This is a genomic window from Streptomyces sp. NBC_00989 (assembly GCF_045162655.1).
Classification (GTDB): domain Bacteria; phylum Actinomycetota; class Actinomycetes; order Streptomycetales; family Streptomycetaceae; genus Streptomyces.
On sequence record NZ_CP108728.1, the window covers coordinates 3045320 to 3160662 of the forward strand.

At 71.3% G+C, this 115343-nt stretch carries 89 protein-coding genes (2 of these 89 running past the window's edge); 52 read left to right on the plus strand and 37 right to left on the minus strand.

The annotated features are described in order from the left end of the window. The 3 genes in view from OG714_RS13260 to OG714_RS13270 are tightly spaced (at most 20 nt apart) and all read right to left on the minus strand, a layout consistent with a single transcriptional unit that may run on beyond the window. Nucleotides 1-198, minus strand: partial view of an ABC transporter substrate-binding protein gene (locus OG714_RS13260; protein ID WP_406120763.1) — the 5' end (the start) only. Its footprint begins 1086 nt before the window's first position; only the first 198 of its 1284 coding nucleotides appear in the window; it begins with the start codon at nt 196-198; its stop codon lies beyond the left edge, outside the window. After that, nucleotides 198-1031 carry a carbohydrate ABC transporter permease gene (locus OG714_RS13265; RefSeq protein ID WP_406131808.1) on the minus strand — a complete coding sequence of 278 codons (834 nt, stop codon included), beginning with the start codon at nt 1029-1031 and terminating at the stop codon, nt 198-200. Before OG714_RS13265 ends, OG714_RS13260 begins: the two co-directional genes overlap by 1 nt. Before the next feature lie 20 nt (nt 1032-1051). Further along, entirely contained in the window at nt 1052-1987 is a 936-nt protein-coding gene (locus OG714_RS13270; protein WP_406120765.1) for a carbohydrate ABC transporter permease, read from the minus strand. Between the two features lie 171 nt (nt 1988-2158). Between OG714_RS13270 and OG714_RS13275 the strand changes: the two genes are divergently transcribed. After that, on the plus strand, nt 2159-3022 hold the full coding sequence (locus tag OG714_RS13275; protein WP_406120768.1) for a phosphotransferase enzyme family protein: 864 nt from the start codon (nt 2159-2161) through the stop codon (nt 3020-3022). Nucleotides 3023-3169: 147 nt separating this feature from the next. Here the strand turns inward: OG714_RS13275 and OG714_RS13280 are convergent, their stop codons facing one another. The 4 genes from OG714_RS13280 to OG714_RS13295 all read right to left on the minus strand — a co-directional run bounded on the left by OG714_RS13280 (nt 3170) and on the right by OG714_RS13295 (nt 7553). Next, a complete protein-coding gene (locus tag OG714_RS13280) occupies nt 3170-3892 on the minus strand; it encodes a 3'-5' exonuclease (RefSeq protein ID WP_406120770.1) in 723 nt (240 codons plus the stop codon). A gap of 112 nt (nt 3893-4004) precedes the next feature. Further along, entirely contained in the window at nt 4005-5246 is a 1242-nt protein-coding gene (locus OG714_RS13285; RefSeq protein WP_406120772.1) for an SAV2148 family HEPN domain-containing protein, read from the minus strand. A 104-nt stretch (nt 5247-5350) separates the two neighbouring features. After that, complete coding sequence (locus OG714_RS13290; protein ID WP_406120774.1) at nt 5351-6667, minus strand: copper amine oxidase; 1317 nt, start codon at nt 6665-6667, stop codon at nt 5351-5353. Between the two features lie 73 nt (nt 6668-6740). Next, nucleotides 6741-7553: a Tat pathway signal sequence domain protein gene (locus OG714_RS13295; RefSeq protein ID WP_406120776.1), complete on the minus strand. Its 813-nt coding sequence runs from the start codon at nt 7551-7553 to the stop codon at nt 6741-6743. Between the two features lie 198 nt (nt 7554-7751). On the opposite strand from OG714_RS13295, the gene glgX reads away from it, so the two are divergent. Both glgX and treY read left to right on the plus strand, forming a co-directional pair. Continuing rightward, the gene (gene glgX, locus OG714_RS13300) at nt 7752-9869 is read left to right on the plus strand and encodes a glycogen debranching protein GlgX (RefSeq protein WP_406120778.1); all 2118 of its coding nucleotides are present in this window, start codon (nt 7752-7754) and stop codon (nt 9867-9869) included. A 117-nt stretch (nt 9870-9986) separates the two neighbouring features. Then, complete coding sequence (gene treY, locus OG714_RS13305) at nt 9987-12344, plus strand: malto-oligosyltrehalose synthase (protein WP_406120780.1); 2358 nt, start codon at nt 9987-9989, stop codon at nt 12342-12344. Here treY and OG714_RS13310 read toward each other — a convergent pair. Continuing rightward, complete coding sequence (locus OG714_RS13310; RefSeq protein WP_406120782.1) at nt 12341-13507, minus strand: cytochrome P450; 1167 nt, start codon at nt 13505-13507, stop codon at nt 12341-12343. The genes treY and OG714_RS13310 overlap by 4 nt on opposite strands. A 441-nt stretch (nt 13508-13948) precedes the next feature. On the opposite strand from OG714_RS13310, the gene OG714_RS13315 reads away from it, so the two are divergent. After that, nucleotides 13949-15241: a M14 family zinc carboxypeptidase gene (locus tag OG714_RS13315; RefSeq protein ID WP_406120784.1), complete on the plus strand. Its 1293-nt coding sequence runs from the start codon at nt 13949-13951 to the stop codon at nt 15239-15241. A 21-nt stretch (nt 15242-15262) separates the two neighbouring features. Here the strand turns inward: OG714_RS13315 and OG714_RS13320 are convergent, their stop codons facing one another. From OG714_RS13320 to OG714_RS13330, 3 genes are all read right to left on the minus strand, one after another. Beyond that, entirely contained in the window at nt 15263-15688 is a 426-nt protein-coding gene (locus OG714_RS13320) for an SSI family serine proteinase inhibitor (protein WP_406120785.1), read from the minus strand. After that, nucleotides 15685-17124, minus strand: coding sequence for a M14 family zinc carboxypeptidase (locus OG714_RS13325; protein WP_406120787.1), 1440 nt, complete (start codon nt 17122-17124; stop codon nt 15685-15687). Before OG714_RS13325 ends, OG714_RS13320 begins: the two co-directional genes overlap by 4 nt. A 227-nt stretch (nt 17125-17351) precedes the next feature. Beyond that, nucleotides 17352-17903: an FHA domain-containing protein gene (locus OG714_RS13330; protein WP_406120789.1), complete on the minus strand. Its 552-nt coding sequence runs from the start codon at nt 17901-17903 to the stop codon at nt 17352-17354. Nucleotides 17904-18076: 173 nt separating this feature from the next. On the opposite strand from OG714_RS13330, the gene treZ reads away from it, so the two are divergent. After that, nucleotides 18077-19822, plus strand: coding sequence for a malto-oligosyltrehalose trehalohydrolase (gene treZ, locus OG714_RS13335; RefSeq protein WP_406120790.1), 1746 nt, complete (start codon nt 18077-18079; stop codon nt 19820-19822). Nucleotides 19823-19904: 82 nt separating this feature from the next. On the opposite strand, the gene OG714_RS13340 is transcribed toward treZ, so the two are convergent. From OG714_RS13340 to OG714_RS13350, 3 genes are all read right to left on the minus strand, one after another. Beyond that, nucleotides 19905-20852 (minus strand): phosphotransferase family protein, encoded by a 948-nt coding sequence (locus OG714_RS13340; RefSeq protein WP_406120791.1) that lies wholly within the window; start codon nt 20850-20852, stop codon nt 19905-19907. 44 nt (nt 20853-20896) lie between these two features. Beyond that, the gene (locus tag OG714_RS13345; protein ID WP_406120793.1) at nt 20897-22024 is read right to left on the minus strand and encodes a M24 family metallopeptidase; all 1128 of its coding nucleotides are present in this window, start codon (nt 22022-22024) and stop codon (nt 20897-20899) included. A 195-nt stretch (nt 22025-22219) separates the two neighbouring features. Continuing rightward, entirely contained in the window at nt 22220-22798 is a 579-nt protein-coding gene (locus tag OG714_RS13350; RefSeq protein WP_406120795.1) for a PDZ domain-containing protein, read from the minus strand. A gap of 180 nt (nt 22799-22978) precedes the next feature. Between OG714_RS13350 and OG714_RS13355 the strand changes: the two genes are divergently transcribed. Further along, nucleotides 22979-24508 carry a hypothetical protein gene (locus OG714_RS13355; RefSeq protein WP_406120797.1) on the plus strand — a complete coding sequence of 510 codons (1530 nt, stop codon included), beginning with the start codon at nt 22979-22981 and terminating at the stop codon, nt 24506-24508. A gap of 6 nt (nt 24509-24514) precedes the next feature. Here the strand turns inward: OG714_RS13355 and cyc2 are convergent, their stop codons facing one another. From cyc2 to OG714_RS13380, 5 genes are all read right to left on the minus strand, one after another. Beyond that, nucleotides 24515-26668 (minus strand): germacradienol/geosmin synthase Cyc2, encoded by a 2154-nt coding sequence (gene cyc2 / locus OG714_RS13360; RefSeq protein WP_406120799.1) that lies wholly within the window; start codon nt 26666-26668, stop codon nt 24515-24517. Nucleotides 26669-26816: 148 nt separating this feature from the next. Further along, on the minus strand, nt 26817-27671 hold the full coding sequence (locus OG714_RS13365; protein ID WP_406120801.1) for a TIGR03619 family F420-dependent LLM class oxidoreductase: 855 nt from the start codon (nt 27669-27671) through the stop codon (nt 26817-26819). Nucleotides 27672-27732: 61 nt separating this feature from the next. Continuing rightward, nucleotides 27733-28932, minus strand: coding sequence for a damage-control phosphatase ARMT1 family protein (locus tag OG714_RS13370; protein ID WP_406120803.1), 1200 nt, complete (start codon nt 28930-28932; stop codon nt 27733-27735). Nucleotides 28933-28954: 22 nt separating this feature from the next. Next, on the minus strand, nt 28955-29602 hold the full coding sequence (locus OG714_RS13375) for a ScbR family autoregulator-binding transcription factor (RefSeq protein ID WP_406120804.1): 648 nt from the start codon (nt 29600-29602) through the stop codon (nt 28955-28957). A 364-nt stretch (nt 29603-29966) separates the two neighbouring features. Next, nucleotides 29967-31784, minus strand: a complete 1818-nt coding sequence (locus OG714_RS13380; protein ID WP_406120806.1) for a S8 family peptidase — start codon at nt 31782-31784, stop codon at nt 29967-29969. 336 nt (nt 31785-32120) lie between these two features. On the opposite strand from OG714_RS13380, the gene OG714_RS13385 reads away from it, so the two are divergent. Beyond that, nucleotides 32121-33077, plus strand: coding sequence for a lytic polysaccharide monooxygenase (locus tag OG714_RS13385; protein WP_406120807.1), 957 nt, complete (start codon nt 32121-32123; stop codon nt 33075-33077). Between the two features lie 67 nt (nt 33078-33144). On the opposite strand, the gene OG714_RS13390 is transcribed toward OG714_RS13385, so the two are convergent. Continuing rightward, the gene (locus OG714_RS13390) at nt 33145-33798 is read right to left on the minus strand and encodes a Tat pathway signal sequence domain protein (protein WP_406120809.1); all 654 of its coding nucleotides are present in this window, start codon (nt 33796-33798) and stop codon (nt 33145-33147) included. Between the two features lie 666 nt (nt 33799-34464). On the opposite strand from OG714_RS13390, the gene OG714_RS13395 reads away from it, so the two are divergent. Both OG714_RS13395 and OG714_RS13400 read left to right on the plus strand, forming a co-directional pair. After that, nucleotides 34465-35148 carry a DUF6230 family protein gene (locus OG714_RS13395; protein ID WP_406120810.1) on the plus strand — a complete coding sequence of 228 codons (684 nt, stop codon included), beginning with the start codon at nt 34465-34467 and terminating at the stop codon, nt 35146-35148. Beyond that, on the plus strand, nt 35148-35588 hold the full coding sequence (locus tag OG714_RS13400; protein WP_406120811.1) for a DUF6114 domain-containing protein: 441 nt from the start codon (nt 35148-35150) through the stop codon (nt 35586-35588). Before OG714_RS13395 ends, OG714_RS13400 begins: the two co-directional genes overlap by 1 nt. A gap of 422 nt (nt 35589-36010) precedes the next feature. On the opposite strand, the gene tatA is transcribed toward OG714_RS13400, so the two are convergent. From tatA to OG714_RS13415, 3 genes are read right to left on the minus strand one after another with little or no spacing between them, the layout of a single operon-like run. Continuing rightward, nucleotides 36011-36265 carry a Sec-independent protein translocase subunit TatA gene (gene tatA, locus OG714_RS13405; protein WP_406131809.1) on the minus strand — a complete coding sequence of 85 codons (255 nt, stop codon included), beginning with the start codon at nt 36263-36265 and terminating at the stop codon, nt 36011-36013. A gap of 34 nt (nt 36266-36299) precedes the next feature. Continuing rightward, entirely contained in the window at nt 36300-38777 is a 2478-nt protein-coding gene (gene mgtA, locus OG714_RS13410; protein WP_406120813.1) for a magnesium-translocating P-type ATPase, read from the minus strand. Next, on the minus strand, nt 38767-39123 hold the full coding sequence (locus OG714_RS13415; RefSeq protein WP_406120815.1) for an ArsR/SmtB family transcription factor: 357 nt from the start codon (nt 39121-39123) through the stop codon (nt 38767-38769). The genes mgtA and OG714_RS13415 overlap by 11 nt, the downstream gene beginning before the upstream one ends. Nucleotides 39124-39302: 179 nt before the next feature. Here OG714_RS13415 and OG714_RS13420 point away from each other — a divergent pair, with 179 nt between their 5' ends. The 7 genes from OG714_RS13420 to OG714_RS13450 all read left to right on the plus strand — a co-directional run bounded on the left by OG714_RS13420 (nt 39303) and on the right by OG714_RS13450 (nt 45734). Continuing rightward, nucleotides 39303-39758: a tellurite resistance TerB family protein gene (locus OG714_RS13420; RefSeq protein ID WP_406120817.1), complete on the plus strand. Its 456-nt coding sequence runs from the start codon at nt 39303-39305 to the stop codon at nt 39756-39758. Nucleotides 39759-39840: 82 nt separating this feature from the next. Next, entirely contained in the window at nt 39841-40644 is an 804-nt protein-coding gene (locus tag OG714_RS13425; RefSeq protein ID WP_406120818.1) for an SAM-dependent methyltransferase, read from the plus strand. A gap of 226 nt (nt 40645-40870) precedes the next feature. After that, nucleotides 40871-41884, plus strand: coding sequence for a substrate-binding domain-containing protein (locus OG714_RS13430; RefSeq protein ID WP_406120820.1), 1014 nt, complete (start codon nt 40871-40873; stop codon nt 41882-41884). A gap of 39 nt (nt 41885-41923) precedes the next feature. After that, on the plus strand, nt 41924-44326 hold the full coding sequence (locus tag OG714_RS13435) for a nitrate- and nitrite sensing domain-containing protein (RefSeq protein ID WP_406120822.1): 2403 nt from the start codon (nt 41924-41926) through the stop codon (nt 44324-44326). A gap of 11 nt (nt 44327-44337) precedes the next feature. After that, nucleotides 44338-44769 (plus strand): roadblock/LC7 domain-containing protein, encoded by a 432-nt coding sequence (locus OG714_RS13440; RefSeq protein WP_406120824.1) that lies wholly within the window; start codon nt 44338-44340, stop codon nt 44767-44769. Between the two features lies 1 nt (nt 44770). Continuing rightward, nucleotides 44771-45130 (plus strand): DUF742 domain-containing protein, encoded by a 360-nt coding sequence (locus tag OG714_RS13445; protein WP_200678382.1) that lies wholly within the window; start codon nt 44771-44773, stop codon nt 45128-45130. Next, on the plus strand, nt 45117-45734 hold the full coding sequence (locus tag OG714_RS13450) for an ATP/GTP-binding protein (protein ID WP_366493111.1): 618 nt from the start codon (nt 45117-45119) through the stop codon (nt 45732-45734). The genes OG714_RS13445 and OG714_RS13450 overlap by 14 nt, the downstream gene beginning before the upstream one ends. Here OG714_RS13450 and OG714_RS13455 read toward each other — a convergent pair. Together OG714_RS13455 and OG714_RS13460 are read right to left on the minus strand one after the other, a co-directional pair. Further along, nucleotides 45715-47223 carry a M81 family metallopeptidase gene (locus OG714_RS13455; protein ID WP_406120826.1) on the minus strand — a complete coding sequence of 503 codons (1509 nt, stop codon included), beginning with the start codon at nt 47221-47223 and terminating at the stop codon, nt 45715-45717. The two genes, OG714_RS13450 and OG714_RS13455, sit on opposite strands and share 20 nt — an antisense overlap. Nucleotides 47224-47334: 111 nt before the next feature. Further along, nucleotides 47335-48537, minus strand: a complete 1203-nt coding sequence (locus tag OG714_RS13460) for an ROK family protein (RefSeq protein ID WP_406120828.1) — start codon at nt 48535-48537, stop codon at nt 47335-47337. Nucleotides 48538-48718: 181 nt separating this feature from the next. On the opposite strand from OG714_RS13460, the gene OG714_RS13465 reads away from it, so the two are divergent. The 6 genes from OG714_RS13465 (at nt 48719) to OG714_RS13490 (ending at nt 56483) form a co-directional block, all read left to right on the plus strand. Continuing rightward, a complete protein-coding gene (locus OG714_RS13465; protein WP_406120830.1) occupies nt 48719-50476 on the plus strand; it encodes a peptide ABC transporter substrate-binding protein in 1758 nt (585 codons plus the stop codon). 3 nt (nt 50477-50479) lie between these two features. Then, nucleotides 50480-51439 carry an ABC transporter permease gene (locus OG714_RS13470; RefSeq protein ID WP_406120832.1) on the plus strand — a complete coding sequence of 320 codons (960 nt, stop codon included), beginning with the start codon at nt 50480-50482 and terminating at the stop codon, nt 51437-51439. Nucleotides 51440-51513: 74 nt separating this feature from the next. Beyond that, complete coding sequence (locus OG714_RS13475; RefSeq protein ID WP_406120834.1) at nt 51514-52338, plus strand: ABC transporter permease; 825 nt, start codon at nt 51514-51516, stop codon at nt 52336-52338. Next, nucleotides 52335-53999 (plus strand): dipeptide ABC transporter ATP-binding protein, encoded by a 1665-nt coding sequence (locus tag OG714_RS13480; protein WP_406120836.1) that lies wholly within the window; start codon nt 52335-52337, stop codon nt 53997-53999. Before OG714_RS13475 ends, OG714_RS13480 begins: the two co-directional genes overlap by 4 nt. Continuing rightward, a complete protein-coding gene (locus OG714_RS13485) occupies nt 53996-54931 on the plus strand; it encodes an ROK family protein (protein ID WP_406120838.1) in 936 nt (311 codons plus the stop codon). The genes OG714_RS13480 and OG714_RS13485 overlap by 4 nt, the downstream gene beginning before the upstream one ends. Nucleotides 54932-55085: 154 nt before the next feature. After that, nucleotides 55086-56483 carry a glycoside hydrolase family 43 protein gene (locus OG714_RS13490; protein WP_406120840.1) on the plus strand — a complete coding sequence of 466 codons (1398 nt, stop codon included), beginning with the start codon at nt 55086-55088 and terminating at the stop codon, nt 56481-56483. Between the two features lie 56 nt (nt 56484-56539). On the opposite strand, the gene OG714_RS13495 is transcribed toward OG714_RS13490, so the two are convergent. Then, complete coding sequence (locus OG714_RS13495) at nt 56540-57502, minus strand: ABC transporter substrate-binding protein (RefSeq protein ID WP_406120842.1); 963 nt, start codon at nt 57500-57502, stop codon at nt 56540-56542. Between the two features lie 364 nt (nt 57503-57866). Here OG714_RS13495 and OG714_RS13500 point away from each other — a divergent pair, with 364 nt between their 5' ends. Genes OG714_RS13500 through OG714_RS13515 form a run of 4 tightly spaced genes read left to right on the plus strand, consistent with a single transcriptional unit; the run spans nt 57867 to nt 61931 of the window. Continuing rightward, the gene (locus OG714_RS13500) at nt 57867-60380 is read left to right on the plus strand and encodes an ATP-binding protein (RefSeq protein WP_406120844.1); all 2514 of its coding nucleotides are present in this window, start codon (nt 57867-57869) and stop codon (nt 60378-60380) included. Beyond that, nucleotides 60377-60853, plus strand: a complete 477-nt coding sequence (locus OG714_RS13505) for a roadblock/LC7 domain-containing protein (RefSeq protein ID WP_363095356.1) — start codon at nt 60377-60379, stop codon at nt 60851-60853. The genes OG714_RS13500 and OG714_RS13505 overlap by 4 nt, the downstream gene beginning before the upstream one ends. Nucleotides 60854-60889: 36 nt before the next feature. Then, complete coding sequence (locus tag OG714_RS13510) at nt 60890-61345, plus strand: DUF742 domain-containing protein (RefSeq protein ID WP_406120846.1); 456 nt, start codon at nt 60890-60892, stop codon at nt 61343-61345. Then, on the plus strand, nt 61332-61931 hold the full coding sequence (locus tag OG714_RS13515; protein ID WP_019062810.1) for an ATP/GTP-binding protein: 600 nt from the start codon (nt 61332-61334) through the stop codon (nt 61929-61931). Before OG714_RS13510 ends, OG714_RS13515 begins: the two co-directional genes overlap by 14 nt. 66 nt (nt 61932-61997) lie before the next feature. Here OG714_RS13515 and OG714_RS13520 read toward each other — a convergent pair whose 3' ends face one another. Genes OG714_RS13520 through OG714_RS13530 form a run of 3 tightly spaced genes read right to left on the minus strand, consistent with a single transcriptional unit; the run spans nt 61998 to nt 64500 of the window. Continuing rightward, nucleotides 61998-62666 (minus strand): ABC transporter permease, encoded by a 669-nt coding sequence (locus OG714_RS13520; protein WP_406120848.1) that lies wholly within the window; start codon nt 62664-62666, stop codon nt 61998-62000. Next, nucleotides 62663-63373 (minus strand): ABC transporter permease, encoded by a 711-nt coding sequence (locus tag OG714_RS13525; protein WP_406120850.1) that lies wholly within the window; start codon nt 63371-63373, stop codon nt 62663-62665. The genes OG714_RS13520 and OG714_RS13525 overlap by 4 nt, the downstream gene beginning before the upstream one ends. Beyond that, nucleotides 63370-64500 (minus strand): ABC transporter ATP-binding protein, encoded by a 1131-nt coding sequence (locus OG714_RS13530; protein ID WP_406120851.1) that lies wholly within the window; start codon nt 64498-64500, stop codon nt 63370-63372. The genes OG714_RS13525 and OG714_RS13530 overlap by 4 nt, the downstream gene beginning before the upstream one ends. Before the next feature lie 276 nt (nt 64501-64776). On the opposite strand from OG714_RS13530, the gene OG714_RS13535 reads away from it, so the two are divergent. From OG714_RS13535 to OG714_RS13595, 13 genes are all read left to right on the plus strand, one after another. Then, nucleotides 64777-65808 (plus strand): hypothetical protein, encoded by a 1032-nt coding sequence (locus OG714_RS13535; RefSeq protein ID WP_406120853.1) that lies wholly within the window; start codon nt 64777-64779, stop codon nt 65806-65808. Nucleotides 65809-65819: 11 nt separating this feature from the next. After that, nucleotides 65820-66161 carry a YxD-tail cyclophane-containing RiPP peptide gene (locus OG714_RS13540; RefSeq protein ID WP_406120855.1) on the plus strand — a complete coding sequence of 114 codons (342 nt, stop codon included), beginning with the start codon at nt 65820-65822 and terminating at the stop codon, nt 66159-66161. A 35-nt stretch (nt 66162-66196) separates the two neighbouring features. Further along, entirely contained in the window at nt 66197-67477 is a 1281-nt protein-coding gene (locus OG714_RS13545) for an FxsB family cyclophane-forming radical SAM/SPASM peptide maturase (RefSeq protein ID WP_406120857.1), read from the plus strand. A 74-nt stretch (nt 67478-67551) separates the two neighbouring features. After that, nucleotides 67552-70536 carry an FxSxx-COOH system tetratricopeptide repeat protein gene (gene fxsT / locus OG714_RS13550; RefSeq protein ID WP_406120859.1) on the plus strand — a complete coding sequence of 995 codons (2985 nt, stop codon included), beginning with the start codon at nt 67552-67554 and terminating at the stop codon, nt 70534-70536. Between the two features lie 165 nt (nt 70537-70701). Beyond that, entirely contained in the window at nt 70702-70851 is a 150-nt protein-coding gene (locus tag OG714_RS13555; protein ID WP_406120860.1) for a YxD-tail cyclophane-containing RiPP peptide, read from the plus strand. Between the two features lie 5 nt (nt 70852-70856). Beyond that, nucleotides 70857-72062: an FxsB family cyclophane-forming radical SAM/SPASM peptide maturase gene (locus OG714_RS13560; RefSeq protein ID WP_406131811.1), complete on the plus strand. Its 1206-nt coding sequence runs from the start codon at nt 70857-70859 to the stop codon at nt 72060-72062. A gap of 78 nt (nt 72063-72140) precedes the next feature. After that, nucleotides 72141-72512, plus strand: a complete 372-nt coding sequence (locus tag OG714_RS13565; RefSeq protein ID WP_406120861.1) for a CU044_2847 family protein — start codon at nt 72141-72143, stop codon at nt 72510-72512. After that, nucleotides 72509-73450 carry an AAA family ATPase gene (locus tag OG714_RS13570; RefSeq protein ID WP_406120863.1) on the plus strand — a complete coding sequence of 314 codons (942 nt, stop codon included), beginning with the start codon at nt 72509-72511 and terminating at the stop codon, nt 73448-73450. Before OG714_RS13565 ends, OG714_RS13570 begins: the two co-directional genes overlap by 4 nt. Beyond that, the gene (locus tag OG714_RS13575) at nt 73447-75360 is read left to right on the plus strand and encodes a magnesium chelatase (RefSeq protein WP_406120865.1); all 1914 of its coding nucleotides are present in this window, start codon (nt 73447-73449) and stop codon (nt 75358-75360) included. Before OG714_RS13570 ends, OG714_RS13575 begins: the two co-directional genes overlap by 4 nt. A gap of 122 nt (nt 75361-75482) precedes the next feature. Then, a complete protein-coding gene (locus OG714_RS13580; protein ID WP_406120866.1) occupies nt 75483-76784 on the plus strand; it encodes a CHAT domain-containing protein in 1302 nt (433 codons plus the stop codon). Then, nucleotides 76781-80113, plus strand: a complete 3333-nt coding sequence (fxsT, locus tag OG714_RS13585) for an FxSxx-COOH system tetratricopeptide repeat protein (protein ID WP_406120868.1) — start codon at nt 76781-76783, stop codon at nt 80111-80113. Before OG714_RS13580 ends, fxsT (OG714_RS13585) begins: the two co-directional genes overlap by 4 nt. 177 nt (nt 80114-80290) lie before the next feature. Continuing rightward, nucleotides 80291-81133, plus strand: coding sequence for a dolichyl-phosphate beta-glucosyltransferase (locus tag OG714_RS13590; protein ID WP_406120870.1), 843 nt, complete (start codon nt 80291-80293; stop codon nt 81131-81133). Further along, nucleotides 81130-83316 carry an ArnT family glycosyltransferase gene (locus OG714_RS13595; protein ID WP_406120872.1) on the plus strand — a complete coding sequence of 729 codons (2187 nt, stop codon included), beginning with the start codon at nt 81130-81132 and terminating at the stop codon, nt 83314-83316. The genes OG714_RS13590 and OG714_RS13595 overlap by 4 nt, the downstream gene beginning before the upstream one ends. A 105-nt stretch (nt 83317-83421) precedes the next feature. Here the strand turns inward: OG714_RS13595 and OG714_RS13600 are convergent, their stop codons facing one another. The 3 genes from OG714_RS13600 to OG714_RS13610 are packed head-to-tail and all read right to left on the minus strand — an operon-like array spanning nt 83422 to nt 85973. Further along, nucleotides 83422-84159: an FAD:protein FMN transferase gene (locus OG714_RS13600; RefSeq protein ID WP_406120874.1), complete on the minus strand. Its 738-nt coding sequence runs from the start codon at nt 84157-84159 to the stop codon at nt 83422-83424. Between the two features lies 1 nt (nt 84160). After that, nucleotides 84161-84625, minus strand: coding sequence for an FMN-binding protein (locus tag OG714_RS13605; protein ID WP_406120876.1), 465 nt, complete (start codon nt 84623-84625; stop codon nt 84161-84163). A gap of 10 nt (nt 84626-84635) precedes the next feature. Beyond that, nucleotides 84636-85973 carry a ferric reductase-like transmembrane domain-containing protein gene (locus OG714_RS13610; RefSeq protein ID WP_406131813.1) on the minus strand — a complete coding sequence of 446 codons (1338 nt, stop codon included), beginning with the start codon at nt 85971-85973 and terminating at the stop codon, nt 84636-84638. Nucleotides 85974-86123: 150 nt separating this feature from the next. Between OG714_RS13610 and OG714_RS13615 the strand changes: the two genes are divergently transcribed. Together OG714_RS13615 and OG714_RS13620 are read left to right on the plus strand one after the other, a co-directional pair. Next, nucleotides 86124-86813, plus strand: coding sequence for a response regulator transcription factor (locus tag OG714_RS13615; RefSeq protein WP_406120878.1), 690 nt, complete (start codon nt 86124-86126; stop codon nt 86811-86813). Continuing rightward, a complete protein-coding gene (locus tag OG714_RS13620) occupies nt 86810-88252 on the plus strand; it encodes a sensor histidine kinase (RefSeq protein WP_406120879.1) in 1443 nt (480 codons plus the stop codon). Before OG714_RS13615 ends, OG714_RS13620 begins: the two co-directional genes overlap by 4 nt. Before the next feature lie 308 nt (nt 88253-88560). Here OG714_RS13620 and OG714_RS13625 read toward each other — a convergent pair whose 3' ends face one another. Further along, nucleotides 88561-89166 carry a GPP34 family phosphoprotein gene (locus tag OG714_RS13625; RefSeq protein WP_406120881.1) on the minus strand — a complete coding sequence of 202 codons (606 nt, stop codon included), beginning with the start codon at nt 89164-89166 and terminating at the stop codon, nt 88561-88563. A gap of 369 nt (nt 89167-89535) precedes the next feature. Here OG714_RS13625 and OG714_RS13630 point away from each other — a divergent pair, with 369 nt between their 5' ends. The 6 genes from OG714_RS13630 to OG714_RS13655 are packed head-to-tail and all read left to right on the plus strand — an operon-like array spanning nt 89536 to nt 104402. After that, nucleotides 89536-96441 (plus strand): SDR family NAD(P)-dependent oxidoreductase, encoded by a 6906-nt coding sequence (locus OG714_RS13630; protein WP_406120883.1) that lies wholly within the window; start codon nt 89536-89538, stop codon nt 96439-96441. Between the two features lie 2 nt (nt 96442-96443). Further along, the gene (locus OG714_RS13635) at nt 96444-100988 is read left to right on the plus strand and encodes a beta-ketoacyl synthase N-terminal-like domain-containing protein (RefSeq protein WP_406120884.1); all 4545 of its coding nucleotides are present in this window, start codon (nt 96444-96446) and stop codon (nt 100986-100988) included. Further along, a complete protein-coding gene (locus tag OG714_RS13640; RefSeq protein WP_401937774.1) occupies nt 100985-101287 on the plus strand; it encodes an acyl carrier protein in 303 nt (100 codons plus the stop codon). The genes OG714_RS13635 and OG714_RS13640 overlap by 4 nt, the downstream gene beginning before the upstream one ends. 3 nt (nt 101288-101290) lie before the next feature. Next, nucleotides 101291-102130, plus strand: coding sequence for an alpha/beta fold hydrolase (locus tag OG714_RS13645; protein ID WP_406120886.1), 840 nt, complete (start codon nt 101291-101293; stop codon nt 102128-102130). Beyond that, nucleotides 102127-103323: a glycosyltransferase gene (locus OG714_RS13650; protein ID WP_406120888.1), complete on the plus strand. Its 1197-nt coding sequence runs from the start codon at nt 102127-102129 to the stop codon at nt 103321-103323. The genes OG714_RS13645 and OG714_RS13650 overlap by 4 nt, the downstream gene beginning before the upstream one ends. Then, nucleotides 103320-104402, plus strand: coding sequence for a class I SAM-dependent methyltransferase (locus tag OG714_RS13655; protein ID WP_406120890.1), 1083 nt, complete (start codon nt 103320-103322; stop codon nt 104400-104402). Before OG714_RS13650 ends, OG714_RS13655 begins: the two co-directional genes overlap by 4 nt. Before the next feature lie 41 nt (nt 104403-104443). Here OG714_RS13655 and OG714_RS13660 read toward each other — a convergent pair whose 3' ends face one another. The 3 genes from OG714_RS13660 to OG714_RS13670 all read right to left on the minus strand — a co-directional run bounded on the left by OG714_RS13660 (nt 104444) and on the right by OG714_RS13670 (nt 107106). Further along, nucleotides 104444-105040, minus strand: coding sequence for an AAA family ATPase (locus OG714_RS13660; protein WP_406120892.1), 597 nt, complete (start codon nt 105038-105040; stop codon nt 104444-104446). Further along, on the minus strand, nt 105037-106332 hold the full coding sequence (locus OG714_RS13665) for an MFS transporter (RefSeq protein WP_406120893.1): 1296 nt from the start codon (nt 106330-106332) through the stop codon (nt 105037-105039). Before OG714_RS13665 ends, OG714_RS13660 begins: the two co-directional genes overlap by 4 nt. Nucleotides 106333-106458: 126 nt before the next feature. Beyond that, nucleotides 106459-107106 carry a bifunctional 4-hydroxy-2-oxoglutarate aldolase/2-dehydro-3-deoxy-phosphogluconate aldolase gene (locus OG714_RS13670; protein WP_406120895.1) on the minus strand — a complete coding sequence of 216 codons (648 nt, stop codon included), beginning with the start codon at nt 107104-107106 and terminating at the stop codon, nt 106459-106461. Between the two features lie 107 nt (nt 107107-107213). Between OG714_RS13670 and OG714_RS13675 the strand changes: the two genes are divergently transcribed. Beyond that, nucleotides 107214-107999, plus strand: coding sequence for a DeoR/GlpR family DNA-binding transcription regulator (locus tag OG714_RS13675; protein ID WP_406120897.1), 786 nt, complete (start codon nt 107214-107216; stop codon nt 107997-107999). A 192-nt stretch (nt 108000-108191) separates the two neighbouring features. Here OG714_RS13675 and OG714_RS13680 read toward each other — a convergent pair whose 3' ends face one another. Further along, nucleotides 108192-108956 carry a sugar isomerase domain-containing protein gene (locus OG714_RS13680; protein ID WP_406120899.1) on the minus strand — a complete coding sequence of 255 codons (765 nt, stop codon included), beginning with the start codon at nt 108954-108956 and terminating at the stop codon, nt 108192-108194. A 118-nt stretch (nt 108957-109074) separates the two neighbouring features. Between OG714_RS13680 and OG714_RS13685 the strand changes: the two genes are divergently transcribed. The 4 genes from OG714_RS13685 to OG714_RS13700 all read left to right on the plus strand — a co-directional run. Continuing rightward, entirely contained in the window at nt 109075-109959 is an 885-nt protein-coding gene (locus tag OG714_RS13685) for a MurR/RpiR family transcriptional regulator (RefSeq protein ID WP_200713152.1), read from the plus strand. A 133-nt stretch (nt 109960-110092) separates the two neighbouring features. Continuing rightward, nucleotides 110093-114319 carry an NEW3 domain-containing protein gene (locus OG714_RS13690; RefSeq protein ID WP_406120901.1) on the plus strand — a complete coding sequence of 1409 codons (4227 nt, stop codon included), beginning with the start codon at nt 110093-110095 and terminating at the stop codon, nt 114317-114319. After that, nucleotides 114316-115005 (plus strand): peptidyl-prolyl cis-trans isomerase, encoded by a 690-nt coding sequence (locus OG714_RS13695; protein WP_406120903.1) that lies wholly within the window; start codon nt 114316-114318, stop codon nt 115003-115005. The genes OG714_RS13690 and OG714_RS13695 overlap by 4 nt, the downstream gene beginning before the upstream one ends. A gap of 129 nt (nt 115006-115134) precedes the next feature. After that, nucleotides 115135-115343, plus strand: partial view of an extracellular solute-binding protein gene (locus tag OG714_RS13700; RefSeq protein ID WP_406120905.1) — the 5' portion only. 1162 nt of this gene lie beyond the right edge of the window; 209 of the gene's 1371 nt are visible here — the first part of the coding sequence; its start codon is at nt 115135-115137; its stop codon lies beyond the right edge, outside the window.

A 115343-nucleotide genomic window follows, 5' to 3' on the forward strand; every position in this document is an offset into this window, starting at 1 on the left:
GTACTCGACCTTGACGTCGGGATGGGTGGCGTTCCACTCCTTCACCAGTTCCTTGTTGGCGGTGACGGACTCGTCCTGCCAGGCCAGGGACTGGAAGCGGAGGGTGATCCGGCCGTTCGCCGAGCCGTTTCCGCCGCCTCCTGTGCAGCCGGCGAGGAGCAGGGTCAGGGCGAGGGCGATGATCCATCGGGGTCGCATCAGCTCTTCACCGCCCCGGTCAACATGCCGCCGGTGATCCGCCGTTGGATCAGGGCGAAGACGATCAGGGAGGGCAGGGTCGCGAGGAACGCGGCGGCGGCCAGCGGGCCGAGGTCGGCGACGCCCTCCGCGCCGATGAAGTGGGTGAGGACGACCGGCAGGGTCTGTTTCTCCGGGGTCTTGAGCAGGACCAGCGCGAAGAAGAACTCGTTCCACGCGGTGACGAACGCGAACAGCGCCGTCGCCACGATCCCCGGCGCGAGCAGGGGTGCCGTCACCGACACGAGCGTGCGGAGCCTCCCGGCGCCGTCGACCGCGGCCGCTTCCTCCAACTCCGGTGGTACCGCCCGTACATACCCGACGAGCATCCACAGCGCGAACGGCAGCGACCACACGACGTAGACCAGTACCAGCCCGGCCAGGGAGTCGATCAGCCGCAGGTTCTTCAGCACCAGGAACAGCGGGATGATCACCAGCACGAACGGGAACGCCTGGCTGACCACGACCCACCCGGTCGCGGCCCGGGCGAGCACCGTCCGGCGCCGGGCCATGACCCACGCCATCGGGGTCGCGATCACCACGGCGATCAGCGCGGCCCCGAGCGCGGCGAGCAGGGAGTTCAACGCGGCGTGCAGCAGCGGCTGTTCGTCGAAGGCCTGGCGGAAGTTGGCGAGGGTGGGGTGCCTCGGGATCCAGGTGGGGTGCAGACTGCCCAGCTCGCGCGGGGACTTGAAGGCGGTGGAGATCAGCCAGACGAGGGGGAAGGCGAGGAAGACGAGATACGCGAGCAGGGCGACGTACTGTCCGGCGCGAGCCCCGGTGCTCGTCCTCATGCCCGAGGTGCCGCTGGTCCTCATGAGTCGTCCCCTCCCCGAAGCCGGCCTACGAGGAAGACGGCGAGGAGCACCGAGATCACCGCGACCATCACGCATCCCATCGCCGCCGCGTAGCCGAACTGGCCGTAGCGGAAGGCCTCTTCGTAGGCGAAGAGCATGGGCAGCCGGGTGCGGCCGCCGGGTCCGCCGTTGGTCAGGACGTAGACCAGGGCGAACGAGTTGAAGTTCCAGATCAGGTTGAGCGCCGTGATCGCCAGCGCGACCGGTCGGAGGGCGGGCCAGGTGACCGTGCGGAAGCGGCGCCAGGCTCCGGCGCCGTCGACCGCCGCCGCCTCGTGCAGTTCGCGCGGGGTGTTCTGCAGTCCGGCGAGCAGGGCGACCGTCGTCTGCGGCATGCCGGCCCAGACGCCGACGACGATCACGGCGGGCAGCGCGGTCGTCAGACTGCTGAGCCAGTCCCGGCCGTTCCCGAGGCCGAGGTCATGGAGGGTCTCGTTGAGGATGCCGGCGTCCGGGTTGTAGACGATGCGCCACATGATGCCGACGACGACCTCGGGCATCGCCCACGGGACGATCGCGAGCGCCCGGGCGAGCCAGCGCAGCCGTAGATCCTGGTTGAGGAGCAGGGCGAGGCCGAGGGCGAGCAGGAACTGGGGCACGGTCACCCCGACCGCCCACACCAGCCCGATCCGGAACGACTCCCAGAACAGCGTGTCGTGCAGCAGATCCCGGAAGTTGAGACCGCCGATCCACTGGGTGGGCGCGGTCCGGCCCGACTGGGAGTCGGTGAAGGCCAGCAGGACGCCGTAGAGGAGGGGTCCGACGCTGAGCACGAGGATCGGGATCAGGGCGGGCAGGACGAGGAACCAGGCCGCGTGGTCGGGAGCGCCTCGCCTGCGGCCCCGGCTGGGCGCGCGACTCGACGGCCTCCTCACCTCCGTCACCGATGTCATGGAATCAGCCCCTTTGCGCGGCCCGGTCGGGCCCCGTCATGGTCGTGAACACGTCGTACCTCGTCAAGGCACCTCGCACGCCGTCCCACCTGTACGAATGCGAGACTGGCCGTCGGATGGCGGGAACCCGACGCCGTACGCACACGCACAGGGATCACTCGGAGGCGGACGATGGACGAGGCACGGGCCCGGGACGTACTGGCCGCGGCGGACGTACTGCCCGGCACGGCACGGGACGCGCGGCTCCTCGCCCTCGGCGAGAACGCGGTGTTCGCCGCCGGTGACCTGGTCGTCAAAGTCGGCCGCGACGCCGAACTCCTCGACCGCGCCCGGCGCGAGCTGGACATCGCGCTGTGGCTGGCCGAGTCGGGCGTCCCGGCGGTGCGCGCCGCCGACCCGAAGGCGCACCTGGTCGAGGGGCACCCGGTGACGGTGTGGCACCGGCTGGCCGATTCCGTACGCCCGGCCGAGCCCCGGGATTTGGCCGAACTGCTACGGGTGGTCCACGCCCTCCCCTCCCCCTCCTTCGACCTCCCGCCCCGCGAGCTGCTGGGCGGTGTGGAGCGCTGGCTGCGTCTCGCCGGTGACGCGATCGACCCGGCGGACGCGGCCTATCTGCGGGAGCGCCGGGACGGTTTCGCGGCGGCTGCGGCCGCGCTCACGCCTCATCTGCCGACCGGCCCGATCCACGGCGACGCGCTGCCCCGCAATGTGCATGTCGGTCCGGACGGGCCGGTCCTGGTCGACCTGGAGACCTTCTCCGCCGACCTGCGCGAGCACGATCTGGTGGTGATGGCTCTGTCTCGCGACCGGTATGCCTTCCCGGCCCGGGCCTACGACTCGTTCACCGAGGCGTACGGCTGGGACGTGCGCGAGTGGGACGGCTGCGGGGTGCTCCGCGGTGCTCGGGAGACGGCCAGCTGCGCCTGGGTCGCCCAGCACGCGACGAGCAATCCCGAGGCGCTCGTCGAGTTCGGGCGCCGGGTGGCGTCCTTGCGGGACGGGGACGAGACGGTGCGGTGGTTCCCGTTCTGAGCGCCTGGTGATCCGGGGCTGCTGGGGATCCGGGCGGCTGCGGGCCCGTTGCGGCTGGTCGCGCCCACGCGGCGGAGCCGCATATCGATACAGCCCCGCGCCCCTTTCGGGGCACTTCCCCTCGGGGCGCTTTCGGAGCTCGCCGGGTCAGACTGTCTCGTCCTCCAGCTCGCGCAGCGGCCACGTGCCGTCGATCACCGCGTCCTGGTCGCCCTTGCGGCGCAGGAAGCTCTGGAAGTCCGCCGCCCATTCCGCGTACCACTCGATCTGGCGGCGGTGCAGTTCCGCCGGGCCGAGGGCCGCGACCTTGGGGTGGCGGTCGGCTATCGCGCCGGCCAGCCGGGCGGCGGCGAGGGCGTCGGCCGAGGCGTCGTGCGCGGAGTCGAGGACCACGCCGTACTCCTGGCAGACCGCTTCGAGGTTGCGCTTGCCGCGGCGGTAGCGGTCCACGGAGCGGTCGATCGTGTACGGGTCGATGACCGGGGCGGGCTCGGTGCCGCCCAGGCGGTCGCGCAGGGACGGCAGTCCGTGCCGGCGCAGCTCGGCGGAGAGCAGGGTCAGGTCGAAGGCCGCGTTGTAGGCGACGACGGGGACGCCCGACTTCCAGTACGTCGCGAGGACGTCCGCGATCGACTCGGCGACCTGGTCGGCCGGGCGGCCCTCGGCCGTGGCCCGTTCGTTCGTGATGCCGTGTACCGCGACGGCGTCCGCCGGGATCTCCACGCCCGGATCGGCCAGCCACTCCCGGCGGCCCATCGGCCGTCCGCCCCTGACCTCGATGACCGCGCCGGTGACGATGCGCGCCTCGCGCGGCTCGGTCCCCGTCGTCTCCAGGTCGAAGCCGATGAGCAGCTCCTGGTGCCAGGCCATGACGGCCCCCCTTCTCGGTGGTGCTTTCCCCCAGTGGTCTCCACGATCGCATGAGCCACTGACAATCCGATGGCCGCGTTCCGCTTGGCGCCGGAGCGGGCCGTGGGACAGGTCAGGACACCGGTCGCGAATCCGCCCACATCTGCTCGAACTCATCGCGGTAGGTGGGGAAAAGTGCGCTGTCATCCATTTCGTCGGACTTGACCAGCCGGCTGCCGTTCCGCAGCACCAGCACCGGCGCCTCCATGCCGCGGCTCCGGCGCAGATAGGACTGCACGACGGCTATGCCGTCCGAGCCGTCGCCGTCGACGAGGTACGCCGTGAAGCGGGGCGTCTCGTCGAAGACCTGGATCTCGAAGGCCGCCGGGTCGCGCAGCCGGGACCGCACCCGCCGCATGTGCAGGATGTTCATCTCGACGGCGCGGCTCAACTCGCCCCGCTTGATGCCGAGTTCACGCTCGCGCCGCTTCACCGCGCTGGAGGCGGGGTTGAGGAAGAGCAGCCGCGTCCGGCAGCCCGACTCGGCGAGGCGGACCAACCGGCGGCCGGAGAAGTTCTGCACGAGCAGGTTGAGGCCGATGCCGATGGCGTCGACCCGGCGGGCCCCGCCGAAGATGTCCTCGGCCGGGAACTGCCGCATCAGCCGCACCCGGTCGGGGTGTACGGCGACCACGTCCGCGAACCGGTCGCCGATCAGTTCCTCGACCGCGTCGACGGGCAGCCGGCGCGCCGAGGGCACGTCGCTGCCGGCGCCGAGGGTCTCCAGGAGTTTCGCGGAGGCCCGCTCGGCCTGGTTGAGGACGGCCTCGGACAGGGCGCGGTTGCGGGAGACGACGTTGCGGGTCACTTCCAGTTCATCCAGGGCGAGTTCGACGTCCCGGCGCTCGTCGAAGTACGGCTCGAAGCACGGCCAGTGCTGCACCATCAGCTCGCGCAGCTGCGGCAACGTCAGGAAGCTGATGACGTTGTCGTCGGCCGGGTCGAGCAAGTAGCCCTTGCGGCGGCTGACTTCGCGTACGGCGACCGCGCGCTGCACCCACTCCTGGCCGGCCGGCCCGGCCGCGGCGACCACCCAGTCGTCGCCGTGGACGGGTTCGTAGATAGGACGCAGTACGGCGGCCACGACGGCGCGCAGCCGCTGCTCGACCAGGTTCAGCCAGATGTAGGCGCGGCCGGCTCGCTGGGCGCGCGTACGCACCTCGCGCCAGGCGTCGGCGTCCCAGTCCAGCTCCGGACCGATGGAACCAGCCGCGTCCATCGGACGTGCCAGGGACACCGCGCCGGGCGGGACTTCTGCGGAGTTCCCCTCGTGACCCTCGTCACCAGGGGGCAACTCCAGCCCTCCCGAGCCCACCCGTGCACCGCCTTCCGCTCCCCCGAGCTCTCCCCAGTCTCAACGATCAAGGAAGGGTACTCCGGGACCGGTCGGCGGTGCAGCCGGATGGACAGGGTCGTTTCTCAACTTCCGCCGTTCACATTGCCGTTCTGGTTCGCGAGCGCCGGCGGAGTGAGCGGGTTCATAGCGGTGACGTCGCGCGGAGCGATCGAGAATCCCTGCCAGTGGACCGGCATCGGCTGCTGGTCCTCGTCACGGGCGATGTGGTGGAAGCCGACGTTCACCCAGACCACGGGGTGCGTGAGGGTCTGTCCGTTGACCCACTTGTCGACCTGCTTCGGGTGCCCCGCACCGCAGTTGGGCAGGTTGTCGCTGGCGAACTGCTCGCACTTGTTGTACTCGGTGAAGTACACGTCGTGCGTGGTGAAGCTGCGGCCCGGGTACTTGGTGCTGACGCCGGGGACTATCTCGTAGGACCGGGCGTGGTTGTCCTTGTTCTTGCCGGTCGCGCTGACGACGCGCCACCAGCGCATGTTCTTGGCGTCGCCCGCGAGTTCCTTGGTGACCTTGGTCAACGTGGTCTTGTTGGTGGGGGTGTTGGCGCCGCGCGGGGTGACCTTGGAGTCGTACTGCTCGATCCGGCCCTTGGAGGAGCCGTCGAGGGCGAAGTCCAACTTCCAGAAGACGTCGTGCTGGTGGCTCGTCGCGTACGCCTTGGCGCCCTTGCCGAGCGGCCAGCCGCGGCCGTCGCCCGCGTCGTAGTCGTAGGGCGAAAGGCTGCCGGTGGCACCGACGTTCATGTTGATGGTGCCGTCGTCCTGGAACCGCCACTCGGTGATGTACTCGTACCAGCCGACCTGGTTGACCGTGTAGACGAGGAAGTCCTTGCCCTGGGTCTGGAAGACCTTGTTGGCGCTGTCGCCCTGCATCCGGAAGGCGTGGCCGCGCGAACGGGTCGTCGTACAGAGGCCCTTGACGTTCGGGTGGGCCGGGTCCTGGGCGTCGGGGACCTTGACGGTCTTGATGGTGCCGCCGGGGCACTCGCCGGGCTGCATGTTCATCAGGCCCGTGCCGAAGCCGTACTGGGTGAGGTCGCTGTACTCGTTCTTGCCGTCGTCGTACGGGACATGGATCTGGGCGAGCTTCGCGTTGGCGAGCACCTTGATGGGGGTGGCCTGGCCGGGCGGCTGGTAGGAGATGTTCTCCAGGACGAGGCCGGCCTCGCGCTCGTAGTGCCAGCACATCCGCCAGGTGGTGCCGGTGGAGAGCTTCTGCTCGATGGTGTAGGCGGCGCTGCAACCGGGTGCGGCGGCGGCCGGGGCGGCCTTCGGCTGGGCGGCGGCCGGTCCCGCGCCGGCCGTGGCACCGGCGGCCAGGGTGGCGAGGGCGAGCCCGACGGCCCCCCGCCTGCGGGCACGGCTGATTCTGTTGACGCGCATGAAGAAGTGACTCCCTTACAGGAGAAGCAAGTTGGGACAGTGGACGAAGAACTGCGCGGTGGGCGCGGTCGGTTCAGCCGACGAGCTTGCCGACCTTGCGGGCGCTCAGGTCGATGACGAAGTCACGGGCGTCGATCCACGGCCCGTTCTTGACCTTCGGGAACAGCCGCACGCAGCGGTGGTCGCCGCACTGGTCGAGGACGCCGGACTGCGCCCCCGGAGTGGCCTTGTAGATCATGGCGGTGAGCAACAGCTGGTCGGGCGAGGTGAGTTCGTTGCCGGTGGCGTCCTTGTAGTCCGCCTTCAGGCCCGCGCCGAGCGGGCTGGCGAGCAGCAGCTCGGCCGCCTCGACGTCCTCGGCATGGCTCGCCGGCGGCTGCACTCCGTGCTGGGTACCGGTCTGCTCGACCTTGCCGGTGTCGAGGTTGACGGTCTTGGTGACGACCGTGTCGTCCTTGTAGTCGTAGAACGTCACGTCCGCGCGGCGGGGTGCGTCCGGGTTGTCCAGCTCGCTGGTCCCGGGGGCGGCGAGTTCCACGTCGAGGCGCTGCGGGCCGCGCTTGCCTTCCACGTTCTCACTGGAGTTGAGCAGCTGCTGGTTCACCGCGATCTGCTCGACGCGCTTGGTCTCGTCGTCGGTGAGCGGGTCGCGGCCCGTGCCCTTCTCGCCCTCGACGGGGGCCTGTTGCACGACACCGGGTGCCGCGCCCTGCCCGTCCGCCGCCGCCTGCTGCTGGGCGGACCCGGCCGCCTTTCCGGTGCCGCCCGACTCGTCGGCCCCCGCCGTGCCCGGCAGGGTGACGGCGACCATCACGGCGGTCCCGGCCACCGCTATGGCCGTACCCGCCACCACTTTGCCCAGGTGGCGGTGCACTGTCCTTCGCACTTTTCCCCCTACTCCCCCTGGGTCCTTCCCTGGACCGCCGGGAGTGGTGTGTGTCCCGCTTGGTTCGGGATACGGCATACGTCGTATCCACCGGTCATTTGGTAAGAGGGACGTAAGTCATAGGTGGTTCCCTCACTTTCGGGGAGACTCATGGCCAAGGCGCCCCGGTGGCGGGGCCCGGCTGAAAGAGTCGTGACCATGCAGGTCTGGCCTGGAGAGGCGTATCCACTCGGTGCCACGTACGACGGCGCCGGCACCAACTTCGCGGTCTTCACCGAGGCCGCGGACCGAGTAGAGCTGTGTCTGCTGCACGACGACGGCTCGGAGACGGCGGTGGAACTCCGCGAGAGCGACGCGTTCGTGCGGCACGCGTACGTGCCCGGCATCATGCCCGGACAGCGCTACGGCTTCCGCGCGCACGGCCCGTACGCCCCCGAGCGCGGCCAGCGGTGCAACTCCGCGAAGCTGCTGCTCGACCCGTACGCGAAGGCGGTCAGCGGATCGATCGCCTGGGGCGAGGAGGTGTACGGCTACCACTTCGACGCGCCCGACAAGCGCAACGACCTGGACTCGGCGCCGCACACCATGACGTCGGTCGTGGTCAACCCGTACTTCGACTGGGGCGACGACCGGCTGCCCCGGCACGGATACCACGAGACAGTGCTCTACGAGGCCCACGTCAAGGGCCTGACGATGCAGCACCCGGGGCTGCCGGACGAGCTGCGCGGCACCTACGCAGCGCTCGCGCATCCGGCGGTCATCGAGCACCTGGTGGAGCTGGGGGTGACCGCCCTGGAGCTGATGCCGGTGCACCAGTTCGTGAACGACCACCGGCTGGTCGACATGGGGCTGAACAACTACTGGGGCTACAACACGATCGGTTTCTTCGCCCCGCACAACGCGTACGCCTCCTGGGGCGACCGCGGCCAGCAGGTCCTGGAGTTCAAGTCGGCGGTGCGGGCGCTGCACGAGGCCGGCATCGAGGTCATCCTGGACGTCGTCTACAACCACACCGCCGAGGGCAACCACCTGGGGCCGACGCTGTCCTTCAGGGGCCTCGACAACCCCTCGTACTACCGGCTGACGGAGGACCCCCGCTACTACATGGACACCACGGGGACGGGCAACTCGCTGCTCATGCGGTCCCCGCACGTGCTCCAGCTGATCATGGACTCGCTGCGCTACTGGGTCACCGAGATGCACGTCGACGGGTTCCGCTTCGACCTCGCGGCCACCCTGGCACGGCAGTTCCACGAGGTGGACCGGCTGTCGTCGTTCTTCGACCTGGTGCAGCAGGACCCGGTGGTCTCCCAGGTGAAGCTGATCGCGGAGCCCTGGGACGTCGGCGAGGGCGGCTACCAGGTGGGCAACTTCCCGCCGCTGTGGACCGAGTGGAACGGCAAGTACCGCGACACCGTGCGGGACATGTGGCGGGGCGAGGGGCGCGCGCTCGCGGAGTTCGCGTCCCGGCTGACCGGCTCGTCCGACCTCTACCAGGACGACGGCCGTCGTCCCCTGGCGTCCATCAACTTCGTGACCTGCCACGACGGGTTCACCCTGAACGACCTGGTGTCGTACAACGACAAGTACAACCAGGCCAACGGCGAGGACAACCGGGACGGCGAGAGCCACAACAGGTCCTGGAACTGCGGTGCCGAGGGCGACACCGACGACCCGGCCGTCCTGGAGCTGCGCGCACGCCAGATGCGCAACTTCGTCGCCACCCTGATGCTGTCCCAGGGCGTGCCGATGATCAGCCACGGGGATGAGTTCGCGCGCACCCAGAGGGGCAACAACAACGCCTACTGCCAGGACAGCGAGCTGGCCTGGGTGAAGTGGCCCGAGGGCGACGCCGAGGCGTCCGGGATGTCGGCCTTCACGCGCGCGTTGGTGTGGCTGCGCAAGGAGCATCCCGTGTTCCGCCGTCGGCGCTTCTTCCACGGGCGGCCCGTGGAGGGCACCCACGACGAGCTGTCGGACATCGCCTGGTTCACCCCGGAGGGCAAGGAGATGGCGCAACGGGACTGGGACTCGGCGCAGGCGTCCGCGCTGTCGGTGTTCCTGAACGGCAACGCCATCTCGGAGCCCGGCCCGCGCGGGGAGCGCATCGCCGACGACTCCTTCCTGATGATGTTCAACGCCTCTCCGGAGACGCTGGACTTCGTCGTGCCGGTCAACCACGGCCGCCAGTGGCAGGTGGTCGTCGACACGGGCCGCGCGGAGGGCGTGCCGGCGGGCACGGGCGCGAAGGTGAAGGCCGGGGACCGGCTGACCCTGGTGGACCGCAGCATGACGGTGCTGCAACGGCCCACCTAGAAGGAGCGGCGGAGGGACGGGGCACGGTCGGCCGGCCGGACACGCGGTCGGCCGATCAGCGGACCGGAAGCGGGAGTCGATGACACGAAAGACGGCCGGGCGGGTACGTAGGTCTGCATGACACCTGAGCGACCCGACCCGGCAGTGCCCACGGCCACCTACCGGCTGCAGCTGCAGCCCGAGTTCCCGTTCGCGGCGGCGGCGTCGGCCGTGCCGTACCTGGCGTCGCTCGGCGTCTCGCACCTGCACCTGTCCCCCGTCCTGGAGTCGGTGCCGGGTTCGACGCACGGCTACGACGTCGTCGACCACGCGCGCGTACGGGACGAACTCGGTGGCGAGGACGGCCTGCGGGCCCTCGCGCGCACCGCGCGGGAGCACGGTCTCGGTCTCGTGGTGGACATCGTCCCGAACCACATGGCCATGGCCCCGCGTCACAACCACGCCCTGTGGGAGGTCCTCAGGGAGGGCCCCAAGTCGCCGTACGCGCGCTGGTTCGACATCGACTGGGAGGCGCAGGGCGGGCAGGTGCTGCTGCCGGTGCTGGGCGGTCCGGTCGGCGCCGAGCTGGAGCACCTGAAGGTCGACGGTGACGTCCTGCGCTACTACGACCACGTGTTCCCGCTGCGTGCGGGCACCGCGGAGCTGCCGCTGCCGCGGCTCCTGGACGCGCAGTGGTACCGCCCGGTGTGGTGGCGGCTGGCCCGCACCGAGCTCAACTACCGGCGCTTCTTCAGCATTTCGGAGCTGATCGGGGTCCGCGTCGAGGACCCGGAGGTCTTCGACGCCACGCACGCGAAGATGCTGCAACTGCTGGACGACGGTGTCGTCGACGGGCTGCGCGTCGACCACCCCGACGGCCTCGCCGACCCGGACGACTACCTCCAGCGGCTGCACGAGGCGACCGGGGGCCGCTGGACGGTCGTCGAGAAGATCCTCGCGGACGGGGAGCACCTGCCGGCGTCCTGGCCCGTCGCGGGCACCACCGGCTACGACGCCCTGCGCCAGGTCGACGGGCTGTTCACGGACCCGGCGGGCGCCGGTGAACTCCTGGGCCAGTACCGGAGGTTCGCGGCCCCGCAGACGGACCGGGGCGGGCACTGGGAGGCGACGGTGCGGCGGGCGGCGTACAAGGTGCTCACGCACGAACTGGTCGCCGAGATGGACCGGCTGACCCGGGTCGCGGCCCGCCTCTGTGCCACGTCCCCGGAGCCCGCGCTGCGCGACCGGGCCCCCTGGGCGCTGCGGACCGCGCTGCGGGAGCTCCTGGTCCGCCTGGAGGTCTACCGGCCGTACACGTCGGGCGACACCGGCGCCGTCGTCACCGAGGAGGCGGCGGCCGAGGCCCGGCAGGCGTTCGTCGTCGCGGAGGAGGCGGGCGCCGTCGACGTCGTACGGGAGCTGCTGCTGGGGCGGTACGGGGACGGGCCCGAGCAGGTCGAGTTCCGGACGCGGTTCGCGCAGACCTCGTCCGCGCTGCGGGCCAAGTCCGTGGAGGACACCGCCTTCTACCGCTATGTGCCGCTGCTGTCGGCGACCGAGGTGGGCGGGAACCCGGGCGACCCCGCCGTGTCCCCGGAGGACTTCCACGCGTACTGCGCGCGCGTGCAGCGCGACTGGCCCGCCATGGGCACCGTGCTGTCCACCCACGACACCAAGCGCAGTGCCGACGTACGGGCCGCGCTGGCCGTGCTCACCGAGGTGCCGGGGCGCTGGGCGGACGTGCTGGCCGAGGTGACCCGCACCGGGGAGGGCGTGCCGGACGCGCAGCTGGCGTGGGCGGCCTGGCAGACGGTGTTCGGGCTCGGTCCGGCGGACGCGGAGCGCGTCCAGGAGGCGCTGCTGAAGCATGTGCGCGAGGCGGGCCTGTACACGAGCTGGACGGAGCAGGAGCCGCCGTACGAGGACACGGTGGCGGCGTTCGTCGCGGCGGGCCCGTGCGGGGCGCCCGGCGAGCACGTGGCCGCGTTGCGCACGGCACTGGAGCCGCACATCCGGGCGAACATGCTGGGCGCCGCGCTGGTCCAGCTGACGATGCCGGGCGTACCGGACCTCTACCAGGGCACGGAGGCCGAGTACCGGGCCCTGGTCGACCCCGACAACCGCCGCCCCGTACCGTTCCCGCCCCCGCGTCCCGGCGCCAAGGGCGCGCTCACGGCCGCCGCGCTACGGCTGCGCGCCCGACGCCCCGAGGTCTTCGGGGACGCGGCGACGTACGCCCCGCTGACGGCACAGGGCCCGGCCGCGGCGCACTGTGTGGCGTTCGCGCGCTCGGGGAGTGTGGTCACCGCGGTGACCCGGCTGTCGGCGCGGCTCGCGGAGGCGGGCGGCTGGCGCGACACGGTGCTGCCGTTGCCGCCGGGACGGTGGGCCGATGTGCTGGCTCCGGAGCGGGAGTTCACGGGGCACGCACGCGTGGAGGACGTTTTCGGGGAGTTGCCGGTGGTGCTGCTGGAGCGGGTGGACGAGAGCCACTAGCGGGTGTGGACCCGGAGGATCTTGGGCGAGCGCCGGACCAGGTCCTCAGGTGCCGTCCGGGCGCCCTCTGCGCGGCGCAGGCCCGGCAGGGCGGCCAGCAGGGCCCGCAGGCCGTGTTCGGCCGTGAGGCGGGCGAGCAGGGCGTCGGAGGAGGTGTGTCGCCCGGTGCCGTGGGCGAGCGGGCCGGGGTCGGGGCGGAAGGCGTCGTAGCGGTCGGGGTCGGTGAAGCGGTCCGGGTCGCGGCCGGCGGCGCCGAGCAGGCAGGCGACGGTGGCTCCGGCGGGGATCGCGCCGACGGGTTCGACGGCCCGGCGCAGCACGACGTGCAGCGGCGGATCGCGGCGCAGGGACTCCGCCCAGGCGCCGGCCGTGAGCTCGGGGCGGGCGCGGAGCACCGCCAACTGGCCCGGATGGTCGAGGAGGTTGGCGAGGAACGACGCGAGCGCCCGCGCGGTGGTCTCGCCCGCCGCGCCGAGCAGCGTGCCCACCAGTTTCGTGACGGTCTCGTCGGTCCGCGCGGTGCACAGGACGGACAGCAGGTCACCGCCCGGGTGCGCGCGCCGCCGGGCCGTCAACGGGCGCAGGAAGGCGCCCAGTTCGGGACGGCCACTCCCGGCGTGCCCGAGTCCCGTGCGGCACCAGCGGTGCACGCGCGCGGTCTCCTCGTAGGGAAGTCCGAGCGCGGCCACGGCCGTGGCGGTGGGCAGCCAGTCGCAGAACTCGGCCACCAGGTCGGCCTCTTCACGCGTGGCCAGCCGGCGGGCGAGGACATGGGCGCCGCGTTCGACGGCGGCGGTCAGGGCGGCCAGCGCTGGCCCGCGCAGCGCCCGGTCGAGGAGCCGAGCCGCTTCGGGTGGCGCATCGCCGGCCAGGGCGACGAGCCGGGGGTCGGCGAGCGCGGCGCGGACGTCGTCGTAGCGGCTGACGAGCCAGGCGCCGAAGGGCTCGTCGTACACGAGCGGGTAGTGCGTGCGGAGGACGCGGTAGAGCGGATACGGGTCCCGTACGGCCGTCCGCAGGCTCGGTGGCCCCGGTGGACGGGCCGGGGTGCCCGCGGTCCGCGTGACGAGGATGTCCGTGAGACACAGCACCGCCGTCGGCTCCCGTGGTAGTCGCTCCGCCCCGCGCCGTGGAAGGGACGCGCGGCCGGTGGTCCGCGCCATGCACACACGCGGATGCACCCAGCCGACCACCGCACCGCGCGGGTCGCAGCCCCCGTACGGCCGTACGGGTGATGCAGGCGGCACGTGGTCCTACGGCGTACGCGGCCCGGCCGCACGCCGTAGGACCGTCCCGGCCACCGGCTCGCACCCGCGTACGGACCCGGGGTGCGGGCCGGACGGCGGGCGTGCGGTGACGAACGGCGACGTCGGTGTTTCTCGGTGCGGGGGTACGCGCGTGTGCACGAAAGGGACGTCACCCGTAGTGGGCGCCGATGCCCGCGAGACCCTGGAGAACCCCGGCCCCCTGCTGGCACCAACTCCCCTACCGGCTGCCGGTAAATGCGCCTGGGCGCCCCCGGTAGCCTCCCCCGTGGTCTTCTTGACAGTTCACAGAGCCCGTGGGGTACTGCCGTTGCGAAGGCCGGGGCGGACTAGTCGGGGGTGAGTCTCCTGCCGGAGTTGCGATACCCCAGTGTGACCGAACTGATCTCGTCCGCAAGGGCGTTGGCCGCGCATCGGCCCGCCCTGTGCACGCTGAGGCAGGTGGGTGTCTCCCGCGCGGGCAGGCCACTGCATCTGCTGTCCGTGGGGCACGCCCATCGCGCCGTACTGGTGGTCGCGGGCGCCCACGCCAACGAGCCGACCGGTGGCTCCACCCTCCTCGCCCTCGCCGAACGGGTCGTGCGGCAGCGGGAGTTGAGGTCGGACACCTCCTGGCACTTCCTGCTCTGCGCGGACCCGGACGGGGCGAGCCTGCATGTCACGCCGGCACCGCGCAGCCTGCTCGACTACCACCTGGGCTTCTACCGTCCGGCCGGGCCGGAGCAGCCGGAGTGGTCGCCCTCGGTGCTGCCGCCCGACCGGTTGCCGCCCGAGACGCGTGCCCTGCTCCGAGTGATCGACGAGCTGCGGCCCTACCTCCAGGTGACCCTGCACGGGACCGATCTGGGCGGCAGCTGGGTGCAGTTGACGAAGGACATACCGGGGCTGGCCGAGCCGTTCGCCAAGTCGGCGGCGGAGCTGCACATCCCGGTGGAGACGGGCGCCTCGGACGCGGCGGGCTGGCCCGCTTCTGGGCCCGGGGTGCATGTGATGCCGGCGCCCGGTTCGGACGCGGCGTACCCGAGCATGCCGGACGACGCCCGGCACAGCACCTGGTACCACGCACACCGCTACGGCGGTCTGACCGCGGTCGTGGAGGTGCCGATGTGGGCCAGCGACCTGGTGGACGACCCGGCACCGCATCCCGCCCCGGCGGCGGCGATACGGCGGCTGGCGCGGCGTCTGCTGCGGGACACGCGGGAGGTGGAGTGGGTGCTCGCCGACGCGCTGCCGCGCCTCCAGGGCGTCGACGAGCCGCTGCTGCGGGCCGCGAAGTGGGCGCTGGAACTGGTGCCCGGCCTGGCCGCGGACTGGATGCACACACCGCCGGCCGACACGACGATGGCGTACGTCGGCAGTGTGGACGCGTTCGGGCGCCGGCTGCCGTTGCGGGCCGCGGCGATGCTGCTGCGGGTCCTGCGGGAGCGGGACGACCGTGCGGCGCCCCTGCTCGAACACCTCGTGGCGTCCTGGAGCGACGCCTTCGCGGAACGCTTCCGGGCCCGCTGGGTGCCTCTGGAGCATCAGGTCGAGCATCAGTCCCGCACGGTCGTGGCGGCGGCGCTGCACGCGCGCGAACAGGCGGGCGGATTCGGCGACGTCACCCGCGCGCGTGCCCAACGCTCGGCCTGACGCCGTCGCTCGGCCCGCGCCTCAGGTGCCGAGCGCGAAGACCTCTCCCGTGCGCGCCGCCATGACGCACCCGTTCGAGAACGTCTCCGTGTAGTCGACCTGGCGCCCCTTCCACTCCCCGCGCGCGTGGGCGGTGACCGGCGCGTAGATCATCGGGCAGAAGACGCTCCTGGCCGGGATGGCGTCGATGTGCCCGTCCACCGCGCCCAGTTCGGCACAAGCCTCGGCCGCGTGGGCGTGCCCCTGGGGCGGGTCGCACAAAAGCAGGGTCCCGCGCGTGTCACTGGACCGGCTGTCGCCACGGGTGACGGTGAGATAGAGCCAGTCGCCCTGGACGCCGTGGCGGGGAGCGGCCGCCTGGGCCGGTGCCTGTCCGGCGGCGGGGAGCACAAGTGCCGCCGCGAGCAGGGCACTCCGGAGAACGGTCGCTTTCGAGGTGTACGTCATTCCCGGTGCATCGGCACCGCGGTCCCCGTACCCCAGCCCGGCTCACCCGAACGGGAGCGCACGGGCGCGTGCCGCCGGGCCAGTTCGAACGCGCTGAGCACAACGCGCGACTGGTACTCGACCTGGCGCGCGACCGAGATCCAGCGGGCCCCGCAGCCGTCGCGGTAGTCGGCGCACCACTCGTCGATCAGCCGGTCCAACTCCGGCAGCGCACCGGCCGGATCACGCCCGGAGGCGACCACGAGCTGGTACAGCAGCCCTGCCGTCCGCAGCGCCAGCCGCCGCCCCGCGATGCGCAGGGCGGCCAGGTGGGCGGTGTTGAGCGGTGGCAACGGGCGGACGGTGCCGGTGTCGACATCGGGATCCCACGCGTCGGCGAGCCCGGGGCACACCAGTAAATAGTCGTCGACCGGCGCGAGCAGCCGTGCCGCGTCGGGCACGACGAGGGTTCGGGGGCGCGTGTCGGCGGTGTCCCGCGCGGGCGGTACCACCGGGTCGGCGGCGGGCCGCGGCCAGGCGTCCCGCAGTCCGACGCCCATCCCCTCCTCGACCCCGTCCTGCACGAACGGCCGTATGCGTTCGAGGAGTTGTTCCAGGATGCCGGTGTCGTGGCGCAGGGTGTGGCTCACCGTGCGGAGGAAGGCGTCCGCGTCGGTGGGCGGTGTGCTGTTCTCGACGCCGGCCACGCCCCACATCGGGGCCTCCACGACCGCGGTCACCGTGCCGTGGCGGTGCGGGTGGTACCAGGTGGACTCGACGGCGGCCTCGGTTATGGCCGCGGCGAGGTCGCCCGGGCGCGGTGGCGGGATGCGGTAGACGGCGGGGCCGAGGCTCGGCCAGTACAGGGTGTCGTAGGGCCCGAGTTCGCGCGGGATGCCGAGGCGGGCCGCGGTGTGGGCGACGCGGCGGGCGAGGCCCGGGAGGTCGTGGGTGAGTTCCACGAAGCCGCCGCCCACGTCGACGCCGTGCAGGGAGCACTGGAGGAACGGTCTCAGTTCGTCCTGGATCTCCAACAGGGCGCGCGTCTCCGGGAGTCGGGCCCCGGCCGCGCCGTCCGGCAGCCACTCGGGCTGCTCCAGGAAGCCGGGCCGGAAGAAGTTCCGGAAGTACCGGCCGAGGCTGTACGGGCCGGGCAGCCAGCCCTCGTTGCGGCGCGAGCCGTCGGGGTCGAGGCACAGCAGCAGGTTCCAGGTGGTGTCGGCGCCCTCGCTCAACCGTGGGTCGGCGAGGACCCGTTCGGCCAGCCGAAGCACCGTCGCGCCGCCCACGGGCTCGTTGGCGTGCGGTCCGGCGACCACGAGGGCCTGACGGCTGCCGTGGCCCACGGAGAGCAGCCACAGGGGCGTACCGGCGCGGGAGGTGCCGACGCGGCGCAGCCGGGCGTCCTGGGGGCGGCGGGCGACGAGCGCGGCGGCCTGGGCGGCCAACTCGTCCACGGACGGGTAGCGGAGGAGTGGCGGCAGGGCACACCTCCACGAATGTGGTGCCGTCGGTTCACCTGGTGTGCATGGTGTACGCACAGTCAGTCACGGCGCGCGGGGTACGTCAACACCGCCGGACGGAAAGGGATTTCACTCACGTCCATGATCGCCACAGTGATCGCCACATCGGGTAATGCCCAGGCCAGAGGTGAGGTCGCGGTGTGCTCGGGCCGTGCTCGGGCTCAGGTGACGGCGAGCCGGAACGCCATCTGTCCGAAGCCGATCTGGTCGCCCTCCCGGACGACGGCCGCGCCGATCACCCGCCGGCCGTTGACCGTCGTGCCGTTGGTCGAGCCGAGGTCGCGCAGGACCCACAAGCCGCCCTGGCGGCCGAGTTCGGCGTGCACCCGGGACACCGTCTCGTGGGTCAGGCGCAGCCCGTTGGCGGGGTCGCGGCCGATGCGCAGCGGATATCCGTTGCCCGGGTGGGGCAGCAGCAGCTTGGGGAGCCGCTCGGCCTGCCAGGCCCTCCGGAGTCGCACGGTGAAGCCGGAGACGGCCTCCACGGTGCCGAACAGCAGCCTGGAGAGGCGGCTCTCGGTGGGCAGGTCGGCGGTGAGCGGCACGAGGTCCTCGGACCGGCGGGCGGCGAGCGCCAGCTCCATGCGCCGGATGAACGTGTCGTGGGACAACCGCCCCATGGCGACGCCGTCGTGGAGAACCTTGAGCGCCTTGTCGCGCTCCGCGTCGGAGATCCGCGCGGGGTACGTGTGGAACTCGAAGGACGACGTCACGCTCGTGATTGTCGGGCAGTGAACCCCGGGTGTCCAGAAGACGCGGAAACCGCCCGCACGCGCGCGAAGATGACGACACCTGCGCCAAAGGGGTGGATTCAAAAGCGCATTGATCTCGTTTGAAGCACGATGGACGGGCTACATCCCGGTGAGCAGACGAAGGGGAACCGTCCGTGCAGTTCGAGGTGTGGGCACCAGAGGCAGACCGTGTGACGCTCCATTGCGACGGCGCCACGCGCGCGTTGGAGCGCGATCCCGAGCGCGTGGGGTGGTGGAGCGGGGAGGCGGAAGCGGGCGACGGCACGCGGTACGGGTTCGCGGTGGACGACGGCCCGCCCCTGCCCGACCCGCGCTCGCGCCGGCAGCCGGACGGCCCGGACGGGTTGAGCGCGGTCGTCGACCACGAGCGGTACGCGTGGCGTGCCGCGTGGTCCGGACGCCCGCTGCCCGGAGCGGTGCTCTACGAGCTGCACGTCGGCACGTACACGCCCGAGGGCACCCTGGACGCGGCCGCCGGCCGGCTCGGCCATCTCGTCGAACTGGGTGTCACCCACGTCGAGTTGATGCCCCTGTGCCCGTTCCCCGGCCGCCACGGCTGGGGCTACGAGGGCGTCTCGCTGTGGGCGGTGCACGAGCCCTACGGCGGCCCCGAGGGACTCAAGCGGTTCGTCGACCGGGCGCACGAACTGGGCCTGGGTGTCGTCCTCGACGTGGTGCACAACCACCTCGGCCCGTCCGGGAACTACCTGCCCGCGTTCGGCCCCTACTTCACGGACACGCACCAGACCCCCTGGGGCAGCGCCGTCAACCTGGACGCGCCCGGCTCGGACGAGGTGCGCGCGTTCCTCCTGGGCAGCGCGCTGGCCTGGCTGCGCGAGTACCGGATCGACGGGCTGCGGCTGGACGCGGTGCACGCGCTGCAGGACACGCGCGCGTGCCACTTCCTGGAGGAACTGTCCGCCGCCGTCGACACGTTGGCCGCCGACACGGGCCGGCCGCTGTTCCTGGTCGCCGAGTCCGACCTGAACGACCCGCGTGTGGTCACCTCCCGCGCGGAGGGCGGTTTCGGACTGCACGCCCAGTGGAACGACGACTTCCACCACGCCCTGCACACCGCGGTGACCGGTGAATCGCAGGGCTACTACGCGGACTTCGCGCGGGCCCCGCTCTCGGCGATCGCCAAGACGCTGACCGTCGGCTACTTCCACGACGGCACCTATTCGAGTTTCCGGGACCGTCATCACGGCCGCCGGCTGGACCGCACGCGCGTGGCCGCGCACCGGCTGCTCGGCTACAGCCAGACCCACGACCAGATCGGCAACCGCGCCCAGGGGGACCGTCTTTCGGCCTCCCTCTCCCCCGGGCTGTTGGCCTGCGCCGCCGCGCTGACGCTGACCGGGCCCTTCACGCCGATGCTGTTCATGGGCGAGGAGTGGGCGGCGGGCACGCCCTGGCAGTTCTTCACCGACCACACCGACCCGGACCTCGCGGAGGCCGTACGGCAGGGCAGGCGGCGGGAGTTCACGTCGCACGGCTGGGCGGCGGAGGACGTACCCGACCCCCAGGACCCGGCGACCCGCGACCGCTCCTGCCTCGACTGGTCGGAGCCGGAGAACGAGCCCCACGCGCGCGTGCTGGCCTGGTACCGCCGGCTGATCGCCCTCCGCCACGAGCAGCCCGACCTCACCGATCCCGACCTCACCGACACGAAGGTGGCCTACGACGAGGACGCTCGCTGGCTCGCGCTGCGCCGCGGAGACGTACGCGTCGCCGTGAACCTCGGCAAGGAACCGGCCGCGATCCCCCTGGGCACCCGCCCCGCCCAGATCCTCGCCGCGTGGGAGCCCGTGGAGGCGCCGGGGGCGGAGGGGCTGCTCCGGCTGCCCGGGGAGTCGTGTGTGGTGCTGGTGCAGGCGTAAACGCTTGCGCAAACGTTTATGGACGGCCGACGTAAACGCTTGCGCAAAGGCTTGCGCAAGCCTTTGCGCAAGCGTTTACGCGCTACAGCTCCCCGCCCCCTCCGCCCCCGTCCCGCAGCTCCGTCACCCGCTCCAGCAGGATCGCCTCCCAGGTGCGGCGCAGTTGGGTCCTGAGGAGCGGGACGGGTCCGGCGTCGCGGCCCTTGAGGTGGTCGGCGAGGCGGACGACGGTGTCGCAGCGGGCCAGCCAGAGGCCCCGCAGGCAGGGGCGGGCTCCGTAGCCGGCGAGGGTGGCGGCGCGTACGGCGGCGGGGGAACCGACCGCCCGGGCGAGTCCGGCGATGTCCTCGGCTGGGTCGCCGAGGGTCGCGTCGGTCCAGTCCAGGACACCGCGGACCCGGCCGTCGGCGCTGACCACGAGGTGTTCGCCCTTGAGGCCGTGGTGGACGAGGACCGCGGTGCCGGGCTGCGCGGCGAGCTGGATCGCGCCGGGCTGGGTGAGCTGGTGGAGGCGTGCGACGTCGAACTCGTCGGCGCCGGCGAGCCGTTCGGCGGCCTGCTCGGCGGCGCGGCGCAGGGCCTCCAGGGAGCGCGGGGCGGTGCGCGGGATCCCGAGCGACTCGGCCTGCCGGGCGGGCACCTCGCGCAGCCCGGTGAGCAGCCCGGCCAGGTCGGCCTCGCCGACGGCGGAGACGTCCTGGTCCTCGCCGGACCGGCCGGGCACCTTGGTGTCCAGCGTGTAGGTGAGCCCGGGCGCCCACTCGCCGTGCGCCACGCTCGTCGGAACCGCGACGGGGAGATACGGCCGTACGAGGTCGCGCAGGCGCAGTTCGCGGCGTTGCCGCAGGGTGGCCGCGCGGTCCGGGGCGAGGCGCAGCACATGGCGGGAGCCGACCCACCAGGTGGCGTGCTCGCCGCCCTCGGCGACGGGCTGGATCTCGGGTCCTGCACCGTCGGCCGTACCGTCCTTGAGCAGGGAACGGACCAGTTGGCGGACGGTGTCCGCGGTGGGTGTCGGTGCCTGGGTCATGGTCGCGCCGTTACCGTTCGGGGGGTCGGGGCTCCTGGTCGTCGTCAGTCCACCAGGGCCATCTCGCGGGCCGTGTTGTTGAGCCGGCGGCCGCCGTCCCCGGTCACCGTGACGATGTCCTCGATGCGTACCCCGAAGCGGCCGGGCAGGTAGATGCCGGGCTCCACGGAGAAGCACATCCCGGATACGAGGGGCTGTTCCTCGCCCTCGATCATGTACGGCGGTTCGTGCGTGGTGACGCCGATGCCGTGGCCGGTGCGGTGGATGAAGTAGGGGCCGTATCCGGCGTCGTCGATGACCGCGCGGGCGGCGCGGTCGACCTCCTGGCAGGCGACTCCGGGGCGCACCGCGCGGAAACCGGCCTCCTGGGCCTCGCGGACGAGGTCGTGGACGCGCTGTTCCTCGTCGCTGGGTTCGCCGACGTGGACCGTGCGCGAGGTGTCGGAGCCGTAGCCGTCCTTGAGGCCGCCGAAGTCGAGGACGATCATGTCGCCCTGCTGGATGACCCGGTCGCCGACCTCGTGGTGCGGGTTGGCTCCGTTGGGGCCCGAGGCGACGATCGTGAAGTCGACCTGGGAGTGGCCGAACTGCCGCAGCAGATCGGCGAGATCGGCGCCGACGTCGGACTCGCGGCGGCCGGCGAAGGGAACCTTCCGGATCTCCTCGTACGTTGCGTCCGCGGCCGCTCCGGCGGCCGCCATGAGGTCCAGTTCCGCCACGTCCTTCACCGCGCGCAGCATCGGCAGGGCGTCGGTGAGGGAGGCGTAGGTGGTGTCGGGCAGCGTCTTCTGGAGTCCGAGCAGGTGCATGGACCAGGCGTTGTCGCTGATGCCGAAGCGGCCCGTCGCGTCGAGGAGCGCGGCGGTGGCGGCGTACGGGTCCTTGCCGTCGGTCCAGTCACGCAGGGTGAGGGCGTCGGCGCCGGCCGCCTTGGCCGCGTCGGGGGCCTCCAGGGTGGGCACGACGAGGACCGGGGAGCGGCCGGGGGCCAGGACGAGGACGGTGAGCCGTTCGGTGATCGCGGTGGGCGCGTAGCCGGTGAGCCACACCAGGTCCGGTCCCGGAGCGACCAGGAGCCCCGCGAGACCGGCGTCGGCGGCGGCTTTCGCGGCACGGTCCATGCGGGCCCTGTAGTCGGCGGCGGTGAAGGGCGCGGGCGTGCTACCGGTCATTCAGGCCTCCGAGGACGGACGGAACGGGGCTACGGTCAGCATCCTGCCCGGACCCGGAGGGCCACGCGAGCCGATCGGCGGGACTTCCCGGACCCGGCCGGGCGACAGAAAGCCCCGGCACCGCGTTCGGGGCCGTCCCCGCCGACGGTCCGCGTCACGTCGTGGGCCGCCTCCGGGGCGACGCGCGACGCCGGGTCAGACGACGTACCCGGGGACCACGGTGAACTGCTGGAAGCCTCCGCTGTGGTGCCGCACCGTGATGGTGACCTCGTCCCCCGGGTGGGCACGCGCGACCGCGCGCGCGAGGTCGGCGGCCGAGTCGACCCGGGTGCCGCCGAACGTGAGCAGGACGTCGCCGCGGATCAGACCTGCCGTGTAGCCGGGGCCTGGGATGTGGACGCCGACGACCAGGGCACCCGCCTTCTCGGCGTCCACGGCCTCCACGCCGAGTGTCGCGGCGGCGGGCGTGGGCGACGGCGACGGGCTCACCGAGGGCGTGGTCCGGCCGGTCTGGGCGGTCGTCGGCGCCGGTTGCCGGGCCGCCTGGCGCTGCGCCTCGGCGAGTCTGCTCATGCCTATGACCGTGGCGCCGACCGTGCCGAGTCCGACCCCCGACAGCACCAGGACGGTCCCGACGAACAGGCCGAACAGCAGGGTCACGAGCCGTCGGCCGCGGCGCCGCGCGGCGTGCGGGCGCCGGCCGGCGCCGGGCTTGGTGCCGCCGCCGGGTTCCTGACCGGGCATCGGCTTGGGACGCAACGCAGTCTGTTCCATGGATCGCCTCCGGCAGATGCTCTACCCGGCGCACCGGCGCCCGACGTGCCACGAACGAGTGAGACTGACCGACGGTCAGGAGCGGGAAGCGGCGGGCGTCACGGCCGCGCGGACCCGTCCCCGCCGGGTGTGCGCGGTAGGCAGGGCCCGTTGTCAGTGGCGGCTGTTACGTTCTGTGACATGACCGATCACGCCCTGCGGCTGCTCCAACAGCACCCACGTCTCGCCGAACTGGCCGCGTTCCCCTTCGACTTCGACCTGGACCGGGCCGAACACGTCGAGCCGGTCCGGCTGGCCTCGGGCGGTCCGCTGCGCCCGGTCGCGGGCGACGGCGCGGGCGGTACGTACTTCGTGTGCGCGGACGGGTCCGTGCTGTACGCCGACTCCGAGGGCTCTGCCGGGATCATCGGCTCCAGTGTCGACGAGGCGCTGGAGATCGTGATCGGTCTGCCGGGCTGGCGCGACCATCTGGACCTGTCCCCGGCCGACGGCCCGGAGAAGATCCTGGCCCGGGTCGCGGAGACGGAGGAGGAGTTCCGCGAGGACTACGGCATCGACGAGGCGAGGCCCCAACTCCGCGCCGCCCTGGGCCTGTCCGAGCGTTCCCCGGTCGAGCTGATCGGCATGCTGCACACCGCCCTGCTCCGCACCGAGCCCGACTTCCTGCTCCTCAACGCCGAGGAGGGCTGCGCCTACGACCTCCTGGACCGGCATCCCCGTCCCCCGCTGTGGGAGCCGGTGCTCGCCCAGGGGCGGGCGGATCTCACGGCCCTGCGGGCGGGCGACCGCACGGTGTGGGACGCGATGACGCAGGATCCCGTACGGCGTCGACTCGCCCTGCGGGCCGTGCAGTTCGACCGCGCGGACAGTGATCTGGAGCTGCTGCGGTATCTGTTGCGCCACGAGGCCGGCTCGTCGATGACGGACGAACTGCGGCTCGCCGCCGTGCTGGTGGGGCTGCGTGGCGACACCGAGGATCTGCCGCTGCTGGACGAGGTGCGGAAGACGGACTTCGACACCGCGTGCGGGCTGAGCGAGATGCCCCGGCCCGGCGCGGACGGAGCCGCCCTGCGGGAGTGGGCGCTCGGTCTGGACGAGGTCTTCTTCGGCACGGACCCGTCCGACGAGCCGTCGGACACGTGGACCGACCTGGCCGCCGACCAGGGTCTGACCGAGCTGGCCCGGGCCGCCCTGATCCGCATGCTCGACGGGATCGAGCTGGACCAGGGCACGCTGCGGCGACCGGACGCGCCGAAGGCGCTGGACACCTCTCCCCTGTCCTCGCTCGCCCACGACTTCGAGCAACTGGGCGATCTCCCCCAGGCGTTGCGCGCCCAGCGGCTGTACGCCGCCCTCCAGGACACGGCGTGGGACCGCGTCTCGGCCCGGCAGACACAGGCCCGCCTGGAGCGCGGGACAGCTCAACTCGCGCAGGCAGGCCGGACGTTGGCGGCACTGCGGGAGACCCTGGCCGCCCCCGACGACTCCCTCCGGCACTGGCAGGGCGTGAACCTCGGCCGGTTCATCGCCGAGGAGCACTACGCCCTGGCGCGCGACCTGGCCGACGCGGATCTCCCCGAGGAGGCCCGCGCCGCCCTGGCCGCCGCCGAGGAGATACGCGGCGAGCTCTCGGGGGCCGCCGCGACGGCCGTACGAGAGCTCGCCGAGGACGTGGCGGAGCGGGTCCGGGATCCCAGGGACCTGCGGTGACGGACCTCAGCTGAAGGGCAGCGCCGGTACCCGGTCCGGGACGAAGCCGTGTGAACGCCTCGCCAGGTACGTGGACTTGTAGCGGTCGACCTCGCGGTGCCAGTTCAGGATGCCCGCCATCCAGTGCTGGAGGTCGGTCACATAGCCCCGCATGATCTCGCGTGCCTCGTCCGAGAGGTCGAAGTCGTCGTAGACGATGGGCAGTTCGTTCGCGGCGACGTGTTCGAACTGGTGCATGCGCTGGGTCATCAGGTCGTGGACGACGCCGAGTGCGGTCGGGTAGTCGATGCCGAAGAAGTTCTGGACGACGAGGATGGCGTTGTGGACCTCGCCCTCGTACTCGATCTCCTTCTGGTAGGAGAAGACGTCGTTGAGGAGGCAGGCGTAGTCGATGGCCGCGTTCTCCAGGGCGCGGACGGGGCCGGTGCGGTAGACCTCGGGCGGGACCTTCGGGCCGTGGCCCATGCGGCACATGCTGAGGGTGAGGTCGGAGCCGAAGGTGGCGCGGCGCATCTCTAGGTAGTCGATCGGGTCGGGGATGCGGTGCTGGATCTGGTTGGCCAGCTCCCAGACCCAGCTCTCGGTCATCTTGTTGATCGCGGTCTTCAGGGTGTGCCGGTCGTCCAGGGGCATCTCGGCGGTGGTGAGGGCCCACAGGTCGATGAGTCCGCGTTCCATGCCGTTGACCGGGACGATGACCGCCGGTCCCTCGATGGGCATGCAGTCCGAGAGGCGGGCCGTGGTGACGCGGGCGGCGGCGAGGTCGCCGCGGATGCCGTAGACGAGGGGGTAGTAGTCGTCGCCGTAGGTGCCCCAGGCGAGCCAGCGGGAGCTGAGGTCGAGGGCCGCTTCGGTGGCGTCCGGGTCGATGCCAGCGGAGCAGAGCGGGAGGTCGGCGGCGGCGAGTTTCTCCTCGTCCCAGACGCCCTCCTCCAGGATGCCCATGGCGTGCGACCAGTCGACGAGGCGGTGCCGGGCGCCGTCCAGGTGCGGGCTGAGTTCGACCTGGAACGGCATGTAGAAGTCGGGGAGTTGGGACGGTCCGACCTTCTGGAAGGGCACGTGTGTGTAGGCGCGCAGCCGTTCGGCGCCGGCCGCGGCGAGCAGGGCGCCGATGTCGGCGGCGGAGGTGCCGATGCCGGTCGGTCCGTTCAACGGCGAGTTGTCGAGGGCGCCTTCGTTCATGTAGCGGCTGGAGCGCAGGTGCCATTCGTGGCCGCCGGACTGCCAGTCCTGGAGGCCCTGGGCGTAGGCGGCGACCGCCCTGACCTCGTCGGGGGTGAGACCTTTCTCCAGTGCCACGGCGGGCACTTCGGTGAGCGCGGTGTGCTCGAACTGGTGGAGCCGGGAGGTGAGGACGTCGTTGACGGTGTCGGCGGCCTCCTGGGTGGTGCAGCCGAAGAAGGTCTCCAGGACGAGCACGCCGTTGCTCAACTCGCCCTCGTCCTCGACCTCCCGCTGGTAGGAGAAGAGGTCGTTGCGCAGGTGGACGCCGTCGGAGAAGGTCTCCATCAGCACCCGCAGCGGCCGTTCCTCGGCCACGGACGCGGGGACTTCGGCGGTCGCGTACTCCACCAGGCCGGCCGACCAGGGCGCGCCGCCCACCTTGCGGCGCATCTCGATGTACTCGACGGGGTTGGCGACCCGCCCCTCGTTGATGTTGGACAGCTCCCACAGGGACTCGTTGAGCAGGTGCTCGGTGGCGACGGCGAAGCGGCGGCGCCATTCGACGGACATCGACGGCACCGTGCGCGCCCACAGGTCGGCGAGCCCCGCCTCGACCGGATTCTCCGGCTCCGGTACGGGAGTCGAGAGGTCGAGCGGCATGAACAGCGGCAGCCGGTCCAGGTAGGCCTTGCCGCCGGCGCGGTCCTGGCTGCGCTTGAAGATCTCCAGGAAGTGGTCGTCGAAGAAGAACACCCACACGTACCAGTCGGTGATCAGCGACAGGGCGGGCCCGTCGCAGTCGGGGTGGGTGTAGGCGCAGAGCAGGCCGTAGTCGTGCGCGTCGAGGTCGGCCTGCTCCCAGATCCCGGAGCCCTCCAGCATGCCCATCTCGCGGGCCCACGTGGAGGAGTGGGCGCGGGCCTCGTCCAGATGCGGGTTGAGGCGCGCGGGATACGGCATGTAGAAGTGCGGGAGTTCGAACGGCTGGGTCATGGCCGGGCCCTACCCGCGGCTCTCAACGGCCATCCCGGGCGGGGGACATGATCACACCATCGCGTGAATCAGCGGCGAACCCATGCGTTTTCCCGCGTCCTGTGACGTTCGCTCCCCCGCACCTCCTCCGACGCCCCTCCTCCGCCGTCTAGGGAAAACGCCGAACGAGTTCCTCGCCGACCCAGGCGAGCGCGTCCGGCAACGCCTCCGTGGCCACCGGCAGCCACAGGGACGCGGAGACGAGCCCTGCGTCGGACAACCGGCCCAGCTCGTCCCGGACGCTCTCGGCCGTCGCGTCCGCCCCGCCCAGCGGCCGGCCCGGCACCTTCACCGCGGGGGTGAACCCGGGCGGCACCAGGAACAGACCCGCCGTCAGCTCCAGCGTGCCCGGGTCGCGGTCCGCCTCGTCGCCGAGCGCGTCGAGCCGCGCCCGGACCCCGGTGAGCGCCTCCGCGTCGACCCCGGAGCCGTGCCACGCGTCGCCGAAGCGCAGGGCCCGGCGCAGTGCCGCGTCGCTCTGTCCGCCGATCCACACCGGCGGACCGCCCTCGGTGCGCGGCAGCACCCCGAGCCGCGGTGAGCCCTCGCCGCGCCACAACTGCCGTACCGCAGCGAGCTGTTCGTCCATCCGATGGCCCCGGCCCGCGAACGGGACGCCTACGGCGGCGAACTCCTCGGCGTCCCAGCCGGTGCCGACGCCCAGGGTGAAACGGCCGCCGGAGAGCCGGTCGAGGGTGGCGGTCTGGTGGGCCAGGACGAGCGTGTTGTACAGCGGCAGGACCAGGATGCTGGTGACCAGCCCGATCCGCCGGGTCGCCCCGGCGATCGCGGCCAGCAGGACCAGCGGGTCCGGGGTCACCCCCAGGTCACCGGCCACCGCGTGACCGCTCGCGAAGACATGGTCGAGGCCCGACTCCTCGGCCCTGACGGCGGTTTGGAGGACCTGGTCCAACTCCCCCTCCCCGTCGGGCCACAGACGGTGCGGTGCCACTCCGATACGCATCTCGGTCGTACTCCCCTCGTGCGACGACACGTCCGACAAGAACGTTCAGCGACCGAGCCAACTACACGGCGGGCGCCGAGGACACCCCCCGCACCTGGATCAGCGCGTGCGTGCCGCCCGTACGCCAGCGCTGCCCCTCCGCCGCGACCAGCGCGGACTCCGTGGAGGAGTCCAGGCCCGTGATGACATCGGACTTGAGGGTGCGCAGGGCGGCCACCGGGCCCGGGAAGTACGCGGTGACGTCGGCGAACGGCGTGGTGGGGGCCCAGCGGCAATCACCCACCAGACGACGGTAGTTCAGGTCACCCTTGACGATCGTCAGGGTGGCGGCGGCGAACTCGGCGCGGAGGTCGGCGGGCATCTCGGCGTATGGCAGCGGGGCGCAGGAGAAGGGGTGGGCGCGCACGGTGAGGCGGCCGTCCGCCATGGCCGACCAGAGGCGGCGGCCGTACGTCGCCGCCGCACCCGGCGCCGCGGTCAGCCGGTGCAGGGCGTCGACCACGTCGGTGGTCGTGGCGTCGGAGACGTAGTACGGGTGCGGCTTGATGTGCAGGACCGCCCGCTCGACGCGCCCCTCGTCGAGGAGATGGGCCAACAGCAGGAGATCGGGGATGAGTTCGCGGCCGGCGTTGTCCGCGACGAGGCAGAGGGTGCCGGTGCCGGGGAGGAGCGACCAGAGCACCTCGCTGTCGTCGGCCACCAGGGCCGGGACGGGGGCCTGCGAGGCCGACTCCGCTCCGGCTGCCGAGAGACGGAAGCCGAGGTCCGCGCGGTTGCCCCAAAGGGAGCCGTGCAGAAGGGAGTTGGCGCGCTCCGCGGGCGGCTTGGTCGCCAGCTCGTCGAGTGCGGTGAGTTCCTCGTCCGTCTCGGGAGCGTCGAGTTCGGCGCGCTTGAAGGGGCGGAACGGGTCGATGCCCTGCCAGGCGCCGGGGCCGAAGTAGCCGACGGCGTCGAGGAGTTGGCGGTAGAAGTAGCTCTCGGACCAGAGCCAGGGCACGTCGTACCAGGAGTGTCCGGCGTACGTGTCGGTGCCCCACGCCGCCCATCGGTCACGGTCGGGGGCGTCGGAAGGAAGCGGTTCGATCGTGCCCTCGGTGCAGTTCTTCAGGAGGGCGTCGAGGGCGCGGTGCTGCCCGGGGTCGTACGGGAAGGCGTCCCGGACCTGCTGGATGATCGCGGGGTGCCGTTCGGCCAGCACGCTGCGGGGGAACGAGCCCGGTTCGTTGCCGAGGATCACGGGCGCGGTGGGGGTGTCGGGCATGCGCCTCACCGTACCGGGCGGGTCAGCCGGTCTCGATCTCCCGCTCCAGGCGCGCGGCGAGGCTGAGATAGCGGGCGCGGCGGGGGACGGGGACCAGGCCGCGGATCACCAGGTGCCACATCTCGGCCGTCCGGCGGGGCTGTAATGCCACCGGTTCGAGGGTGCGGCCCAGGACGCGGATGCCGACGAAGAGGCCGACGAGCGTACGGGCCACGGCGTCCACGTCGGTGTCGGGGTGTGCGTCGGCTTCCGCGACGGCGCCCGTGAGTTTGCGGGAGGCGATGTCCAGCCACTCGGTGAAGGGGTGCGGCATCGGGGGCCGTACCTCGATCTCCCCCGCGGCGAGCCGGAGTCCGGCGCGCGGGATGGGGCCCTCGACGGCCAGCCGTGTCATGCCGAACGTGACACGTATCAACGTCTCCAGTGAGGAGTAGCCCCGGCTGTCCATCTCCTTGGAGATTTGCCGCGAGGCCTTGGCCTGCATCTCCAGGATCGTGTGGGCCAGGTCCTCCTTGGCCGCGAAGTGGAAGTACAGGGCACCCTTGGTGACCTGGGCTTGGTCGACGATGTCGCTCAGGCTGGTGGATTCATAGCCCTGCCGGTCGAACAGCTCGGCGGCGGCCGTGATGATCGTTGTGCGGGTCTGTTCGGCCCGTAGCTGCCTCACCATCGACTGAAACACTCCCGATGAAGGAAAAACAACGGCCCATGCCGTTTTTTTCTTACCCCCTGTACACAGTAGCTCACCGTACGGCGGTGTCGACCTTGCACCCCAAGACCGCCAATACCCCTCACGTTCCCATCACTTGCGTCTCTGTGTCACCCCTGCCCCGACTCTTGACCACTTTCGGTGGCTGTGGCACGTGTCAGCGCCGGTTCCCGGCCAAACAGAAGACCGACCGCCCTGGCGGGAAACTTCCGAGGAAGCGCCTCACCTTACGGGTCAGTCGGTCTGTTTCTGTGAATGCCCTGTGCCGCCTGTGCCTGCTGTGGCGTCGACAGGCGCGCCGTCGGGTCTGCTGTCAGGCGTTCCGTCAGAAGGTGAGCTTCCAGCTGTTGAGGGTGCCGGTGTCCTGCGCGGCGGTGTCCTGGACACGCAGCTTCCAGGTGCCGTTGGCGGTCTCGCTGGACGCGTCCACCGTGTAGGTGGCCTTGACGTCGTCGGCGGAGTCCGAGGTGCTCGCGGCCTTCAGGCGGTAGGTCGAACCGTCCGGCGCGACCAGGTCGAGGACGAGGTCGCCGCGGAAGGTGTGGCTGATGTCGACACCGACCTGGAGGGCCGAAGGCGCGTTGCCGCTACGGCCGTTGACGGCGATCGAGGACTCGACGGCCGAGCCCGCGTCGGGCACGGCCACGGCCGTACTGCTGGAGAAGGTCGTCCCCGTCGTCGTACCGCCGCCGCTGGTGCTCACGGCCTGGACGGTCTTGGCCGCGTCCGCGAGTCCTGCGCCGCAGCCGCCCGAGCAACTGCCGGGCAGGGCGCGGGCGTTGGTCTTGATGGCCGACTCGATCTGGGCCGGGGTGAGTGAGGAGTTCGCCGACTTCATGAGCGCGACCAGGCCCGCGATGTGCGGGGTGGCCATGCTGGTGCCCTGGTAGTAGGCGTACGACTCGGTGGACGGCGTCTTGGTGCCGGAGTTCAGCGTGGAGTAGATGCCGTTGGCGGTGCCGGTGCTGGTCTGGCCGCCGGGGGCCGAGATGTCCACCGCGGAGCCGTAGTTGGAGTAGGACGCCTTGGCGCCGGCGCGGTTGGTGGCGGCGACGGAGATGACGTTGGCGCAGTTGCCCGGGGAGTGGTTCGCGACGTTGTCGTTGTCGTTGCCGGCGGCCACGACGACCGTGGTGCCGCGGTTCACGGCGGCGGTGATCGCGGTCTGGGTGGCCGAGGTGCAGGCGCCGTCGCCGCCCAGGCTCATGTTGATGACCTTGGCGACGTTGCCGTTGGCGGGGACGCCGGAGACGCTGCCGCCGGACGCCCAGGTGATGGCGTCGATGATGTCGGAGTCGTAGCCGCCGCACTTGCCGAGGACGCGCAGCGGGGAGATCTTCGCGCCGTAGGCGATGCCCGCGATGCCCTTGCCGTTGTTGGTGGCGGCGGCGATGGTGCCGGCCACGTGGGTGCCGTGCCAGGAGGAGTTGCTGGCCGGGATGCCCGAGCCGCACTCGTTGGCCGCGTAGTAGTCGCCGGGGTCGGCCGGGTTGCTGTCGCGGCCGTCGCCGTCGACCGAGACGGCGGTGTCGGTGATGAAGTCGTAGCCGGCGACGATGTTCGCCGCGAGGTCGGAGTGCGTGACGTAGCCGGTGTCGATGACAGCGACGGTGACACCGCTGCCGGTCGAAGTCGGCCACGCGGCGGGCACGTTCATCCCGGCGGCGGACTCGAAGAGGTCCCACTGCTTGCCGTACTCGGTGTCGTTCGGGTCGGCCTGCGGGGTGTTCAGCCGGTCCGGTACGACGTAGGAGACCTGCGGGTCGGACCTGAACTCGGCGATGACGTCGGCGACTTCGGTGGTGCTCTTCGCGTCGCCGAGGCCGACGAGGGCGGCGCCGGTGCCGAGTCGGCGCTGGAAGTCGACGCTCTCGCCGGTCTCCTTGCCCTTGGCGGTGGCGTCGGCCTCGGCGGCCCGGTTCGAACTGGCTTCTGCGGCACCGGACTTGTAGCCGACGATGAGGCGCTCGGCGAGGGTGCCGGGGGCGGCCTCGGTCTGTCCGGACAGGGCCGGCGCGGCGGCCTGGGTGGGGGGTTCCTGGGCGACGGCGACCGAGGTGGCGGCCGTGGCGAGGAGGGCCGCGGAGACCGCGGCGACGGATATCAGGGCCCGTCCGGTGGGGAATGCCGTGGGAGTGCGCAAGGGCTTGCCTTTCGTGGCCGTACTCCAAGCAGCGCGGAGCGGCGGTCGATTCGCTTCGTCGTCGAAGCGGCGTGGGGTCGAACCAGAGAGCGCCGGGCGCGGGCAGCCGCCTCGTCAGGGGTTGCCTGTGGGTCAGCTGTGGTCAAACGATAGGCAAAGAGAAGGTCATCCGGATACGGGGGAAACCCTCGATCAGGCCGGAAACCACCCCTGGGTATCGGCCAGTTGAGAAGATACATCCCGATTTGCGGCGAGGGGACGGACTGAACGCGCCGGGCCTGGTTCCCGTATTGCACGAACAGACCGTTGCCGCCCCCGGCCGAGGAGACGTTCCGGATGTCCCGGATGACCGCACATCGCACTGCCATGGCGGCCGCCGCCATGGCCCCGCTGCTGCTCACCGTCTGGGCGGCGGGTCCGGCGCAGGCGCACGGGGCGCCGACGTATCCGGTCAGCCGGGTCTACGCCTGCTCGCCTCAGGGTGGCAGTCAGGCCCAGTCGGCTGCGTGCAAGGCCGCCATCGCCGCGAACGGGGGGCCCTTCACTTTCTGGGACAACATCCGGGTCCCCGACGTGAACGGGCGCGACCGGCAGGTGATCCCCGACGGGAAGCTGTGCAGCGGCGGTCTGTCCGACTACAAGGGGCTGAACCTCGCGCGCACCGACTGGCCGTCGACGCGGCTGACTCCGGGGGCGAAGCTGACGATGACGTACGCGTCGACGATCGCGCACACCGGGACGTTCAAGTTGTATCTGACGAAGGCCGGTTACGACGTGTCGAAGCCCCTGACCTGGTCCGAGCTGCCGACGACGCCGTTCGCCGAGGTGAAGGACCCGCCGCTGACCGGTGGCGCGTACCGCATCAAGGCGACGCTGCCGACGGGCCGGACCGGGCGCCAGCTGATCTACACGATCTGGCAGAACAGCAGTACCGAGGACACGTACTACTCGTGCTCGGACGTGGTGTTCCCGGGTGGCGGTACCTCTTCCTCGTCTTCCTCGTCCTCGTCGAAGGGGACGGCCGGCTCCAAGGACACGACGGCGAGTCCGTCGTCGTCCACCGCCAAGTCCCCCACGGCCACGGGCACTTCGGAGGCGACGACCGCGCGGAAGTCGTCGGCCGCCCCGGCGTCCCCGGCCGAGGAGAGCACCGCGCCGGGCAGCAGCCCGGTGGCGTCCGACACCGACGCCACGTCCAGCGGTCCTTCGGCGCCCATGGTGGCGGGCGGCGCCGCCGCGGTGCTGGTGCTCACCGGGGGCGCCGCCCTGGTCCTGCGACTGCGTCGACGCTGACCTCCGACTCGACGCGTACAGGCCCTACTTGCTCATCGGTCGAGCTTGCTTCTCGACCGGACCTCCTTTAGTTGGTGTAGACCGCCGCGCCGTTGTCCGTCACCGGGGCGTACTTCGCGGTGAAGTAGCCCGCGCTGAAGCACAGGGACGAGCCCGAGGTCTTGGTGAAGGCCTGGCTGGTGAAGTTGATGCTGGTGTCGCTGTTGTCGGACGTGCCGCTCAGGCTGGGCGCCTGGTAGACGCAGGTGATGCTGCCCAGCAGGGTGGTCAGCTTGACCGTGGTCTGGATGGTGGAGCCGCTGGCCGGGGTGACGGTCAGGGTGCCGTCCGAGACGGCCGCGGTGGTGTACGGCAGGTTGTCGACCGTGATGCTGGAGACACCGAGGACGCCGAGGACGTTGCTCGTGCAGCTGCTGGTGGTGAAGGTCTGCCCGGAGACGGACTCGGTGGCGGTGCCCGGCGCGGTCGGGTTGTCGGTGACGGTCGCCGTGAACTGCGACGAGGTGCACTTGATGCCACTGGTGCCGGTCGCGCTGGAGTACAGGGTGGCGCTGGTGCCGGTGGCCAGGGGCGCGGTCAGCACATCGCCGACGGCGACGGCCGTACCACCGAGGCTGCCGGTGGTGAGCACGGCGGCGCCGTCCGCCGACGCCGGGACGGTGAAGGGGAGGGTGAGCGCGGCGACGGAGCCGACGAGGGTGAGGACGGTGCGAGTGCGCATGCGGGTGTACCTCTTCTTCCGAAGTGGAGGGTCGAACCGGGGGGTTCTTGGGGGGTGGGGTAACTGGGGTTTGGGGCGCCCGAGTTCGCCGCCGCCGACCCGTGACGCCTTCTCCGTACGTGACGGGCCGGGGCGGCGGCCGGCCGGTGACCGGCCGGAGGCCCGCGGGGGTTGGGGGTCTCCGGCCGGGCCGGGCGGTGGGGCGGACGGCACGGGCCAGGGGGAAGCGGCCGTGCCGAGCCGCGGGGGTTCGGACTCTGAGGGCGTGAAGTGCCCCTGCGGAAAGGGAAGTCCGGGAACGCGGCTCGTGCCGCGCGGCGGATCCGGCGCCACGGATCCGGCAAACAAGGGAGAGTTGTAGACCTGAGTGTCAGTCAACGTCAAGAGATGCAGGGCAAGTTGATGTACAAGCCGGGGCTTTGCGGAAGTGCGGGAAGGCCTTGCCTCACAGGTGGCGCATCATCAACACTCTTTTTTCACAACTCCCTTGACCCTTCAATGTAACCCCCGGTAACTTCCTCGTCGGCTACTGCTGCGTAACCTTGAAAGCCCTTGCACCCGCCGGGAGTTGTGGGGGAGGGTGCGCCGCACTCGCTGTCCGCGCCAGGACAACGCGCCACTTCGATACCGACTCGCGTTGAACCAGAGCAGCACATGGGAGCAGACATGGCTTCACCCTCGGACGCCAACCCGTCCAACGGAAACACCCCTGAGCAGCCGGAAAGCGGTTCCGTACCCGAGACCTCCGAGGGTCCCGGGAGACGCGGTCAGGTCCGACTGCGCCGCGCCGCGATCATGGCGGTGCCGGCCACGCTGGTCGCCGCGACCCTCGCGGTGCTCACCGCCCAGGGCGCCCTGGGGGTGCAGTTCTCCATCTCGGGCATGCCGTTCACGGTCACCGCGAAGTCGCTGGACGGCACCGGCTTCGAGCAGTTCGGCGGCCTCGACAACATGATCCCGAACAGCCCGAACGAGGGCGACACGGGCGGCCAGGTACTCGTCATGACCTCCGCCATGAAGAGCGCCACGCTCGACAGCCTGTGCCAGAGCGTCGACCTGGGCGGGATCAACCTGCTGATCAAGGCGGGCAGCGGCTCCACGAAGGTGACGGCGACCAACCTGACGACCGACTCGACCGAGCTGTCGGGTGACGCGTCCTTCGGCAACATCGAGATCGGCAACGACGCCAGCACGCTCACCAAGGCGGGTGTCCAGGGCAACAAGGGCGTCTTCAGCCAGCAGTCGGACACCGTGCACATCGACAACCTCCGGCAGACCAACTACGCCACCACGGCGGGTGTGTTCAAGCTGCCGGGCCTCAAGCTCAGCTTCAGCGACTCGGGTTGCTGATGTCGGAGAACCTGCCACCGCAGGGGAAGCGGCCCGCCTTCCGGAACTGGCGGGCCCGCCGCCCGTTCTGGGGCGGGCTGCTGCTCGCCCTGGGCGGCGCGGAGATCCTGCTCACGGAGAAGGTGTCGCTGAAGGTCGCGATGCACTTCGGGATGCAGGGCGTGACCGGCTACCTGCTCCCCGTGGTGATGCTCCTGTGCGGCCTGCTGATCCTCTTCAGCCCGGGCCAGCGTCTCTTCTACTCGATCGTCGGCATCCTGTGCACCCTGGGCAGCTGGCTCACCTCGAACCTCGGCGGCTTCTTCATCGGGCTGACGCTGGGCATCGTGGGCAGCTGCATGACGTTCGGCTGGCTGCCGGACCAGGAGCCGCGCTCGGAACGCAAGCGCCGCAAGCGCGAGGCGAAGACGACCACGAAGTCCCTCCAGCAACAGTCCTGACGCGTCAGACCGACCCCGGCGACAGCCGGGGCTCGACGTGTTCCTCGGCCACCGAGTCCCCGTCACGACGCAGGACTCCTTCCCGGGCACCTCACGGAAACCCCAACGCGTCGGTGAGCGGCGGGAGTTCAGGGCCGGAGGAGTCACCGGGGCCGACCCGGCACCAGTGCCTGTCGCAGGAAACGGCGGCATCTCACGGACGCCGGTGAGCAAGGCATGCCCGCGGCACGCTCCGCCGGACCGGCACATCACGCGGGGACCTCGCACTGAGGCCGCTCAGCACGACCCCGGGCTCCTGTGCCCTGCGCAAAACCCGTCGAGGCCGCCGCCCCGCCCGGTACCGGCAACCCACAGCCAGTACCGGCGCCCCTCACCGACCGGGGTGGCCGCAGGCTCTCGGGGCATCGCCGCGGTCGGCGAGTTCAGTGCGCGGTCGCCGGCGGCTCGGTGGAGGCGACGACCGGGGACTCCGTCACGGTGTGCACGGCGGTCGGCTGTACCGGGACCGACTCCGCCACGTTGCTCTCCTCCTTCATCGCCTTCGCCTCGCTCTTGAGGATGCGCATGGACTTGCCCAGTCCGCGTGCGGCCTCCGGGAGCTTCTTCGAGCCGAACAGCAGGATGACGACGATCGCCACGACCAGCAGGTGCCAAGGTTCCAGTCCGTTGCGGAGCATGACCTCGTCCTCCTCTTCCCTCACACGACAGTTGCTATGTTGCGCAACTGTACAACCCTGAGGTGGATCGCAGACCCCTCAGGGCCAGGGCATACACACCGAGCACGGCTGCCAGCAGGACGTAATAAGGGAGCGCCAGTCCCGTCATGCCCAGCGGCGCGCCCAGCGGGCTCAGGGGCAGCAGCACTCCTACCGCGGCGAGCACGGCCGCCGCCCGCCCCACCGGACCTGGCGTACCGCCCCTGGTCCGCAGGAGCAGCATCACCAGCGCCTGCGTGAGCAGGTTCTCGGTGAACCAGGCCGAGTGGAACAGCACCTCGTCGTCCACGGCGTCCGGGCCGCGCAGCGCGAGCGCGAGGACCGCGAAGGTCGCGAGGTCGGCGACCGCGTTCAGCACCCCGAACCCGGTGAGGAAGCGGAGGAACGCCCGCGGGCGCAGCACGGTCGGGCGGCGCAGCACCGCGGCGCCGGGACGGTCGTAGGCGAAGGCCAGTTGGGCGGCGTCGAAGCAGAGGTTCTGGGCGAGGACCTGGGTGGGGAGCATCGGCAGGAACGGCAGCAGCAGGCCGGCCGCGAGCATCGCGATGACGTTGCCGAGGTTCGAGGAGAGCGTGATCCGCAGGTACGAGGCGATGTTCGCGCTGCTGCGCCGCCCCGCCGTGACCGCGTGCCGGACCGCCGCGAGGTCCTTGCCGGCGAGCACGACGTCGGCGGCCTCGCGGGCCACGTCCACGGCGGCGCGCGGCGCGATGCCGACGTCGGCGGCACGCAGCGCGGGGACGTCGTTGAGACCGTCCCCGAGGAAGCCGACCGTGTGTCCGGCCGCGCGCAGGGCGGCGACCGCGCGGGCCTTGTCCTGGGGCGTGCAGCGCGCGGCGACCCGCACCTCCCCCGGCTCCAGCCCCAGCTCCCGGCACACCCGCGCCGCCGTCGCCGGATGGTCGCCGGTGAGGATCCGCACGCCGATGCCCAGGTCGGCGAGGGCCCGCAGGGCGTCCCGTGCGTCCGGGTTCAGGGCGTCGTGGAAGGTCACCAACCCCCGGAAGTCCAGCCCGCGTTCGTCGGCCGGGCCGTAGTCACGCGCGCGTGCGGGGCGTTCGGCGGTGGCGACCGCCAGGAGCCGCAGGCCGGACTCCGCCTCCCGCTCGGCCAGGGCCAGCAGCCGTTCGCGCTCCGCGGGGGCCACCGCGCACCGCTCCAGCACGTCCTCCACCGCGCCCTTCACGATGAGCGTGTGCGTGCCGAGGGCCTCGCCCCGCACCACCGCCGTCGCGAGCCGGCGTACCGGGTCGAAGGGCACGGCCCCGACCCCGTCGTACTCCTCCCCCACCGGTCCCGCCGCCTCCAGCAGTGCCTCGTCGAGGGCGTCGGGCACGGGTGCCTCGGCGAGCTGGAGGGTCCACCAGGCGGCTGTGGCGGCCAGGTTCAGGACGTCCGGATCGTCGCTGCCGTCGGGGCCGAGGGCGCGTTCCACGACCGGGCGGTCCTGGGTGAGCGTGCCGGTCTTGTCGAGGCAGAGGACGTCCACGGCGCCCAGGTCGTGCAGCGCGGGGAGGCGTCTGACGACGACGCCGTGCGTACGGGCGAGCAGCGCGGCCCCGCGCGCGAGGCAGGTCGTCACGATCACCGGGAGCATCTCGGGGGTCAGCCCGACCGCCACCGCGACGGCGAACGGCAGCGTCGCCAGGCCCCGCCCGCGCAGCGCCGCGTTGGCCATGAGGACGAGCGGGGGCGTCAGCAGCATGAACCGGATCAGCACCCAGGAGATCCCGTGCACGGAACGGTCGAACGCGCTCGCCTCCCGCCGCGCCGGCCCGCTGTGCGCGGCGGCGAACCGGGTCCACGCGCCCGTCGCCAGCACGACCGCCGTGGCGCTGCCCGAGACGACACCGCTGCCCTGGAAGCAGAGATACGGCTGCGCGAAGGGGCCCTCGTCCGCCGCGCCGGGCAGTTCCACGGCGGCCTTGGCGACCGGCGCGGACTCGCCGGTGAGCGCGGCCTGGTGCACGGTCAGCCCGGTCGCGCGCAGCAGTCGTACGTCGGCGGGGACGAGGTCGCCGGGCCCGAGCCGGATCACATCGCCCGGCACCAGCTCGGCGACCGGTGTCTCCCGGGCCCGTACCGGCGCCTCCTCGTCCGCGCGGCGCAGCACGCAGGCGGTGGAGCCGACCAGCTCGCGCAGGTCGTGCAGGGAGCGGTCGGCCCGGTGTTCCCCGCTCGTGCGCAGTACGCAGCTCACCGCGACGAGGGCGAGGATCACCGCGGCGGTGCCCCAGGAGGCGACGAGCGCCGAGACCAGGCCGAGGCAGAGCAGGACGGCGGTGAAGGGGTCGCGCAGGCTGCGCAGGAAGAGGCGGGGCCAGGAGGTCGTACGGTGCTGGGGAACCGTGTTCTCGCCGGTCGCCGCGAGCCGTGCCGCGGCCTCCGGGTCGGTCAGTCCGCGCGGGCCGGTGTCGAGGTGCCGCAGCACCTGGAGCGGGGTGTGCCGGTGGGCGGCGGTGTCAGAGGCCACGGAGTCGGGGGGCGGGGAGGTCGGTCCGGTCGGCGCGGTCGCCGATGCGGGTGACCGCGAGCCGGACGACGTCGACCACGTCGGGGTCGTCGACGAAGTACACCTGGCGGCGGCCCTCGCGGCGGGACCGGACCAGGCCCGCGAGCTTGAGTTTGGTGAGGTGCTGGCTGACCGCGGGCAGCGCGCCGCCGACCCGGTCAGCGAGCCCGGTGACATCGCTCTCGCCCTGGGCCAGTGCCCACACGATGTGCAGCCGGGCGGGCGAGGCCAGCAGTCCGAAGGCCGCGGCGGCGTCCGCGAGCACGTCGGCGGACGGGTCGTCGAAGCCGCTGCCGGCTGTCGCCACCGTCGTCGCCTCCCGTTCCTGGCGGGTCCCGTTCGTGAACGGCCCAGTCTAGGCGGCCGGAACTTCTCCTCGGTCCGGGGAGTTTCCACGGTGCTACGGACACGGATTTGTATACGACGGTTTTGTATACGTACGACCAGCCACCGCATGACGCACGACTACGTACACATGGAGTTCGCATGGCCCTGTGGGACCGCTTCAAGGAGTCCGCGTCGACGATGCAGACCCAGCTCGTGGCGAAGAAGAACGACCTGAAGAGCGGGGCGTTCCGCGACGCGAGCATGGCGATGTGCGCGCTCGTGGCGGCCGCCGACGGCACGGTCGATCCGTCGGAGCGGCAGCGGGTCGCCCAGCTCATCGCGAGCAACGAGGTGTTGCAGAACTTCGACGCGATGGACCTCCAGCGCCGTTTCGACGAGAACCTGAACAAGCTGACGGCCGACTTCGCCTTCGGCAAGGTCAGCGTGCTCCAGGAGATCGCCAAGGCGAAGAAGAAGCCGGCCGAGGCGCGTGCCGTGATCCAGATCGGCATCGTGATCGGCGGCGCGGACGGCGACTTCGACAAGACCGAGCAGGCCGTGGTCCGCGAGGCCTGCTTCGCCCTCGACCTGCCGCCGCACGAGTTCGACCTCTGAAATCCCGCTTCACTCCTCAACTCCCTTCTGATTCTGGGAGGTTGGTGTCGACACAGGTCGACACCAACAGAGGAGCCGCACCGTGCCCGAGTCCGGCCGCATCGACACCGACACCGCGCACTCCGCGCGGATCTACGACTACATCCTGGGCGGTGGTGACAACTACCCGGCCGACCGGGAGGCCGGCGACGCGATGATCCGGGAGTGGCCGGCCATGCCGGTGCACATGCGGGCCAACCGTGACTTCATGATCCGCGCGGTGCGCCATCTGGCCGGGGAGGCGGGGATCCGCCAGTTCCTCGACGTCGGCACCGGCATCCCGACCTCCCCGAACATCCACGAGATCGCGCAGGCGGCGGCCGCGCACTCCCGGGTCGTGTACGTCGACAACGACCCGCTCGTCCTCGCCCTCTCCCAGGGCCTGTTGGACAGCACGCCCGAGGGGCGGACCGCGTACGTCGAGGCGGACATGCTGGACCCGGCGGCGATCCTGCGCACTCCCCAGTTCCGCGAGACGCTCGACCTCGGTGAGCCGGTCGCGCTGACCGTGATCGCGATCGTGCACTTCGTGCTGGACGCGGACGACGCCGTGGGCATCGTGCGCCGGCTCCTCGAACCCCTGCCCTCCGGCAGCTACTTGGCGATGTCCATCGGTACGGCGGAGTTCGCGCCGGACGAGGTGGGCCGGGTCGCCCGTGAGTACGCGGCGCGCGGTATGCCGATGCGCCTGCGTACGTATCCGGAGGCCGAGGAGTTCTTCGAGGGGCTCGAACTCGTCGGGCCGGGTATCGTCCAGGTCCACAAGTGGCGTCCGGACGAGGGGGACGCCGAACCGATCAGGGACGAGGACATCGCGATGTACGGCGCGGTGGCCCGCAAGCCGTGACCTTCCGTCCTCTCCGTACGCCACCTCCTCAACTTCCGTACGACGTCGAGATGATCACAATGCGGCAGCAACAACTCACTCCATGTCGCCGCTCACTTGACTACCAGCGGTCACACGCGATTGGCTCCGGCCCAACGGGAGTAACCCGGTCGGCGCACCTCATACGGCTCCGGGCGCATCCTCCCCGTCCCCCAGCTCGGCCGCACAGCGAGGTGCCGCACCGCCCATGACCACTCCACCCCCACCTCACGCCTCCTTCCGTCTCATACCAGGCACGGCGCTCACCCTCGCCGTGGCCGGTTGTCTGCTGCTCTCCGGCTGCTCCGCGACCGGTGGTTCCGACTCCGGTACGGACACGGCCGGTGCCGCGGGCAAGGGCCGGCTCAAGATCGTGCTGGTGACCCACGCGAGCAAGGGCGACGCCTTCTGGCAGCTGGTGCAGAAGGGCGCCGAGGCCGCCGCGGCCAAGGACGACGTCGACCTGACGTACGCGAGCGACCCCGACGCCGCCGGGCAGGCGGAGCTGGTGCGGGACTCGATCAAGGACGGGGTCGACGGCATCGCGCTGACGCTCGCCAAACCGGACGCGATGAAGGCGCCGATCGCCCAGGCCAAGGCCTCGGACATCCCGGTGGTCGGCCTCAACTCCGGTATCGACGCCTGGAAGTCGGAGGGCGTCCTGGAGTTCTTCGGGCAGGACGAGAGCGTCGCGGGCCGCGCCGTCGGCCAGAAACTGGACGCCTTCAAGGCCAAGCACGCCCTGTGCGTGATCCACGAGCGGGGCAATGTCGCCCTGGAGGCGCGCTGCGCGGGCGTGAAGAAGACGTTCACCGGCGACACCGACATGCTCTATGTGGACGGCACCGACATGGACGCCGTGTCCGCGGGCGTCACGGACCGACTCAAGCAGGACCCCAGCATCGACGAAGTGGTCATGCTGGGCGCCCAGTTCGCGCTGGCCGCGGTCAAGTCCGTGAAGGCGGCGGGCAGCAAGGCCAAGGTCGCGACCTTCGACCTCAACCAGGACTTGGTCAAGGCCGTGCAGAGCGGGAACATACAGTTCGCCGTCGATCAACAGCCGTATCTTCAGGGCTATCTGGCCGTGGACTCGTTGTGGCTGTACAAGACCAACGGCAACATCAGTGGCGGCGGGGCGGCTCCCGTGCTCACCGGCCCGGCGTTCGTGACGAAGACGAACGTCGGCGCGGTCGCGAACTTCGCGGCCAACGGAACGCGCTGACCGGACACTTCGTACGAGGATGTAGCGAGGACGACCACGATGTCTCCACGGACAGGTGCCCGGCGCCGCGTCGGTTCCATACGTCTTTCCCTGATCCTGCTCGCCCTGGTCCCCAGCGTCACGCTGGCCGCCATGTGGGGCCTGACGACGACCCAGATATTCGCGGAGGGGCTACGGCTGCGCTCGCAGACGGAGTTGAGCAGGTCGACCGGCGCCATGGGCACCGAGGCCGCGCTCGCGCTCCAGAAGGAGCGCAGTCTCTCGGCGGCGTGGATGGCGGATCCGCACGGCTCGCAGGCCGCGCTGGAGGCCCAGCGCACGGCGACGGACAAGGCGGTGGCCCAACTCGTCGGCCAGTCCGGCGCGATCAAGAAGGCGCCGTCCCGGATCAGGGACCGGATGTACTCGGTCGTCGCGTCGGTGGACAGCCTGGAGTACTACCGCAGCCAGGTGGACAAGCCCACCGACATCACCCCCCAGCAGGTGCTGGACCAGTACACGTCGATCATCGACGACCAGATCCAGGCCTTCCAGCAGCTGTCCCAGGTCGACGACGGCGACCTCACCTCGCAGGCGGAGCCGCTCGTCGCGCTGGAGCACGGCGCGGAGCTGGTCTCCCAGGAGGACGCGCAGCTGACGCTGGCCTGGCACTCCGGGTATGTGAACAACGAGTCGTGGGAGCAGTTCGCCGAGCTGGTGCACGCCCGGCGCTGGCTGGTCGAGGACCAGATCGCCACCGGGTTCCAGGGCGCCACCAAGACGCGGATCGAGCACATCCTTCAGAGCGTCGAGTGGAGCACCCTGGAGTCCACGGAGGACGCGGTGCTCACGGCCGGTACGGCGGACAGGGCGGTGCCGGACAACGGCTCGGCCGGCCGGATCGCCCTGCCCGACGAGCAGAAGCAGTGGAACGCGGCACTGACCCAAGTAGCCGCCGAGTACGAGGTGTTGATCCGGCAGCAGACGGCCGCACTCCTCGACCGCAGCTCCGACAAAGCGCACAACCTGCTCGTCACCGCCGCCCTGCTGAGCGCGGGCGGACTCGGCGCCCTGCTGGTGTGCGTCGTCATGTCCTGGCGGATCACCCGCTCTCTGTCCCGCCGGCTGCGCGGTCTGAAGATGGCCACCCTGAGCCTCGCCGAGGACCGGCTGCCCGACGTGGTGGCCCGGTTGAACCGGGGCGAGAAGATCGACGTGGAGTCGGCGACCCCGCCCCTGGACTATGGCAACGACGAACTCGGCCAGGTGGCCCAGGCGTTCAACACCGCGCAACGCACCGCCGTGCACACCGCCGTCGAACTCGCCGACACCCGCAGGGGTTTCCAGAAGGTCATCCTCGGCATCGCCCGGCAGAGCCAGAACCTGGTCAACCTCCAGCTCACCAAGCTCGACCAGCTGGAACGCCGGCACGACGACCCCGAGGTCCTGCGCGGCCTGTACGAACTCGACTCCACCGCAAGCCAGTTGCGCCGCTACGAGGAGAACCTCGTCGTCATCAGCGGCGAGCAGCCGCGCCGCAGCTGGACCGAGCCGGTCGCCCTGATCGACATCCTGCGCAGCGCCGTCGGCGAGGTCGCCGAGTACCAGCGGGTGGAGGTGCACACCGAGGAGGAGGTGTGCCTGGCGCCGCCCGCCGTCGCGGACGTGATCCACCTGCTGGCCGAGCTGATCGACAACGCGACCGTGTACTCCCCCGCGCCCAGTCCCGTCGGGGTGCGGGCCGCGATGGTCGCCAAGGGGCTCGCCATCGAGGTCGAGGACCGCGGGCTCGGCATGTCCGACGAGGACTACGCCTCGCTCAACGAACAGCTCGCGGTGGCCCCGCAGTTCGACGTGGTCGCCCTCGCCGACGACCTGCGGCTCGGCATGTTCGTGATCGCCCGGCTCGCCACCCGGCACGGCATCGCGGTGACACTGCGCTCCTCGCCGTACGGCGGCACGACCGCGATCGTGCTCGTCCCGCACGAGATCGTCGTACCCGGGCCGCCCGAGGAGTCTCCTCGGGGCGCCGCACGAGCGGCCGATGCCGAGGCCGTCGTAACGGAAAGGGCGGGGAAGGCGGAGAAGACGGAGAAGGCGGCCGTCCCCGCGTCAACCGTCTTGGCCGATGCGGCAGTTGAGACGTCGAGCCCCGCGCCCGAGGCCCGCCCCGTCATCCCCCCGGCGCGGTCGCCCGAGGCCGAGTCGGTCACGGCCGGGCTCGGCGGGCTCACGCCGTTGCCGCGGCGGGTGCCACAGACCAGTCTGGCCAGTGAGTTGCGGGAGGAGGCCGGGCCGGTCGAGGAGGACACGGAGCTGGAAGACTTCACCGCGGAGCGTGCGGCTTCCTCGCTGGCCGGGTTCCAGCGCGGCACGTTCCAGGCGCGTGACGAGGACGCGCCGTCGCAGTACGACCGGGAGGAAGCCGCGGCCTCCTCGAATCCGCCCGCCGACCGCTCATGAAGGACTCCGCCATGACACGACCCGTCCCCGCCACGCACACCCAGCTCGACCAGTTGCTCACCGGACTCGTGGACCGGGTGGCCGAGGTGAACCAGGCCGTCGTGCTGTCCGAGGACGGCCTGGTCGTCAGCAAGTCCACCGGGTTCCTGCGCGACGACGCCGAGCGGCTCGCGGCCACCGCCTCCGGGCTGATGAGCCTCAGCAAGGGGGTCAGCATGGACTTCCGGGGCGGTCCGGTGCGCCAGGCGCTGATCGAGATGGCGAACAGCTATCTGATCCTCACCTCGGCGGGCCCCGGCGCCCATCTGGTCGTCCTGACCGGTCCGGGCGCGGACGTCGGGGTCGTCGCGTACCAGATGAACATGCTGGTGAAGAAGATAGGCGAGCATCTCAGCGCCGCGCCGCGGGCGGGCGTCGGCCCCGCGGCCGGCCCCGGCGAGTGAGGTGAGCGGTGGCGACGCGGCGGGACGGCTCGTACGGCCGTTCACGCTGACCGGTGGCAGAACCCGGCCCAGCCGCGCCGATTTCACCCTCATCACCACGGTGACCGCGGTCGATCCGGCGCCCGCGCGAGCGCCCCGCCCGCAGCCGGAGCAGTCCCGCATCCTGCGGCTGTGCGCCGAGCCGCTGGCGGTGGCGGAGGTCGCGGCCCTTGTCGACCTTCCGGTGAGCGTGGTAGTGATCATGCTCTGCGATCTGCTGGAGGCGGGGATGATCACGGCCCGGCCGCCGCACCCGGTCTCCCGTACCAGCCCGGACATGGACCTGCTGCAGAAAGTGAGGGAGGGCCTTGACCGGCTCTGACACCATCGCTCCGGCACCCGCGCCGCCCGAGACGGTCAAGATCCTGATCGCGGGGGGCTTCGGCGTCGGCAAGACCACCATGGTCGGTTCGGTGAGCGAGATCGCCCCGCTGCGCACCGAGGAACCGCTGACCGTGGCGGGCCTCGCCGTCGACGACCTCGACGGCATCGAGGAGAAACGGGCCACCACCGTGGCCCTGGACTTCGGCCGCATCACCATCGGCCAGGACCTGGTGCTGTACCTGTTCGGCACCCCGGGCCAGCAGCGCTTCTGGTTCATGTGGAACGACCTGGCGCTCGGCGCGCTGGGCGCGGTGGTCCTGATCGACGTCCGCCGCCCGAAGTCCAGCTTCGCGGCCGTCGACTTCTTCGAACGCCGGGGCATCCCCTTCGTGGTGGGCGTGAACGGCTTCTACGGCGAGCACCCGTATCCCGCGGAGGCGGTGCGCGAGGCGCTGGCCCTCCCGGAGGACGTCCGGGTACTGCTGTGCGACGCGCGGGAGCGCGACTCGTGCCGGAACGTACTGATCGCGCTGCTCGACCAGTTGATCGCCGCCGCCATCGAGGACGGCGGGGGCGGCAAGCTCACTCGTCCGCCCCGGTGAGCGGTTCGTCGGAGGGGGCGATGACCCGGGCCGTGAGGTCCGGGTCGGGCATGTCCCGGTCGAAGGGGAACATGGGCCGCCGGATGCGGTGATGCCCGAGCCTGCCGAGGTCCTGGTCGACCCCGCCCGGGGTGAGGGCCATCTTCCAGTCGGCGGCCATGGCGAAGAGCTCGGGCTCCAGATAGCCGATCTTGACGAGCACGAGATCGGCCGAGCGCGGGTCCAACTCCAGGTCGGTGAAGTCGTGTTCGTGGTGGTACGGCTTGCGGAGCCGGGTCAGGATGACGTGCACGCTGCCGACTCTGAGGACGACCTCGGTCTCCGCGTCCCGGTCGCCGTGCCGGATCGAGTGCACGACTCCGGTGAGGGTGAGCGGGCCCGCGTGCCGGTCGTCGACCTCCGCGCCCGCCGTGACCGTGACGGTGGCGCCGACACCGGCGCGCTCCGCCGTGGCTACGGCGGACGGTCCGGGCAGCGACGCGTAGATGACCGTAGGGCCGTCCTGGTCCTTGAACTCCGGGCGTTCCAGGACCTGTTGAAGTCCCCAGGTGACGTCTCCCGCGCCGCCAGCGGTCGGGTTGTCGCCGGTGTCGCTGATGAAGTACGGGCGGGCGGTGGAGGCGAGGGCCTCGTCCAGGCAGTCGTCGAGCGCGCCGGTCGGGGCGACGAACTCGAAGTCGTGCCTTGCTTCCCAGAAGCCGCGGGCCAACTGTTCGGCGCCTGCGGTGACTTGGGCGGCGGACGGGCCGGTGACGACGACCGCGGCTCGGTTGCGGGGCTCGTCCGCCCAGGCGTAGCCGACCCAGATCGCCGCGTCGGTGACTCCTGCGGTTGCTTCTACTTCTTCTACGGCCGCGTAGACGCTCTTCGCCGGTTCGATGCGGGTGGAGGTCTGTTCGCCCGCGAGGAGGACCGGGACGGGGATCCAGGCCTTGACCGGGCGGGGGGCGCCGCTCGCCAGGAGGTCTACGAGGTTGCGGGCGGCGCGTTCCTTGGTCTCCATGGCGTCCTCGTGCGGGGCCATGCGGTAGCAGGTGATCAGGTCGCTCTGGTGGACCAGTTCGCGGGAGACGTTGCCGTGCAGGTCCATCGAGGTGGACACGAGGGTGTGCGGGCCGATGGTTTCCCGGATGCGGGCGAGTAGTTGGGCTTCGGCGTCGTCTATGCCCTCGACTGTCATCGCGCCGTGGATGTCGTACCAGAGGCCGTCTACGGGGCCCAACTGGCTAAGGCGGGCGATGAGTTCGTCGGCGAGGTCGGCGAACGCGGCTGCCGTTACCGTGCCGCCGGGGAGGGCCTTGCCTACGAGGGCGCCTTGCCAGTCGGCGGCTTCCCGGAGGGGGGTGCCGGGGGCGAGGAAGGGGTAGCGGGTGAGGACTTCGGGGCCGCGGTGGGGGTGGAAGGCGGGGGCTTCGGTGCGGGCCGGGGAGAAGGTCGAGGATTCGATGCCCAGGCCTGCGATGGCGATGGTGGGGCGGGATGAAGGCAAGGGGGCTCCAGGTTGTGTGTCGGGTGCGGGCTCGTTGTGGCTGGTCGCGCAGTTCCCCGCGCCCCTAAAAGAAGGTGGGTTATCGCGTCCCCGATAGCCCCCATAGGTGGACTATCGCGTCGCCGATTGGTCTGTGACCGTCTGGAGCGCCTGGGCCAACGCCCGTTGGAGGGCGAACTGGCCCGCGCCCACCAAGCCCGCGTCCGCGCCCAGGCTCGCCCGTTCGATCACGAGGTGTTCCGTGACCAGGGGGTGGCAGCCCTCGTAGAGCTGGCTGCGGACTGCCGCGACGAAGGGTTCCAGGGTGGAGAGGATGCCGCCCAGATACACGGCGTCGGGGTTGAAGAAGTTGACGTTGGCCGCCAGGACCTGGCCTAGGTAGCGGCCGGCCTGGCGGACCGCTCGGGTCGCTTCGGGGTGGGCGTCGGTGGCCAGGCGGACGACGTCCTCGGTGGACGTCACGTCGAGGCCGTGGCCGCGCAGGATGCGGACGAGGGCGGCACCGGAGGCGACGGTCTCCAGGCAGCCGGTGTTGCCGCAGGAGCAGGGGATGTCCTGGGCGGCCTCGACGCGGACGTGGGTGATCTCGCCGGCCGCGCCGGTGCCGCCGCGGTAGAGGCGGCCGTCGGCGATGACGCCGGCGCCGATCCCGGTGCCCACCTTGACCATGATCGACTGACGGCGCTCGGCGGGCTGGACGGTGTGTTCGCCGACGGCCATGCAGTTGGCGTCGTTCTCGACGGCGGCCGGTACCTCGAAGCGGTCGGCGAGCCAGTCGCGGATGGGGAACTTGTTCCAGCCGGGCATCCGGGCGGGCAGCGTGACGATCCCGGAGGCGATGTCGACCGGTCCTGGCAGGCACAGGCCCACGCCCCGCAGCCGTTCCCGCCCGTGCCGCTCGGCGAGTGCGGTGAGCGTCTCGGCGAGACCGGGCAGCGCGGCCTCGGGGCCGTCCGCCGTGGGGAAGGGCACGGTCGACACGTCGGTGAGCCCGCCGCCGGGCAGCACGACCCCCACGTGCGCGTGCTTGCCGCCCAGCTCGGCCGCGACCGCGAACCCGTCGCTGCCGCCCAGCCGCAGCACCTTGCGCGGCCGGCCGCCGGTGGAGGAGCGCGTGCCGTGCTCGGCGACCAGGCCCAGGGACACCAGCTGGCCCACGGCGAGGGAGATCGTCGAGGGCGCGGCGCCGAGCAGTTCGGCGAGTTCGGTGCGGGTGGCGGCCTGCCCGGAGGCGAGGAGTTCGAGGACGTGCTCGGCCAGTGAGGAGACACCCGAGGTGCTGCTCTTCCGGCGGTGCGCACTTTTTTCAGGCATGAAGGAAGTTACTTCCGGATCGGGTGATCGAGGCGACGAGCGTAAGCCACCCGGATGGGCTCCCGGCTTTTTTCAGAACAGCAGAAACAGACTTTTTACAGCGGCACGACTGTTTCTTCGACACCAGGGGTCGTTGACTGTCCTCACTCCCGCCTCCGCCCCTCTTTTTCCGAGGAGAACCATGTCCCCTGTTCGCCAGAGACTCCTCGCAGGTGCCTCCCTGACCACGGCCTCGCTGCTGCTCGCGGGCTGTTCCGGGTCGAGCGGTACGTCGTCGTCCGGGTCCCACGACTCGATCGACTACGCGCTGCCCGCGAACTTCACCCCGAACTGGATCCTGCCGATCGGCACCGCGGCCCACCTCAACACCAACAACATCTCCATCGCGAACTCGCTGTGGGAGCCGCTGATCGCCTACGACGGCTCGACCGGCAGCATGGGCTGGAACAAGAAGGGCTCGGTGGCGACCGCCGCCGCCTTCGCGGCCGACAACAAGAGCGTCACGATCACCCTCGGCGACCGGCACTGGAGCGACGGGAAGCCGGTCACCTCCGCCGACGTGAAGTTCTGGTTCGACCTCATCAAGGCGAACAAGTCCCAGTGGGCGGGCTACAACCCGGGCAAGGCGCCGGACAACTGGACCTCTTTCAAGACCGTGGACACCCGCCACTTCACGATCACCTTCGACAAGGCCTACAACCCGCAGTGGATGCTGGCCAACGAGTTGAGTTCCGTCACCCCGCTCCCCCAGCACGTCTGGGACAAGGCAGGGGACGCCAAGCAGGACTGGACGTACCTCAACAACGCGGCCAAGAACATCAGCGGTTACGCGTCGAACGCCCTGTGGAAGACGGTCAGCGGCCCGTACACCGTGAAGTCCTTCTCCACGGCCGGCAAGGTCGTCCTGGCCGCCAACTCGAAGTACGACGGCGGCGAGAAGCCCGGCATCCCCACCGTGAACCTCCTCCCGTTCACGACGGCGGACGCGGAGAAGAACGCGCTGCGGTCCGGGAGCGTCGACTACGGCTACATCGAGGCGACCGACCTCGACCAGAAGGCGAGTTTCACCGCACAGGGCTACACCGTGAAGCCGTGGTCGGGCTGGGCGATCACCTACATGCCGTACAACTTCAACAACCCTTCCATGGGTGCCGTGTTCAAGCAGCTCTACGCCCGGCAGGCCGTGCAGCGGTCCATCGACCAGGCCGGTCTGTCGAAGGTCATCTTCAACGGGACGGCGGTGCCCGGGTACGGGCCGATCCCGCAGGCGCAGAGTTCGTCCTTCCTTTCGGCCACGCAGAAGAGCGACCCGTATCCGTTCTCGACCTCGGCCGCCAAGTCGCTGCTCAGCAGCCATGGTTGGAGCGAGCAGGGCGGGGTCATGACCTGCACCAGCCCCGGCACCGGCGCCGCGCAGTGCGGTGAAGGGGTCGCCAAGGGGACCAAGTTCCAGATGCAGGTGCTGTCGCAGTCCGGTTCGACGGTGACCGACAACATGATGAGCGCGATCCAGTCCTCGCTCGCGAAGACCGGCATCAAGTTCTCCATCAAGACCGCACCGGTCAACTCCGTGCTGTCGCAGACCCCGCAGTGCACGGCCTCGCAGTCGATCTGCAAGTGGCAGCTGTCCTTCTTCGGTACGGCCGGCAGCTGGTACTTCCCGGCCTTCCCGACCGGTGACTCCCTGTTCCAGTCCAAGGGCGGCGCGAACTTCGGGAACTACTCCAACGCCGATGTCGACAAGCTCATCTCCGCGTCCACGACGTCGAGTTCGACGCAGGAGATCCAGGAGTACAGCGCGGCCCTCGCCAAGGACCTGCCGGTGATCTGGCTGCCGGAGCCCGACTACCAGATCTCCGTGGTCAAGAACGGCCTCGGCGGCTTCTCGCAGGACCCGCTCGCCAACTTCCACCCGGCACAGTGGAAGTGGACCAGCTGAGGCATGGACACCCTCCTGTATCTGACCCGGCGGATCGCCCAGGCGCTGGTCGTGATCCTCATCGTGACGGTCGTGGTGTTCGGCCTGCTGCACGCGCTGCCCGGGGGTCCCGCGCGCGGGATCCTCGGCCCGCAGGCCACCCCGCAGCAGATCACGCTGTTCAACCACGACCAGGGGCTCGACCGGCCGCTGCCCGTCCAATACCTGTACTACCTGCGGCAGTTGCTGCACGGTGACCTCGGCACGTCGTACACGCTCAACGAGGCGGTGTCCCGGCTCATCGAGCAACGCCTGCCGAAGACACTGGTGTTGACCGTGCTGTCCGCGGTTCTCGGGCTGTTGCTCGCCATTCCGCTGGGCATGTGGCAGGCGGTGCGGCGGAACAAGCCGGCCGACTATGTGATCACCACGTTGAGTTTCGTGGCGTACTCGACTCCCGTGTATTTCCTGGGACTTGTGCTGGTGCTCGTCTTCACGCAGATGCTGCGGTGGTTTCCCTCGCAGGCGCCGCAGGGGGACACGTTGGCCCAGGTCTTCGCCGATCCGGTGGCGTTGGTGCTGCCCGTGGTGACCGGGGCGGCCTCGATGGTCGCCGTGTTCAGTCGGTACATGCGGGCCTCGACGTTGGAGAACCTTTCCGAGGACTACGTGCGGACTGCTCGGGCGGGGGGTTCTCGGCAGCGGGCGATTCTCTTCAAGCACGTGTTCCGGAACTCGCTCACGCCGGTGATCGCGATGCTGGGGTATTACGTGCCGGTGTTGTTCGGGGGTGCGCTGGTGGTTGAGCAGCTCTTCAACTACCCGGGGATGGGGCTGTTGTTCTGGAGTGCGGCTCAGTCTTCGGACTACCCGGTGCTCCTCGGGTGCGTGCTCGTCATTTCCGTCGCGACTGTGGTGGGGACACTGCTCGCGGATGTCGTTCAGCGGGTTGTTGATCCTCGGGTCAAGGGGGGTCGGGCGTGAGTGTTCAAAGTGCCAGGCGGTGGGGGTTGCTCGCGCCCCGCGGCGGAGCCGCAAATCGACACAGCCCCGCGCCCTTGAGTGCGCGCTTCGCGCGCAACAAGCTTGCCGTGGCCGGACTCGTAGTCGTTGTCCTCTTTTTCCTGTTCTGCTTTGTGGGGCCGCTCCTTTACTCCACCGATCAGATCCATACCGATCTCACACAGGTCAATCTCCGGCCCAGCGGGGCGCATTGGCTCGGTACCGATGCCGTCGGGCATGACGAGCTCGGGCGGCTCATGTACGGCGGGAAGGTCTCGTTGCTCGTCGGGCTTGCCGCCGGGGTGCTTGCCACCGTGATCGGGACTCTCTGGGGCTCGATCGCCGGGTATGCGGGCGGTTGGGTCGATGCCGTGATGATGCGGGTCGTGGACGCCGGGATCGCCATTCCCGCGCTGTTCATCCTGCTCGTCGTGTCCGCCATCACCACACCCGGCGTGCCCGGGCTGATCGTGATTCTGGGGCTGGTGTCCTGGCTGGTGCCCTCGCGGCTGGTGCGGGCGGAGACGTTGACCTTGAAGAGACGCGACTACGTGCTGACCCTGCGCGCCATCGGCGGGACCCACGGGCGAGCCATCGCTCGGCACATCCTGCCCAACTCGGTGTCGACCATCGTCGTCGCCGCCACGTTCCAGGTCGCCGACGCGATTCTGCTCGTCGCCTATGTGTCCTATCTGGGGCTGGGAGTTCAGCCGCCGTCGACCGACTGGGGCGGCATGCTCTCGGCCGGGCTGACGGCCGCGTACTCGGGGCGCTGGTGGCTGATCGTTCCGCCGGGCCTCGCGATCATCCTCGTCGTGTGCGCGTTCAACGCGATCGGCGACGGGCTGCGCGACGCCTTCGATGTGAAGGGACGGGGATGAACAGCATCCTGGGGATAGCGAATCTGGGTGTCACCTTCTCCACCGAGAGCGGTGATGTACCCGCCGTGCGTGGGGTGTCCTTGCGGGTGGAGCCCGGGGAGACGCTCGCCCTCGTCGGTGAGTCCGGGTCGGGGAAGTCGACCGTCGCGCTCGCCGCCCTCGGGCTGTTGCCCGGCAACGCCCGTGCTTCCGGGGGTGTTTCGGTCGGCGGTACGGATGTCGTGGGGGCCGGTGAGGCCGAACTCGCGCGGCTGCGGGGGCGTACGGCTTCGATGGTGTTCCAGGAGCCGGCCACCGCGCTCGATCCGCTGACCCGGATCGGCAAGCAGATAGCAGAAGTCGTACGGAATCACCGGGACGTCTCCCGGCAGGAGGCGGCTGCCGAGGCCGTCGCGCTGCTGCGCCGGGTCGGGATTCCCGAGCCTGAACGGCGCGCCTCCGCCTTTCCGTTCCAGTTGTCCGGTGGGCAGCGGCAGCGGGTCGTCATCGCCATGGCCATCGCCAACTCACCCGGGTTGCTGGTCGCCGATGAGCCGACCACCGCGTTGGACGTCACCGTGCAGGCCGAAATCCTCGATCTGCTGCGGGCGTTGGCCGCCGACTCCGGGACGGGCGTGCTGCTGGTCACGCACAACATGGGGGTCGTCGCCGACTTCGCCGATCGGGTCGCCGTGATGCTGGAGGGGGAGATCGTGGAGACGGGGGCGGTGGAGGACGTGCTGTTGCGGCCGACTCATGAGTACACGCGGCGGTTGCTGGCCGCTGTGCCTCGGCTCGCCGTGACCGGGAGCGGGAACGGGAACGGAGGTGTCGTGGGCGAGGAGGCCGAAGGGGCGCCCGTGGTCGAACTGCGGGATGTCTCCGTGCAGTTCGGGCGTGGGCCCCGTGCCGTGCGTGCGTTGGAGGACGTGTCGCTGACCGTGCGGGCCGGGGAGACCGTGGGGCTCGTCGGTGAGTCCGGGTCCGGGAAGTCGACCGCCGCACGGGTGGCTCTTGGGCTGGTCGCGCCGGAGTCGGGGGGCGTCTCGCTCTTCGGCGCCGATCTGCGCAAGGCGCGGGGGCGGGCCCGGCGGGCGCTGTTGGCCGGGGTCGGCGTGGTGTTGCAGGACCCGGTGGCCTCGTTGGACGCGCGGATGAGTGTCGCGGAGTGCGTGGCCGAGCCGTTGCGGGTGCACCGGCGCGGGATGGGGGCCGCCGAACGGCGGGAGCGCGTCGCCGAGGTGCTCGAACTGGTGCGGCTGCCGAGGGAGTTGGCGCGGCGCGGGCCGCGTGAGCTGTCCGGTGGGCAGCGGCAGCGGGTGAGTCTCGCGCGGGCGCTGGTCCTCGAACCGCGGCTGCTGGTCGCGGACGAGCCGACGAGCGCGCTGGACGTGAGTGTGCAGCAGACCGTGCTGGAAGTGATCACCGAGTTGCAGAAGGAACTCGGGTTCGCGTGTCTCTTCGTGTCGCACGACCTCGCCGTGGTGCAGCAGTTCGCGGGGCGGGTCGTCGTGATGCGGGGCGGACGGGTCGAGGAACAGGGGCCGACCATGAGCACGTTGCTGCACCCGGAGACCGAGTACACGCGCCGGCTCATCGCCGCCGTGCCCGTGCCCGATCCGGTGCTCCAACGGGAGCGCAGAGAGCGCCGGTTGGCGTTGGGGACGGGGGCCGGCGCGTGAGCGACTCTCCCGAGGTGGTCGTCGGCGTCGACATCGGCGGGACGACCACCCAGGTCGTGCTGTGCACGGCCGGACTCGACGTCCTGGACCGGACGGAGGTACCGACCCCGGCCGGCGAGGGCGGCACCGCGATGCTCGACGCCGCGCTCTCCGCGCTACGGCGGCTGCTGGACCGTACGCCCGCCCGGCTGCTCGGGGTCGGGGTCGGGGCGGCCGGACTCGTGGATGTGCGGGCCGGGCGGATCCTCGTGGCGAGCGACTCCTTTCGCGACTGGGCCGGGTTCGAGGTGACGGCAACTGTCCAACAGGCCCTGGGCGTACCGGCGTTCCTCGACAACGACGTCAACGCGTTTCTGCGCGGGGAGGTCGCGAAGGGTGCGGTCGCGGGTGAGGAGAACGTGCTCGGGATGACGCTCGGCACCGGAGTGGGTGGCGCACTGTGGCTGAATGGCGCCCTTTACGACGGGCCGCGCGGGGCGGCCGGCGAGATCGGGCATGTGCCCGGGTTCGGTGAACTGCCGTGCACGTGCGGGGGAAGAGGGCATTTGGAGACGCTGGCTTCGGGGCGGTCGGTCGCGGCGCGATACGGGGAGCGGACGGGGCGTGCGCTCACGGCCCGTGAGGTCGCCGAGGCGGCCCGGGCGGGCGATCCGGACGCGCGTGCCGTGTACACGGCGCTGGGGCGCGGTGTCGCCCGTGCGCTGCTGATCACGGCGGGGCTGCTGGATGTCACGACGTGTGTGATCGGCGGGGGTGTCAGCCGGTCGTGGGCGCTGGTCGAGTCGGCCGTGCGGGAGACGCTGGCGCTGGAGCCGCCGGTGAGCGGTCACCCGGTGCGGGTGCTGCCGGCGCGGCTGGGCGGTGACGCGGTGGCGATCGGGGCGGCGGCCCGGGCGCGGGCGGAACTCCTGATCCACACAGGAGGCTCGTAGCGGACACCTACGTGAACGACGAGAACCGGCCAAGCGCGACCGTGTGATTGACGCGCACACGCCCCATCTCTACCTTCTGATCGACTTACCGAACCTCGTTCGGAATGTCGAACGACAGGAATCACTGGGCCGCTCGTATCCCCCTGGAGAACACATGGCCGTCCCTCCTCTCCCCCACCCCTCCCGCCGCCTCTTCCTCGGCATGGCCGCGACCGTCCCGCTCGCGGCCACCGGCGCGCTCACGCTCGGCGCGGGCAGCGCGCAGGCCGCGACCAACTCGGCTTACGTCATGTGCTACTTCACCGAGTCGCCGACGTTCCTGGGCGCCAACTACGGTCTGCACCTGGCCGTCAGCCCCGACGGTCTGGAGTGGACCCCGCTCAACCAGAACGCCCCCGTCGCCACCCCCACCGCCGGCTCCCTCGGCCTGCGCGACCCGTTCATCCTGCGCAAGCAGGACGGCACGTTCGTGGTCCTCGCCACCGACCTCAACGGCACCGACTGGTCGTACGTCAGCCAGTACCTGCACGTCTGGGACTCCACCGACCTGCGCACCTTCACCGGCTACCGGCGGATGAAGGTGCACAGCCTGGACACCCACGCCTGGGCGCCGGAGTCGTACTGGGACGCGGGGCGCGGGCAGTACGGGGTGATCTACTCGGCCGTGAACGACAGCGGCCACAACGTCATCATGGTCAACTACACCAGCGACTTCGTGACGGCCAGTGATCCGCAGGTGTTCTTCGACCCCGGTTACGACGTCATCGACGGCGACCTCGCGGTCGGCGTGAACGGCGTCAACTACCTCTATTTCAAGAAGAGTTCGACGCTGGTAGGCGCGAAGTCCACGTCACTGGACCCGGGCAGTTTCACCGAGTTCAGCACGGCGGTCTCGCACAACGGCACCGAGGCGCCGACGTTGGTCAAGTCCCTTACGTCCAGCTCCATCTGGTACCTCTGGGGGGACACCTGGGACCCCAACGGCGTCTTCTACGCCTGGCAGACCAGCAGCCTCGCCGCGGGCACCTGGACGGCGGTCGACCAGAAGCTCTACACGCAGCCGCTCAACTCCAAGCACTGCGGGATCCAGCCGATCACCACGGCCGAGTACAACAACCTCATCGCGAAGTGGGGCACTCCGGCCTGGAACCGGCTCAAGTCCTACAACTATCCGGCCCGTTACGTCCGCCACTCCAACTTCGTCGGCCGGATCGACGAGTACGCCTTCGACCCGTACACCGACTCGCAGTGGACCCTCGTACCGGGTCTCGCGGACTCGGCCGGGGTGTCGTTCCAGTCGGTCAACTACCCGACCCGCTATCTGCGGCACTACAACTACGCGCTCCAACTCGACGTGAACGACGGCACGTCGACGTTCGCCGGGGACGCCACGTTCTACCGGACGGCGGGGCTCGCCGACTCGTCCTGGGCGTCCTTCCGGTCGTACAACAACCCGACCCGGTACATCCGGCACTCCAACTACGTCCTGCGCATCGACCCGATCTCGACAGCCACGGAACAGCAGGACGCGACCTTCCACGTCGGGTACTGAGCACGACGCGGGTGCCTCCCGGAGAAACGGAGGCACCCGCGCCGGCCGGAGAAGTCCTAGTCCAGGCCGGCCGTCTTCAGCCAGGCCTTCGCCACGTCCAGCGGGTCCTTGTTCTGCGAGCCCACCTGGGTGTCGAGGTCCAGCAGAGTCGCCGTGTCGAGCTTCGCGGAGACCGCGTTGAGGGCGGCCACACCGGCGGCGGACAGGCCGCTCTTGTAGACCAGGGGCTGCACGTTCTCGAAACCGAAGAGGCGCTTCGGGTCCTGGAGCGTGACGTGCTTCTCCTTGGTGATGGTCGGGTCCGTACTGAAGAGGTCGGCCGCTTGCACGACGTTCTTCTTCAGCGCGGCAGCGGTCAGCGTGCCGCCCGCGTCCAGCGCCTTGAAGGACTTGAACTCCAGGCCGTAGACGGACTTCAGGCCCACCAGGCCCTGCTGCCGGGTCTGGAACTCCGGCGAGGCGCCGATGACCAGGTCCTTGGCGATGGACTTGAGGTCCCCGATGCTGGACTCGGACGTGAGGTTGTACTTCTTCGCGGTCTCCGCGTTGAGGGTGACCGTGTCCTTGTCCTCGGCTGCGGCCGGGTCGAGCAGCGTCAGCTTGGTGTCGAGCTTGGCGTCGATCGCGGCCGTGGTCGCGGCCAGCGTCGCCGGGGTGGCCTTCGGGTCGAGGTAGGCCAGCAGCGCGCCGTTGTACTCGGGCAGCACGGTGATCGTGCCGTTCTTGAGCAGGCCGTAGGTCGTCTCACGGCTGCCGATGTTCGGCTTGTAAGTGACCTTGACGCCCTTGGCCTTGAGGGCCTCGCCGTAGATGTCGGCGAGCAGGGTGCTCTCGGCGAAGTTGTTCGAGCCGACGACGACCGTGTCACCACTGGCCTTGGCGCCCGCGAGGGGGTCGTCGGACTTGCTGTCGGAGGACGAACCACATCCCGTGACAAGCGCAGCCGTCGCGGCGAGCGCGATGGCGGCCGCGCCGGGGTACCTAGTACTTGACCAGCTGTTCTTCGCTTTTGAAGTCACAATTCCCGTTCCGGGCTCGGATGTTGGCACAGGCGTGCAGGCATGGCTGTGGCGTCCACGCGCGGGGCGTGAACTCCGCACTCCGCTGATCCAATCCAGCCGGTTCTCGGTCAGTCAAGAGAACTCTGGTCACCGATTGGCCTCAATGGGTGCCCAGTTGTGAAGGCAACGTAAACAGACCGGTCACGAACACGGTCGCTTTGTAATTGATTCTTGACGTAGGGCGACGCACTTGATCGTTCGAAGAGACGGTAGTCTCCCCGGAGTTGGCGTCGGTCACAGCGGTGTGCGGGGGCCGCTTCGATCAAAAACAGTCACGCGCGTCGCTACGCGTACCGTGACAACACCCCACGAAGGAGGCCTGGTGTCCATACGGGGCTTCGCAGACCGTTGGCCCTTCAGGCGCAAGCTCAATCTGCTCGTCGGCGTACCGCTCGCGGTGGTCGCGGTGCTGCTGGCGTATCTCATCTCGGATGAGGTCGGGCAGTCGACGGACGCGAGCGACGCGGCCCAACTGGTGCGTGACAGCGGGCAGGTCGCCAAGCTGGTGAACCTCGTGGAGGCGGAGCACCAGCAGGCCATCCTGCTCTCCGTTCGCTTCGAGGCCACCAACGACGGCGGCACTCCCTCGCAGAGCGCCTACCGCGCGTCCCAGCTGGCCGTGGACAAGCAGGTCGAGAAGGTGCGCGACACCTTCGGCGACCGACTGCCGGACAGCGAGGCCCAGGCCCTGAAGGAGATCAACGGCCTGGAGACGCTGCGCGACACCGTCGAGCAGAGCTATCTGCCCGCCGACAACATCGACCCGGCGTACGCCAGCGCCTCCGACGGTCTGATCGACGGGCTCGACCTGGAGCACAACGCGAACCTCGCCACCACCTTCACCGGCAACCTGCTGGACTCCGTGCTGCGGGCGGACGCCGCCCACAGCTCGTTCGAGACCAGCGTGTTCTCGGCGACGACCGGTGACAGCAACGCGCTCATCGAGTTCAACAACGCGGTCGGCTCCTACGACCTCTACACCTACCAGGCGGCCAGGTTCGCCCGGTTCGCCACCGAGGACCAGGCCGACCAGCTCTCCGGCATCGAGCACACCCCCGCGCAGCGGCTGATCGCCGAGGCCTACGCGGAGCTTCAGATCGACCCGAGCGGACTACAGGCGGAGACGCCCGGCGCGGTCCGCAAGGCCTTCGCGGACGCCATGAGCGACTATCCCTCCTACCCGCAGCAGGCCGCGGGACGGCTGAAGATCACCAGCTCGCTCATCGGCCAGATCGCCACCCGCGCCGACAGCGCGTCCAGCTCCGCCTCCTGGCGCGCGGGACTGCTGCTGAGCCTGTCCCTGCTCGGCTTCGCGCTGTGGCTCGCCTTCGTGGTGATCGTGCGCCGCTCGGTGGTCCGCCCGGTGCAGGCCCTGACCGGCGCCGCGAAGCAGGTCGCCGAGGTCGCGGGCCGCGAACTCGCCCGCGTGGCCGACGACGACGCCGAGGACGACGGGCCGCCGCTGCTGCGCGACATGCCGGTCACCGCGAAGGACGAGATCGGCGACCTCGCCGAGGCCTTCAACCACGTGCAGACCACGGCCGCCGCGCTGCTGGCCCGCCAGGTGGTCAGCCGGCGCAACGTCGCCGAGATGTTCGGCAACGTCGGCCGCCGCGTCAGCAACCTGACGACCCGTCAACTAGCGCTGATCGACGCGGTGGAGCGGGGCGAGACGGATCCGGCGCTGCTGGAGCGCCTCTACTCCATCGACCACATCGCCGTCCGCCTGCGCCGCAACGCGGACAGTCTGATGCTGCTCGCCGGCATCCGCGAGACCGTGCTGGACGGCGGCCCCACCGAACTCACCAACGTCGTACGGGCCGCGCTCGGCCAGATCGAGGGCTTCCAGCGGGTGGGCCTGCGGGCCGACACCGAGGTCATGGTGGAGCCCGACATCATCGGCGACCTCACCCTGATGGTGGCCGAACTCCTGGAGAACGCGGTCTCGTTCTCGCCCGCGGGCAGCCCCGTCGAGGTGGTCGTACGGACCGACGGCGACGACGCGCTGATCGTGGTCGCCGACCACGGACTCGGGATGAGCGCCGACCGTATCGCCGAGGAGAACGCGCGCCTGATCCGCCGCGAGCGCCTGGACCTGGTGCCGACGAAGGTGCTGGGCCTGTTCGTGGTCGGTACGCTCGCCCGCCGCTGGGACATCGACGTCACACTGGCCCGCACGCCGGGCGGCGGTGTGACGGCCGAGATCACCATCCCGGCCACGCTGCTGCTGCGGATGAGCTCGCTGGCCTCCGGCGGTTCCGCCAACACCGGATACACGGAGTTGGGGTCGGGGGCGGGCTCAACTGCCGCTACGGGAGCGGCTGTTGCGCCGTCCGCCTCCTCGAACCAGGACCAGCGTCCGGCGCCCTCCTGGGCCACCTCGGACTCCGGGCCGCGCCCGTCGATCACCCTGAGCAGGCCCGAGCCGATCACACCCGAGCACATGCGCACCGATGACGAGCCCACCCCGCTGCCCCGCAGGGTCTCCCGGTACGAGACGGCGCCGAGGGCCGCCGCACCGGCCCCGCCCGTCACCACCCACCACGCCCAGGCGGACGAGTCCGCCACCGCCCCCGACGACGCCGGAGGCTCCCGGCCGCTGCGGCGCCGGGTCCGGGGTGCCACCCTTCGTACGGGCGCCGACGACGCCGCCCAGCAAGCCGCCCGGCAGGCCCCCCGGCCCGCCGACGCGGACGCCGTCCGCTCGGCCCTCGAAGAGTTCGAGGCAGCCGTGGAGCAAGCGCATCGCGACAGCGACACCCTCACGGGCCTGCGCCCCCAGGACGCGAACCACCCGCACGACCAGAACCACCTCCCGAAAGGAGCGGAGCAGTGAGTACGTCGACAGGTGACACTCCCACGGGGGGCACCACGCCGGCCGAACTGCAGGCAGCCGCGGCCGATTTCAACTGGCTGCTCAACCGTTTCGCGACGGAGACCGCGGGTGTCGTCGACGCCATCGCGGTGTCCTCCGACGGCCTGCTGATCGCCGTGGCCGAACTGCGCGAGCACGCCCACTCGGAGCGGCTCGGAGCCATCGTCTCCGGCATCACCAGCCTGGCCGCCGGTGCCTCCGGCAACTACGGTCTCGGCGGCCTGAACAAGGTCATCATCGATCTGGAGGGCGGCCACGTCCTCGTCTCCGCGATCGGCAGCGGCGCCGTCCTCGGCGTCGTCACCGACAAAGAGGCCAAACTCGGCAACATCGCCTACGAGATGACGCTGTTCGCCAACCGTGCCGGTTCCGCGCTCAACCCCCAGCTGGTGCTCCAGCTGAAGAACAGCGTCGGCGCCGCTTCGGCTCGGTGACCGGTCCCCGACCGGTCGAGAGAGGAACAGCCACTCATGCCCGACGGCCGCACTCCGAGCGGTGCCGGCGCGGACGGGGCCACACCCCCGGGTCGCGATCCGGTGCGCACGCCTTCCGCCGTACGGCCGTTCCTGGTCACCGCGGGCCGGGTGGCGGGCGCGGATGCGGCCGCCTCCGGGCGGCCGATCCCGGTCGAGACCCAGGTGGTGGCCACGGCCTCCGGGCTGGAGGTCCTCGACCGGCTCTCCTTCGAGCAGCACGACATCGTGGCCGCCTGCCGGCAGCCGCAGTCCCTCGCGGAGATCGCGGCCCGGCTGCGGCTGCACCTGAACGTGGTGCGGGTCCTCGCCGAGGACCTGCGTGCCGCCGGGCAGTTGACGGTGCACGTGCCCAACTCCGACATCACCCACGACGCAACCGTCCTGCGAAGGGTCATCGATGGCCTCCGCGCCATCCCCAACTCCCGGGGAGTACTCCGTGACACCGACTGAACCGGTCGCCCGCGGTGCGGCTGCGCAGACCGTCGTACGACCGCCGCTGCCGGTGAAGATGGTCGTCGCGGGCGGCTTCGGCGTGGGCAAGACCACCACCGTGGGCGCGATCTCCGAGATCGAGCCGCTAACCACCGAGGCGGCGATCACGGAGGTCGCGGCGGGCGTGGACGACCTGTCCCACACCCCGCGCAAGACGACGACCACGGTCGCGATGGACTTCGGCTGCATCACCATCGACCCGACCCTGAAGCTGTACCTCTTCGGTACGCCCGGGCAGGACCGATTCGGCTTCATGTGGGACGACATCGTGGAGGGCGCGGTCGGCGGTCTCGTCATCGTCGACACCCGCCGGCTCGACGACTGCTACGCGGCCGTCGACTACTTCGAGCACAAGCAGATCCCGTTCGCGGTCGCCCTGAACGCCTTCGACGGCAAGATCGAGCACTCCCTGGACGAGGTCCGCTGGGCCCTTGACGTCAACGAGCGTGTCCCGGTGATCGCGTTCGACGCGCGGGAGCGCGGGTCCGTGCGGGACGCCCTGCTGGTCGTACTGGAGCTGGCGCTGGCGCGCACGGAGAACTGAGGGCGGGAGAAAGGGGGATGGGGAGGGCCGTTGCCCTCCCCATCCCCCTTTTGCTTACAGAGGTAGTCAGTTGCTCCTGCGGACCCCCGGCGACACCGCGAGCCGTGCGATGCCCCAGAAGAGCCCCAGAGTCACGAGGGCCATGCCGGCGACCAGGGTGGCTCCGCCGACGACCTTCTCGTAGTTCCGCTGGTAGAGGCCGTCGATGATGTAGCGGCCGAGGCCGCCGAGACTGACGTAGGCCGCGATGGTGGCCGTGGAGACGATCTGGATGGCGGCCGAGCGCAGGCCGCTGAGGATCAGCGGGAGGGCGACCGGGAGTTCCACCTGGAAGAGGACGTTCGTCTCGTTCATGCCCATGCCGCGGGCCGCGTCGACCGGGGACGGGTCGACGGAGCGCATCGCCTCGTAGGTGGTGACCAGGATCGGCGGTACGGCGAGGACGACCAGCGGGATCATCACCGGGACCAGGCCGAAGCCGATCAGCACGAACATCAGCACCAGCAGGCCGAAGCTCGGCAGGGCGCGGGCGGCGGTGGCGATGAGCGAGAGGGTGTTGCCACCGCGTCCGGTGTGTCCCGTCAGCAGGCCGATGGGGAGGCCGATGGCGGTGGCGATCGCGAGCGCGATCAGCGAGTACCGGATGTGCTCGACGAGACGGGTGGGGATGCCGTCGTAGCCGTGCCAGTGCGAGCTGTCGCTGAAGAACAGGTTGATGTAGTGGAGTACGTTCACCGGGCTGCGTCCTCCAGTGCGAGTTCGGCCGGTTCCGGCCGGTCCTCGGCGGGGCGGGCCTTGCGGGTGCCGCGCGGCATCCAGGGCGTGAGGAGCAGGCGTACGCCGACCAGGACGGCGTCCACGACGATGGCGAGGACGGCCGTGGTGATCACCGACAGCCAGATCAGGCGCGGCTGGTGGTAGATCTGACCGTCGTTGAGCAGGTTGCCCAGCGCGCCCTGGTTGCCGATCAGCATGCCGACGCTGACGAGGGAGATGCTGGACACGGTCGCCACCCGCAGGCCGGCGATGATCGCGGGCACGGCGATCGGCAACTGCACCTGGAGATAACGGCGGATGGGACCGAGACCCATCGCGGTGGCCGCGTCCAGGGTCTCCTGGGGCACCGAGCGGACGCCGTCCACGATCGCCGGGACGAACACCACGAGGCTGTAGACGCCGAGCGGGATCATCACGGTGGTCTCGGTCTGGCCGGTGTAGTCGATGAGGACGACGAAGAACGCCAGCGAGGGGATCGCGTAGAGCACGGTCGTCACCCAGAGCACCGGCGGGTACAACCAGCGCAACCGCACGCACAGTTGGGCGATGGGCAGCGCGACCACCAGGCCGACGAGGACCGGGATCACGGCCTCGCGCAGATGCAGGCCGATCAGGCCGAGGTAGCTGTTCTGGAGGTCGCTGGGGATGCGGAACCAGTCGTTCATCCGGCGACCTTCGTGCCGCTGCGACCCGCCGCGTGGGCGCTGCGGATCGCCTCGCCCACGGCCCCCTGCGACACGACCCCGACCACGCGCCCGGTCCCGTCCACGCCGACCGCCCACCCGGTCGGCGACAGCACCGCCCCGTCGAGCGCGGCTCGCAGCGAGTCCTTGCCGGCCTCGAACGGGCGGCCGTAGGCGAGGAGTTGTGTGGTGTCGACGGCTCCGGCGGTGAGTGCGCCCGGCTCGCTCCAGCCGAGCGGCTTGCCGTCCAGGTCGGTGACGAGGAGGTACGGCACGTCGGGGGTGGTGCGTTCGGCGATCTGCTCGGCGGTGGAGTCGACGGCGATGATCGGGGAGGTCTTGAGGTCGAGACCGGCCGAGGAGAAGAAGGAGAGGCGGCGGATGCCGCGGTCGGTGCCGAGGAAGTCCTCGACGAAGGCGTCCGCCGGGTCGGAGAGCAGTTCGGCGGGCGGGGCGAACTGGGCCAGCTTGCCGCCGGTGCGCAGCACCGCGACCATCGTGCCGAGCTTGATCGCCTCGTCGATGTCGTGGGTGACGAAGACGATGGTCTTGCCCAACTCCTCCTGGAGACGCAGGAGTTCGTCCTGGAGGCCCTTGCGGACCACGGGGTCGACGGCGGAGAAGGGCTCGTCCATGAGGAGGACGGGCGGGTCGGCGGCCAGCGCGCGGGCGACGCCGACGCGCTGCTGCTGGCCGCCGGAGAGCTGGTACGGGTACCGCTTGGCGAGGGCGGCGTCGAGGCCGACCCGTGCCATGAGCTCGGTGGCCCGCGCCCTGGCCTTCTCCTTGCCCCAGCCGAGCATGCGGGGCACGGTCGCGATGTTGTCGACGATCGTGCGGTGCTGGAAGAGTCCGGCGTTCTGGATGACGTAACCCATCGACCGGCGCAGCGTGTTGACCGGCTGCTTGGTGATGTCCGCGCCGTCCAGGGAGATCGTGCCCTCGCTGGGGTCGATCATCCGGTTGATCATGCGCAGGGTGGTCGTCTTGCCGCAGCCGGAGGGGCCGACGAGGACGGTGATCGAGCGGTCCGGTATGTCCAAGGACAGTTGGTCGACCGCCACCGTGCCGTCCGGGTACCGCTTGGTGACTGAATCTATCCGTATCAAAACGCCGAATACCCTTCGGGTTTGGCAGAAACTGCCCGTTCTCGGCCACGGTCGCAGGCCACTGGGGGCAGAGTCTAGACCGCGAGTGTTGCGGGAACTTGGCGGGATCCGACTCGGTGTGACCGGGTGTGATCGTTGACCGGCGGCCGGAAAGCGCTGTTGACCGGTCGGTAGCCGCGTACTGTCATGGACAGGGGCTCGACCGTCCCCGCCCTTTCTCGATCCTTCTCGACCGCATACGCACGCATCCGACCGTCCGATGACGAGGAGCGCGACGTGACGAACGGCGGTACGTCCCCCTCCGACGCCGCCGTGCTCGCCCGGGGACGCAAACTGCTTGCCCTCGCCGGGGACGCGCGGATCCGCGACTCGACCGAGGAGGCACGGACGTTGGCCCTGCGGGCGGCGGCCGATCTGGAGCGGGGCGTGCGGCTCACCGGCGGCGCGGGCGCGACCTCCGCCGTACGCTGCCGGGCCCTGCTGGACCTGGCCGAGGCGCGGGCGGTCGCGGCGGCCGACAGCGGGGCGACCGGGGTGCTGGAGGCGCTGCACGAGGCGGTCGACGACGTGCGGGACGTGAGCCCGGAGTTACGGGCGCTGGCCCTGCGCAGGCTCGCCGAGGCGCACAGCGCCCGCTACCGCTACACCGCCGACCCCGCCGAACTCGACGCCGCCGACCGGGTGTTCGCCCAGGCGCAGGACCTCGTGCAGCGCGACGACCCGGTCCGGGCGGAGCTGCTGGCGGGCCGCGGTGAAGTGCTGCTGGCCCGGGTCGAGAGCGGCGGCGGACTGGAGGTGGCCGCCGAGGCGGTACGGGAGCTGCGCGCGGCGCTTGCCCTGACCGCGGGCGGTGAACCCCGGCTGGCCGAGCGGCAGTTGCTGTTCGGCAAGGCGCTGCGCCGGCACCACACGGCGGGCGGGGCGGGGACCGATCTGCACGAGGCCGAGTGGATCCTGGCCCGCGCGGCCCGCGGCGCACGGACGGACCGGATCGCCGCGCTGGCCTGGCTGGAACGCGGCGAGGTGCTGCTGACGCTGGCCGGGGCGACCGGTGCGCCGGAGTGGCTGGACCTGGCGGCGGAGTCCTACCACCACGGTGTCCGCAGCGCGCTCCGTGCCGCCGAACCACTGCTCGCCGCGCAGGCGCACCACCAGCGCGGCGCGGTCCTGGAACGCACGGCCGGCCCGGCACGGGCCCTCAAGTCCTACCAGGCCGCCTGGGAGTTGTGGCAGCGCGCCGGGGCGGCACGGGGACCACAGGCACAGTCCACGTTCGAGCGCATGACCGCGCTCGGGGCGACGACGTAGAGGAGTGCAGGGTGGCGGACTTGGCGCGCTACGACGTGCAGGAGTACGGGGTGACGGAGCCGGCGCGGCACACCGTGGACCAGCGCGGGGCGACCGACCCGGCCGAGCATCAACAGGCCGCCGTGCGGTACCGGTTGGACGGACCCGACAGTCACCCGGACGGACCCGACGAACACCCGGACGGTGTCCGTGAGCCGCTGCCCGACTTCACCGGCGTCGATCTGACCGCGTTGCGTGCGCGGGTGGACCACCCTGTGCTGGGTGCGGTCCTCGCGACCCTGCTGGCCCGGTCCTGCGGTGCCGACGGGGGCCTTGTCGCGTATCACGAGGACTCCCCCGGGGCAGAACGATAGGGGCGGCAGAGCGCCGGCCGACGGGAGGCGACGCTGTGCACAGGGCACCGGAGCACACCTTACGGACGGCCAGGGACCGGGAACTCGCGCCGTGGCCGCATGCCGCGCTCGATGTGGCGGCCCTGCGGCGCGCGGGGCAACGGGCCTTTCCCTTCCGGCAGTTCGTCCTGAAGGTGCACGGCCGCTGCAATCTCGACTGCACCTACTGCTGCATCTACCAGGGCAGGGACGCCAGTTGGCGGGGGCGGCCGGCCCGGGTGAGCCCGGACGTCATGCGGCAGACCGCCTCCCGGATCGCCGAACACGCCGTCGCACACCGGCTGTCCGAGGTGCGGATCGACCTGCACGGCGGCGAACCGCTGCTGTCCGGGCCCGACACCGCGCTCGCCTACACGGCCGCCGTACGTGCCGCGTTACCCTCGCGCACCGCGCTGCGGACCACCGTGCAGACCAACGGCACCCTCGTCACCGAGCGCACCCTGGACCGGCTCGCCGACGCCAACATCCGGGTCGGGCTGAGCCTGGACGGCGGCACCGCCGTACTGAACCGGCGCCGGGTGGACCACGCGGGGCGCTCCTCCTGGCCGGCCGCCGCCCGGGCCGCGCGCCTGCTGGCCGACCGTCCCGAGCTGTACGCCGGGATCCTGTGCGCCATCGACATCACCAGCGACCCGAAGGACGTCTACTCCTCGCTGGCCGCGCTGCGTCCGCCCCGGCTCGACCTGCTCCTGCCGCACGCCAACTGGTCCAATCCGCCGCCCGGGTTGGCCGCCCGTCCGCCGCGTGACGCACGCGCCCAGCGGGCCGTACCGACGCCGTACGGCGACTGGCTGGCCACCGCCTTCGACCTCTGGTGGGACGGCCCGCCGAACGGAACCCAGCCGCGGGTACGGCTGTTCACCGAGATCGTGGCCCTGCTGCTCGGTGTCCCCAGCGCCACCGAGTCCGTCGGGCTGTCGCCCACCTGCGCCGTGGTCGTCCACACGGACGGCGCCGTCGAGCAGATCGACTCCCTCAACCTCGCCTACGACCGCGCCACCGCCACCGGGTTCGACGTCTTCGGCAACAGCTTCGACGAGGCGCTCGACCACCCCGGGATCGTGGCCCGTCAACTCGGCGTCGAGGGGCTCTCGGACGAGTGCCGGGCGTGTCCGGTGGGACGGGTGTGCGGCGGCGGCAACTACGGGCACCGCTACTCCGCCGGGACGGGCTTTCTGCACCCTTCCGTCTACTGCGCCGATCTGGAACAACTGGTGCGGCACGCGGCCCGACGGCTGAGCGCGGTAATGCCCGAGGACCGACCGCGTATCGACTAGGGTGCACGCGAAATCACGCGAGACGGTTTAAACGTAGTCAATGAGTCCATTTCGGTGTAAGGGGAGACGGTCGGATGACCGACAGGTCCAAGGGCGCCGAGTCCCACGAGCACTTCACCATCAGCTACGCGGGATTCAACCGGCCGTGGGCCACCTGGATCGCCCACCAGCTGGAGCAGTTGGGGCACGAGACGACCCTGCTGCGGTGGGACCCGCCGAAGCAGATGTCGCTCGCCGACGCGCTGCGCAATCTGCTCCAGGCGCCGGGCCGGGTGCTGCTGGTCCTCGACGACTGGTACTTCTCGCTGGGCCCGCGCACCGACGCCGAGTGGACGCAGGCGCTGCACGAGGTGGTGCCGCCACACGTCGACCGATTCTCCGCGGTCAGTGTGGCCACCCGGGCGCTGCCCGCCACCGCCGCCCCGCTGCGCCCGGTCGATCTGCGCGACCTCGACTCGCGCGAGGCCCGGCGCCGTATCCTGCGCCGCCTGGACCTGGACGCGGCCACCGCGCCCGGCCCGGTGAGCGGCACCGCGCCGCGCTTCCCGAACGACCCCCCGGCCGTGTGGAACGTACCGCGCCGCAATGTCCGCTTCACCGGCCGCGACGCCATCCTGGAGAAGCTGCACGCCCGCTTCGAGGAGGGCGGACGCGGCGGCGCCCGGGTCGCGCTGCGCGGTATCTCGGGCGTCGGCAAGAGCCAGATCGCCATCGAGTACGCGCACCGGTTCGGCAACGACTACGACATCGTGTGGTGGGTGGGGGCACGGTTCCGGGCACCGGCGCGTGAGCAGTTCGCGCAGTTGGCGCCGCGGCTCGAACTGCCGGTCGGACAGGAGCTGGGCGAGCGGATCCGCGCGGTGCACGAGGCGCTGCGCACCGGCCGGCCGTTCCGCCGCTGGCTGCTCGTGCTGGACAGCGCCGACGACATGGAGCAGATCGAGGACCTGCTCCCGGAGGGCAACGGCCATGTCCTGATCACCACCCTCACCCAGGACTGGGCGGCCTCGGGCAGCGTCACCGAGCTAGAGGTGCAGCCCTTCCGCCGTCCCGAGAGCGTGGCCTACGCCCGTCGCCGCGCCCAGCGGCTCACCGAGTCCGAGGCCGACGATCTCGCCGACGCCGTACAGGACCTGCCGCTGCTGCTCGCGCAGACGGCGGCCTGGCTGGACGCCAACGTCATGCCGGCCAAGGACTATGTCGCGATGATCCGGCGCGGCGAGGCCAGCCAGATCGGTATCCGGATCTCCTCGGACTACCCGATGGGTTTCCAGACCAGTTGGTCGATAACTCTGAACACGCTCCAGGAGAACAACCCCGAAGCGGTGGAACTGCTCCACCTGTTCGCACTGTTCTCGCCGGACGCCATCCCGGTCCGGCTGATGCAGGCCGCCCACCCGTCCGACCTGCCCGCCCATCTGGCCGCGCTCGCCGGCGACCCGATCCGCTGGCACACGGCGCTGCGCAGACTGTCCGAGTCGACCGCGGTCCGCCTCGACTACGTCGAGTCCTCGGAGGCCGAACCGGCCGTCGACCGCGTGTCCATGCACCGCCTCTACCACAGCTTCCTGCTCAGCACCCTAACCGAGGACCGCCGCGAGGCGCTGTCCACGATCGCCTGCACGCTGCTCGCGGGCGCCGACCCGCGCCGCCCCAACGACACGCGTGAGTGGACGCGTTACGCGGAGCTGATCCCGCACCTGGAGACCGCGGGCGCGCTGGACAGCCGTGAGCCCGTGGTCCGGCAGCTCGTCCTGAACTGCATCGACTACATGCGGGTACGGGGCGAGAACCGGGCCGCGCTGCGCCTGTGCGAGCAGACCGTCGCCCGCTGGCGCAACCGGCTCCAGCCCGACGAGCGCGACATGCTGGTGCTGACCCACGACCACGCCAACATGCTGCGGCGCAGCGGCCGTTACCGTGAGGCGGAGGCCGTGGGACGTTCCGTCCTGGACCAGCTCACGGAGACCCGCGCCGACGACGACCCCGATCTGCTGCGCGCCAAGAACGGGCTGGCCGGGACCCTGGTGTCGCTGGGCCGCTACGACGAGGCCCACCAGATGTTCGAGGAGTGCGTCCACGCGTACTCCGACACCCTGGGCTCCGAGGCGCCGCGCACCCTCCAGGACCGCGGCAACCTGGCCGTCGTCACCAGCCTGTTGGGCCGCTACGAGGAGTCGCTGCTGCTGCACCGCGACATCCTGCTGATCCGCGAGCGGCTGCTGAACCCGCGCCACCATCTCACCCTGCGCTCCGGCATGTTCTACGCCTGGATGCTCAGGCTGCTGGGCCGGTACGCCGAGGCCACCTCACGGCAGGAACTCAACGTCCGCGCCCACCGGCAGGCGATGGACCGGTTCACCCCGCAGACCCTGTTCGCCGAGCACAATCTGGCGCTGTGCATGCGGCGCACCGGTGATCTGCTGGGCGCCGAGTCGCTGATGCGCAGCGTGGTGGAGCGGTTCGTGCAGCGGCAGGGGCCGCGCCATCCCGACGCGCTCCTGGTCCAGGCGGACTTCGCGACCTTCAACCGCGAGCACGGCAATCTGGAGCAGGCCCGGGAGATGGCCGCGACCGTGGCCGAGGACTACGCCCGTCTGGTGGGCCCCGAACACCCTTACGCCGTGGGCACGTTGGGCAATGTCGGGCTCGCGCTGTGGGAGTACGGCGAGCGGGACGAGGCGCTGCGGATCGCCGAGCAGGCGCTGACGCGGATGCGGGCGGCGGTCGGCCCTACCCATCCGTGGGCGCTCGGGGCGGCGCTCAACGCGAGCGGTGCGCGGAGCCTGGCCGGCGATGAGGAGGGCGCGGCCCAACTCAGCCGCACGGTCCTGGAGTCGGCGCGCGCCACGCTGGGCGAGACCCATCCGCTGACCCTGTCCTGCAAGGCGGCCCTCGCCGGTGACCAGCGTGCGCTGCGGCGCGGCCAGGAGGCCACGAAGCTGGAGAACGAGGCGCTCCAGCAACTCTCCGACACCCTCGGGCCCCAGCATCCGCACACCCTGTCGATCCGCCGCAGGGAGCGGCCGTACTGGGATTTCGAGCCGCTGACGACGTGACTCCCGCGGACCCACCCGCAACGGGAGTCGCCGGGGTCCCAGGGCGCTAGCATGGCCGAGTTCCGTAGCCCAAGGGGGACTTCGGCCTTCCTGGAGAGGTAGAACGTGCGGGGAAGAGAAGGGGACGGCCCCTCCAGGCTGGGAGAGCGGGGGCCGGGTGGCGTGTTGCCCGACTTCGCGGATCTGGATCTGAAGGCCCTGTCCCGTCAGTCATCGCATCCGGTGCTCGCCGCGGTGGCCAGTGGCCTGCTGCCCCGGATGCTGCGCGGCGAACCCGCGATGGCCTTCTACGAGGACGGCCCGTACCAACTGTGACCGCCCTGTGGCCCCTTGAGAAACTCGACGTCGCGGCCTTACGGCGGTCCGGGTTACGGGCCGTGCCCTTCCGGCAGTTCGTCCTCAAGGTCAACGGCCGCTGCAACCTCGCCTGTAGCTACTGCTACGTCTACGAGGGCGCCGACAGCAGCTGGCGGGACCGCCCCAACCGGGTCTCCCCCGCCGTCGTGCGACGCACGGCGACCCGGATCGCCGAGCACGCGGCGACCCACCAACTCACCTCCCTCCAGATCAATTTGCACGGCGGCGAACCATTGCTGGCGGGGGTGTCGAACCTCGTCGCCCAGGTCAGCGAGGTGCGTGAGGCGGTCCGCGCCCGCTGTGGCCGAAGCTGCACTGTTGACGCCTCCGTGCAGACCAACGGCACCCTGCTCACCGAGGACGCGGTGGACCAGCTCGCCGACGCGGGCGTACGGGTCGGGGTGAGCCTGGACGGCGGCACCGCCGCACTGAACCGGCGCCGGGTGGACCACGCGGGCCGCTCCTCGTGGGCGAGGACCGCGGCCGGGCTTCAGGTGCTGCGCGGCCGTCCGGAGGCGTACGCCGGGATCCTCAGCGTGATCGACCCGGACTCCGATCCCGCCGAGGTCTACACGTCGTTGGCGGCGTTCGAGCCCCCCTCGATGGACCTGCTGCTGCCGCACGCCAACCATGCGTTCCCGCCCGCCGCGAAGGGCCCGCATCCTTACGGCGACTGGCTCGTCCGGCTCTTCGACCTGTGGTTCGACGCGGGTGAACGGGCCGTGCCGATCCGGCTGTTCCACGAGATCATCGCCCTGCTGCTCGGCGTGCCCTGCCGTGCCGAGGCGGTGGGGAACGCACCCGTGGTCGCCGTCGTCGTCGACACCGACGGCACCATCGAGCAGGTCGACTCGCTGAAGACCGCCTATGCCGGAGCCCCCGCGACCGGGTGCGACGTCTTCGGCCACTCCTTCGACGACGTCCTGGACCATCCGGGCGTGGTGGCACGGCAGTTGGGCACCGACGCGCTCTCCCCCACCTGCCTCACCTGTCCGCTCGCGGAGGTGTGCGGGGGCGGCAACTACGCGCACCGCTACCGCCCGGTCGAGGGATTCCGCAATCCGTCGGTGTACTGCGCCGACCTGCACCTCCTCATCCCGCACATCGCGCGCCGGGTGCGCAGCGCGGCCGACGCCGACTTCCCGCGGGGACCGATCAACGCCCTTTGACCACAGGGCTGTTGATGGGGCGCCAGAATTGGGGAAGGTAAGGGGAGTATTCCGGCTCTCCAACGGGGGAAGTGCTGCATGGCGATCGTGACGAGGGTGGCCGCGGACGGCCAGGACCAACAGGTGCCGATCTACGTGGAGGTCGACACCGCCCCGCTGCCCGGCGGCCTGGCGGACATGTACGACGGGATCGACACCCGGGAGAACGCCGCGGAGCGGGTGCTGGCGGTGGCCCGGGACGTCTACGGCGACGGGCTGGAACTGGCCCGGAACTGCGCCCGGCAGGCGGCCGGCCGGCTCCACGACCTCGGTGAGGGGCTGACCCCCGACGAGGTGGAACTCCAGCTGTCCATCAAACTCGACGCCGAACTCGGCGCGTTCCTGGTGAAGTCGGGGGCCGAGGCACAGCTCCAGGTGACCTTCCGCTGGACACCGGGCAGCGCGTCGTGACCGGTACGGTCGAAGGCTCGGACGTGCACATCCTCCCGTACAGCCATGTGGTCGGGCAGCACGAGCTGAAGCTCGCGCTCGAACTCAACTACATCGCGCCGCGGATCGGCGGTGTCCTCATCAGCGGGCAGCGCGGCACCGCCAAGTCCACGGTGGTGCGGGCCTTCTCGCTGCTGACCGGGGGTGAGCTGCCGGTCACCCTGCCGATCAACGCGACCGACGACCGGGTGCTGGGCGGCTGGGAGCTGGACGCGCTGATGCGGGGCGAGGCGCGGACCCAGCCGGGGCTGCTGGAGGAGGCCGGCGAGAAAGGGATGCTGTACATCGACGAGGTCAACCTGCTGGACGACCACATCGTCAACATCATCCTGGACGTCGTCTCCACCGGCGTACTGTCCGTGCAGCGCGAGGCCATCGACACCGTACGGAACATCGCGTTCGGTCTGGTCGGCACGATGAACCCCGAAGAGGGCGGCCTGCGGCCGCAGTTGCTCGACCGGTTCGGTCTGATGGTCGCCGTGTCCGAGCTGGACCAGGAGCAGCGCCGGGCCATGGTGCTGGCCGTGCTCCGCTTCGACGACGCGGCCGGCACGGACTCCCCCTGGCTGGCCGAAGGCCTCGACCGGGACCGGGAGTTGCGCGAGCGGCTCGACCGGGCCCGGGACTCCGTGCAGGACGTGCGCCTCAGCGAGGACATCGCGAAGCTGTGCGCCGATGTCGCCACCCGGCTGCGGGCGGTGGGCCATCGCGGCGAGGTCGTCACCGCGTGGGCCGCCCGCGCGCTGGCCGCCTTCGAGGAGGCGGACGCCGTGACCGCCGACCACGTACGCCGGGTGGTCCCGCTGTCCCTGCGGCACCGGCGGCCCGAGGCGGCGCACGGCGGTCCGGTCGAGTGGACGGCGGAGGAGTCGGAGCTGCTCGACGGGCTGCTGGGATGAGCGCGCCCGCCGACGGCCGCCCGGTCGGACCCCGCCAGCGCCTGTTACAGGTCCTGGCCTGCTCCGCGCTGGGCCCCGGCCTCGACGGGGTGCTCCTGTTCGACCTGGAGCCGGAGATGGTCGCCCCGGTGACCGACGCGTTCGCCGGCCTGCTCCAGCTCCACGAGCAGCGTCCCGTACGGCGGACGACGCTCGGCTCGGTCACCGGTGACGACGAACTGTGGCTGCGCCCGACGCTGCGCCACGACGGCAACGGCGTCAACTTCTCTTTGGCACCGGGCCCGTTGGTGGACAACGCGCCCGACTCGGCGATGATCGTCGTGGTCCCCGACCTGGTCCGCCTCAGCCTGCCGGGCATGCGGGCGGCCGTACAACTGCTGGGCGCGGACGTGGCCGCGGTCGAGCGGTCCGGTTTCCGGGCCCGCTGGCGCCCGCGCGCCCGCTGGCTGGCCGCCTGCCAGGAGGCGGAGATCGGCCGCCTGTCCCCCCACCTGCTGGACCGCTTCCCGATCCGCCTCAACGCGGCCGGTCTACGGCGGACCAGCAGCGGTCCCGACCGGGTGCTCGACGCGCTCGACGGACGTGAACCCGAGCCGGGTCTCGGCGAGTTGCCGCCCTCCTGGCGCAGCGCGCTCGCGGCCCGGACGCGTCCCGCGTGCACGCTGACCGAGGACGCGGCGGCGCACGCCGTGGGCCTGTTCCGCGGGGACACGAGCGGTCGCCGGGCGATCGGACTGGCGCGTCTCGCCCGCGTACTGGCGATGGTGAACGGCGCCGACACCTGCGGCCCCGACCGGGTCGACGAGGCCGCCCGCCTCCTGGGCGTGGCCGCGCCCCCGGCGACTCCGGCGGGCAACGGCCGTTCCACGAACGGCACTTCCCTCGCCACCGGGGACGGCACCGACGGCAGGCCGCCACCGCCCGAGCAGCCGAAAGCGGACGCGGTGCCCGAGGACACCGGCACGGCGGGTCAGCCGGGCGGCGCGATGGCGCTTCCGGCCGGAGCCGCCGAGGCCCTGGACGCCTTCACGGCCGACACGGGAGAGGAGCGGGGCTCGCCGTTCCCCGAGGACGACGCGCGGTTCCTGCGGGAGTTCGCGCCGTTGCGCATCCCCTGGCAACGGCGTCCGGAGCCCAGTTCCGCGCGGGGTCCGGTGATCGGTGTCCGGTCCGCCACCACCCTCCGGGACCTGGCCGTCGTAGCCACCGTCGTCGAGGCCGCCAAACACCAGAACCTGCCCGGGAGGCGCACGCTGCGCGCGAGCGGAGACGGCCAACTCGTCGTCCTGCCGGGCGACTTCCGCAGCTACGCACGCCTCCCCGTGGCAGAACGCATGCTGGTGCTCCTGCTGGACCACACCTGCCGACGAGGCTGGGACTGGCAACCGGCGCTGGCCCCCTACCTCCAGTGGGCCTACACGGGACGCGCCTCGGTCTGCCTGGTGGAGGTGGGCAGCAAGGACGCGGCCCACGAGCTGCGGGCCGACCACTTCATCGCCCGCAGCGTCCTGGACCCCCGCGTCGGAGGCGCCCTGCACCGCCGCCCCGGCCGCAGCAGCCCCCTGGCCCACGGCCTCACCCTCACCGACCAGCTCCTGCGCCGGGCCTTCCAACAACGTTCCAACCTGGTCGAGGCCTGGCTGGTGGTCGTCTCCGACGGCCGGGGCAACGTCCCCCTCGACGCCAGCGCGGGCGGCCGCCTCCTGGGCCCGGTCCGCCGCACCGGCATCGACGACGCGATCACAGCCGCGGCCCGCATCGGCGCGATGGGCCGCATGCGCCTCCACTCGGTGGTCGTAGACGCGGCCCGCCAGCCCCACCCCGACCTCCCGTTCCTCCTGGCGGACGCACTGGGCGGCGTAACGGTGGCGGGCCGCACGACGCGGGGGGCGGTGCCCCATGCCCACTGAGCACGCGGTGCACCAACTCCCCAAAGGGGCGCGGGGCTGTGTCAATTTGCGGCTCCGCCGCGGGGCGCGACCAGCCACGACGCGCCCGCAGCCGAACGACGACCTCACGCCGGGGGTGACGAATGCCCGCTGACCTCCCAGGCCCCCGCCCCCTCGGCGGAGCCGTCCCACTGGGCCCAGGAACCCCCGCCCGCCGCCCCGCCCCCGAGCCCCTCACCGCCCCCCGCACCGCAGGCGTCCCCGAACACGTCGTAGAACCCTACGAACCCGTACCGCTGGCCGCGACCCCCGTAGACCCCAACGCCCAACTCCCCGTCGGATTCGCCAAGTTGGCAGTGAACAGGGCCTACGACGAGCGAGGCCAAGAGGTGTTCTGGCTGACAGGCCACAGCGGCGACCTGGAACTGTCCCTCGACTCGGACGACACCCGCCTGCGCCCGACCGGACTGGCGCTCAGCAACCTCCGTCCAGACGGCTTCCCACCCACCGAGATCTTCCGCGCGGTAGCCGAATGGTCCGGCCACCAGGAGGACGTGGTGCGCTGGATCAACGAACTGCGCGCCCGCTTCGGCACCGAACTGCACCTCGTCATCTGGGACGACACCGACTACGACATCCCGTGGGAGATGCTGCGCCTGACCGGCGGCCGGGACCACGGCGTGGACGACGGGATCCTGGGCGCGCTGGTGACCGTCGTGCGCTGGACCACCATCCGCGAGGCCGGCCGCACCCCGTTCAACGAACCCGCGGTCTGCTCCGGCCATGTGCTGGGCTACTACGCGGAGGAGATGCGCCGCGACGCCACGGTGTTCGAGAACTTCGAGCACATCGGCCACTTCGGCACCACCCGCACCTTCCTCACCGAACTCGCCCGCCCGGGCCTCGGCGCCGGCCTCGTCTACATGGGCTGTCACGCCACGCACGGCCCGAACCTCTACAAGCTCAAGCTCGGCACGGTCACCTGGAACGAACTCAACGGCCTGGACATGTCCGCGCTGGACGGCCGCCGCACCCTGGTGTGCCTGAACGCCTGCCACTCCGCCCGGTTCGTGAACAACCGGCCGCTCGGCGAGAACGCCCTGCGCGGCTTCGCCGAACTCTTCCTCCGCAAGGGAGCCGGCGGCTGCATCGCCACCTCCGGCAAGGTCGGCGACGACGTGGCGCACACCCTGATCCGCGATCTCGTCGGACGGCTCTGCGCCGACCCCGAACTCCCGGTGGCCCGCGCCCTGCGCGACTTCCGGGCCGCGGCCGTGGCCCGGCTGCCCGATCCGCTGCCGTTCGTCTACGGTGACGACGACGCGTTCGACGCCGAGGGCCAGCGGCAGATTCTGCCGATCCTCTACAGCTTCATGTTCCTCTATTTCGGACACCCCTTGACCACGCTCCGGCTCAGCGTCCGTGCGCAGGAGGCGAGGACATGAGCGGCGATCCCGCTGCGTTGATGATCGAGCCCCTCGTGGGCTGGCCCCGCAAGGCCCAGGCAGGGCAGAGCTATCTCGTCACCGTCGACCTCAACGGCCCGGCGGCGCCCGAGGACTGGCCCTACGACGAGGAGGAGTTCGACTTCGGCGTCGCCCTGGACGGCTCCCGCCGGTTCGTGTGCGAGGCGCTGAACGAACCCAGCGTCGTCCTGCACCGCTTCGGCGGCACCTACGGCCCGGCCCGCTTCGTGATCAAGGCGAGCCGGGCACCGGGACCGGGCACGATCTGGCTGACCATCAGCAACCGCTGGGGCGTCCCGGTCCGTACCGTCGAGCTGCCCACCGAGATCGTCGCGGACGCCGTCGTAGGGCAGGGGCATGTCGTCGTGCCCGCGCTGAACGGCGCGACCGCCACCCTCCCGGCCGAGCACACCGTCCCCGGGCAGCGCGTCGGACGGCGTGCGGTGTCCGGCGTCTGGTCGCCGCACCACATCACGATCAGCTACGCCGGCACCGACCGCGCCTGGGCCGTGTGGACGGCGCGGCAGCTGGAGCGGCACGGCTGCCAGACGTTCCTGCTGCGCTGGGACCCGCCGCCCGGGGTGCCGCTGGCCCGGCTGCTGACCGATCTCCTCACCGCCCCCGGCCGGGTGCTGCTCCTGCTCGACGAGGAGTATCTGCGGCTCGGCCAGCGCACCGAGCTCGAATGGGGGGAGGCGCTGGGCCCGGTGGTCGCCGCCGACCCCGACCGGTTCGCCGCCGTGGACCTCTCCGCGCGCACGCTCCCCGCGGCGACTGCCGTACTGGGCCCGGTGAGTCTGCGGGAGCTGGACCCGGCCGAGGCGCTGCGCCGGCTGCTGACCACCCTCGATCTGCAGGACGTCCGGCCGGAACCCGAGGACGAGTCCGTCGCCCCCCGCTTCCCGGACGCGCCGCCCGCGGTGTGGAACGTGCCGCGCCGCAACTTCCGCTTCACCGGCCGCGACACGGTCCTGGAGGAACTCCGCGCCCTCTTCGAGAACGGCCCGCCGACCGGCGCCCGGGTGGCCCTGCGCGGCATCTCGGGCGTCGGCAAGAGCCAGATCGCCATCGAGTACGCGCACCGGTTCGCCAACGAGTACGACGTGGTCTGGTGGATCAGCGCGAGCTTCCGGGCCACGGCCCGCCAGCAGTTCGCCGACCTCGCCGAACCGCTGGGCCTCGCCGACAGCAGCGCGCTGCCCGAGCGGGTCCGCGCGGTCCGCGAGGCCCTGCGCACCGGCCGCCCGCACCGCCGCTGGCTGCTCGTCCTCGACAGCGCCGACGACCTGGAACAGGTCTACGACCTTCTTCCCGAGGCCGGCGGCCATGTCGCGGTGACGACCGTGACGCAGGGCTGGACGGCGTCCGGCGGGGTCGCGGAGGTCCAGGTGGAGCGCTTCACCCGGGCGGAGAGCATCAGTTACGCCCGCCGGCACGTGGAGCGGCTCACCGAGGAGGAGGCCGACCAACTCGCCGACGCCGTCGAGGACTTCCCGCTGCTGCTGGCCCAGACGGCGGCCTGGCTGGACGCCAACCGGATGTCGGCGGCCGAGTACATCGGGCTGCTGCGCCGGGGCGACGCCGACGAGATCGGCATCCAGACCCTGCCGGACTACCCGATCGGCTTCCAGACCACCTGGGCCCTCACGCTGGACTCGCTGGCGCGGGACAACCCCGAGGCGACCGAACTCCTGCGCCTGTTCGCGATGTTCTCCCCCGGCTCGATCCCCGTACGCCAGCTCCAGCGGTCCCGCCCCGGCGACCTGCCCACGCTGCTGGCCGACCTGGCCGCCGACCCGGCCCGCTGGCTCGGTGCGCTGCGCCGCCTCTCGGAGTCGACCGCCGTACGGATGGACTACGTTCAGCCCTCCGACAGCGTCGGCTATGTGGACAGCGTGGAGATGCACCGCCTCTACCACCGCTTCCTGCGCCGCACCCTGACCCCCGGCGAACGCGACGAACTCTCCGCTGTCGCCTGCCGGGTGCTGGTCTCGGCCGACCCCCGCTCACCGTCCGAGGTCGCCAACTGGCCTGTCTACGCCGAGCTGTTGCCGCATCTGCACCCCTCGGGCGCCCTGGAGAGCTCCGAGGACCCGGTGCGCGACCTCGTGCTCAACTGCATCGAGTATCTGCGGCTGCGCGACGAGGAGAGCACCGGGCTCACCCTGTGCGAACAGGTGCTGGCCCGCTGGCGGATCAGGCTCGCGCCCACCCACCCGTCGATGCTGGTCCTCGTCCACCAGCACGCCAACATGCTGCGCCGCTGCGGCCGTTACCGCGAGGCGGAAGCCGTGGGCCGGTCCGTCGTCGAGCAACTCGCCGAGGAGCGCCCCTCCGACGACCTCGAACTCCTGCGGGCCGAGACGGGCCTCGGCGGTTCCCTGATGGCGCTCGGCCTCTTCAAGGAGGCCCACCAGCTCTTCGAACAGGTCTGGCGGGCCTACGACGTCCTCGACGGACCTCAGGCCCCCCGCACCCAGGCCTGCCTCAACAACCTCGGCGTCGCCCTCGGCCTCCTCGGCCGCTACCAGGAGGCGGCCGACGTGCACGCCCAACTCCTGGTCCTACGGCGGGAGTCGTTCGGTTCGGACCATCAGTCGACCCTGCTCAGCGGTCTCACCTACGCCCGCTCGCTGCGTCTGCTGGGCCGCCACCAGGACGCCACCGCGCTCCAGGAGGCCAACTCCCTGCTGCACCGCCAGACCATGGGCGACCATCATCCGCAGACCCTGGCCGCCCAGCACAACCAGGCGCTGTGCCTGCGGCGTTCGGGCGACGTGCCGACCGCCGCCGACCTGCTGCGCAGCCTGGTCGAGCGGTGCCGGAACCTCCAGGGCGTCCGGCATCCGATGACCCTGATGGTCCAGGCCGACCACGCCTCCTTCCTGCGCTCGCACGGTGACCTCACCGAGTCCGCCGAGCTGACGGACGCGGTGGCCGACGGCTACCGGCATCTCCTCGGCGACGATCACCCGTACACGGTGGGCGTCCTGGGCAACCGCGGTCTGCTGCTGTGGCTCGGCGGCGACCGGGCCGCCGGGGCCCGGCTGATCGAGCAGGCGCTGCGGGGCATGACGAACGCCGTGGGCGCCGACCATCCGTGGACCCTGGGCTGCGCCCTGAACGCGGCGGCGGTCCGCCGGCTGTCCGGACGGCCCGACGAGGCGGCCGAACTGCGCCGGGAGACCCTGCTGCGGGCCCGCGACGCCGTCGGCCCCGACCATCCGCTCGTACGGGCCTGTGAGGACGGGCCGGTGACGGGAGCGGAGGAACCACCCGACTGGGACTTCGAGCCGCAGCCCATCTGAGGCCCGTCCGGAGTCCCTCGAAAAACCGGTCCGCACCCCGTCCGAACTGCCGTTCCGGGCCCCGGCATTGGGGTCCGGCCTGAGGGTCCTGTGCACAGCCTGTGAGTCCGCTGATTCTCATCGGTCGTTCAGTGAAGGCTCAGTGACCGCACAGACAGCACCCGGATCGTCACCGTCATGAACGAACAGAACGCGGGAGGCGTCCGGCAGCGCTCGGTCGAGATCGTGGTGCCGGTGTACAACGAGGCGCACGTCCTCGCCGGCAGCATCGGCCGTCTCCACGCATACCTCGAAACGTCCTTCCCGTTCCCGTTCACGATCACCGTGGCGGACAACGCGAGCACCGACTCCACCTGGCAGGCGGCGCTCGACCTCACCCAGCGGCTGCCGCACGTGCACGCCGTGCACCTCGACGCCAAGGGCCGGGGCCGCGCCCTGAAGCACGTGTGGAGCCGCTCCGAGGCAGACGTGGTCGCGTACATGGACGTCGACCTCTCCACCGGCCTCGCAGGCTTCCTGCCCCTGGTCGCCCCGCTCCTGTCCGGCCACAGCGACGTGGCCATCGGCAGCCGGCTGCACCGGCAGTCGGCGGTCCGGCGCGGTGCCAAGCGCGAGTTCATCTCCCGCTCCTACAACCTTCTCCTCAAGGCAGGCCTCGCGGCCCGCTTCTCGGACGCGCAGTGCGGCTTCAAGGCCGTCCGCACCGAGGTGTTCCGGGCGCTCGCCCCGCACATCGAGGACACCGCCTGGTTCTTCGACACCGAACTGCTGGTCCTCGCCCAGCGCAACAGGCTCCGTATCCACGAGGTCCCGGTCGACTGGATCGACGACCCCGACAGCCGCGTCGACATCGTCCGCACCGCCCTCGACGACCTCAAGGGCATGCGCCGGATGTTCAAGCAGACCGTCACCGGCCGCGCCCGCATCGCCGCCGTACCCCGCCGCACCCGCACCACCACCCCTGTCCTGCCCGTCGGGGCGCCCGCCTCTTCCGCGGAACACCTGGAGTACGCGTCATGACGACCCTCGCCCCGCCCCCCAGCCAGGAAGGCACCCGCCGCACGCACCGGGCGGGCCCGCCCGCCGACGGTGGCCTCAACGCCCGTGCCAGAAGGCTCTTCACGGGCCCGGAGGACGACCCACGCTGGGCCCGCCCGGCCCTGTGGGGCATCCTCCTCCTCGCCACGGCGCTCTACGCGTGGAACCTGACCTCGATCACCGGCAACACCTTCTACGACGCGGCCGTCTACAGCGGCACCAAGAGCTGGAAGGCGTTCTTCTTCGGCGCGCTCGACTCCGGCAGCTTCATCACGGTCGACAAACCACCCTTCGCCCTCTGGGTGATGGGCCTGTCCGCCCGCGTATTCGGTTACGGCACCTGGCAGTTGATGCTGCCGATGGTCGCGGCCGGCACCGGCTCGGTCGGCATCCTGTACCGGCAGGTCAAGCGGGACTTCGGCGCGGTCGCGGGCACCATCTCGGCGGTGGTCCTCACCCTCACCCCGATCACGGTCGCCATCACCCGGGACACCAACCCGGACCCGATCCTCGTCCTGCTGATGATGCTCGGCGCCGCGGCCCTCATGAAGGCCGTCCGCAACGGGAAGCTGATGCCGCTGGTGTGGTCGGCGGTCGCGATCGGCTTCGCGTTCAACACCAAGATGATGCAGGCGTACGTCGTCCTGCCGGTGTTCTTCCTCGTCTACCTCTGGGCGACGAACGTCTCCCTCGGCAAGCGCGTCCGCAACCTCGCCGTCGCCACCGTCGCGCTGATCGTCTCCAGCGCCTGGTGGATGGTGATCGTCGACCTGATCCCCGCGTCCTCCCGCCCCTACATCGGCGGCTCCACCGACAACACGGTGTGGGACCTCGTCATCGGCTACAACGGCTTCGGCCGGATCTTCGGCGCCAGCTCCTCGGTCGGCTCGCAGGGCAACGGGGCGAGTTTCGGCGGCAGTTCGGGCCTGTACCGGATGTTCAACGAGATCATGGGCGGCCAGATCTCCTGGCTGATCCCCTTCGCGGCCATCGCGCTCGCCGGCGGTCTGGTACTGCGCGGCCGCGCTCCCCGCACGGACGCCAAGCGCGCGGCGCTGCTGCTGTGGGGCGGCTGGTTCGTCCTCCACTTCCTGACCTTCTCGCTGGCCGAGGGCACGTTCCACCCGTACTACGTCACCGCCATGGCGCCCGGTATCGCGGCCCTGGCCGGTGCGGGCGGGGTGCTGCTGTACCGCGCCTTCCGTGAGGGCTCGGCGGCCAAGTGGGCCTGGGTACTGCCGACGGCGATCGCGGCCAGCTCCGTCTGGGCGGTCGTCCTGCTCCAGCGGGTCTCCGGCTCCGGCACGGTGTACACGGTCGCGGAGATCGTGGTCGCCGTGGCGGGCGTGGCCTCCGTACTCGGCCTGCTGGTGGGCCGGTTCACCCGGCGCCACCGCCTGATGGGCTTCGCGGCACTGGCCGCGGTCGTGGCCCTGCTCGCCGGACCCGCGGCCTACTCGGTCTCGGCGGCGACCTCCTCGACCAACGGCACCAACCCGACGGCCGGTCCCAGCACCGGTGGCGGCATGGGTGGCGGCGGTGGCGGCATGGGCGGCGCCCCGAGCGGCAGTTCCAGTGGCACCAAGGGCAAGATGGGCAGCGCGCCCAGCGGTTCGGGCTCCGGTTCCGGCAAGATGGGCACACCGCCGTCCGGTACGGCTCCCTCGGGCAGCGGTTCCTCGACCGGCAGGACCGGGACGGCGGAGGCGGGCACCGAGTCGGGGTCCAAGTCCACATCCGAGTCCGGCACCCAGTCGGCCGGTGGCGGTATGGGCGGCGGTTCGCAGGTCTCGTCCGAGATGATCACGTACCTCAAGAAGCACCAGGACGGCGCTACTTGGCTGCTGGCGGTGTCCACCGACCAGACGGCGTCCTCGATCATCCTGGAGTCGGGTCAGCCCGTGATCTCCATGGGCGGCTGGTCCGGCAGCGACAACGCGATGACCCTCGCCAAGCTCAAGTCCCTGGTGAAGTCCGGCAAGTTGCACTACATCATCGTCAGCAGCGACGGCGGCCAGGGCACCAACTCCGCGATCGCGACCTGGGTCAAGGCCCACGGCACGGCGGTCAAGTCCTCGGCGTACAGCTCCAGTTCGTCTACGTCCACTTCCTCGACGAGCACGAGCAGCGGCCTGTACCGCCTGGACGCCTCCGACGTCAGCTGACCCACTCCCCGAACCACATTTCCCGACAGGAAGGGCCGCCGGTAACCCGGCGGCCCTTCCGCTTGTCGTGGGTGAAGCGGTCGTTTCCCCAAGCCCCCCAAGCCCCTAGGCCGCCACCGTCGCGACCGGGAATCCCGGCGTACGGCGGACCCGGCGCTCGGCGTCGACCGCGAACACCTCGCAGCCGGGCCGGGCGGCGGCCCAGTCGACGCCCTCCGGGCCCATCGCGAAGGCCGCGGTGGCCGTGGCGTCCGCCTCCGTGAGGGAGGTTGCCACGACGGAGATGCTGAGCAGGCCGGTCGCGGGAGTGCCGGTGCGGCCGTCGACGATGTGGTCGCCGCGCTCGTAGCGCGCGGAGGTCGCCACCCCCCCGTCGGTCAACTCCAGCACTGTGCACAGCTGGTCGGCGTATTCGGGATGCCGCACGCCCACCCGCCACGGACCGCCGGCCACGACCACGTCGCCGCCGGCGTTGAGGATGAAGCGCCGGGCGCCGGCGGCACTGAGGAGTTCCGCCGCCCGCTGCACCGACCAGCCCTTGACCACCGCGCAGGGGTCGAGGGGCCGGCCGGGCAGCCGGACGTCGAAGGCGCCGCCGGTCGCGACCCGGTACAGCTCGCAGAGGTCGAGCACCTCGGTCAAGTCGGCGCTGAGGTCCCGGAGTTGCAGCTCGCCGCGGTCGTAGCGGCAGACCTCGCTGTCCGGGCGGAACGGGCTGAAGCGGGCGTCGACCTCGCGCAGCCAGGCGAAGAGCGCGTCCGCGGTCTCCTCCCCGATGCCGATGCCCTCGTCGTCGACGCGCAACGACACCGGGAAGCCCATCACGTGCTCAACTCGCCGCATTTCAAGCGCCCTTGGCGTCGATCGCGGCCTGGAGCGACTGGACGTAGGCGTCGCTGGTGATCGTGGCGCCGGACACCGTGTCGATCTTCGAACTCTGCGCCTTGAGGGTCTCCTCGATCAGCACCGGGACGGCCGCCGTGGTCTGCGGGTGGTCCGGCTGCTGGAGCATGCTCACGGAGCTGATCTTGTCGCCCTCGAAGGTCACCCGCACCTGCACGGTGCCCTTGGAGGTGTTGATCGCGGGGCCCTGTACGACCTTCTTCGAGGACGCGGAGGGCGTCGACGAGGACCCGGACGACGAACCGGACGAGGACGAGGCCGGGGACGACGAAGTAGCCGTAGGCGTCGGTGTCGAGACCGCTTCCGTGGTCGTCGTGCTCGTCGTCGTCCCGATGGACGGCTCGTAGCGCCACACGGGGATCAACCCCGCGACGGACAGCACCAGGACAGGTATGACTCGCTTCACGATATGTCTCTCATCCCGCCAGGCTGAAGCGTTCGAAGTGGATCTGCTGCTTGGGCACGCCCATGTCGCCGAGGCTGCGCAGCACCGCGTTCATCATCGGCGGCGGTCCGCAGAGGAAGACGTCGCGGTCGGCGATGTCCGGTACGAGCCGGGCCAGTTCGCGCGGGGCGAGCTTGTCGGGGACGGGCGGGCCGGTGACCAGGTGCAGCTGGGCGCCCTTCGCCTGGGCCAGTTCGACCAACTCGTCGTAGAGGACGGCGTCGCGGTCGGTGGCGACGCGGTAGATGACGACGGCGTGGCCCTCCAGGTCCTCCAGCAGGGCTCGGATGGGGGTGACGCCGACGCCGCCCGCGATGAGCAGGGACTCCGGCTTCGTGCGGTGCAGGGTGGTGAAGGCGCCGTAGGGGCCCTCGGCGAAGACGCGGGTGCCGACCTTGAGGTGGCGCAGGGCCGCCGTGCCGTCACCGGCCGTCTTGGCGGTGAGGCGGAGGCGGGTGCCGTCGGGGGCGGCCGAGAGGGAGAAGGGGTTGGCCTGCCACCAGCGGTCCTTGGTGAGGAAGCGCCAGAGGAAGAACTGGCCTGCCTGGGCCGGGAGTTGGTGGAGGTCGCGGCCGGTGATGTAGATCGAGACGACGTTGTCGGACTCGGGGACGACCGCCTCGACCCGGAGTTGGTGGCGGAGGTTGCGCCACAGGGGGAGGATCACGCGGCCGAGGGCGACGGAGCCGAGCGCGACGCCCCACACCGCGTACCAGTACGTCGTGGCGGCGGACGACGCGGTGAACGTCGTACCGACCGCGACCTGGTGGGTGAAGGCGAGGACCACCGCGACGTAGGTGTAGAGGTGGATGAAGTGCCAGGTCTCGTAGGCGAGCCGGCGTCGTGCGTAGCGGGCCGAGGTCGCGCCGACGACGAGGATCAGGGCGAAGGCGACGAGCGCGCGCAGGATGCCCTCGGTGGTCTCGGCCAGGTCGACGACCTCGCCGACCGGGCCGGTGTCGGTGCCCTGGGCGTAGCCGAAGGCGATGAACACGAGGTGCCCGAGCAGCGTCCAGAGCAGCGCGAAGCCGGTCCAGCGGTGCCAGTTGGTGAGCCGGTCCATGCCGATCCGGCGGTCGAGCCAGGGCAGGCGGGCCACCAGCAGCAGCTGGAAGGCCATGACGAGCGCGCCGTAGAGGCCGAGGAGGCGGCCGATGACGATGAGCGCGTTGGAGGCGAATCCGGCCTGGGCGAAGAAGACGGTCACCACGGCGACGTTCGCGGCCAGCACGGCGTACAGGCCCGTGCGGGCCACCACCCTGGGGCGTATCGCCGTGGGGGGCGCAGGGGGTGATTGGACGGTCGTCACGGACGGCAGCTCCTTGATCGGGTCCTGGGACACGAGCTTGACCTCGGGGAGCTGTCTTTTTCCTGTCGGACAACTTTCAAGTGGTTATCGATGTGGGTGGGACGGTGACGCGGGTCTGGCGTCCACCGGTGCGTGGCGCAGTATGAGCGGGTGGACAAAGTACGACTCCTCGTCGTGGACGACGACCCGCCGATCGCCGACCTTGTCGCGACGGTCGCCCGGTACGAGGGCTGGGAGGCCGCGTGCGCGTACTCCGGTGAGGAGGCGCTGACCGTGGCCGCCGAGTTCGCACCGGACATCGTGGTGCTCGACCTGATGCTGCCCGGCCTGGACGGTTTCGGTGTGCTGGACCGGCTGCGGCGGTCCGGGACGATGGTGCCCGTGGTGTTCCTCACGGCGCGGGACGCGGTCGCCGACCGGGTCGCGGGGCTGACCCGGGGCGGTGACGACTACCTGGTCAAGCCGTTCGCGGTGGAGGAGCTGATGGCCCGGCTGCGGACCGTGCTGCGGCGCAGCGCCGGGCCCGGGTTCCCGCGCTCGGTGCTGCGGGTCGCGGACCTGTCGATGGACGAGGACACCCGGGAGGTGCGGCGCGGCGACCACCTCGTCACGCTCACCCCGACCGAGTACGAGGTGCTGCGCTACCTGATGCGCAAGTCGCCGACCGTCCTCACCAAGGCGCAGATCCTCGACCATGTGTGGGAGTACGGCTTCGGCGGCCGCTCGAACGTGGTGGAGCTGGTGGTCAGCCGGCTGCGCCGCAAGCTCGACGAGGGGCACGATCCGCTGATCCACACCGTGCGCGGCTTCGGCTACGTGATCCGGCAGGCCGCCGAGTGATCCGCCGGCTGCGCCACGACTGGCGCCGGGTACGGCTGGGCACCCGCCTCGCCCTGGGCGTCGGCGTCCTGTCGCTGATCGTGTTCGCGGTCGTCGGCACGGCCCTGACGATGTACATGCGGGACTACCTGCAACGCCAGGTCAGCGACCAGATGAAGCTCGTCCAGACCGTCCAGTCCAAGGACGCGGCGGCGCACGGCATCGTCGAGCGCAAGCCGTACTACGGCTGGTACACGGCGGTCTACGACGTCTCGGGCACGACCCCGAAACTGCGCGAGCCATCCGACGTACCGGACGACACCAAGGCCCTCACCGCCCTCGCCAGGACGATGGCGCACTCCACCACGGAGATCTCCCGCACGGTGACGATCGACGGCGAGGGCACCTACCGGCTGCGGGCCTGCGAGGTCGAGCCCGGTGTGGTCCTGGTGAGCGCGGCCCCGCTGGCGGATGTGCAGAGCACGGTACGGCAGCTCGTCACGGTGCAGGTGGTGGCGTTCGCGCTGGCGCTGCTGGTGCTGGTGGTCATAGGGCGGAACCTGCTGCGGCGCGGGCTGCGGCCCCTCAGCGACATGGCGACGACGGCCCACGGCATCACCTCGCACGACCTCACCGACCCGGCGGCCCGGCTGCCGCTGCGCGCCGAGCGCGGCGACGGCGGGCCCGAGGTGGAGGAGCTGCGCACCGCGTTCAACACGATGCTGGAGCACATCGACGACTCCCTCGCGGTGCGCGCGGAGGCGGAGCAGCGGCTGCGCCGGTTCGTCGCGGACGCCTCGCACGAGCTGCGCACCCCGCTGATGTCGGTGCGCGGCTACGCGGACCTGTTCCAGTACGCGGCGGCGAACGTCCCCGAGGAGCGCGACAAGCACCTGGCCCGGCTGCGCGCCGAGGCCGCCCGCATGGGCATCCTCCTCGACGACCTCCTCCTGCTGGCCCGCCTCGACGCGGCGGACGTGGAGACTCCGCTACGGCCCGAGGACGCGGACCTGGTGGAGCTGGTCCACCAGGCGGCGGACGCCTTCCGCGCCGGGCACCGGGAGCACCCGCTGACGGTGTCGGTGCCGGAGTCCCCGGTCCGGCTGCGCGTCGACCCGGTCCGCATCCGGCAGGTGCTGGACAACCTGCTGGCCAACGCGGCCGTGCACACCCCGGCCGGGACGCGGGTGTCGGTGGCGTTGTCGGTCGCGGGCGGCGCCGCGTCGGTGCGGATCGCCGACGCGGGGCCCGGTATCCCGGAGGACGACCGGGCCCGGGTCTTCGACCGCTTCTACCGGGTCGACAAGGCCCGGACCCGGGCGCGGGGCGGGAGCGGGCTGGGCCTCGCGGTGGCGCGGTCGCTGGCGAAGGCGCACGGCGGCACCGTGGAGCTGACGTCCGAGCCCGGCGCGACGGTCTTCACGGTGACGATCCCGCTGGGAACGGCCTCGTCCCGGTGAGGATCCCGTCGGGGGCGGCCTCGTCCCGGTGAGGATCCCGTCGGGGGCGGCTCCGTCCCGGTGAGGATCCTGTCGGGGGCGGCTCCGTCCCGGTGAGGATCCTGTCGGGGGCGGCTCCGTCCCGGTGAGGATCCTGTCGGGGGCGCGGCTTCGTCCCGGTGAACGCGGGTAGCGCACGGCTTCCCTCGGTCTAGGCTCGGCGCCGGGCTTGTGCCACCATTACTGACGTGGCGTCACCTGAGGCTCAGGACACTCAACTGGCTCTGTCTCACAGCCAGTTGCGACCCTTCGAAGCCGGGAAGGCGCCGTCACATCCCGCGCCACACGTTGTCGTACGCCGCGTCCTCGACGCTCTTCCGCTGCCGTACGGCCTCCAGCTCCGTCACCGCGTCGTGGACCACGGCGATGACCGTGTCCAGCGACTCGTCGGTGACCTTGGCGGAGTCCTCGTCCGACACCTCGCGGATCCCGGCGGCCGCGGCGAGCTGGGCGAGGACGGGTTCGTTCCCGGCCCAGCGGTCCGCCGCGCGGCTGCGGGCCGGGGAGTCGACCAGGGCCGTCCGGCCGGTGCGGACCGGGATCCAGCGCCCGCGCTGCCGGGCGACCAGCCCCTCCGCCTCCAGCGCGGCGAGATAGGCGGAGGAGAGGCTGCGCCCGCGCCGCCACAGCCAGTCCTCGACCGACTCGTACGGCGTCTCCCGTACGAGCGCGGTCGCGGCCTGGTCCAACAGGCCGTCCGGCAAGGGGAGTTGGGGGTTCGGCACGATCAGGTCGCCGTCCAGCGTCACGGCTTCGGCGGCGATGAGGTCGATCACCTCCGCCCCGGCGAGCGCGAGCGAAAGGTCACCCGTCTCGACGGGGCGCTCGGGTGCGACATCCATGGCGACGATCATCAGGTCCCGCGGTGTGCTCATGGGTGCCAACCTAGCGCGGCCTATGCGAGGAGGCATCGACACCCAACGTTTACATAATTCCGTCCCGCCGTCAGTGGTGTTTCGGGACTGTGATCCTCGGATGAATATCGGGGGCTTTTGGACCGCTTGCGCCACTGAGGTCCGAGTGGCGTGCCCTCTGAAGGAAATTGGCAGGGTTTTCGGCTGTTTGGGGACCCCTTTCCGACTGGCTGGATCACTGCTCTCGGCTGGTTGCTTGCCTTGGCGTTGTTGACCGACGAGTAACCGGGGGGCTAGCTTTCCATCAGCCCTCTCGCGCCTCTGCGATTACATTCGGCGTCCCCTGCCGAAACCCCCCACCGTGCAGTTTCACCGTTTATTCGGAGAATCATGACGCCTGTCGCGCGCGCCGAAGAAATGATCATTGGAATCACTCCGTTCCATGAACCGGATGCCCGACTCGCGGCGGCCGTCAGCCGTGCCGGCGGGCTGGGGGTACTGGACCTGGGAAGGGGTGACCGAAGATCCAGAGAGGCCCTGACGCGCATCCGGCGCTGGTCCCCCGGCCCTTTCGGGGTGCGGGTCGGACCTCATTGCCGGATCGCTCCCGGTGACCTCACGACGGGCGCCGGTGCGGCCCCGCACACCGTGGTCCTCACGGCGGACTCCGCCTGGCAGGTCGGCGAGGTCGCGGCGGAGCACCGGGTGCTGGTCGAGGTCACCGACCCGGACCAGGCGCTGGCGGCGGTCCGCGACGGTGCGCACGAACTGATCGCCCGGGGTGCCGAAAGCGGCGGCCGGGTGGGCGAGTTGAGCACCTTCGTCTTACTCCAACGCCTGCTCGCCGAGCCCGGTGTGGACGTCCCGGTCTGGGCCTGCGGCGGCATCGGCCCCCGTACGGCCGCCGCTGCCGTGGCCGGTGGCGCGGCCGGGGTCGTCCTGGACAGCCAGCTGGCCCTGCTCGCCGAGTCGGGCCTGCCGGAGGCGGCGGCCGCCGCGCTGCGCTCGATGGACGGTTCCGAGACCACGCTGGTGGCCGGTCACCGGGTCCTGCTGCGGCGCGGCCCGGACGCCCCGCAGGTGCCCGCCGACCGGGTCCCCGAACTGCTCGGCGCCCGCGACCCGCGCACCCAGTTGCTGCCGGTCGGCCAGGACGGTTTCCTCGCCGCGCGCTTCGCGGAACGCTGGGGCGACACGGGACGCACGGTGCGCGAACTGACCGCCGCCATCAGGGAATCCGTACGGGACGAAGGACCGGCCGACGCTCTGCGCGCCGGGTCCCCGATGAGCCGGACCCTCGGCACGCGGCTCCCCATCGCCCAGGGCCCGATGACCCGTGTCAGCGACCAGGCGGAGTTCGCCGCGGCCGTCGCCGAGGGCGGTGCCCTGCCGTTCGTCGCGCTGGCGCTGTCGAGCGGCGAGCAGTCGCGGGCGGTGCTGGCCGAGACCCGCGCCGCCGTGGGCGACCGCCCCTGGGGTGTCGGGGTGCTCGGCTTCGCGCCCGAGGAGATGCGCAACGCCCAGCTCGAAGCGGTACGGGAGTCGGGGCCCACGCACGCGATCATCGCGGGCGGACGCCCCTCGCAGGCCGAGGCGTTGGAGCGGGCCGGGATCTCCACCTTCCTGCACGTGCCCTCGCCGGGGCTGCTGCGGCAGTTCCTGGACGCGGGGGTGCGCAGGTTCGTGTTCGAGGGCTCCGAGTGCGGCGGCCATGTCGGACCGCGCGGCAGCTTCCCGCTGTGGGAGGCCCAACTCGCCGTCCTGGAAGACTTCTTGGCGAAAGCCGAGGCCGGTACGGCGGAGCGCGTCGAGGTGTTCTTCGCGGGCGGCGTCCACGACGGACGCTCGGCTGCGATGGTGGCCGCGCTCGCCGCACCGCTCACCGCACGCGGTGCCGCCGTCGGCGTGCTGATGGGCACCGCCTATCTGTTCACGGAGGAGGCGGTGACGCGCGGGGCGGTCCAGCCCCTGTTCCAGGAGCAGGTCGTCCAGGCCACGCGCACCGCGCTCCTGGAGACCGCACCCGGTCACGCCACCCGCTGCGTACCGAGCCCGTTCAGCGACAACTACCTTGAATTCGAAGCCCAGTTGCGCGAACAGGGCGTGCCCGACCGGCAGATCTGGGAGAAGCTGGAGCGGCTCAACGTCGGCCGGCTGCGCATCGCCAGCAAGGGCGTGGAGCGGGACGCGGCCGGTGCGCTGGCCGCCGTGGACGAGCGACGCCAGCTCGCCGAGGGGATGTTCATGGCCGGCGAGGTCGCCGTGCTGCGTTCGGCGACCACCACGATCGACGCCCTGCACCGCTCGGTGACCGAGGAGGCCGCCGACTTCCTGGCCGAGAGCGCGCGAACCGCCCGCGTCCGCCTCGGAGTCGAGGAGACCGTCGAGCCGGAGGCACCGGCCCCTCTGGACATCGCTGTCATCGGCATGGCGTGCATGTTCCCGCAGGCCCCCGACCTCCCCACCTTCTGGGCGAACATCCTCGGCGGGCGCGACTCCGTCGACGAGGTCCCGCCCGACCGCTGGGACCCCGCCGTGCACTACTCGGCGGACAAGACCGGCGCCACCCCGTCGAAGTGGGGCGGCTTCCTCCCGCGCATCCCCTTCGACCCGCTGCGCTACGGCATCCCGCCGGCCTCCCTCGGCAGCATCGAACCGGTGCAGCTGCTGGCCCTCGAAGCGGCCCGGCGTTCACTGGAGGACGCCGGATACGGCGACCGGGGGCGGGAGTTCGACCGGGCGCGCACCTCCGTGGTGTTCGGCGCGGAGGCGGGCAGCGACCTGTCCAACGCGACCACGCTGCGCGCCGTACTCCCCTCCTACTACGGGAAGATCCCGCAGGGCATCGAGGAGCAGCTCCCCGCCCTCACCGAGGACTCCTTCCCCGGCATGCTCTCCAACGTCATCTCGGGCCGGATCGCCAACCGGCTCGACCTCGGCGGCGCCAACTTCACCGTCGACGCGGCCTGCGCGTCCTCGCTGGCCGCCGTCGACGTCGCCTGCAAGGAACTCGTGGGCGGCACCAGCGATGTCGTGCTGTGCGGGGGCGCCGACCTCCACAACGGCATCAACGACTACGTCCTCTTCTCCTCCGTGCACGCCCTGTCCCCCACCGGCCGCTCCCGCGCCTTCGACAGCTCGGCGGACGGCATCGCGCTCGGCGAGGGCGTCGCCTGCGTGGTCCTCAAACGGCTCGCGGACGCGGAGCGGGACGGCGACCGGATCTACGGCGTCATCAAGGGAGTCGGCAGCTCCAGCGACGGCCGCTCCCTGGGCCTGACGGCACCCCGCCCCGAGGGACAGCGGGCCGCGCTGGAGCGGGCGTACCGCAACGCGGGTGTCTCCCCCGCCGAGGTCGGCCTGGTCGAGGCGCACGGCACCGGGACGGTCGTCGGCGACCGCACCGAACTCTCCATCCTCAGCGAGGTGTTCACCGAGTCCGGTGCACAGACGGGCAGTTGTGCGCTCGGCTCGGTCAAGTCCCAGATCGGGCACACGAAGTGCGCCGCCGGACTCGCCGGGCTGATCAAGACCGTGCTGTCCCTCTACACCGGCGTCAAGCCACCCACCCTGCACATGAAGCGGCCCAACTCGGCGTGGCGGGAGGACAGCAGCCCGTTCGTCTTCCACGCCCGGCCACGGCCGTGGGCGGCTCCGGCCGAGGAACGCGTCGCGGGCCTCAGCGCGTTCGGTTTCGGCGGCACCAACTTCCATGCGGTGATCGGGGCTTACGGCGAGGCGGTTCCGCCCGCGCAGGGTCTGGACGCGTGGCCGGCCGAACTGTTCACGTTCCGGGGAGCGGACCGGGCGGCGGCGCGGCGGGGTATCGAGGAGATCCAGAAGCTCGCCGAGTCGGGTCACTGGAAGCTGCGTGACCTCGCGCTGAGCGCTTCGCGCCGCGCGGACGCCCGGCACGAGCCGGTGCAGGTGGCGGTCGTGGCGCGGGAAGTGGAGGGGCTGGTCGGGCAGTTGCGGCGGGCGCTGGCCGGTGAGCATGATCCGGCCGCCGGAATCCACCTCGCCGACGCGGGGGCCGACTCCGGCAAGGTCGCGTTCCTCTTCCCCGGTCAAGGCAGTCAGCGGCCCGGCATGCTCGCCGATGTGTTCATCGCGTTCCCCGAGTTGCAGCACTATCTGCACCTGGGTCGCGACCACGCCGACGCGCTCTACCCGCCGGCCGCCTTCGACGACACCGCCCGCGACCGCCAGCAGGCCGGCCTCACCGACACCCGAGTCGCGCAACCCGCCCTGGGCATCGCGGGATTGGCAGCCCACGCCCTGCTCACCGAGGCGGGCGTGCGGCCCGACATGGCGGCCGGGCACAGTTACGGCGAGCTGGTCGCCCTGTGCGCGGCGGGCGCGATCGCGCCGGAGGCGCTGCTGGAGCTGAGCGCCGAACGCGCGGCGGCGATCCTCGAAGCCACCGGCGCGGACGACCCGGGAACCATGGCCGCGGTGGCGGCCGGTGCCGAGGACGTCGAACAGGCCCTGAAGACGGCGGGCGCACCGGACACGGTGGTCGTCGCCAACCACAACTCGCCCCGCCAGACGGTGATTTCGGGCCCGACAGAGGCAGTCGCCACAGCCGTACGGCTGCTGCGCGACGCAGGCCTCGGCGCCAAGCGCATCCCCGTGGCCTGCGCCTTCCACAGTCCGCTGGTGGCGGGGGCGGGCGCACGGTTCGCCCAGGCCCTCGCTCAACGGCCCGTGCTCACGCCCGAGTTCCCCGTGTGGTCCAACCGCACGGCGGCCCCGTACGGCGAGGACGCGGACGCGGTCCGGGCCGAACTCGCCGCGCAGATCGGCTCCCCGGTCGGCTTCGTCGCGCAGATCGAGGCGATGTACGAGGCGGGGGCCCGGGTCTTCGTCGAGGCCGGTCCCGGTTCCGTGCTGACCCGGCTGGTCGGTCAGATCCTCGGTGACCGCCCGCACCGCACGGTCGCGTGCGAGCCCCGGCAGGACAGCGGGCTGCGCGGCTGGCTCGACGCACTGGCCCAACTGGCCGTCGCCGGGCTGCCGGTGCGGACCGGGTGGCTGTTCAACGGGCGCGACGCCGTCGACGCGGCCCGGACTCCCGTGCCCTCGCGACCCGGCTGGACGGTCGACGGACAGCTCGTCCGTACCGCCGCCGGAGCACTCCTGCCCGGTGCCCTCGCACCGGCCCGACGTGTAGTGGAGACGACTGTGACGACGAACCCTCAGGACGGTGTCCCCGGCGAGGCGAACAGGGACGCGCTCATCTCCGAATTCCTGCGCACCAGCCGGGAGATGGTGGCCGCGCAACGGGACGTGCTGCTGACGTACTTCGGCGCGGTCCAGGGAACGGTGCCGCAGGGAACCTGGGTTCCGGCACCGGCGCCCGCCGTGATCGAGGCACTGCCGCAACTGCCCGCCCTGCCGACGGCCGTCGAGACTCCGGCCGCTCAACAACCCACCGCACAACCGGAGTCGGCCCCCGAGGCCGTCACCGAGGCCGATGTGCTCCGGGTCGTCCTGGAGATCATCAGCGAGCGCACCGGCTATCCCGTCGACATGATCGAGCCCGACCTCGACCTGGAGGCGGACCTCAGCATCGACTCCATCAAGCGTGCCGAGATAGCGGGCGAACTGGCCCAACGGCTGGGCATCGGCGGCGGGATGGATGTCGCCTCGCTCGACGACGCCGAGTTGGAGGACCTGGCAAAGGCCCGTACGGCGGCCTCCGTCACGAGCTGGCTGTCGGCACGGCTGACGGAACCCACGGCGGCGGACGAGACTCCCCCGAGTACCGACGCCCCTCAGGACACTTCCCCGAGTGTCAGCGCCCCGCAGGACGAGGTCACCGGCACCGCACCGAAGCGGCTCCAACTGCGCCCGGTGCTGCTGACGCACCAGGACGGCGACAACCCGCCCGACCCGGCGTCCGTGCTGAGCGGCCGACGCTTCGTCCTCTACGGCGACAACGACAGCGGCGTCCCGGAGGCGGTCGAGGCGCGCCTCTCCTCCTACGGCGCCGACACGGTGACCGTCGCTCCCGAGCACCAACTCACCGACGCGGACGGCCAGGTGGACGCCGTCCTGTATCTCGCGCCGCTCACGGCGTCGGCCCCGGTGCTGCCCGACGCGTTCCCCGTGTTCCAGGCCGCTCTGCGGCGCGGCCCGCGCCAACTCCTCGCGGTACAGGGGGCGGACGGTGGTTCGGCGGGCCTGCACGGGCTGTTCCGTACGGTGGCCCGCGAGTACCCGGACACCGTCGCCCGGGTCGTCGAGCTGGCGGACACCGCGCCGGCCGCCGTCGCCGACGCGCTGATCGCCGAACTGCTGGCGCCCGACGCCGAGCCGGTCGTCCTGCGAACTGCCGCCGGACGACACGGACTTGAGCTGACCGAGACACCGCTCGGCGCGCTCGCGACGAACGGCGCCGGACCGGCCGGTGACGGAGTCGCCGAGGCATCCGCCATCGGGCTCGACCGCGACTCGGTGGTCCTGCTGGTGGGCGGCGCTCGGGGCATCACCGCGAAGTTCGCCGTCGCGCTCGCCGCCGCCTCCCGCTGCCGTATCGAACTCCTGGGCAGGACGGCCGCACCGGCAGAACCCGAGGCCCCGGCGACCGCGGGTGCCCGCACCCCGGCCGAACTGCGCGCCGCCCTCGCCGCGAAGGGCGGTGGGCTCACGCCCGCCGAGATCAACCGCACGGCCGAACTCCTGCTCGCCCAGCGGGAGATCACCGCGACCCTGGACGAACTCACGGCCCTCGGCAGCCAGGCCCGCTACCACTCCGTCGACTTCCGCGAACCGGACGCCGCGCTCCAGGCGGTCAAGGAGATCCACGCCGAACACGGCCGCCTCGACGGTGTCGTCTACGCGGCCGGTGTCATCGAGGACCGGCTGATCGCCGAGAAGACCACCGAGTCCTTCCAACGGGTGTACGGCACGAAGACGCACGGCGCCGAGGCACTGCTGTCGGCGCTGGAGGAACTGCCCAACGGACCTTCGTTCGCGGTCCTGTTCGGCTCCATCTCGGCCGTCCTCGGCAATCGGGGCCAGGTCGACTACGCCGCCGCCAACGACGCGCTGCAGAGTCTGGGCACCGCCTGGTCCGCCCGGACCGGGCACCGTGCGCTCACCGTGCACTGGGGACCGTGGGCGCCCACCGGTGGCCATCACGGCATGGTCACCCCGGAGTTGGGCCGCGAGTACGCCCGGCGCGGCATCTCGCTGATCGACCCCGAGGAGGGCACCGCGGCCCTGCTGCGCGAACTCGCCTGGGGCGACGAGTCGGCAGGGGCCGTCGTCTACACCGCCTCGGGCTGGTAGCCATGACGGACCGTCAAGTGCCGGTCGCCATCGTGGGCATGTCGGTGCTGCTCCCCGGCGCCGCCGACCTCGACGCGTACTGGCGGAATCTGCTCGGCGGCACGGACGCCATCAGCGAAGTACCGGACGGGCGTTGGGACGCCGACTACTACCGGCCGGACTCCGCGAACGGTCCGGCCGTGGCCGACCAGGTGTACTGCCGGCGCGGCGGATTCGTGGACGAGCTGGCCGAGGTCGAGGTCACCCGGTTCGGCATCATGCCGAACTCGGTGCCCGGCACCGAACCCGACCAGCTCATCGCCCTCCACGTGGCGGCCGCCGCCCTCGCCGACGCGGGCGGCGAGTCCCGGCTGCCCGACCGGCGGCGCGTCGGCGTCGTGCTCGGCCGGGGCGGCTATCTCACCCCGGGTCTGGTCCGCCTCGACCAGCGGGTCCGTACGGCGGGCCAACTCGTCCGCACGCTGGGCGAGTTGCTGCCCGACCTGGACCCCGGTCAACTGGACCGCATCCGCACGGCGTTCACCGAGCGGCTCGGCCCCGACAGTCCCGAGTCGGTCATCGGGCTGGTCCCCAACCTCGCGGCGTCCCGCGTCGCCAACCGCCTCGACCTGCGCGGCCCGGCATACACCGTGGACGCGGCCTGCGCGTCCTCACTGATCGCCGTCGATCAGGCGGTCACCGAACTCGCCGCCGGGCGCTGTGACTTGATGCTCGCCGGAGGCGTCCACCACTGCCACGACATCACGCTGTGGAGCGTGTTCTCGCAGCTGCGCGCGCTCTCCCCGAGCCAGCGCATCCGCCCCTTCCACCGCGACGCCGACGGCATCCTGATCGGCGAGGGCACGGGAGTCGTCGTCCTCAAGCGCCTCGCCGACGCCGAGCGGGACGGCGACCGGATCTACGCCGTCATCCGCGGCACCGGCGTGTCCAGCGACGGCCGTGCCGCGAGCCTCGTCAACCCCGACTCGACCGGCCAGACCCACGCCGTACGCCAGGCCTGGCAGGCGGCGGGACTGGACCCCGCGCTGCCCGGTTCCATCGGCCTCCTTGAGGCGCACGGCACGGCGACGCCCGCCGGTGACGCGGCCGAACTGGCCACGCTGGCCGCGGTGTTCGGGGACACGGGCACATCCCAGGGCCGTGCGGTCATCGGCTCGGTGAAGTCGATGATCGGCCACACGATGCCGGCCGCCGGGGTCGCCGGCCTGGTAAAGGCAGCCCTCGCCGTCCACCACGGCATGCTCCTGCCGACCCTGCACTGCGACGACCCGCACCCCGCCCTCACGGCAACGCGGTTCCGTCCGCTGGAGAAGGCGGCACCCTGGGAGACGACTGCCGAACAGCCGGTGCGGCGGGCGGCCGTCAACGCGTTCGGGTTCGGCGGCATCAACGCGCATGTGGTGCTGGAGGAGGCGCCGGGGGCGCGCGCGTCACGTTCGGCGGCGGCAGTCGACGCACCGGAACGCACGAACGCCCCCGCTCGCACAGCCTCCGTGGCCGAACCGGAACGCGTGCTGATGCTCGCCGCCGACAGTCCCGAGGCTCTCGCCGCGCTGCTGGACGCGGACGATTCCGCCCTCCTGACCGCGGACAACACCCCCGCCACCTCGGGCCGTTCCCGCCTCGGCATCGTCGCCCCCGACGCCAAACGGCTGGCGCTGGCCCGTCGGGCGGTCGCCAAGGGGCGGGCCTGGCAAGGCCGTAGCGATGTGTGGTTCACGCCGAGCCCGCTGATCGGGCCCGGCGCGGGAAAGCTTGCCTTCGTCTTCCCGGGCCTGGAGGGCGACTTCACGCCCCGGGTCGAGGACGTCGCCGCGCACTTCGGACTGCGTGAGACCCGGTCGGCAACTCCCGCACAGGTAGGGGATGTCGGCCGCCACGGGTTCGATGTGGTCGGCGTCGGGCGGCTGTTGGACGCGGCGCTGCGCAAGATGGGTGTCGTCCCGGACGCGGTCGCCGGACACAGCGTCGGCGAGTGGACGGCGATGACGGCCGCCGGGGTGTACTCGCCGGACGAGGTCAGCGACTTCATGGAGGCGTTCGACCCCGACTCGGTGTCGGTCCCCGGCCTCGCCTTCGGGGCGATCGGGGCCCCGGCGGAGCGCGTGCTGTCGGCGCTCGCGACCGACTGGCCGGACGCCGGGATCGTGCTCTCGCACGACAACGCGCCGGGCCAGTCGATGGTGTGCGGACCGGACAAGGCCGTGGACGAGTTCGTGCGGTCCTTCCGCGCGCAGGGCGTCCTCAGCCAGGTGCTCCCGTTCCAATCCGGCTTCCACACACCGATGTTGAAGCCCTATCTCGCCCCGATCGAAGAGGCCACGAACCGCTTCCGCCTCCACCCTCCGACAGTCCCTCTGTGGTCGGGAACGACCGCCTCGCCGTTCCCTTCGGACGAGAAGGCGGTACGCGAGCTCTTCATCCGCCACCTCCTGGAACCCGTGCGCTTCCGCCAGCTCGTCGAGGCCATGTACACCGCCGGCCACCGCGCGTTCGTCCAGGTCGGCACCGGTCAGCTCGGCTCCCTCATCGACGCGACCCTGAGCGGACGCGATCACCTGGTCGTCGCCGCCAACTCGCCCCACCGCTCCGGACTGGCCCAACTCCGGCGCGTGGCCACGGCATTGTGGTCGGCGGGCGCGACGGTGGACCCGACGACACTGGCCCCGCAGAAGCCGGCTCAACGACTGGAACGGACCCCGGTGCGGCTCGACATGGACGGCGCGCTCGTGTCCCTCGACGCCCCGACCCTGGTGAAGCTGCGGGCGGAACTCCGCACACCGGCCGCCGCGCTCCCGCCGGCCCTCGCCGCCCTGTCCCCCCTCGACGCCCTCACCGACCGCTTCCCGGCCGCCGCCGAACTGCACGCCCTCATGCGCGACACCGCCGACACGGCCGCCCAACTCATCAGCGCGGGCAGCCGTCGTGGCGCACCGACCGCGCCCGCCCCCGCACCCCGATTCGCGGCCGCCCCTCCCGCTCCCCCACGGGAATGGCAGACCACGGTCCACGTCTCCCCCGGGTCCATGCCCTACCTCATGGACCACTGCTTCTTCCCGCAGCGCCCCAACTGGCCCGATGTGGCCGACCGTTGGCCGGTCGTGCCCGCGACCACGATCGTCCAGCACATCATCGAGGCGGCGGAGCGGACCGCTCCCGGTATGCGCGCGGTCGCCGTGCACGACGCGAGGTTCGACCGCTGGCTGACGGCGACGCCCTCGATCGACGTACCGGTACGCGTAGTCGCGGACACTCCCGGCCGACTCGCCGTCTCCTTCGGCCCGCACGCCCGCGGTGTGGTCGAACTCGCCCCCGCCCACGCCGTATCGCCCCCGCCGCACCCCCGCCCGGACCCCGCCACCGAACGCGTCCCCGACCACACCGCGGCCCATCTCTACGACGAGCGCTGGATGTTCCACGGCCCGGCGTTCCAGGGAGTCACCGAACTCACCGCGATCGGCGACCGTCATGTGCGCGGCACGATCACCACACCCCCGGCCCCGGGCGCCCTGCTCGACAACGTGGGCCAGATCCTCGGCTACTGGATCATGGCGACCCGCACCGAACGCACCGTCGTCTTCCCGGTCGGCATGCGGGAGATGCGCTTCTACGGCCCCCATCCGCGCCCTGGGACCGAGGTGGAGTGCCTGGTGCGGATCACCTCGCTCACCGACACCGCGCTCGAAGCCGACGTACAGCTCACGGTCGGCGGCGAGGTGTGGGCGGAGCTGACCGGCTGGCAGGACCGGCGCTTCGACAACGACCCGCAGACCAAGCCCGTCGAGCGCTTCCCGGAGCGCAACACCCTCTCCGAGGCCCGCCCGGGCGGCCGGACCCTGCTGAACGAGCGCTGGCCCGACCTCGCCTCCCGTGACCTGATCATGCGCAACTCCCTGAGCAGCGTGGAGCGTTCGCAGTACGCCGAGCATCCGCCGCGCGGGCGCCGGCAGTGGCTGCTGGGCCGGATCGCGGTGAAGGACGCCGTACGGCAGTGGCTGTGGAGCGATGGCGAGGGGCCGGTCTTTCCGGCGGAGATCCGGGTCCACAACGACGAGTCGGGCCGCCCGTACGTCACCGGTCTGCACGGCCGGACCCTGCCTCCGCTGGACGTCTCGCTGGCCCATCGCGCCGAGGCGGCGGTCGCGATCGTACGGCCGCATGTGCCCGGTCCCGGCCCCGGGATCGACATCGAGGAGGTCGTGGAACGCCCCGCCACCACCCTCACCACCGCTCTCGGTGAGGAGGAACTGGCGCTCCTGCGTGCTCAGTTGGCGGCCACCGGCGAGTCCGAGGCGCTGTGGTTCGCCCGTTTCTGGGCGGCGAAGGAGGCGGTCGCCAAGGCGGAGGGCACCGGCTTCCGGGGACGGCCGCGTGACTTCGCCGTCTTCCAAGTGGTCTCCGGATCACGGCTGTTGGTGTCGGGGCGCCTGGAACGCGCCTACACCGTGCACTACGAACCGGCCGGCAATCCCCCCAGCCTGCCGGACAGGACCTACGTCGTGGCCTGGACGACGGGACCCGCGCACGAAGAGGAGTACGACCGATGACCCCCACCACCGAGGACAGCGTCCTCGCCGACCTCACCGGCATGCTGACCGCACTCTTGGAGGACGAGTACGGCGTCGACGACGTCGAGATCACCATGACGACGACCTTCAACCGCGACCTCGAGTTGGAGAGCATCGACCTGGTGACCCTGGCCGGTCTGCTCCAGGAGCACTACGGGACGAAGGTCAACTTCGCCGAGTTCCTGGCCGGGATGGAGTTCGACGAGATCATCGAACTCACCGTCGGCCGGCTCGTGGAGTACGTCGTGCAGAGCCTCAAGGCAGCCGAGGCGGGCTGAGCCATGGCGATGGTCGACACCGGTCAACTCCGGTTGCACGTACAGCGGATGAGCCCGCCCGACGGACGCCCGGTCACCGCCACGGCGGTGCTCGTGCACGGTCTGCTCACCGACAGCCTGGCCAGCTACTACTTCACCATCGCCCCGCCGTTCGCGCTGGCCGGCGTCGACGTCGTCATGTACGACCTGCGCGGCCACGGCCGCAGCGGGCGCCCGGCCACCGGCTACACCCTCGACGACAACATCGACGACCTGGAGACGCTGCTCGACCGCCTGGAGGTGACCGGCCCGGTCCATCTGGTCGGCAACTCCTACGGCGGGACAGTCGCGTTCGGCTACGCGGCCCGCCATCCGGAGCGGGCCGCCAGCGTCTCCCTCATCGAGTCGGAACCGGCGACCACGGCCTGGGCACCGAAGCTCGGCGGCATCCTGGACCGTGTGCTGCACCAGCTGGCGCACAACGAGGACGACGCGATCGCCTGGATCAGCGCGAACCGCGGCCACAACACCGCCCGCCTCGCGAAGGGCGCCGCCCGGCTGGCCCGGGAGACCTCCCTCTCCCAGGACATCCCCGCGAGCAGGGTGTTGACGGAGGATCAGATCCGGGCGGTGCACTGCCCGGTGCTCGGCGTCTACGGCGGCGACTCGGACCTCGCCCTGCTCGCACCGTGGCTGGAGTCCGTGCTGCCCGACTGCCGGACGGTCGTCGTCCCCGGCCACGAGCACTCCGTACTGGTCGAGGCGGCGGGCACGGTCGGCGGGCACATCCTCTCCCTGATCCAGGAGGCGAGGATCCAGGAGACAAGTGCGCCGGCGTCCGCACCAGCGGCGGCGGTCCGGTGAGCCGGTTCCTGTTCGTCGCCCCGCCGTTGGTGGGCCACATCAACCCGGCGGTGGGCGTGGCGGCCGAACTGGCGTCACGGGGACACGAGTTGGCGTGGGCCTGCGCCGACCCCGATCTCGTACGGCGGCTCGCGGGCGAGCCGGCGCGCGTGTTCCCCTGCGCCGGGCCGGTACCGGGGGAGGGCGACGGAGTACGCCCGCCCGACATCCGTGGTCCCGAGGCCCTGAAGTTCCTGTGGGAGGCCTTTCTCGCGCCGCTCGCCGAGCAGATGGCGCCCGGAGTCGCCGCGGCCGTCGGGGAGTTCCGGCCCGACGCGGTCGTCGCCGACCAACAGGCCCTGGCCGGTGGGCTGGTGGCGGAACGGCTGGGCGTGCCGTGGGCGACCTCGGCGACCACCTCCGCAGAGTTCACGGACGTACTGGCGGGCATGCCCAAAGTCGCCCTCTGGCTGGACGAGTTGCTGCACGGACTCCGTACCGGCATCGGTGATCCGTCCGGCACCGCCGACCCTCGCTTCTCCCCGCATCTCGTGCTCGCGTTCAGCACCCCGGAGCTCGTCGGCCCCGAAGCGCGGCAGGGCGAGCAGATCCGCTGGGTCGGCCCGTCGATCGCGCCCCGCCCGGCCGCGCCGGACTTCCCCTGGGACTGGCTGGACCCGGCCCGCTCCCTGGTGCTGGTCAGCCTCGGCACCGCCAACACCGATGTGGGCGCCCGTTTCCTCACGGAGTGCGTGACGGCACTGCGGGCACGAACGGACCGCGTACAGGCGGTGATCGCGGATCCGGGAGGCGCGCTGGGCGCATCGGACGAGCAGGACAAGAACATCCTCGTCCTGCCCTCCATCCCCCAACTCCCGCTCCTCGAAAGGGCGGACGCGGTCGTCTCGCACGCCGGGCACAACACGGTGTGCGAGGCGCTGTGGCACGGCGTCCCCCTCGTCGTGGCGCCGATCCGCGACGACCAGCCGGTGATCGCCGGGCAGGTCACCGGCGCGGGCGCCGGCATCCGCGTCCGCTTCGGCCGGGTCACCGCCCCCAGACTGGGCGCGGCGATCGACGCCGTACTCCACGAACCCCACCACCGCGCCGCGGCCGGCCACATCCGTACGGCGTTCCGCGCGGCCGGCGGCACCCGCGCGGCGGCGACCCACCTGGAGCTGCTGGCCACCGGCGCCCCGAAGGAGACTCCGTGAGCAACGACGACGCCCCCAAGCCGCCGAGCCGCAACGACCAGGTAGCGGCTCTGCGCCCCGCCTACCAGGCCGACCTGGCCGACGGCCTGGACCGCTTCTTCGAACCCCGGCGCGAGACCTGCCCCTGGTGCGACTCGTCCCGGCTGAAGACCCGGCTGCGCACGAAGGACCTGATCCAGCACAAGCCGGGCACCTTCGTCCTGGACCGCTGCGAGGACTGCCGGCACACCTTCCAGAATCCCCGACTGAGCCCGGCCGGGCTGGAGTTCTACTACCGGGACTTCTACGACGGCCTGGGCGAGAAGCAGTTGGGCAACACCTTCGCCGCTCGTACCAAGATGTACGAGCAGCGCGCGGAGTCACTGCTCCCGCACTCCCCAACTCCCAAGAACTGGCTGGACGTCGGGACCGGCCACGGTCACTTCTGCGAGTCGGCGCGCACGGTGTATCCCGACACCACCTTCGACGGCCTCGACTTCACGGACGGCGCCGAACTCGCCGAGCAGGCGGGGCGGGTGGAGCGCGGATACCGGGGCAGCTTCCCCGAGTTGGCCCCGGGGCTCTCGGCCCACTACGACGTCGTCAGCATGTTCCACTACCTGGAGCACAGCACGGAGCCGGAGCGCGAACTGGCCGCCGCGCACCAGGCCGTGCGCCCCGGCGGCCACCTCCTGATCGAGGTCCCGAACCCCGACAGCCGCTACTCCCGCCTCCTCGGGCGCTGGTGGCTGCCGTGGCTCCAGCCCCAGCACCTGCACTTCATCCCGGTCGAGAACCTGCGCCGCCGGCTCACCGACCTGGGCTTCACGGTCGTGGCGGAACAGCACGCGGAGCCCCACGACCCGGTCGATCTCCTGGCCGGCACCTGGCTGGCCCTGGACACGGCGGCGCCCCGGGACAACCTGCCGTGGCTGCCGAAGCCCCCGACGGGGCCGGCCCGTACGGGCCGCGCGGCGGTGCTGATCGCGGGGATCCCGGCGCTGATCCTGGGCACGCTCCTCGACCGGTTCGTGGTGAAGCGGCTGTCGCACCGGCTGGGGGTGTCGAACGCCTACCGGCTGGTGGCGCGACGCGACTGAGCCCGCTCAAGGGCCTGGCCGGTCCGGTTCCCCGAGCCTGCTCAAGGGCCCGGTCGGTCCAGTTCCGCCAGCGCGTGGGCGACCGCGTCCGCCGTCACGCCGTCGGCGCGGTTGTCGAACACCAGCCGCCGGCCGTCCGCCCACTGGCACTCGTTGGCCTCGGCCGTCTTCCAGAACGTGTCCCAGTCGGCGAGCTTGGACAGGTCCCGGGCGCAGCCGCGGGCCCGGACGCGTTCGCGGGCGGTGTCCTTGTCCACCCGCACCTGGACGACGACCAACTCGACGTCGGACGGCCAGTCGTGACGGTATGTCACTTCGGCGAGGTAGTCCGGCTGGGAGAAGTAGCGGCCGAACGGGGCGTCCAGGACGACCGGGCGCCCGAGGCGCAGGTTGTCGGCGGCCAGGTCGAGGATGGTCGCGTATTCGAGGTCCATCACCACGGACTGGTAGTACGGGTTGAGGTCCCGCTCGTTCCGGTCCGTGCCGGCGAGGTCGAGGAGCGCCTCGGTGAGCCGGGTGCAGGCCGTGTCCTTGTCGATGTACGCGGCACCGCCCAGCTCGGCGATCAGCCGCGCCACGCCGGTCTTGCCCGACCCGGCGGGGCCGATCACGAAGTGGACCCGTGGAGCGGCGGTCATGCGCGGCGGTCCTTCACGAAGAAGAGGTACGACATTCCGCCGAGCAGCAGGAGTGCTCCGCCGACGAGGAAGACGTACGTGTAGTTGTTGCCGGTCGCGTCCAGGATCGCACCGGTGACGATGGGCGCCATCGCGGCGCCGAGGAAGCCGCCGAAGTTCTGGATCGCGCCCAGCGAGGCCACCTGGTGCGACTCGGCGATGTCCGAGGCCAGCGTCCACAGGCAGCCCATCGGGACCTGGGCGGCGAAGTAGCCGAGGGACAGCAGGGTGAGCGCGACCGGGGTGCTGTGGACGTATGCCACGGGGAGGACCGCGGCGGCCGCCAGTACGGCGCCGCCGACGATGGGGACCTTGCGGGAGACGATCGCGGAGTGGCCGCGGTGGATCAGCCGGCCGGAGAGCCAGCCGCCGAAGAGGACGCCGACGATGCCGCAGAGGTAGGGCAGCGAGGACAGCCAGCCGGTCTGCGAGAGGCTGAGGCCGCGGGAGGTCTGGAGGTAGCTGGGCAGCCAGGTCAGGTAGACCCACACCGTGTAGAAGATGCCGAACGCGCCGAGGATCATGAAGTAGGTGTTGCGCTGCCGGAACAGGGCGCCCCAACTCGCGGGCTTGGCCTGCTCGTTCGCGCGGGCCTGTGCCAACTCCTCGCCCCGGATGACGGCCTGCTCGCGCAGCGTGGGGTCCCGGTACACGCGCAGCCACACCAGCATGACGAGGATGCCGAGGGCACCCACGGCGACGAACATGCCGCGCCACCCGAACGTCAGCAGCAGTCCGGTGAGGATGGGCGGGGCGATGGCGTTGGCGATCTGTGAGCCGGTGTTGACTATCGAGATCGGCAGGGCGCGCTCGTCCTTGTTGAACCACCGCTCGTTGACCTTGAGGCTGGCCGTGAAGAACGGCGACTCGGCGACCCCGAGCGCGACCCGGGCCGCGTACAGCAGTCCGAAGGAGTGCGCGGCGGCGGTGACCATCGTCATCAGGGACCAGAGTCCGGCGGCCCAGGCGTACATCCGCTTGGGGCCGAAGCGGTCGACGAGGTAGCCGGCGGGGAGGTTGGCGATGGCGTACGGCCAGGAGAACGCGGCGAGCAGCAGTCCCATCTCGGTGGCGTTCAGGCCGAATTCACCGGCGATGGTCGTGTTGGCGACGCTCAGTGTGGCGCGGTCGAGGTAGTTGACGACCCCGCCGATGACCAGGAGGGCCACCAGGGCCCAGCGGATACGGATCGAGGCGCGGCGGGCGGTGTCGCCCAGGTCGAGGGATTCGGGGGTGAGGGACTGCTGAGCCATGGAGAGCTCCTCGGGGAACCACCGTGCGGGTGTTGGGGACGTGTGGTGCGGGGACGGGGTGGGGCTGAGCGGTACTCGGCGGTGCTGAGCGGTGCGGTGCGGTAAATGCCTTGTGGGGAGCGGGAGTTACGCCCGCGCTCCCTCGATGGCCCGGAGCATCGTCGTAGCGGCGTCCGTGACGTGGCGGTAGTCGCCGTCGGCGCGGGCCGCCTTGGTGACGAAGCTGCCGACGCCGACCGCGACGACGCCGGCGTCGAACCATTCCTTGACGTTGTCGGCGGTGACGCCGCCCGCGGGCATGAGGGGGGCCTGCGGGAGCGGGGCGCGGACGGTGCGGACGTAGGCCGGGCCGACGAACTCGGCGGGGAAGAGCTTCACGATGTCGGCGCCGGCCTGCATGGTGTCGACGATCTCGGTCGGGGTGTAGGCCCCGCTGACCGTGACGGCCTGGTAGCGGTTGGCGGTGGTCAGCATGGCCGGGTTGAGGTTGGGGCTGACCAGCAGGCGGGCGCCCGCCGAGAGGCACTCGTACGCGGAGTGCTCGTCCAGGACGGTGCCGGCGCCGATCAGGATGCCGTCGTCGCCGTAGCGCTCGGAGAGCTTGTTGATGACGTCCAGCGCTCCGGGCACGGAGAGGGTGATCTCCAGGGCCCGGATGCCGCCCTCGATCGCCGCTTCCGAGACGGCGAGGGCTTCCTCGGCGCTCTCGAGGCGGACGATGAGCAGCGCGCCCGTACCGGTGATTGATTCCAGGGCGTTAAACTTTGTTACCATGGGAGCACACGTTAGAACATGAATTCACACGTTGTCACGCCCCTTGTCACACGAAGTTAGGCTGACCCCGATCCGCCGTCATGGCACCCAGGCTTCGAGGAGACGCATTGAGCAGGGCACCCCTGATCCCCGAGCAACGTCATCAGGAGCTGCTGCGCCTGCTGAGGGGCAGCGGGGTGCTGAGCATCCACGACCTGACCGCGGCGCTGAACGTCTCGCACATGACGGTGCGCCGGGACATCACCGCGCTGGAGAAGAGCGGCCAGGTGGTCTCGGTGCAGGGCGGGGTCAGGCTCGCGGACTGGACCGGCCATGTGCCGCCCCGCGAGCGTGCGTCGCGCGCGGCGCTGGAGATGCCCCGCAAGCAGGCGATCGCCGGGCGGGCGGCGGAGCTCGTCGAGGACGGCATGGTGGTGTTCCTCGACGCGGGGACGACCTGTCAGTCGGTCGTGCCGTTCCTGGCCGGCCGCAAGGACCTCACCGTCGTGACGAACGACTTCCACGCCGTTCTCGCCCTGTGCGAACTGCCGTCCGTGCACACGGTCCACACCGGCGGCGAGGTCGACGTGTCGAGCGGTTCGAGCAGCGGTCCCCTCGCGGCCAGGACGGTCGGCGCGATCAATCTCGACCTGGCCTTCCTGAGCGCCGGGTCCTGGGACCTGGCCCACGGCATCACGAGCTTCTCGATGGACAAGGTGCTGCTCAAGCAGGCGGTGATGGAGGCGGCCGGCTCGGTCGCGCTGCTCGCCGACAGTACGAAGTGGGGCACGGTGGAGCGGTTCACCGTGACCGGGCTCGACCGGCTCGACACCGTCGTGACCGACGAGGGCCTGCCGTCGGCCGTGGTCGACCGCATCGCGGAGGAGGGCCCGACGGTGCTCCGCACGGGCTGAGTGAGTACCGGGTGAGTACTGGCCGAGTACCGGCTAACCCCCATTGAATGATGCATTCACCGCGTCTAGCATCACCTGGTGATTCCAGCAATTCCCGTCTGACTCTCGTCAAGTGCAGCGCGGGACGACGAGCGGCCGCGGCCCGGTTCCGGGGGCTCCGGCCGCTCGTCTCCACCGCGCCGCTACGACAACTCAGCTCGCGGTACGGCGAATTCGCCCCTCGTACCGCTTCTCCAGCTCCAGGTTGCCCTCGAAGCCGCCGGGCACGTTGGCCGAGACGTACACCGGCGGGCGCTCCCCCGAGGCGAGCAGCTGGGCCGCCGCCTCCGCGACCGACAGCTGTACGAGCATCGCGCCGGTGAGCGTGGACAGCGCGCAAACGGCGCCGCCCGTGGGGAGTTCGAGGAGCGCGTCGCCGCGCGGGGCCGCGTTGTCGAGGACGACGTCGGCGAGGTCGACGAGCTTCTTGCCGCTCGGGTGACCGGCCGGGACGGCGCGGGTGTGGGCGAGCGAGGTGATGGCCAGAAGTCGGTGGCCGCGCTCCTTCACGCGCAGGGCCATCTCCACGATCACCTTGTTCACACCGGAGTTGGAGATGATCACGAAGAGATCCTCGGGGCGGGGCGCCGCGAGGTCGTAGAGGCGCTCGGCGATTCCGGCCTGCCGCTCAAGCAGCGGGTCGTCGAGGACGCTCGGGGCGTCACCGCCGTAGAGGACGAGGTCGGCGATGCTCAGGCGGTTGGTGGGCACCAAACCCCCCGCGCGGCCCGCGAGTTCGAGGACCATGGCCTGGGAGTGGCCGGTGCCGAAGGCCTGGATGACGCCGTCCGTGCGGACGCACTCCGCGATCAGTTCGGCGGCTCTGGACACGGTCTCGCGGCTGGACTCGGTGATGTGCTGGAGGACGGCCAGGCTCTCGCGCGCGAAGGTCTCGGCGCTTACGGACTCGGCGGACACGCGATTCTCCCCACCGGTGGATCAAACCACCTGTTCTTCCTAGATCAATGAATCAATAAATCACATGCGGTCCTGGTATTCAATCGATGGCCTCTGGGGTGGCTGATACCTTCTGCACATGCCCCCGACAGACGTCACCACCCTCATCCGCACCGAGCTGCCCCGGCTGGCCGGCTCACTGAGGAAGGTCGGCGAGCTGATCCTGGAGGATCCGGCCGCCGTCACCCACTGCTCGGCCGCCGAGCTGGGCCGCCGCACCGGCACCTCACAGGCGACGGTGACCCGGTTCTGCCGGGCGGTCGGCCTCGACTCGTACCAGCATCTGCTGATCGAACTGGCCCAGGAGCGCGGCCGCGGCGAGGTCTCCGACTGGGGCACCGCGGAGATCGGCCCGGACATCTCCCCGGACGACGATCTCGAGCGGGTCGTGCAGGTCGTGGGCAGCGCGGACCTGCGCGCGGTGCAGCAGACGATCGACCGGATCGACCTCGACGCGGTGGAGCGCGCGGCCACGGCCGCCGCCCGCGCCCGGCGCATCGACGTCTACGGCATCGGCGGCAGCGGGGCGGTCGCCCAGGAGACCGAGACCCGGCTGTTCCGCATCGGCTGCGCGGTGCGCGGCTGGACCGAGGTGCACGCGGCGGCCACCTCCGCCGCCCTGCTCACCCCGGCGGACGTCGCCATCGGCATCTCCCACTCCGGCTCCACCCGCGAGACCATCGAGCCCTTCGAACTCGCCAAGGAGCGCGGCGCGACCACCATCGCCCTCACCTCCGACCCGCGCTCCGCACTCGCCCGCGCCGCCGACATCCGGCTCATCTCCTCGTCCTCGGCGACCAGCTTCCCCACCGGCATCATCGGCGCCCGCCACTCCGTCCTGGTCCTCATCGACTGCCTCTACGTCCGCATCGCGCAGCTCTCCTACCAGCGCGCGAGCGCCTCCCTGGCCCTCACCGACCACATCGCCGGGGAGCACACGGTGAAGTCCCGCAGGGGCCGGTGATCCCAGCCGAGACCCGGCCGTGATCTCGGCCGAGTCTGCATGGATGAACCACCGAAGTTACGCGGGGATGGTTGTTTGAATCATCTTCGCGGTGTCAGGATGGGCGCTCCGCCGAGCCTCTGGTAGGAGACCCATGCGCGTCACCGCTGCCCTGTCGACCGAGCTGTTCGTCGGCACCGCCGAGCATCCGCTCCAGGTGGTGGCCGCCGAAGTGACCCATGTCCCCGGCCGGCCGGTCCGCCTCACGGTCGAGGGCCCCGGTCTGCACGGCACCGCGGACACGGTCGTGGGCGAGGACGGCACCGCGCACGTCGAGATACCCATAACTACGGACCTCGCGCCCGGCGAACGGTGCGCGATCGAGGTGACGGCGGCCGACGGCGACCAACTGGCCACGCTCACCGCCGAGTTCACGGCCGCGGAGCCCGGCTGGACCATGTTCATGGTCAGCCACTTCCACTACGACCCCGTCTGGTGGAACACCCAGGGCGCCTACACCGAGACCTGGGACGTCGCCGACGACCCCGCCTCCACCGGCCTCCCGGCCCGCACCTTCGACTCCCGCGGCCAGTCCGGCATGAGCCTCGTCCGCGCCCACTGCGACCTGGCCCGCCGCGACCCCGCGTACACCTTCGTGCTGGCCGAGGTCGACTACCTCAAGCCGTACTGGGACGCCTTCCCCGAAGAGCGGGCCTTCCTGCGGGAGTTGATCCGCACCGGCCGCGTCGAGATCATGGGCGGCACCTACAACGAGCCCAACACCAATCTCACCGGCGCCGAGGCGACCGTACGCAACGCCCTGTACGGGGACGGCTTCCAGCGCGGCATCCTGGGCGCCTCGCCCGAAACCGCCTGGCAGCTGGACGCGTTCGGGCACGACCCGCAGTTCCCCGGCCTGATGGCGGACGCGGGCGTCACCTCCAGCTCGTGGGCGCGCGGTCCGTTCCACCAGTGGGGCCCGACGCTGTCCGTGTTCGGCGAGGAACCACGCGACCCCCAACGCATGCAGTTCCCGGCCGAGTTCAGCTGGATCGCCCCCTCCGGGCGCGGGCTCCTCACGGCCTACATGGTCAACCACTACGGCGCCGGCTGGGCGATCGACAACGCACCCACGCTCCCCGAGGCGGAAACGGCGGCCCTCAAGCTCTTCAAGGGGCTGAAGAAGGTCGCGCTGACCCGCAACGTCCTGCTCCCGGTCGGCGGCGACTACGCGCCCCCGTGCCGCTGGGTGATGGACATCCACCGCGACTGGAACGCCCGCTACGTCTCGCCGCGCTTCGTCAGCGCGATCCCCCGCGACTTCTTCGCCGCCGTCCGCGACCAGTTGGCCGAGGAGGGCCGCAGGGCGTCCCCGCAGACCCGGGACATGAACCCGATCTACACCGGCAAGGACGTCTCCTACATCGACACCAAGCAGGCCCAGCGCTACGGCGAGACGCTCCTCGCCGACGCCGAGGCCTGGGCGACCCTCGCCTCACTCGTAGCCCAACACCCGTACCCGGACGCGGCGTTGGACAAGGCCTGGCGACAGCTGATCTACGGCGCCCACCACGACGCCATCACCGGCTCCGAGTCGGACCAGGTGTACATCGACCTGATGACCGGCTGGCGCGAGCTGTACGACCTGGCCGAGACGGTGCACGCCGACGCGACGGACGCCCTGGCCGCGAAGGTGGCCCGACTTCCGGGCGCGACCGATGACTTGGTGGTGTTCAACCCGGCGACCTGGGAGCGCCGGGACGTCCTCACGGTCGCCGACCCGGGCCGCGTCCCGCTGGACGACACCGGCCTGCCGCTGCCCGCCGTACGCGAGGGCGACCGACTCCGCGTCGTCGTACCGGACGTACCCGGCATGGGTCTCAAGGCCCTCCCGCTCGCCGAGGGTTCGGTACCCGGGTGGACACCCGGCGAGGGCCTCACCATCCGCAACGAGTTCTACGAGGTGACGGTCGACCCCGCGCGGGGCGGCGGCGTCAGCAGCCTGCGCGAACTGGCCGAGGACGGCCGGGAGTTGCTGCGCGCCGGTGACATCGGCAACGAACTCGTCGTACAGGAGGAGTACGCGCGGCACCCGCGCTTCGGCGAGGGGCCGTGGCATCTCACGCCGACCGGAACCACCGCCGCGCGCAGCCGGGACGTCACCGCCGACATCGATGTCCGGCACTCCCCCGCCGGTTCGCGGATCACCGTCACCGCCGACCTCGGACTGTTCCGGTACACGCAGCGGCTGACGCTGTGGGCGGGTGTCCCGCGCCTCGACGTGACGACGACCATCGACGGGTACGACGGCGCCGACCGGCTGATCCGGGTGCGCTGGCCGTCCGACGTGACCGGCGGACTGCCGGTGCACGAGGTGGCGGACGCGGTGATCGGGCGCGGGTTCGGGTTCGTGGAGGTGGACAGCGAGGAGTTCCCGTGGACGCTCGACAACCCGGCGAACACCTGGTTCGGGCTGGGGTCGACCGCCCGGGTCGCGGTGCGGGACGAGTCGGGGCGGCTGCTCGGCCACCGGTCGATCGGCGTCGCCGAACTCGTCTACGCCGACTGGGACGAGGCCGGTGAACTCGGTACGCCGCTCGCGGCCGCGCTCGTCCGCGCCGGGGTCACCGCGACCTCGACGATCGCGGGCGGTCCGCGCTACGGCGACCTCGAAGTCGACTCCAATCTCCCGGACTTCCGCATCGCGGTGGGCGCGCCCGAGCGCAACTCCGTGGTCGCCGAGGCCCTCGGCTGGGACCCGGCCGCCGGGCGTGAGGTGCGCCGCCAACTGGCCGAACGGGGCGTGGCGGTGGTGTGGGTCGCGCCGCGTGCCGGGCTGCGCGAGGAGTGGGTGCCCGGGGCCGATCTGCGCGACCTCGAACGGCTGCCGCTGCTCGTGGTGGCGGGCGCCCGCCACGAGGACGACGCCAAGGCCGTCGACGCGCTGGTCGCCGACCTCGACGACGCGGTCCTCACGGCCACGGCGGCGGGCGGCTGCGAGGCCCTGCCGCCGGGCGACGCCTGGGACGGCCGTAGCTTCGCCGTGCTCAACCGGGGCACGCCCGGCTGTGTCGTCACCTCCTCCGGCGACCTCTACATGTCCCTCATGCGCTCCTGCACCGGCTGGCCCTCCGGTATCTGGGTCGACCCGCCCCGCCGCACGGCACCGGACGGCTCCGCCTTCCAACTCCAGCGCTGGACCCACGAGTTCGAGTACGCGGTGGTCGCGGGCGCCGGTGACTGGCGCGAGGCCCGACTCCCCCAGGCCGGACACGAGTTCAACCACCCCTTCACGGCCCGCGTACGGACCTCGACCCAACAGGGCACCCTGCCGAGGAAGTTCGCCCTGTTGGGCCTGGAACCGGCGGGCGAGGTCGTGCTCGACGCCCTCAAGCCGCTCGGCTCCCCGCTGGCCCGGGGCAGCGCGGTGCCGGTCGATCCGGGGCGCGGGGTCGTCGTACGGATGCACGAGGTGAACGGTCGGCCCGTGCGGGCCCGGATACACGGGCCGCGCGACTGGGCCGAGGGTGCCCGGTCCGACGTACTGGAGGCGCCCGGCGAGCAGTTGACGCCGGAACGGGACGGCGGGCTGGCCGTCGACCTGACCGGCTTCGAGGTCGCGACGGTGCTGGCGACCACCGGTGCCGAGCCCTCAACGGGTCCTGGAATCGCGGCACATGAGCCCGCGCAACCCGTCCACACCCGCTACTGGCTCCACAACTCCGGCCCCGCGCCTCGCGGCAACATGCCCGTGTCGGTGTACCTCACCCCCGGCACCCTCACCGTGTCAGGCCCCGTCACCGCGACCGTCCGGGTCGGCTCGGAACTCACCGACGCGCCGGTGTCGGGCACCGTGCGGGTCGAGGTCCCGCCCGGCTGGACCGCCGAACCCGCCGAACTGCCGTACGCGTTGGGCCCCGGCGGGTTCACGCTGGCCGAGGTGACCGTGACACCGCCGCCGGAACCGGAACCCGGCCGGCACTGGCTCGCGGCCCGGCTGTCGTACGGCGGGCAGACGTACGAGGACGCCGTGGCGCTGGATGTGGCGGGCGGGCAGCACGGCCCGACGCTCGTGTCCACGCTGGGAGTCGAGCGGATCAGCGTGCGGACCGGCGAGCGCGTCCAAGTGCCCGTGACCGTCCGCAACACCACCCGTGGGCCCGTCAACGGCACCCTCTGGGCCGTCTCCTCGTGGGGCACCTGGTCCGGGGTCGGGCCGGGCTGCCAGGGGTTCACGGTGGCCGGGGGCGCGGAGGAGGAGTGCCTGATCGAGGTGGACGGCTCACTGGTGCCGCCGGGGTCGTACTGGTTGCTCGCGAAGGTCGCCTGGAACGGGTGTGTCGCCTACACGGAGGCGGTCGCGCTGGAGGTGACGCCGTGACGGAGCACGCGGCCGTGGTGCATGGCGAGATGGTCCCCAAGGGGAGGGTGGACGCACTGCTCCACGGCGGTCGGGCAGCGCCCCAAAGGGGCGCGGGGAACTGCGCGACCAGCCACGACGACGCCGCAGACGACCGACATCATGCTGCGGGCCACCCAGCGGAGCGCCTCGCGCGGGCCGAGCGGCAGCGACGGCGGTGGGCGACCCAGGTGGTGGTCATCGACGAGCTGGCCCAACGGGCGTGTACGGAGCGGGGGTTGAAACCTCCCGCAGAGGTGTCGCCGGATCGGGTGCTCGCCGTCGCCGAGACCGATGTCGCGGATCTCGGCAGCATCGTCGCGGCGGCCCTCGCGCACTCCCCGGCCGCCCGGCTGCTGCTGGCCGAGCTGGAGGGCGAGCAGGAGGTCACGGAGGAGGCCGTGCGGGAGTACTACGACCGGAACCGGGACCGCTTCCTCACGGCGGAGGCGCTACAGCGCGGTGTGGACCCGTTCGACGGGGTGTCATCGGAGGACTTCGTGCCGTACGGGCAGGTCCGCGAGGGTGTCGCGCGTGAGTTGCGAAGGGCCGCGGGGCGGCGGGCCTTCTTCGGCTGGTTGGACCAGGCCAAGGCCGGGGTCGTGTACGCGGTGGGTCATGAGCACCCCGGCGATCCGGCGCACCCGGACCACGAACACCGGCACTGATCACTCCCGGAACCTAAAAGCAACACGAGAACCCATTGACCTCCGATGAATTCTGGTCCACCTTTTCATCAATCGGGGTCGAAGTTGGTTAATTGAACCAGCGGTTGGCTGGTGCTCAGGAGGGCAGCGATGCGCACAGGAAGACTGACCGGATCGATGGTGGGGATCATCGTCCTGACCCTGACGGCCGCCGGCTGCGGGCTGTCCGGCGGTTCGGGCGACAGCGACTCCACCGCGGGTGGCTGCAAGGTCGACAAGGGCAACGTGGGGTCCGGGAAGCTCGCCGGCGAGGTGAAGGGCGACATCACCTTCCAGACCACCAACTTGAAGAAGGACTT

What these genes read in the sequence shown, in the direction of transcription:
- OG714_RS13265 (WP_406131808.1), bottom strand. Translation starts at nt 1,031, where the DNA reads ATGAGGACGAGCACCGGGGCTCGCGCCGGACAGTACGTCGCCCTGCTC.
- OG714_RS13270 (WP_406120765.1), bottom strand. Translation starts at nt 1,987, where the DNA reads ATGACATCGGTGACGGAGGTGAGGAGGCCGTCGAGTCGCGCGCCCAGC.
- OG714_RS13275 (WP_406120768.1), top strand. Translation starts at nt 2,159, where the DNA reads ATGGACGAGGCACGGGCCCGGGACGTACTGGCCGCGGCGGACGTACTG.
- OG714_RS13280 (WP_406120770.1), bottom strand. Translation starts at nt 3,892, where the DNA reads ATGGCCTGGCACCAGGAGCTGCTCATCGGCTTCGACCTGGAGACGACG.
- OG714_RS13290 (WP_406120774.1), bottom strand. Translation starts at nt 6,667, where the DNA reads ATGCGCGTCAACAGAATCAGCCGTGCCCGCAGGCGGGGGGCCGTCGGG.
- glgX (WP_406120778.1), top strand. Translation starts at nt 7,752, where the DNA reads ATGCAGGTCTGGCCTGGAGAGGCGTATCCACTCGGTGCCACGTACGAC.
- treY (WP_406120780.1), top strand. Translation starts at nt 9,987, where the DNA reads ATGACACCTGAGCGACCCGACCCGGCAGTGCCCACGGCCACCTACCGG.
- OG714_RS13310 (WP_406120782.1), bottom strand. Translation starts at nt 13,507, where the DNA reads ATGGCGCGGACCACCGGCCGCGCGTCCCTTCCACGGCGCGGGGCGGAG.
- OG714_RS13320 (WP_406120785.1), bottom strand. Translation starts at nt 15,688, where the DNA reads ATGACGTACACCTCGAAAGCGACCGTTCTCCGGAGTGCCCTGCTCGCG.
- OG714_RS13340 (WP_406120791.1), bottom strand. Translation starts at nt 20,852, where the DNA reads ATGACCCAGGCACCGACACCCACCGCGGACACCGTCCGCCAACTGGTC.
- OG714_RS13345 (WP_406120793.1), bottom strand. Translation starts at nt 22,024, where the DNA reads ATGACCGGTAGCACGCCCGCGCCCTTCACCGCCGCCGACTACAGGGCC.
- OG714_RS13350 (WP_406120795.1), bottom strand. Translation starts at nt 22,798, where the DNA reads ATGGAACAGACTGCGTTGCGTCCCAAGCCGATGCCCGGTCAGGAACCC.
- OG714_RS13355 (WP_406120797.1), top strand. Translation starts at nt 22,979, where the DNA reads ATGACCGATCACGCCCTGCGGCTGCTCCAACAGCACCCACGTCTCGCC.
- cyc2 (WP_406120799.1), bottom strand. Translation starts at nt 26,668, where the DNA reads ATGACCCAGCCGTTCGAACTCCCGCACTTCTACATGCCGTATCCCGCG.
- OG714_RS13365 (WP_406120801.1), bottom strand. Translation starts at nt 27,671, where the DNA reads ATGCGTATCGGAGTGGCACCGCACCGTCTGTGGCCCGACGGGGAGGGG.
- OG714_RS13370 (WP_406120803.1), bottom strand. Translation starts at nt 28,932, where the DNA reads ATGCCCGACACCCCCACCGCGCCCGTGATCCTCGGCAACGAACCGGGC.
- OG714_RS13375 (WP_406120804.1), bottom strand. Translation starts at nt 29,602, where the DNA reads ATGGTGAGGCAGCTACGGGCCGAACAGACCCGCACAACGATCATCACG.
- OG714_RS13385 (WP_406120807.1), top strand. Translation starts at nt 32,121, where the DNA reads ATGTCCCGGATGACCGCACATCGCACTGCCATGGCGGCCGCCGCCATG.
- OG714_RS13390 (WP_406120809.1), bottom strand. Translation starts at nt 33,798, where the DNA reads ATGCGCACTCGCACCGTCCTCACCCTCGTCGGCTCCGTCGCCGCGCTC.
- OG714_RS13395 (WP_406120810.1), top strand. Translation starts at nt 34,465, where the DNA reads ATGGCTTCACCCTCGGACGCCAACCCGTCCAACGGAAACACCCCTGAG.
- OG714_RS13400 (WP_406120811.1), top strand. Translation starts at nt 35,148, where the DNA reads ATGTCGGAGAACCTGCCACCGCAGGGGAAGCGGCCCGCCTTCCGGAAC.
- tatA (WP_406131809.1), bottom strand. Translation starts at nt 36,265, where the DNA reads ATGCTCCGCAACGGACTGGAACCTTGGCACCTGCTGGTCGTGGCGATC.
- OG714_RS13420 (WP_406120817.1), top strand. Translation starts at nt 39,303, where the DNA reads ATGGCCCTGTGGGACCGCTTCAAGGAGTCCGCGTCGACGATGCAGACC.
- OG714_RS13430 (WP_406120820.1), top strand. Translation starts at nt 40,871, where the DNA reads ATGACCACTCCACCCCCACCTCACGCCTCCTTCCGTCTCATACCAGGC.
- OG714_RS13435 (WP_406120822.1), top strand. Translation starts at nt 41,924, where the DNA reads ATGTCTCCACGGACAGGTGCCCGGCGCCGCGTCGGTTCCATACGTCTT.
- OG714_RS13440 (WP_406120824.1), top strand. Translation starts at nt 44,338, where the DNA reads ATGACACGACCCGTCCCCGCCACGCACACCCAGCTCGACCAGTTGCTC.
- OG714_RS13460 (WP_406120828.1), bottom strand. Translation starts at nt 48,537, where the DNA reads ATGCCTGAAAAAAGTGCGCACCGCCGGAAGAGCAGCACCTCGGGTGTC.
- OG714_RS13465 (WP_406120830.1), top strand. Translation starts at nt 48,719, where the DNA reads ATGTCCCCTGTTCGCCAGAGACTCCTCGCAGGTGCCTCCCTGACCACG.
- OG714_RS13470 (WP_406120832.1), top strand. Translation starts at nt 50,480, where the DNA reads ATGGACACCCTCCTGTATCTGACCCGGCGGATCGCCCAGGCGCTGGTC.
- OG714_RS13480 (WP_406120836.1), top strand. Translation starts at nt 52,335, where the DNA reads ATGAACAGCATCCTGGGGATAGCGAATCTGGGTGTCACCTTCTCCACC.
- OG714_RS13490 (WP_406120840.1), top strand. Translation starts at nt 55,086, where the DNA reads ATGGCCGTCCCTCCTCTCCCCCACCCCTCCCGCCGCCTCTTCCTCGGC.
- OG714_RS13510 (WP_406120846.1), top strand. Translation starts at nt 60,890, where the DNA reads ATGCCCGACGGCCGCACTCCGAGCGGTGCCGGCGCGGACGGGGCCACA.
- OG714_RS13525 (WP_406120850.1), bottom strand. Translation starts at nt 63,373, where the DNA reads ATGAACGACTGGTTCCGCATCCCCAGCGACCTCCAGAACAGCTACCTC.
- fxsT (WP_406120859.1), top strand. Translation starts at nt 67,552, where the DNA reads ATGACCGACAGGTCCAAGGGCGCCGAGTCCCACGAGCACTTCACCATC.
- OG714_RS13565 (WP_406120861.1), top strand. Translation starts at nt 72,141, where the DNA reads ATGGCGATCGTGACGAGGGTGGCCGCGGACGGCCAGGACCAACAGGTG.
- OG714_RS13575 (WP_406120865.1), top strand. Translation starts at nt 73,447, where the DNA reads ATGAGCGCGCCCGCCGACGGCCGCCCGGTCGGACCCCGCCAGCGCCTG.
- OG714_RS13580 (WP_406120866.1), top strand. Translation starts at nt 75,483, where the DNA reads ATGCCCGCTGACCTCCCAGGCCCCCGCCCCCTCGGCGGAGCCGTCCCA.
- fxsT (WP_406120868.1), top strand. Translation starts at nt 76,781, where the DNA reads ATGAGCGGCGATCCCGCTGCGTTGATGATCGAGCCCCTCGTGGGCTGG.
- OG714_RS13590 (WP_406120870.1), top strand. Translation starts at nt 80,291, where the DNA reads ATGAACGAACAGAACGCGGGAGGCGTCCGGCAGCGCTCGGTCGAGATC.
- OG714_RS13595 (WP_406120872.1), top strand. Translation starts at nt 81,130, where the DNA reads ATGACGACCCTCGCCCCGCCCCCCAGCCAGGAAGGCACCCGCCGCACG.
- OG714_RS13600 (WP_406120874.1), bottom strand. Translation starts at nt 84,159, where the DNA reads ATGCGGCGAGTTGAGCACGTGATGGGCTTCCCGGTGTCGTTGCGCGTC.
- OG714_RS13625 (WP_406120881.1), bottom strand. Translation starts at nt 89,166, where the DNA reads ATGAGCACACCGCGGGACCTGATGATCGTCGCCATGGATGTCGCACCC.
- OG714_RS13630 (WP_406120883.1), top strand. Translation starts at nt 89,536, where the DNA reads ATGACGCCTGTCGCGCGCGCCGAAGAAATGATCATTGGAATCACTCCG.
- OG714_RS13635 (WP_406120884.1), top strand. Translation starts at nt 96,444, where the DNA reads ATGACGGACCGTCAAGTGCCGGTCGCCATCGTGGGCATGTCGGTGCTG.
- OG714_RS13640 (WP_401937774.1), top strand. Translation starts at nt 100,985, where the DNA reads ATGACCCCCACCACCGAGGACAGCGTCCTCGCCGACCTCACCGGCATG.
- OG714_RS13645 (WP_406120886.1), top strand. Translation starts at nt 101,291, where the DNA reads ATGGCGATGGTCGACACCGGTCAACTCCGGTTGCACGTACAGCGGATG.
- OG714_RS13660 (WP_406120892.1), bottom strand. Translation starts at nt 105,040, where the DNA reads ATGACCGCCGCTCCACGGGTCCACTTCGTGATCGGCCCCGCCGGGTCG.
- OG714_RS13665 (WP_406120893.1), bottom strand. Translation starts at nt 106,332, where the DNA reads ATGGCTCAGCAGTCCCTCACCCCCGAATCCCTCGACCTGGGCGACACC.
- OG714_RS13670 (WP_406120895.1), bottom strand. Translation starts at nt 107,106, where the DNA reads ATGGTAACAAAGTTTAACGCCCTGGAATCAATCACCGGTACGGGCGCG.
- OG714_RS13685 (WP_200713152.1), top strand. Translation starts at nt 109,075, where the DNA reads ATGCCCCCGACAGACGTCACCACCCTCATCCGCACCGAGCTGCCCCGG.
- OG714_RS13690 (WP_406120901.1), top strand. Translation starts at nt 110,093, where the DNA reads ATGCGCGTCACCGCTGCCCTGTCGACCGAGCTGTTCGTCGGCACCGCC.